Raw genomic sequence first — 105491 nt, 5'->3', positions numbered from 1 at the left:
TGGAACAGGCGGCGTCGATGATCGGCTATGTCACCATGGGTATGTCGGTGGTGCCGATGGTCGGCCCGACGGTTGGCGGCCTGCTCAACGACATTTCCGGCTGGCAGTCGAGCTTCGCGCTTCTCGCCCTCCTCGGCGTCGGCATTCTGGCGCTCGCCTGGTTTGATCTCGGCGAAACCAACCACAACAGATCGGCAAGCTTTTCGCAGCAGTTCCATGCCTGGCCCGAGCTTCTGCGCTCGCCGCTGTTCTGGGGTTATGCGCTGACCTCGACCTTCTCGTCCGGCATGTTCTTTTCCTTCCTCGGCGGCGCGCCCTTCGTCGGCAGCGTGCTTTATGGCCTTGCGCCGGCCATGCTCGGCCTGCAATTCTTCTTCATGGCCAGCGGTTACATGCTCGGCAACTTCGTCTCCGGCCGTTATGCCAGCCAGATCGGCATCACCCGCATGATGCTGTCGGGCAATGTCATCGCCATTGCCGGCATCGTCACGGCCATTGTGCTGATCTCCACGGGGGCGGAAAGCCCCTATGCGTTTTTCGTGCCGCTCGCCCTCATCGGTGTCGGAAACGGTGTTACCCTGCCGAGCGCCAATGCCGGCATGGTCAGCGTCCAGCCGCATCTGGCTGGCTCGGCATCCGGTCTCGGCGGCGCCATGACCATTGGCGGCGGCGCAGTGCTTTCGGTACTCGCCTCCTCGGTCCTGTCCAGGGAGGACGGAACCTGGCCGCTCCTTATCGTGATGCTGGCGACCGGCCTTGTCGCCCTCCTCACCACCTATGTCGTAAGGCTGCAGGAGAAGCGGCAATGACCGCCCCTTCCAGAATACCCGGTCTCGTGCTCGCCGGCGGCCTGTCGCGGCGCATGGGCACCAACAAGGCGATGGTGATGCTGGGCGAAACACCGCTGCTTTCCCACGTCGTGCGCCGCATCACACCGCAGGTCTGCGACATCACCATCAATGCGGCAAATGGCTGGGCCGAAAGCTTCGGCCTGCCCGTGCTGCCAGACACCGTAAGCGGCCACGCCGGACCGCTGGCCGGCGTTCTCGCCGGCATGCGCCGTTTCCAAAAGCACGAAGCCGGAGGAAGCCATTTCCTGACGGTGCCCGCCGACAGCCCTTTTTTCCCCGATGATCTCGTGGCCCGCCTTAGCGAACACATATCGGACAATGCGATCGTCATCGCCGCCTCCAGCGGCCAGCTTCATCCGGTTTTCGCGCTCTGGCCCGTGGCGCTTGCCGATGATCTGGAAGATTGGCTGAAAAACGATGCGAACCGGCGGATCCGCGCCTATCTGGCACGACACGTCACCATTGGCATTGCCTTTCCGCCGCTGGAAACCGCAAAGGGCAGCCTCGACCCTTTCTTCAACATCAACACGCCGGATGAACTGGCCCTGGCGCGAAGCCATCTGGAGAGCCTCGCGACATGACGGCACAAAAGGTCTTCGGCATTGCCGGCTGGAAAAACTCGGGCAAGACCGGCCTTGCGGTGCGCATCGTCACCGAGCTGACGGCCCGGGGCTACCGTGTCTCCACCATCAAGCACGCCCATCATGATTTCGATATCGACAAGGTCGGCGCCGATAGCTGGCGTCACCGGCAGGCGGGCGCCCATGAGGTCACCATCGTCTCCGGTACCCGCTTCGCCATCATGCATGAGTTGCGCGGCGAACCGGAACCGTCTTTCGAGGACATCCTCTCCCGCCTCGCCCCCTGCGATCTCGTGCTGATCGAAGGTTATAAATACGAGCCGGTGCCGAAGATCGAGGCGCGCCGGCTGGAGGCGGCGAAGACCGAACAGCTAGCGCCGCTCGATCCGCATATCATCGCCATTGCCGCCGATCATGAGGTGACGGACACCGCCCTTCCTGTCTTCGATCTCGACGATACCGGCGCGATTGCCGACTTCATCGAGAAGACGGTGGGGTTGGTGAGGGTAAACCAAGGATAGCGTTTTAGGCGCTTCGGCTGCATCCCCACATCCGTCATACCGGCCTTGAGCCGGTATCCAGCCAGCCCAAGTCCTTGGGCTGAAAGGACTCCTCGCGCCGCGCAGACGCGCCTCGGCTGGATGCCGGATCAAGTCCGGCATGACGGAGGAGAAGTGGCATGAAGCCGACGCAAGCTCCCATGATCCCTCACCCCAAAAATGAAAAAGCCGGGCTCTAGACCCGGCTTCATCAATCCTTGAGACGCAATACCTATTCAAGGAAACTGGAGGGGTTCACCGGCGTCGCATCCTTGCGAACTTCGAAGTGAACCTGCGGACGCTTGGCGCTGCCCGTCATGCCCGATGTAGCGATCGTCTGTCCGCGCTGCACCTTCTGGCCGCGCTGCACGTCGAGATTGGCGGCGTTGCCGTAAACGGTGACCTTGCCGTCGTCGTGGCGGACGAGAACCGTGTTGCCGAGCTGCTTCAGCCCGTTGCCCGCATAGATGACCACGCCGTTTTCGGCTGCCTTGATCGGCGTGCCCTCGGGAACCGAGATGTTGATGCCATCGTTGCGGCTGCCTTCGACATTGTCGCCGAAATTGTTGATGACAGCGCCGCGGACCGGCCAGCGATATTTGCCGATGCCCGTGGATTCCGGTGCGACGGAAGCCATGTCAGACTTCTTCTCGATATCGCTGACGCTTGCCGTGGCGGCGGGCGCCGACGGTGCGGTTGCGGCAGCAGCAGGCGCCTTGTAAGGCTCCGGCTTGGCGGATGCGGTTTCGACTGCCTTTGCCGCTTCCTTGGCGGGAACGGAGGCCGTCTTGATGCCGTCGGTGCCGGCGCCCGGCATGGCAAGCGTCTGGCCGACACGGATGCTCTCGTTGGAAATGCCGTTGGCGGCTTTCAGTGCGGCAACCGATACGCCGTTTTCACGGGCGATTTTCGCCAGGCTGTCGCCCGGCTGAACCTTGTAGCCACCGCTTGGCGGCAAGGGCTTGCCACCGGGAGGCGTGAGCTTGCCGGCATCAGAGGAAACCTTGTCCCGGGCCGCCGCCTGCGACGGCAGCACGGCCACATTCCCCTCGGGGCTGCGCAGCGGTGTCGGCTGGTCGCCATTGCGGTTGAGCGCGATGTTGCCCGCCGCATCCTTGGCGGCGTTGCGAACCTGACCGAATTTCGGAATGAGGATCGACTGGCCGGCCTGCGCCGAAGAGGCTGTCTTCAGACCATTGACCCGCAGCAGTTCCTTTTCAGGAACGCCGTAGCGATTGGACAGGGTCGTGATGCTTTCACCGGGACGCAGCGTCACCGAGGAAGCGCCGTCCGTATGCCAGCCATTCTTGTCGGAGCGGACGGTTGCAGTGGTGAGATTGTCGGCGACGGGAGCGGCGGCCTGCTGTGCGGGCGCTGCAAGAGAGGGTGCGGCCTGCCGCTGTGCGGATGGGAAAGGCTGGGCCATGGCTTCGTTGCGCGTCGCCGGATCGCGGCTCGCCACCGCCGTCGGCGCCGACAGTTCGGAGCGCTGCACCGGAGAGGCCGAAGCCGAACGGGCTGTGGAAGGCTGAACGTTGCCGCCGTAACCGCCGGAAGGCGGATAGGAATTGGCCGCCATGTTCTGGTTGGCGTAGCCGCCCTGCGGCGCGGCAGAGGCGTAACCGCCATTCATGTCGCCCTGCGGAACAGGGGCCTGCCCGTAAGCACCGCCACCCTGCCGGGTTGGAATTGACGCCGTCGTCATCTGATCCGGTCCACTGGAAAAGAGGCCGCTGAACCGCGTTGCATCCGAGCTACAGCCCGTTGCGACGCTTGCCAGCAATGCCGCTGCGAACATTTTTGCGACTGATTTTCCGATTTTAGACGAATGTCTCATACGCATGACTCGATCTACACTGACGCCAACCCGCCGCATCGACATGCGATCCGGCACAAATTTCACTTCTTGCAAGGCCCATTTCCCGATCCCGGGAAAACCATGCGTCGATGTTTATGATTAAAGCGCGTTAGTGTTACCACGCCGTTAAAACGTTAAGCCGTTTGGCGCTTTTTTGACACTTCGATAACCATGACGAAAACGGGATGCGTCATGTTGGGACAATAATGATATTGAAAATCAGATAGTTGCGATAATTTAGAACTTTCGAAGACAAAAATGGAACGTCTTCAAAATTTTCATTTTGTCACAAATGACGCGCAATATGGGTGCTGAGCGGCAGATAGGGCGCTTCGAACAGTTCTTCCTTCTCGAAGCGGCTGCCGGTCTTGGAAAAGCGGGTCATCACGCAACGGTCGTCTTCAAGGATGATCGGCGCGATCATCATGCCGCCGGAGACGATCTGTTCGGCGAAAAAGCGGGGCATGGTGGTGAAGGCGGCCGTGGAGACGATGCGGTCGAAGGTGCCCTCGCCGACAAGCCCGTTGCTGCCATCCGCCTGGCGGATCACGACATTGCGGATGGAAAGATCATCCAGACAGTTCTGCGCCTGCTGCACCAGCGTCCTGTAACGCTCCAGCGAAAAGACGCGCTCCACCCGGCGCGCGATGATCGCCGTCATGAAACCGCTGCCGGTGCCGATTTCCAGCACGCGCTGGCCCGGCTTCAATTGCAGGCGGGCAAGGATTTTCACCGCCATGTCGGCGCCTTCCATGAAGGCGCCGCAGTCGATCGGGATCGTCCGGCTGGAATAGGCGTCGGCAGCAAATTGCGGCGGCACGAATTTGGAACGCGGCGTCTGCTCGACGGCCGTCAAAAGGTCAAGATCGGAAATCCCCTCGCCCCGCAGACGCAGAACGAGAGCGGCAAAACCTTCCTTTTCGACCATGGCAGATTTCAATCGGCGACTCCGAATCCAAGCGCTTGCGCAACTCGATCCTTGACCGTGTAATCCGTCAGGTCAAGCTTTAGCGGCGTGACCGAGATTTTGCCGTGCTTCAAAGCGTGGATATCCGTGCCTTCGCGGAAGGTGCCGAGACGTTCGCCGAAACGCAGCCAGTAATAGGGGAAACCACGGCCGTCCTGGCGCTCTTCCACCGTCAGGCCGAAATCGAGCTTGCCCTGCCCGGTCACGGACACGCCCTGCACATCCTTGGGCGCGCAATTGGGGAAATTGAGATTGAGGAAAGTGCCATCAGGCAGATCCACATTCATCAGCTTGCGCAACAGATCCGGCGCATAGGTCTCGGTGACTTCCCACGGCACAACCCGGCCTTCGGCATGGCTGAAAGCCTGGCTGAGCGCAAAGGACCGCACGCCCTGCAGCGTGCCTTCAATGGCACCCGCAATGGTGCCGGAATAGGTGACGTCATCGGCCATGTTGGCGCCGGCATTGACGCCGGAGAGCACGAGATCCGGCTTTTCCGGCAGGACTTCGCGAATGCCCATGATGACGCAATCGGTCGGCGTGCCGCGCAGCGCAAAATGCTTGTCGGAAATCTTGCGCAGCCGCAGCGGTTCGGAAAGCGTCAGCGAATGGGCAAGCCCGCTCTGGTCGGTCTCAGGGGCGACGATCCAGACATCGTCCGAAAGCGTCCGGGCGATTCGCTCCAGCACGGCCAGACCTTCGGCGTGAATACCGTCGTCATTCGTCAGCAAAATCCGCATGTTCATCTCTCCGCTGCCATGTCCCCGTTTGAGGACACTATGATTTCTCCCAAGGGCGCATCCCCACTACCGTCATTCCGGCCTTGAGCCGGAATCCAGTCGACGCGCGTCCGCGCGGCGGGAAGACTGCTTTCAGCCCAAGGACTTGGGCTGGCTGGATTCCGGCTCAAGACCGGAATGACTGAAGCGCAAAGAACGCCCTAACCTCAGGCTGCCTTCTCGATGCGCGTCAGACCGCCCATATAGGGCAGCAGCACCTCTGGAATTGTGACGGAACCGTCCTCATTGAGATAATTTTCGAGAACCGCGATCAGGCAGCGACCGACGGCCGTGCCGGAACCGTTCAGCGTGTGCACGAACTTCGTGGCCTTGTCGTCCTTGCCGCGATAACGGGCATTCATGCGCCGCGCCTGGAAATCACCGCAGACGGAGCAGGACGAGATTTCACGATAGGTGTTCTGGCCAGGCAGCCAGACTTCCAGATCATACGTCTTGCGCGCGCCAAAGCCCATATCACCCGTGCACAGCGTCATGGTGCGGAAATGCAGGCCAAGGCGCTTCAGCACCTCTTCGGCGCAGGCCGTCATGCGCTCATGCTCGGCGACAGCGCTTTCCGCATCGGTAATGGAGACAAGCTCGCACTTCCAGAACTGGTGCTGGCGCAGCATGCCGCGCGTATCACGGCCGGCGGAGCCCGCTTCCGAACGGAAGGACGGGGTGAGCGCGGTGAAGCGCAGCGGCAGTTTCTCCTGCTCGAGGATTTCACCCGAAACGAGGTTGGTCAGCGTCACTTCCGCCGTCGGAATCAGCCAGCGGCCATCCGTGGTCTTGAACAGGTCCTCGGAGAACTTCGGCAATTGCCCGGTCCCGAACATCGCCTCGTCACGCACCATCAGCGGCGAGGAGACTTCCGTATAGCCATGTTCCGAGGTGTGCAGATCGATCATGAACTGGCCGAGCGCCCGTTCCAGACGCGCCAGCTGACTGGTCAAAACGGTGAAGCGCGAGCCGGAAAGCTTGGCCGCCCGCTCGAAATCCATGTAGCCGAGCGCCTCGCCGATCTCGAAATGCTCCTTGGCCTCATGGTTCCAGCCGGGCTTCTGGCCGACGACGCGGGCCACCACATTGTCATGTTCGTCCTTGCCGTCAGGCACATCGTCGAAGGGCATGTTCGGCAGGCGCGACAGGGCGTCGTTCAGCTCGGCGGTGACCTTGCGGTCCTCCTCCTCGGCGCGTGGCATGTTGTCCTTGATGTCGGCGACTTCGGCTTTGAGCTTTTCTGCAAGCTCCATGTTCTTCTGCGCCATGGCGGCGCCGATTTCCTTGGAGGCGGCATTGCGGCGTGACTGCATGTCCTGCAGGGACTGGATGACGGAACGGCGCTTCTCATCGAGAGCGATCAGGCCGCTGGCGGTCGGCTCGACGCCACGCCGTGCAAGAGCCGCATCAAAGGCTTCGGGGTTTTCGCGTATCCATTTAATGTCGTGCATCGTCGTTCCAGACTGTTGTTGGCCGCCCGCGTTTTATCAGCAAAACGCCGGGCGAAGGGCCCGGCGCGAGGAAATTAAATGAGCGGGAAGACCGTGGCGAAGCGTCAGGTCTCTTCCAGCTCCGTGCTTTTGGATTCCGCCGCACGTTTCCTCTCCACGAGTCGAGCCATGTAGATGGAAATCTCGTAGAGAATGATCGCAGGCAGCGCAAGACCGATCTGGGACATGGGGTCTGGCGGCGTCAGCACGGCCGCGACCACGAAAGCCATGACGATGGCGAACTTGCGCTTCTCGCGCAGCCAGTCGCTGGTCAGAAGTCCGACGCGGGCGAGAAGCGTGGTGACGACAGGCAGCTGGAACACCAGACCGAAGGAGAGGACCAGCGTCATGATGAGGCTCAGATACTCCGACACCTTCGGCATCAGGGAAATCGCCACCTCGCCATCCTCAGGCAATTGCTGCATGGCGAGGAAGAACCACATGACCATGGGCGTGAAAAAGAAATAGACGAGCGCCGCACCGATGAGGAAGAGGATCGGCGAAGCGATCAGAAACGGCAGGAAAGCGGCGCGTTCGTTCTTGTAGAGACCGGGGGCGACAAACTTGTAGAGCTGCGAGGCAATCACCGGAAAGGAGATGACCATGGCGCCGAACATCGCGACCTTGATCTGCGTGAAGAAGAATTCCTGCGGCGCGGTATAGATCAGCGACGATTTCGTGACATCGAGCCCCGCCCAGAGCACGGCCCATTTATAGGGAATGACCAGCAGGTTGAAGAGATGTTTGGCAACGGCGAAACAGGCGATGAAGGCGACGAAAAATGCGCCGAGCGACCAGATCAGCCGCGTGCGCAACTCCATGAGATGCTCGATCAGCGGCTGCGGCTTATCCTCGATGTCCCCGCTCATGCTTCATCCTTTTTGGGCTTTGCAGCCTTTGTTCTCGCCGATTTGGCCGGCTTGGCTTCCGCCACCGCCTTCTCAGCCGCCGCTTTCTTGACGGCAGCCTTCTTGGCGACAGCCTTCACGGTAGGTTTCGACACAGCAGTTTCTTCTAACGCTTCGGCAGACTTGCTGCGGACGGTGCGTTTCGGCTTGGCGGCCACCGTTTCGGCTTCGACGGTCGCAACCGATTTCGCCCGCGCCCGTTTCGGCTTGTCTTCCGCAGCGGCAACCGCAGTGACCGGCGCGGAGACAGCAGACGCGGAGCCCACGGCAGGCGGCGCATCCGGAAGCTTCATCTCCGGCTCGGGCACGCTGACCAGCGGCGCCACCGGCTCGCTCGTTGCAGGCGCTGGTGTCGACGACAGGGAATCAGGTGCAGCCGTCGCCTTCTGGAGATCGGACTTGATCTCGTTTCCGAGCTGGCGAAGTGGGTTCATCGCATCGCGCAGCGAATTGGTCGGATTGAGATTGCGGACATCGGAGATCGTCTGCCGCACATCGTCCATATCAGCCTCTTTCAAGGCCTCGTCGAACTGGGTGCGGAAGTCTCCCGCCATCTTGCGAAGGCCCGCCATCGTCTTGCCGAAGGCGCGGATCATGGGCGGCAAGTCCTTCGGCCCGACGACCACGATCAGCACGACCGCAATCACCAGAAGCTCGCTCCAGCCGATATCTAACATCAATATGCTCCCGAGACCCTAACGCCAGTCTCACACCAAGCGGCACAGGCCGCTTACTTGATCTCGTCAGCCTTGTGGTCGACGGTCTTGGCAGTGGTATTGGCATCGGCCGCCGGCGGAGGCGTTGCGTCATCGTCGGACATGCCCTTCTTGAAGCTCTTGATGCCCTTCGCGACATCACCCATCAGTTCCGGGATCTTGCCGCGTCCGAAGAGGACGAGAACGATCACCAGAACGATGAGCCAATGCCACACACTAAAAGAACCCATAACTAAAACTCCTGAATTTCGCTTTCAGACGATGTAAGATGTTTGAAAGGCTTTTTCAAACAACAAATCGTCGCTTCAACGGGGAGTGAACATAAAGTTTTTGCGTCTTGTCGCCGGCGAGACGATCAATCATTCTTCGCCGTCGCCGCCACTGGGCGCAAGCAGGCCCAATTCTTCCAGATCGAGCTGCGTGATCGGGTCTTCGTCTTCACGCAATTCGTCGCTCATCATCGGCAGGGGCACGCCGAAATTGGATGGAATTCGGCCAGAAAGCAGCCCTGCACCCTTCAGTTCCTCAAGGCCGGGCAAGTCTCGCAACTCCTCAAGTCCGAAATGATCGAGAAACTCAACCGTGGTGCCGATCGTCACCGGCCTGCCCGGCGTGCGCCTGCGGCCCCTGAAACGCACCCACCCCGCTTCCATCAGCACGTCAAGCGTGCCGCGCGAGGTCTGTACGCCGCGAATTTCCTCGATTTCGGCGCGTGTCACCGGTTGATGATACGCTATGATCGCCAGAACTTCCAGCGCCGCGCGCGAGAGCTTCTTCGGCTCCTTCTCTTCCGAGCGGATGACGAAGGAAAGATCGCCCGCCGTGCGGAACGCCCATTGCCCGCCCACCTGCACGAGATTGACGCCGCGCTCGATATAAGCGGCCTTCAGCCGATGCAGGATGGCGACGACATCCATGCCGCGCGGCAGCCGCTCGGCAATGAAGGCGACCGAAACCGGCTCGGCGGAGGCAAAGACCAGTGCCTCGGCGATCCGCTCGGCTTCCTTCAGCTGACGTTCGGAAAATACGGTGGGTTCGATTTCCACCCCATCTGCCACAATGGCGGCTTCGCCGGTCTCGTCGTCATTCGTCATTGTCAGTCCTTTCGGCATTCACCGCGCGATCGTCTCTCTCGCTCCTGCGCATATAGATGGGCTGGAAGGCGCCCTCCTGGCGGATTTGCAGCGACCCCTCGCGCACCAGCTCCAGCGAGGCGGCAAAGGCGCTGGCGATCGCCGTCACCCGCATGGCGGGGTCGGGCACATATTGCAGCAGATATTGGTCGAGCACGGTCCATTCACCGACATCGCCGAGCAGGCTGTTGAGAAGTTCCCGTGCTTCCACCAGCGACCAGACCTGCCGTTTTTCAATCGTCACCTGGGTGATGGCCTGCCTTTGCCGCAGATTGGCATAGGCGCTCAGGAGATCGTAGAGGTTTGCCTCGTAAGCCGAGCGGTTGATATGCGGAATATGCTCCGGCGCGCCACGGGCGAAGATATCGCGGCCGAGATGGGCGCGGTTGACAAGCCTTTCGGCCGCCTCGCGCATCGCTTCCAGGCGTTTCAGCCGGAAGGCCAGCGTCGCGGCCATTTCCTCACCCGAGGGACCGTCATCCTTGGATTGCTGCGGAATGAGGAGCTTGGATTTGAGAAAGGCGAGCCAAGCCGCCATCACCAGATAGTCGGCCGCAAGCTCGATGCGCACGCGGCGCGCGCTTTCCACGAATTGAAGATATTGCTCGGCAAGCGCCAGCACCGAAATGCGCGACAGATCGACCTTCTGCGTGCGGGCAAGGTGCAGCAGAAGATCAAGCGGGCCTTCGAAACCCGCGACATCGATGACCAGCCCGGCCTCGCCCGTCAGCCGCTCCGGCGTGCCATCCTGCCAGAGCTTGTCCATAGGCGTCGAATTGCGAGACTTGTCTGCGGCCATTGTTCCATCCGCCGGGCGTCCGGCCTGTCGTCCCGATTACGAGGCCGCCGCCCGATTGTCAGGAAACGGCCCACATGGCGTTGAATTCGACTCTCAGTTCAGCTTCGTCGGAGGCATCCGCGGCGGGAAAACCCGCTTCCACGGCCCGCACCCGCTCCAGCGAACGGCCGGAAAGAACGGGAACCTCCTTCACGACCTCCAGCATTTCACCCATCACGCCGTTGCAATGCAAGACTATATCGCAGCCACCGGTAACAATATTCGCAGCGCGCTCGCCCAGCGTGCCCTTCAGCGCATTCATGGAACTGTCGTCGGACATCAGCAGCCCATCAAAGCCGATGCGGCCGCGAATGATCTCTTCGATCACCTTCGGCGAGGTCGTTGCCGGTCTCTCCCGGTCGACGGCGTTGAAGACCAGATGCGCGCTCATCGCCATCAATTCACGGTTCAGCGCCCGGAACGGTACGAAATCATGGCCGTCCAGCTCATCGAGCGGCACATCGACCACGGGCAGTTCATGGTGCGAATCCACCATGCCGCGGCCATGCCCCGGCATATGTTTCATCACCGGCAGCATGCCGCCAGCCTTCAGGCCGTCGGCCGCTGCCTGTCCCATCTCGGCCACCATGGTCGGCGCATAGCCATAGGCGCGGTTGCCGATGACGTTGCTTGCACCTTCCACCGGCACGTCGAGCACCGGCAGGCAATCGACATTGATGCCGAATTTCATGAGGTCGAAGGCATGCAGGCGCGACATCAGCCAGGCAGCCCGCAGGCCTTCCTCGTGGTCGCGCTCGTAAATTTCACCGAGAATGCGGGCATTCGGATAGGCCTGCAGGATCGGCGGCTTGATGCGCTGCACCCGCCCGCCTTCCTGATCGATCAGAACCGGGGCGTCGGGCCGCCCGACGGCATCGCGCATGGAGGCGACGAGATCGGTGATCTGCTGCGCATCACCGATATTGCGCCCGAACAGGATGAAACCCCACGGCTGCTGGTCACGGTAAAGGGCAATCTCGTCGGCGGAAAGCGTCAAGCCGCCGCATCCGAGGATCATAGCTTTGCAATCGGTCATGATGTCAGCCTGTTACAGAATGGAAGGAAAGAAAGCCTCAATAAGTCTCGACCTTTGGAGGGGACGGCGACGTTTGACGCCCGTCACCCCGGACTAGATCCGGGGTCCAGCGCGATCAAGTCCTTGATCGCGAGAGACTCTTCTCACGGCGCAGACGCGCCGTGGCTGGATGCCGGATCAAGTCCGGCATGACGGCAAAGGAAACACCGTTCACGTGACGGTCGTTACATCGGGGACTTGCGGCCCCGATGCTCCCGATCAGCGCGCCACCAGGCAGCTGCCGCCGGCCGAGCGGAACTTTTCGCACAGCGCCACGGCTTCGTTCTTGTCACCCGCCGGGATACGGACGCGGTAGAATGTGCCCTTGCCGGCGATTTCGGCGGCCTTGATGTCGACGCCACGTCCACCGATGACCGAGCCGAACTTGGCCGACATGTTCTGGTAGGACTTCTGGGCCTCCGCCTGGCTCGGCAGGGACGCGATCTGGATGTAGTAACCACCGGCAGAAGGAGTGCTTGTCGTTGCTGCGGCTGTCTGCTGCTGTGCGGCCGGCGGCTGGGCCGGGGCGGTGGCGGCGGGACGAACATTGCCCTGGTTGGTGACGGTTGCCACGACATTGGATGGCTGCGAGGACGGACGCGCCGAAGGAAGCGGTGCTGCCGTCTGCGAGGCGGGTGTGGCCGGCGTGTGAGCCTGCGGCTGTGCGGCGGCCTGTTCCGGCGCAACCGGAACACGCGAAGCGGCGATGACGGCGGGAGCGCCCTCACCCGGCTTGGCGGTCTGGGGCGCGGCAAGCTCCGCGACCTTGTCGGCCTTCGGCGGCTGGGCTGCCGGTGCATCGACTTCCTGGGCGACCAGCGTGCCATCAGGCTTGACGATCATGGTGCGGACCTTGCGTGGTGAAACGCCGGTTGCACCCGCACCTTCATTCTGCGCGGCCTTTTCTTCCGGCGAAAGCAGGCGCGGATCTTCCGTCTCGCCAACCGGCGTGCCGGCGGCTGCTTCCATATCGGCGTCGTTTTCACCTTCCAGCGGCAGCTGTTCGGGGATCAGCGTACGCTGAACCACATCGACCGGCTGCTCGCTGCTGGAGATCAGCGCGGGCTGCTTCGGATCGGCAGCACTGCCGCCGGCCACGCGGTCATAAACCGCCTTGTCCTGATTGGGCACGACGCGACCGCCCGGATTTTCCGGCACGACCTTCATCGGATCATTATCGGCGGAGATGATGACCGGTGCACCATTGGAACCCGTGCTGGACGAACCGCCTGATATCAGCGCGTAAACGCCGCCACCGACAAGCACCAGACCGATTGCGGCCGCAACCGGCATGATCCAGCGGCGACCGCCGCGTTCATCCTCATCGCGATAGGCCGCCTGATGATTGACATAGGTGTTTTCGGCATCACGCGGATTGCCGCGCGAAGCCGCTGCCTCCTGCATGGAGCGACGGAAATCCTCTTCCAGCGCCCGCTCGAACTCATCGGCTTCTTCCGGAGCCTGAGCGGCGGCGCGCGCCTGCGGGGCGGCACCCCGGTTTTCCGCATGTTTGTGACGGTCAAGGCCACCAGCGACTGCCGGGGCGAACAGCGTCGCAAGCTCGGTATCGATATCGAGGTCTTCCTCGTGGCGTCGAGCAACCGGCTTGGCTTCGAAAACGCCGACGGGCAGTTCAGGCACGTCCATCTCGACGATGGTTTCCGGATGTTCTTCCGTCTCGCCGATCTGCGAAGGATCGAAAGGCAGGCTTTCCAGAGTCTGCGGCACAACCGGCTGCGGCGCAGGCGCGGCCGGACGCGGCTGAACGGGCGCAGCTGCCGCAATCGGCGCAGCGACAGGCGCAACGCGCGGCTGAGGCGCGGGCTGTTCCCTCACCGGCTGAGGTGCGGCGGCAGCGACCACGGGAGCAACCGGCTGCTGGCGAACGGGTTGCGGCGCGGGTGCCGGTGCGACCTCGGCTTCGGCAATTTCCGAAAGGTCGAGATCAAGATCGAGATCGTCAAGCGCAAGCTCGAAATCATCGTCGTTGAAGCCTGCAAAATCGCTGAAATCCGGCTCCTGAGCAGGGACAGCGGGGGCAACGGGCGTTGTCCGCACGGGCGTCGCAGCAACTTGCGGCTCCACCCTTGCAGCCTGAACGGCGGGTGCGGCCTGAACGACCGGCGCAGACTGGACAACGGGTTCTTCGCCACGGCCAGGAATGGAATATTTCGCCACGTCGTAGATCAGCTCGTCCATCGGCGACAGATTGGTCGCAACAGGCTTCTGAACGACCGGAGGCGTTACAGCCTGCGCTGCGGGCACGAAGGCTTCAGCGACCGGAGGCATAAATGCCGGCGCTGTCTCTTCCGCCTGAATGACGGCAGGTGCCGGTACTGGCTCGACCTGCGGCTCGATTCGGGCTGCGGGCTGCTGTTCAGACCTTGGCTCGACCCGCCGCGGATCAACAGCCGAAACATCGCGACGCGCGCCGAAATTGGCAAGCGGCAGGCGCAGGCTGGAAAACTCCAGCGAAGAACGGCCGCCCTGCGAAGGCGGACGCACGGAAACGGGTGCGGGCGCTTCCTCGGCAACCGCGATCTCCACCTCATCGGCAAGATCAAAGGCCTGAGGCTCCGGCGCGTAACCATGCGAAGAAGGAATGTTGCTGGAAACGTCGGCCGCAAGTTCCGGCATGGCGTGCCATTCGGGCTGGGCTGGCTCAATGGCCTGCGGCTCTTCCCATGCCAGTTGTTGGGCGGCCTGCTGGTAAACCACCGGCTCGGCAGCACGCGGCTGGCGCGAATGCACATCAAAAACTTCTGCAACCGCGCCGGCATCGTCACGGAAATCCGCTCGAATGTCCTGCGTCGAGGTTTCGACGTAATTGTGGATATAGGCCTGATCGACCTCCGGAAGCGGCTCTTCCGTGACCTCGGGTGCAACCTCGTAGGCTGGCATCGGCTCCGGCGCATACCGGGCCTCGACCTGCGGCTCGGCCGCGGGAGAAAGCTCCGGCTCGCGGCGGGCGAAGACCTGCTCGACACGCTGCATGAAGTCGTTGGGGTGGATGCCGGCACGAACATCGTTTGCCGGATCAAGAACGACCGGATCGGCATGCGGCGCGTCGTAAACCTCGAATTCCCTCAGAAGCTCATCTTCGAGATTGAATTCGGGCTCGCGGCGGGTAGCCGATGGCGCAGCCTCGGAACCCGCATGCGAAGGACGATCTTCGAAGCCGACGATACGCGCCAGTTCTGCCAGAGGATCGTTGTCAGCGAAGCCTTCGGACCGGGCGTCCCGGTTATACGCGACATTTTTTTCGACCATTACGTGTTCCACCATCTACGCATTGCAGCTCTTGCCAGCGTATTGTGAGCAAATAATGGTGATATGTTATCGCATCTCGTCAGGTGCGTCCGCTCCTAAAAGCGTAAGGCCAGACTTCAAAACATTTGCGACAGCATTCACCAGCCCAAGTCTGGCAATGCTCAATTCTCGGTTTTTATCGTTAATAAAACGTAATTCCTGATGGTCTTTACCCTTGTTCCAGTGTCCATGGAAGGAACTGGCGAGATCATAGAGGTAAAAAGCAAGCCGGTGCGGCTCATGCGAAAGGGCAGCGGATTCGATCAGACGCGGATATTCGGCGAGTTTTGCAATCAGCTGCAACTCGTTGATATCGCTGATCAAAGCAACAGATGCCGCCATCTCTTCCGCAGAGGGAGCAAGCCCCGGAAACGCTTCCTGCGCCTGCCGGAAGATCGACATTGAGCGGGCATGCGCATATTGCACGTAAAAGACCGGATTATCCTTCGATTGTTCGGTCACTTTTGCGAAATCGAAGTCCAGCGGCTCGGAATTCTTCCGATAAAGCATCATGAATCGCACCGGATCGCGACCCACTTCGTCGACAACATCGCGCAGCGTGACGAAATCACCGGAGCGTTTCGACATCTTCACCGGCTCACCGTCGCGGTAGAGCTTGACGAGCTGGCACAGAAGAACCGTCAGCTTCGACTTGCCTTCCGAGACGGCGCGCGCGACGGCTTCCAGACGCTTGACGTAACCGCCATGGTCGGCGCCGAGCACATAGATCATCTCGGAAAAACCGCGATCGAACTTGTTCTTGAAATAGGCAACGTCGGCGGCGAAATAGGTGTAGGAACCGTCAGACTTCATCAGCGCGCGGTCCATGTCATCGCCCACTTCGGTGGAACGGAACAGCGTCTGCTCGCGGTCTTCCCAGTCTTCCGGCAATTCGCCCTTCGGCGGCGGCAGGGTGCCTTTGTAGACATGGCCCTTGAAGGTCAGATCATTGATGGCCGAGAGGATCGGCCCGCCATTGCCCTCATGCAGCGTGCGCTCCGAGAAGAACACGTCATGCTTGACGTTCAGCGTTTCCAGATCTTCGCGGATCATCGCCATCATTGCAGCGATCGCCTTGTCCTTGACGATCGGCATCCACTTTTCCTCGGGCATGGCGCGCAGCTTGATGCCATATTCATCCGCCAGCGCCTGACCGACGGGAACGAGGTAATCGCCGGGATAAAAACCCGATGGAATGGCGCCGATATCTTCGCCGAGTGCTTCGCGGTAACGCAGGAAGACGGAACGCGCCAGGACGTCGATCTGCGATCCGGCATCGTTGATGTAATATTCCTTGGTCACGCCGTAGCCGGCAAAGCCAAGCAGGTTCGCCAGCGTGTCACCCACCACGGCACCGCGGCAATGGCCGACATGCATCGGGCCGGTCGGATTGGCGGAGACATATTCGACGTTGATCTTCTGACCGGCACCGATCTGCGAGCGGCCAAAATCGATGCCCTGCCCGATCATGTCGGCAAGAAGACGCTGCCAGTAACCGACGGATACCTTGAGGTTGATGAAGCCGGGACCGGCGACATTGACGCTGTCGACATCGCCATCCGCCTGAAGTGCCGGCACGATGAGTTCGGCCAGCGCCCGGGGATTGGTGCCAAGCGGCTTCGCCAGCACCATGGCGGCATTGGTTGCGACATCGCCATGGCTCAGATCGCGCGGGGATTCGACGGTAATTCGACTGAAATCGACCTTCTCGCGGTTCTCTTTCACGAGATCGAGGGTCTCGAGCGCGTTTTTGATCCTGGTATCGAAATCGGCAAAAATGTTCATCGTTCCAACCTGCGCGAAGGGCTTCTGTTTATGTCCGGCCATCATAACCGGGTTGGCTTCGCGATCGCCCGCTGCCCTATCGCAAATCGGGGGTGTGGTCAAACAGCCGCTGGTGGGCGCGCAGTGCATAACTGTCGGTCATGCCCGCCAGATAATCGCCCACATGCCGGGCTTTTGCGGCCACGCTCATGCCGGAAATGCTGTCCACCCAGTAGTGGCTCTGCATCTCCGCCGGCGTCTCCATATAACGGTGGAAAAGATCGGTGACGATCTGCGTGGCGCCGGCGCGGATGCGCATGATCTCCGGATGCCGGTATATATGACCGAACAGCAGCTTCTTGATCTGCCGGTCGGTCTCGGCCATCTCAGGCGAGAAGGTCGCAACGGTGAAATCGGCAGCGCGGATATCCGCCGCACTCTTCGGCTTCAGACGGGCCAGATTCTGCTGCGCAACGCCAATCACATCCTCGACCATATGGGTGATCTGCCGGCGCATGATTTCATTGGCGAAGCGCTCCTTGTCGAGCACGGGATATTTCGCCCGCACCTCGGCCATCAGCTTGCTGAGGAACGGCACCTCCTCCAGCATGTCGAAGGTAAGATAACCCGCGCGCAACCCGTCATCTATATCGTGGGTATTATAGGCGATGTCATCGGCAATCGCCGCCATCTGCGCCTCGAGGCTGGCATAGCTGCCGATCTCCAGATCCTGCAGCTCGCAATATTCGAGAATGGGCAGCGGAACCGGGCCCTTGATGCCCTCGCCCACGGCGTTGATGAGCGGGCCATTATGCTTGACGAGGCCCTCCAGTGTCTCCCATGTCAGGTTGATGCCGTCATATTCAGCGTAGCGACGCTCCAGCTTGGTGACGATGCGCAGCGACTGCGCATTGTGGTCAAAACCGCCATAGGGCAACAGCACCGCGTCCAGCGCATCCTCGCCGGTATGGCCGAAAGGCGTGTGGCCGAAATCATGCACCAGCGCCACGCCTTCGGCCAGATCTTCGTCGAGCTTCAGCGCCCGCGCCAACGCCCGGGCGATCTGCGCGACCTCGATGGTGTGGGTAAGACGCGTACGGTAGTGGTCGCCATCCGGGCTGATGAAAACCTGTGTCTTGTGTTTCAGCCGGCGAAACGCCGTTGTGTGGACGATGCGGTCCCGGTCGCGCTGGAATTCCGAACGCGTCAGGCTTCCCTCTTCGGCAAAAAGACGCCCGCGCGTGGTCCATGGATCTGAGGCGAAAACCGCCCTCTCGCCACTTCCGAAACCCAATGCGCGCTGGTCTATGATCATGCATCCACCTGTACTGTTCTCTGGCCGTGACTTCCTTTTAGCCTCAGCCATTGACCTTTTCATCCCCCTTCATACCTATCGCAGAGGTCGGCGCAAAGCATCATCGCGGCAAAGGCCGTTGTGGACATCGCTATAGACCGTTTATTTGACTGGTTTATAATAGCGACGACAAATCTATTGCTCTCCGGTTCTTGACCCCGGCACGAGGAACGACATGGAAAACAGCGACATTACACTTTCGGAAGCCGCAGCAAAGCGAATCGCCCAGATCGTGGCGGCGGATGCGGGCAAGCAGGCACTGCGCGTTTCGGTGGAAGGCGGCGGCTGCTCGGGCTTCTCCTACAAGTTCGATCTGGCGGAAGACCCCGCCGATGACGACATCGTGATTGCGCGCGGCGACGCCAAGGTGCTGATCGACAGCATGTCGGTCATCTACATGGCAGGCTCCGAAATCGACTTCGTCGACAACCTGCTCGGCCAGTCCTTCCAGATCAAGAACCCGAATGCGGTCGCAAGCTGCGGCTGCGGCACCAGCTTCTCGATCTGAGTGGGAAACAACGGCGTGCGATCCGTACGCCACCGCCAAGCTTTGAACTAGCTCGCATCTCTCTCCGCCCTCATTCCTGTGCTTGTCACAGGAATCCAGCTGGCGCGCGTCTGCGCGGCGAGAGAGTCCTTTTCAGCCCAAGGACTTGGGCTGACTGGATTCCTGTGACAAGCACAGGAATGAGGGCTTGGGGACGCAGCAGTGCATCCACGGGTGTTGATCTACCCTGCCCCGGGCTTCTTTCCACCACATCCGCACCGCCACTTTCCAAAAACGGTGGCAATCGCTTTTGCATCGGGTAAAAGTACCCTCACAAAAGGGAAACTCCGATGAAGATTGCCACCTGGAACATCAATGGCGTCAAGGCGCGTATCGAAAACCTCTGCCAGTGGCTGAAGGATTCATCGCCGGACATCGTCTGCCTTCAGGAAATCAAATCCGTCGATGAGGGCTTTCCCCGCCTTGAGATCGAGGCTCTCGGCTATCATGTCGAGACACATGGTCAGAAGGGCTTCAACGGCGTCGCCCTGCTCTCGAAGATGAGGCCGGACGAGATCAATCGCGGCCTGCCGGGAGACGATGCCGACGAACAGGCGCGTTTCATCGAGGGCGTTTTTTCCGTCGATGGCGGCGCGATCCGGGTCTGCTCGCTTTACCTGCCGAACGGCAATCCGCCGGATGATCCGGTCAAATATCCCTACAAGCTTGCCTGGATGGAACGGCTGCGCCGCTTTGCCGAAGACCGCCTCGCGCTGGAAGAGCCGCTCATTCTGGCCGGTGACTACAACGTCATCCCCGAACCCTTCGATTGCCACGACCCACGCGTGTGGGAAGGTGACGCCCTGTTCCTGCCGCAGACCCGTTCGGCCTTCCGCAAGCTGGAAAATCTCGGCTTCACCGATGCCGCACGCGCGACGACGGATCAGCCCGGACTTTATTCCTTCTGGGATTATCAGGCCGGCGCATGGCCGAAAAACAACGGCATCCGCATCGACCACCTGATGTTGTCGGCGGAAGCGGCCGACCGTCTGCAATCGGTCAACATCGAAAAACATGTGCGGGCATGGGAAAAACCGTCCGACCACGTACCGGTCTGCGGTTATTTCGATTTCAGCCCGGTCGGCTGACCGGCTCTCGACAGGCGGCTGAGTTCGCCCCAGCCGCAGGCGGCATCAACTCAATCGGGATCGTCGATCCGCATGTTCTGCGCCATTGCGATGGCCGCGCGGCGGTCGTTTTCGCCTGAGAGCGAAAACGCCTGTTCCTGAAGGCTCTGGATCCAGGTGCAATCCACCGCCGTGCACTTGTCCAGCGCGGCCGTCATGAAAGCGAGCCCCTGCGTCGTCTGGCCTTCCTGGAAGAGCAGATTGCCGAAAATCGACATGGCGCCGGCATGGCCGTGCTTGCGCGCTTGGTTGAGCCACTTCTTGGCCTGCTGCACATCCGCCCGGCCACCCTCGCCGGCAAGGATCATTTCCGCCAGACGGAACTGGGCCTCAGCCACGCCAAAGGTGGAAGCCACCTGAAAATAAAGCTGGCGAGCCTGTGAAAGGTCCATCTTCACCGGGCTGCCGGGAATGCCGTGCCGGTAATAATCTGCAAGAGAAAGAAGCGCGTTGACGAAAAAGCCGGTATCCTCGGAGCCCGGCTCGACGCCCTGGCTGGCAATTTCGCTGTAAATCTTGAAGGCTTCGAAGTCGTTCTTGGCAACGCCATCGCCGAAAGCGTACATATTGGCAAGCGCCCAGCGTGAGCCGGTATGGCCCTTTTCGGCCGCGTAGCGATAGGCCTCGACGGCTTCGCCCTTGTTGCCGTTCTTGTAGGCCTTGAAGCCGAACTTGAACAGGTCGAAGGGGCCGGATTCCTTGGTTACGCCGGCATTGATGTCAAAAGCCGCGGCAGGCATTGCGAGCGACGCAAGCAACATGCCCATAAGGAGCGGCTTTAAAACGTTGGCTTCACATTTCAGCATTTCGGCGAACTTCTCTCACTCTTCCCGGCATATAGCCAATACTTGCGGAATACTGCAAAGCCGAACCCCGCCGGGTCGCGATTTTTCGAACACACTGCGTCTTTCCGGCAGCACTTTCCAGCGCACCGCCGGTGGTCTCATGCGGTAATTGCTCAAAATTTTCAGTGAGACAGATATAGGCATAATTTCCGGCAATATAACGGCGTTTCACCGCCTGCCGGTCAGCGCCAAACAAGAAAGCCGGACGAAGTTCCCGTATTACTTGCTTAAACCCTGAATCCAAACCCGTTTTCACTTTTTGCAATTCCAGAGATCCACATCAAACGCCTGCATGTTCTTCCATTCCCGCGTCCATAAACATAAGCCAAGCACTCTGTTTGTGGCGGGAAATGGACGGATATGCCCACATTCCAACGCGTCCCCACGCTTGCAGAAAAGTGTTGCCAAATCGTCACAAAACTTTCGGGCTAGAAAATTTTATCGAGAAAGAATCACAGTCGAAAACGAAAAAAGGCCCGGTTGGTAAACCGGACCTTTCTTTTTGTTCAGGCATGGCGAATGGCGTCAGAACTTGACCTTGACGCCCGTAGAGATCGCCGCCACCAGATCGTTGCCGAAGTCGTAGCCAGCCTCGTTGCCGCAGGTGAAGCCTGCACCACAGGGTCCGCCGTTGATGGAAGAGCTACCCGAGGTCAGGAGGCCGAGAGCACCGGCAATCTTGAACTCGATGTTCTTGTTCGGCGAGTAGACGATCTGCGTGCCAAGCGTCCAGGTGTCGGTCTGGGTGCCGATGACAGTCGATGTACCGCGATCCCAGGTCAGGCTCACAGCACCGCTCCACTGCTCATTGAACTTGTGACCGACGCCGCCGGAAATCGTCCAGCCATCGCGGTAAAACAGGTCGAGCGTGTTCAGCGTGTCCGCGCCGCTTGGAACGCACGGAGACGTGCCGACCGCGCAGAAAGGAATGACCTGAATCTGGCTCCAGTCAGTCCACTTCACCGAACCGAAAGCAAGCCAGTCCGGCGCTATGCCGGATTGCACCTTGAGTTCGATGCTGTCCGGCATCGAAACAGAGCCATAGATCGGCACGAGCTTGCCGCCGTATTTCGCGAGCGTCGGGTTTGTAGGCACGGCCGGAATACTTCTGAGATCCGCCGTGCCGCTCAGATCGTGATCGACAGCGCTGTTGTACACGAGGCTCGTACGGAATGCGATTTCCGGGATTTCATATGCGATGCCAGCTCGCCAGCCCCAACCATCGCCTTCCATCTCAAGTTTGCCGATTCCGGTATAAACGTTCGGATATGCAGGTCCTAGGAGCCCAGGCGGAACGACCTGACGGTACTTGTAGCCGCTGATCTCCTGATAAAAGCCACCGCCAATGATCGAGAAATCGCCTTTGCCGACATCAAACTTTACGCGGCAGGTGGTCGCATAGTTATGCGACTTGACTTTGGTTTCTATATTGTAGCTCGATCCCTGCCACGTGCCGGGCTTCAGATGCGCGCCCCACGGTTGAGAATAGTCAAACATGCAGTCGCCAAGATCACCGATCGCCGCCTTGGCACCAATGCGGGTCGACCAGAAGTTTTCTGAATCGTCTGCTGTTGTAGACCATGAGGAGGGCAACAAGCCGCCCTTAGGACTGTCCTTCGCATTCTCAACCTTGCGCTGCGGCGCGACGAAGGTGGCGGAACTATCCAGAACATAGTCGGACGGGTCGAACAGCAGGTCGATATTGTAACCACCGCGCTCGAGGCCACCCGCCAGTGAAGGCGTGACCGCCGCGATGCTGACTGCGAAACATACCGCGCCGCGAAAAATTGCAGTTTTTGCCATCTCTCTCCCCAATCAAGGCAATGTGATCGATGGTAGAGTGAAGTGCTAACGGGCAAATGACAATGTGCCGCAGCGCGGCGCGATCCTGCCCGCACGGCCATTTTTTTACGTAAGTTTTTTATGGATGCCCTCTTATATAATCATTTTAGGCTATTTTTCTAACCCGGTTGGAAAAACTGATACAAAACGAAACAAATTCCCAACCCGAACTGGAAATGTCGCCAAATAACCACAGTTGTGGGTTTCCCGACCAAACCCGCTTATCAGGCCGTTTTCATTGGTTTTTTCCGCTTTTTGCAGCGTTTTCCGCCCGGATCGGACTGAAATAATTGCGCTGTCAGGCTGGAGCGATTCGCCGGTGCGGCGCAGCAATGAAAAGAAATGAATCCTGACAAAACGCAAAAAACGCCCGCTCTCACGGGCGTCATGTAATCGATAAGTGTCGAAAATCTATCAGCCCTCATCCCAGCTTCAGAGCGAGGAGCCGTTGTCGATCGAGGCCGAGGCTCCTCGGGGGCAAGCCCGAGGATGACGTTGTATTTAACGGGAGGGCATCCGCGATGGTGCTGCCCTCCTCACGACCCATTTACAACATGCCGCTCGGGCAAACCTTATCCCGCTTCGCTGACACGTTGCAGGGCGGTTCTAAGGCTTGCCAGCTGAACTGCCAGCTCCGCCTTGCGCTCGCGCTCGGCAGCCACGACCTCCGGATCGGCATTGGCCACGAATTTTTCATTCGACAGCTTCTTGTCGATGCGCTCCATTTCCGCATCCACCTTGCCGATCGCCTTTTCGAGACGGGCCTTTTCAGCCCCAAGATCGACGAGGTTACCGAGCGGCAGGCACACCGTGGCTTCGCCGACGATGATCTGTGCGGAGCCCTTCGGCGCAACATCGGCGCCACGGATTTCATCCGCCCGCGCCAGACGCCGGATGGCGGCGGCATGGCGGTCGAGCCGTGCTTCGGTCGAGGTGTTGGCGCCGACGACCACCAGCGACGCGGTGGCGCCCGGTGGCACGTTCATCTCGGCCCGTGTCGAGCGGATGCCGGAGACCAGATCGATCAGCCAGTTGATTTCCGCAGCCGCAGCATCGTCGCGGAACTCCGGCACCGGCCAGTCGGTCAGGCAGAGAAGATCAGCCCGCTCCTCGCCTTCGCCGGCCGTATGCGCCCACAGCTCTTCCGTCATGAAGGGCATGAAGGGGTGCAGGAGCTTGTAGATCTCATCTAGAACATAGGCCGCGCAGGCCTGCGACTCCGACTTTGCCTTTTCGTCTTCGCCGCTGAAGACGGGCTTCAGCAGTTCCAGATACCAGTCGCAGAACTGGTTCCAGACGAAGCGGTAGAGAATGCCGGAGGCATCGTTGAAGCGGAAGTTTTCAAGGGCCGCCGTCACATCGCGCGCCGTATTGGCAAGTTCGGTCAGAATCCAGCGGTTGATGGTCAGCGAGGCGGTTTCTGCAAGGAAATGCGGATCGCGCTTCACGCCGTTCATCTCGGCAAAACGGGTCGCATTCCAGAGCTTGGTGCCGAAGTTGCGATAACCGGCAATACGCGCCGGATCGAGCTTCACGTCACGGCCCTGCGCCGCCATGATGGCAAGCGTGAAACGCAGCGCATCCGCGCCGTATTCATCGATCAGTTCCAGCGGGTCGATGACGTTGCCCTTGGACTTCGACATCTTCTGGCCGTTCTTGTCGCGAACCAGAGCGTGGATATAGACGGTGCTGAACGGCTCGACCGGATTGCCCGCATCGTCCTTCATGAAATGCAGGCCCATCTGCATCATGCGGACAACCCAGAATGGGATGATGTCAAAGCCGGTGACGAGGACATTGGTCGGATAGTAGCGCGCCAGTTCCGGCGTCTGCTCGGGCCAGCCAAGCGTCGAGAAGGGCCACAGCGCCGACGAGAACCAGGTATCGAGAACGTCTTCGTCACGCGTCAGGATTTCACCCGGCTTGAAGTTCTCAAGCTTCTCCTCGACCCAGGCCTTCCATGGGCCTTCGTGGGCGATATAGTGCTGGATGGCCGCCTGAAGCGCCTCTTCCTCGGTCTTTTCAACAAAGACCTGCCCGTCCGGGCCGTACCATGCCGGAATCTGGTGTCCCCACCACAATTGCCGCGAGATACACCAGGGCTGGATGTTCTCCATCCATTGGAAATAGGTGTTTTCCCAGTTCTTCGGTACGAAATTGGTGCGGCCTTCGCGAACAGAAGCAATAGCCGGCTGGGCCAGCGTCTTGTTATCCACCCACCACTGATCGGTCAGGCGCGGCTCAATCGGCACGCCGCCACGGTCGCCATGCGGCACGACGTGCTTGTGTGGCTCGATCTTGTCGAGCAGACCGGCTTCCTCGAAGATTTCGACGATGACCTTGCGGGCGAAGAAGCGATCCTGCCCTTCCAGGCGGTCCCATGCGCCATGCAGCGCGGCCGGGTGATTGAGGCCCTCGAGGAAATCCTCGTTCTCCTTGATGGAGATCGTGCCGTCGATATTCATGACGTTGATGGCGCGCAGGCCGCAACGCCTGCCGACTTCGAAATCGTTGAAGTCATGTGCGGGCGTGATCTTCACGGCGCCGGTGCCGGCGGTCGGATCGGCATAGTCGTCGGCAACGATCGGGATCTTGCGGCCGACGATCGGCAGGATGACGTGCTTGCCGACGATGCCCTTGTAGCGCTCGTCTTCCGGGTTAACGGCAACGCCGGTATCACCCAGCATGGTCTCGGGCCGGGTGGTGGCGACAACGATGTAGTCGCGCGTTTCGAACTCGGTGGGCTTGCCCTCCTCGTCAAACGCGATCGGATACTGATAGGTCACACCCTTTTCCAGCGGATAACGGAAGTGCCAGAGATTGCCCTTCACTTCCAGCTGTTCGACTTCCATGTCGGAAATCGCGGTCTGCAGCTTCGGATCCCAGTTGACGAGGCGCTTGTCCTTGTAGATCAGGTTCTGCTTGTACAGGGTGACGAAGACCTCGAGAACGGCCTCGGACAGCCCTTCATCCATGGTAAAGCGCTCGCGCGACCAGTCACAGGACGCACCAAGACGTTTCAGCTGGTTGAAGATCAAACCGCCGGATTCGGCCTTCCATTCCCAGACCTTCTCCACGAAAGCCTCACGGCCCATCTCGCGGCGGCCCGGAAGCTGCTGTTCCATCAGCTTGCGCTCGACGACCATCTGCGTGGCGATGCCCGCATGGTCCATGCCCGGCTGCCACAGCACATCCTTGCCGCGCATGCGCTCGAAGCGGACCAATATATCCTGCAGCGTGTTGTTGAGCGCGTGGCCCATATGCAGGGAGCCCGTCACATTCGGCGGCGGGATGACGATGGTGAAGGTTTCCGCACCCGGCTTGGCGTTGGCGCCGGCACGAAAAGCGTTCGCCTCGTCCCAGGCTTTCGCGATCTTCGGTTCGACGGTTGCAGAATCGTAGGTCTTTTCGAGCATTTCCTGACCTGAATTTTAGAGTTCTTGTGTGGATTTTTTAAATAAGGATGGACGGTCGAGAGTCAACAGAAACCGACCCCCGAGCGACCTATTGAGAGGCCCCGTCAACGACTATGACCCGATAACGCCTTCATCTTCAACAAAAAAGCCGCCCCGGAGCCGGAGCGGCCTCTGTTTCAATACCTTGCGCGCATTCCAGGATGCGGCCGGACAGGCCTTAGCGGCGCGAGCCGCGCGCCACGCGCTCGATTTCCTCACGCACGAGACGCTCCACCAGGGTCGGCAGATTGTCTTCCAGCCAGTCCTGCAGCATCGGGCGCAGCATGTCGGCAGCCATATCTTCGATCGAACGACGCTCGACGCCATCGAAAACTTCGGCAAGCTCGCTGAAGGAGCGGGCGATCTGTGCACCGGCGGCGGCGGAAATGAGGTTGAGCGAGAGGCCGCCCTCATCCTTCGGCTCGGCCAGATCGAATGTCGGCATCTCGACGGCGGGTTCCTGCACGGAAACCTCGAAACGTTCCTCGGCGGCAGGCGCTTCAATGGCGCCGCGCAGCGTCAGCTGATCGAAGCGGTTCTCAAAAGCTGCGCTTTCCACAGCGGCGGCGGCAGCGCGATCCTCGGCGGCGAAAGGTGCAGGCTGTTCATTGCTGCTCGCGGCAGCGGCCGCCAGCAGCGGACGCACATCCGTCGGGCGCTGTGGCGCGGCGCGTTCAACCTGTTGCACCGCCGAAGGCTGTGTTGCGATTGGGGAATGGGCGGTGGGAGCCGCCTGCAAGGGCTCACGCTGAGCCTGCGCGGCAAATGCCTGCGGCCCCATGGCCGCGTTGCGGTCGGCGGCGGCACGAACACGCGCAGCTACATCGGCCAGCGACATGCTCCTGTCGGAGCCTTCCTGCTGTTCAGACATCGGCCTTTCGGAGGTCGGCCTTTCCGAGGCCGGCGAAAAATCCTGCACCGGCCTTGCGCCGTATGCCTGGTTTGCGGCGGGGGGAACACGGGCCGGCGGGCTGACGGGCTCCGTCACGAAGGCCGCCTCGCTCGCGGCTTCGTCTTCATCGTCATAGACGGGCGGTAACTGTCCGGAAAATGCACCGGCAGGCCCGGTCTCGTTGCTCTCGATGATCCGGCGTATGGACGCCAGAATTTCTTCCATGGACGGTTCACGCGCTACGCTTGGCTGAGCCATATCAATCCCCGGTTTCCACTCTCGAGCGCCCGGCCGCACCACCTCGGATGCCGGAAAGGGCGCTTTGCACCTGTTCAATTCCTACATCGCGTTTGCGACAATCGCACCCGATCGCCGCCCCGATGCTCTGAAACATGTCAGGTCAAAACCGCCAAGCGTCTTTGCCATCCCTGTCGCAGGCTCATGCGGGGCAGAAATACGCACACCCCGAATCACCCTTAGTTTAGGGCAGCATAGTCAGGAACTAAATCACTGATTCGACAACTTTCGCGGTGATGCACAGCTTTGTGAGAGCAGCCTTTTTTTCGGCAAGGCCGAGGATTATGTCTGAGCAAACGACGGCCCTGCCCGCAAAAACAAACGCCGGGGTGAAAACTCCACCCCGGCGTCAAAACAGGATAATCGTTTCCGTGGATCAGAAAACGAATTCGGCCGCCTTGGCGAAGCCCGGCAGGGGCTTGATCGAGGCATTGAAGGAGGTCACGGCCGATGTGCTGTTGCCGTCGCGGCGATAGACGGTGGCCTTGGCAGCATTGCCATATCCGACAACCACGACCAGACGTCCGCCGTCCCGCAGCTGATCGGTCAGCGCCGCCGGCACTTCCTCGACAGAACCGTTGACGAAAACCAGGTCATAGGGCGCTTCGCCCGCATAACCCTTTTCAAGATCGCCGGTGACGACGGCAACATTGTCATATCCAAGCGACGCCAGGGTCTCAGTCGCCTCAGCCGCCAGCGTCTCGTCGCATTCGAGCGACACAACCGAACCGGCGAGCTGGGACAGAATGGCGGCCGTATAACCGGCGCCGCCGCCGACTTCCAGAACCACGTCCTCCTTGGACACGGCAGCAAGCTGCAGAAGCTTTGCCAGCGGCGAAGCCTTCATGACGTAACGGGCCGGGCGGCCATCCCGGGCGGGACAGATCTGCAGATCCTCGTCCACATAGGCAATCTGCCGCACGCCCGCCGGCACGAAAGCCTCGCGCGGCACGCTCAAAAACGCCTTCAGCACCGAATGCGACGTCACATCGGTCGTGCGCAACTGGCTATCGACCATATTGGCGCGTGCGGTTTCGAAATCCATCATATCGTTATCGCCTCAATTTCGCGGATGCCGGTCGGGAAGCCTCGGCTCCAAAAGCTCAAAACGGCACGGGTCTCCCCTCGCCTTTAAACAATCTCATAATTGCCCAAGCCTGCGCTTTCAAGCGTGGTGAACCGGAAGTGCGGGAAAAAGCGAAATGGCGGGGATTTTTAGAACAATAGGAACGTGAATGACCGCAACAGGGTGCGACGTCGTCAGGACGACAGGTTCTGTTGATGAGATTTTGGAGGCTTCGCCCGAAATTCCAAACGTCGGCTCTTATACTGGCTGACGACTCTCACGCGTCAGCTGTGTGTCCTGCGGACATTTACGGTCTCGTTTCTTTGTCCTTCTTCGCCTGATCGTGATGCCACTTGATGGCGAAGAACATGCCCGTCCCCAAGACGAGAACCTTGAGCGGAAAGACGACTATAGGGAATAAATCTACCCAATCCCAATCCATCATTTCGAATATTTCCAAGCTGTTACGTGACACTATCGATCGTGAAGAGCGCTATCTCAAAATAGGGGCGTCAACAACTTCAATCCATGTCCCCACGCAGGGTCTTTTTGACGCAGCCAACGGGTTCGCTTCGTCGGGGGGCTTGCGTCATGCAGCAGCGATCTCCCGTTTGGCACTCATCATCGAGAATGCACACGAGGGACGCCGAACGTGGAGCCGGATCGCAGGTGTTACCCCGCCGATGACGCGATGATGGGATAAAATGGGTATGGAGAGCCCCGGCCAAAGGACGGCGACGGTTCACATTGCCACACCTGGATAATAAGGAAGGTATTTCAGATATTTGCTCCCGGTGAAGGAGCTGATTGGAGGCCTCGCCCGGAATTGAACCGGGGTACAAGGATTTGCAGGCTTTCACCCGCCATTGATTTCACAATGAGTTTTCGTCGTGTGTCGCAGTCATGTTGCAGTCAGTCGAGCAGAACGTTCGCGGCTTGTGCTAGTTCTGTCCCATCGTCCAGCCGTGGGAACAGGTGCCCATAGGTGTCCATCGTCATCACGATTGAGGAATGCCCCATGCGCTCTTGCACCATTTTGACCGGCAGACCTAGGCCGCCGTCTTCCTTCCGGTTGATGAGCCATGAGGCGTAGAAGTGGCGCAGCGCGTGAAGGCCGGTGTATTTCGCCTCGACGTCATCCCCCTCGCCTACGGTCACGCCAGCTCGAATCATCGCCGGCTTGAGGCCCTTGTTGACAATGTTCGCGTGTGAACGCGGTTCTCCGTCCGGATTGGCGAAGACGAGTTCGAAGCCAGGCGGTTGCCGTAGCTTATGCTCTTTCAGCGCTGCGATGACGACAGGAGGAACCGGGATCGTTCTGACGCCGGCCTCTGACTTCGTCGGGCCGATTTCCTTGAACTGGTCAGCGCGCTGATTGACGTGGATCTCGGCCTTCTTAAAATTCACGTCACGCCAGCGAAGCCCCCGGATTTCCGACGATCGCATGCCAGTGAAGACGGCCGTAACAAGCAATGGCCTCCAGTTGCCATCCAGAGCCGCCACAAGCGCCTTTATCTCGTTTCTGGTGGGTATATCCACCCCGACGACGAGCTTGCCCTTCTGGCGCTTCTCCTGGCGCCGATCTCGACCCTTGCGGCTGGACCGGATATCCCGCACTGGATTGCGCGTTGCCAGTCCTCGCTCATTGGCATCAGACAGGATCGAGCCAAGTGAGGTGAGAACCTTTTTCACCATAGCTGGCGATCGGCCGTTCTGGCGCATAGTGTCTTCAAAGTCCCTCACCGCCGGCACAGTAAGCCGTGACAACAGCGTCTGTCCGATCAAGGGATTGATGTGGTGTTTCAGGTGGCTTTTGCGCTGATCCATAGATGACCGCTCAAGACCCGCGCTTTCGCCCGAGGCGATCCAGAGGGCGCCGGCCTTCTCGACGGTCACACTTGCACTGTCAGCGACGTGGACGCCTTCCCTGACCTCAACAGAGGCCGTAGCGGCGAACCTTTCCGCTTCCTTCTTCAGTTTGAAGGTTTTCAGCCGGCGCTTACCTGCGGTGTCGAAGTAATCAACCACCCAGGCGCTCTTTGCCTCGCCTTTCGGCGTTACCCATTCACGCTTGCGAACTGACATCAGTCATCCTTTGCAAACATGCCAGCAGCCTCAACCGAAACGCCAGCCCTGATCAGAAGGTCCCGAATCTCTTGCCTCAGTTTTGGCCGCTCCTCTTCAGGCGCGTACTCTACGATACTCTCGAACTGGTGCACCAAATTCGATTGGGAGAGTTTGTGATTGTACAGGGCCTCGCCGACAAGAAATTCGATGTCTGCTTTGATCTTTGCTTCTAGCTCGGAGAGTATGCCCATAGGAAGGTCTATCGCCTCATCGTGCAATTCTGGCGATATGGATATCCATGGCCACTGAAGTGATGCGCCTAATCGTTCTACGATTTCAGCGTTCATTGACCTCCCGTTTGCAGCAGCAATTTCCTTCAAGGTGTCTCGCATACCATCTGGAAGGCGTATCATGACCTGCTCAGAGCCTCGACCAGCTTTCGCCATTTCATCTCATTCCCGTTAATTTCATATAGCACTGTGCTAAATGGCGCTTGACGTCAATACTAACACGGTGCTAGACATTCTTACGGTTAGCACGGTGCTAATACGTTTGGTTAACGAGGAATACGGATGCAAGTCAACACCGACAAAACAGATGCGCTCGATCTCATTTGGGGCGCTGAAGAAATCGGGAAGGTTATCGGTCGCTCGACCCGGGTCACTTTCGACATGCTCGACAAGGGGCAGCTTCCCGCAAAAAAGGTCCATGGCCGGTGGGTAATCGCCCGTCAGAAGCTCATCGACTTCTTCATGGAGGCAGCATGACCTCCCAGAACGCAAAAGGCCCGGCAGAGGCGGCAACCTCTCCGAGCCATGGTTCCTCAATCCCCCAGAAGGATATCGAAATGAACGTGGAAACATTTACCACGGCTCCGGCCGAAAAGAAAGCGACAGATAAGGAAGTTGCGTGGGCGATGCGCAGTCTTGAAAGCGCCGTCCGCGAGTTGATGCACATGGCCGAGATTGCTGCCGAGTCCTTTGACACGACATTCGGCCCGAGCTCTCGCATTGCATCTTCCGGCGACAACGACGTGACCTACCGGATCACGAAGCACGAAGATGATCAGATGTCCTTCCTGATCAACGACGTCGCTGTTCGCTGCTCAAGGCTGAACAAAGCCTTTCATGCGGCATGGAACGGGGAGGAATTGGCATGAGCGCCACCGACGCGAAGCACAAGCTGCTCGAAATTGCAGACATGATCATTACCGCCAAGAACCTTAACCGCGCGCTCTTCATGGCCTGCAGTGATGTGAAAGATACGTTCGCGGTCAACGCGCTTCAGGCCCTGTCTGAAGAGATCGATGACCGAATTAAAGTCATCAGGGACTGTGTGGAAGAGCTTGGGGAGGCTTTCGCATGAGACAGTCCCCTCTGGAAATCACCCGCGCCCGCCTCGAAGCGAAAATCGAGGAACTGGTCGCCCTCCTCGACCTCGTCGATGGCGACGAGAACCTTGAGCCCTATCTGGCAGATACCTATCCCGAAATGGAGGATCGGGAATATGACGACGAGCGCGAGCCGAACGGTGACGAGCATGATTTCAACGGTGACGAAGGTGACTACAGCGTCGGTCGTATCTATGGAGGGTGCGGGCTATGAGCGACAACCTTTCCCGCGAGCAACTCACAGCGCTCTGCATGGCAAAGCTGGAGGAGATCGGTAAGACATCTGGCCGCTTACTCTTCCAGAAAGCGGTCATGTTTGATCTGCCTCTTCATGCCCTCGAAGAGGAGATCGAAGCCGCCGTGAAGGATGTTCAGGACCACCTGACAGACGGCGGCACCTGCGACAACGACATCCAGATCGCCTGCAACACGTTCAAGCTTGCGCTCCTTCGAGAAGGCCGTCGCCTTGTCTCCCTGATACCTGACGAAGGAGGTAGCGTTCAATGAGCCTGAACCCCGAAGCCCGCCTCAAGAAGCTCGCCCGCGAAAGCGGCTACGACTTCCACAAGTCCCGCAAGGCCGAGGGCATGGATAATTTCGGCGGCTACATGCTGACCGAGATTGCTCCCGATACCGTTGTTGCCGGCGCTCGTTACGAACTCTCGCTGCAAGACGTGGCGAGGGAATTGCAACGCCTTCATGTGCTGGGGAGGAAGTGATGACCACACCCATCGAGAAAGCCGCCATGTGGCTGTCAGAGCAACCGCACGACCTGCCGAACAAGCTGGCCCTGCTTCAGAACATTTTCAGCCTGACGGCGGCGCAAGCCGCCCAGGCACTCACCTTGGCGAACCAGTATCGCCAGAACCGGAGGGCGTTCGGTTGAGCGAGTACATCACCGAGCATGGCGAGATCATTGAAGACACGCGGTCGCCATATCAGGTCGCGTGTAGCCAGCTTGTGGCATTCAAACTCAAGACCATTGAAACCGTCGCGGCAGATCCGAAGCTGCACGGAGCGCCATGCGTCCAAGCAATCGTCGTTTATCTGTCCTTTCTCAAGGTCGATAAAGTAAGCTTGAAGCCGACCTCTGTTTACGCTTCGTCACTGACCCTGATGGCGCGGGGTGGTATAAAGTCAGACAGGACCGCCCGCAATGCGCGGGCGCTTCTGGTCGATAACCATTACCTCGTCACCACCGGAACAACCACCAAAGACGGCTGCGTTCGGTACCATGTGGAAAACCCACGTGCCGAGGTCGTTAAAATGCACACTCGGGAAGCCGCCGAGTATCTGAGCGAGAAGGATGCAGAGCGAAAGAAGGAAGAGCGGAGGCGTAAAAACATGAAATCCGCTCATGTCCCGGTAGAATCTACCACCCCTGAAAATGGATGTCCCGGTAGTAACTACCAGGATGTCCCGGTAGAATCTACCGACAAATACCATAGAGGATACCTTGGAGATTCTCTCTATGAAGTGGAAGAACCTCTTAAGGGGTATTCTCCTGATCAAATAGGCGATGAAGAAACGTTGCCGTTGCCCATCCCAGAGAGCGACGCAGAGGCGGAAGCCATGATGGATCAAATCTGCGCAGGTCGGCCAGGAGCCACCATTCTCCGAGCACGACTGATGAGTATGCTTAAGATGGGTGTTCTCACTCTGAGACTGGCAAACAATATGCTTGGACCGAAGCAGGAGGCAGCAGCGTGACGCAACTCGATTTGTTCACATGGGCTGATAACAAGCCTTCCAACGTTATCGACAGCCGCTGGCGCTTTGAGCGGAAAGTTGAGGCGCTTGTCCGCAGTATGCTCGATGGCCGGATGCCGCCGCAGATCAACGGTCAGGTTATAACTCATGCATTCCGCCGCGAAAGGAACGTGGCATGAGCGACATCGCACAGTTTCCAGACAAGGAATGCATGTTTATCGGTCGTGATGTTGACGAGACGACCGGCAAGGAAATCCACATACTGGAGCACTTCAAGGACGGAAAACGTTATCGCGTTGGTGAGTACGCCACGATCATGGACATTATCACGGCCATGGATGAAATCTGCGGGATTGACCGACCAGGAGGCGCGTCGTGATGGTTTGGAAACACCATGGAAATCGCAAGCCTTTGGTATCATTGCATCAGGTGGCAATGACGGCGAAATTATCTCCGAATTTTCGGCGCGAAATTCTCGTGAAAAATCAACGGATGTCGGCAACGGACGTTCAACGGACGTTCAACGGAGCGTGCGCATGAACCAACCGAAGCTGACAGCATCACGGCTCGACGCCATTCTCGCCGGCAAGCCGAACGATACCGGCAACCCGTTCCGGATCATCTGGACCGCCGAAGCCATTGCAGCCCGGATCGGTGTCTCAGCGGATTTTGTCCGTGATACTCTGGCCAAGGTCGAAGGCAGCCCCGTGAAGCAGATTGGGGGGCGATATTGCGCGCACGAAGGGGACTTGCTGGCCTTCTTTCGAGCGTAACATAAACAAACCCAGACTAACCCATTCTCTCCGATACACATTTCCGCTGTGATGGCGGAAATTCCAGCCCATGAGCTGGAACCCTTTCAAACGCACCGAAAAGATCGAGACGCGAGACGAGAACCTCAAGGATGAGGACGGCGTTCTCGCTGCCCTGTGGTCGGGCATGGCTTCCGGCACGGTGGCAATCTCTGGCGCTCAAGCTCTGCGCGTCCCTGCCGTGGCCAATGCGGTCAGGGTCATATCGGAAGCCGCCGCCACCCTCGATATCAGGATCATGGAACGCCGCGAGGACGGCACCGAGGAAGAGGATCGCAATCACCCGATCGGTGCGCTGCTCCGCGGTGATGTCAATCCGTGGTCCGCCGGCTTCGACCTTATCCGCGATCTGGCGGCCGACGCCCTCACCCGTGACTGGGGCGGCCTTGCCTACGTGAACCGCGTGCGCGGCGAGATCCGCGAAATCATCCGATACCAGCCGCAGGGCATCAGCGTTACCTTCGATCCGTGGACCGGCGAACCGACCTACCGCATCAACGGCCAGATCGTGAAGTCTGAAAACGTGGTGCACGTCCGTGGCCCGTTCGACAAATCGCCCCTCACTCTCGCGGCCGAAGCGATCGGCGCGGCCAAGGTGATGGAAACCCACGCCTCCAACTTCTTCAAGAATGGCGCCACGCCTGGCGTCGTGATCCTGAACAAGAAGTCGCTCGGTGATGAAGGCGCGAAGAAGATGATCGCCGGCTGGCGCAAAGCCTTCCGCCAGCCGGCAGACAGCGGCAAGGCTGCGGTCCTCTGGGATGACGCCGATATCAAGCAGCTGATGCTCAACTCGGTGGACAGCCAGTTCCTTGAACTGCGCAAGTTCCAGATCATCGAGATTGCCCGCGCCTTCCGCGTCCCGCCTTCCATGCTGTTCGAACTCGACCGCGCCACCTGGAGCAATTCCGAGCAGATGGGCCGGGAGTTCCTGACCTATACGCTGGAGCCTTGGCTGCGCGCTCTCGAAACCGCCCTTGGCCGCGCGCTGCTCTCCCGCGATGAACGCAAGCGCTACCGCATCAGCTTCGACCGTGACGACCTGACCCGTGCTGACCTGACATCGCGCGCCACAGCGATTTCCACGCTCATCAGCGCCAAGGTGCTCAACCCGAACGAAGCCCGTGGGTGGCTCGATCTGGGACCATACGAGGGTGGCAACGAGTACGGCAATCCGCACATCAATCCGAACGACCAGAAGGCAAATTTGCCCGCTGATCAAAAGGACGGTGCCGACCCTTTGAAAACCGACAAGGAGCCTAAGCCCAATGACGCTTGATGAGATCAACTCCAACCTTGTCGACCAGGACAAAGGCCGCTGGCTGGAAGTCGTGGACCCGTGGGATGGCAAGCCGACGGGCCTTCGCCTTCTCATTGCCGGTCCTGACAGCGAGACGCAGAACAAGGCCCGCATCGCCATGATGGACGAGCTGGCCGCCGCCGCTGACGTGGATGGCAAGGCGTCATTCGAAGCCCGCGAGAAGGCGCGCATTAACTGCCTTGCCCGGTGCGTCATCAACTGGGACATCGCCGCCGACTTCGGCCTTAACGCCAAGTTTGGCCATGCCGCTGTCGTCAAGGTTCTGCAGGTCGCATGGATACAGCAGCAGGCCGACGCCTTCGCCGCTGATCGTGCCAACTTCCGAAGCGAGGCGGCCTGATGGATCACCTCGACCTTTCCCTCAGATTTGAGGCGCCCAGCGATACCGGCGAGTTCTCCGGCTATGCCGTCATCTGGGACCAGCGCAACGCCCATAACGAGGTCGTCAAGCGCGGTGCCTTCCTGACTTCGCTGGAATTGCACCGGCAGGCCGGCACGCGGCCAGTTATGCTCTGGTCGCACGATCCGACTGACATCATCGGCGTATGGACTGAAATCCGTGAAGACGAGAAGGGCCTTTTCGTTCGCGGGAAAATCGTCACCAGCACGACGCGAGGCCGGGAGGCTTACGAGCTTCTGAAGGCTGACGCATTGAATGGTCTCTCGATCGGCTTCCGCCTGAACAAGGGCGGTGAGACGCGTCAGGCAGGCACCCGCATCCTCACCGGCATCGACGTGCGCGAAATCTCCCTCGTGGGCATGCCATCGGCACCGAATGCCCGGATCACCTCAATCCGCAGTTCTGGCCGCTCTACCGAGAGCGCAGCGGCCTTCATCAATGCATGCCGGAAGGCGAAATGCGCTCTCGTCAGCAAAGGGAAATGACCAATGAAGCACTTCACCCTCGAAACCCGAGCCGAACCGGACGATGACCCGCTGGTAGCAGCCACGCAGGCCGTCGAAGAGCTGCGCACCGGCTTTGCCGAATATCGCACCGGCTCCGAAGCCGAGATCACCGAACTGCGCACGCAGCTTGCCGACCTCGAAACCCGAATGAACCGGCCCGGCGGCGCTGGCACACCCGGCGAAGACGAAATCTCGTTGGAGCGCCGCGCGTTCTCCAACTTCCTGCGCCTGGGCGATAACCGCATGGACCCGGAAGAAACCCGCGCCTTGATCGTAGGCGACGATACGAAGGGCGGCTATCTGGCTCCTGCCGAGTTCCAGACCGAAGTCATCCGCGGCATCGTGGAAATCTCTCCGATCCGGCAGGCTGTCCGCGTCGGTTCCACGTCTGCCGGTTCCGTCATCCTCCCGAAGCTCACCGGCCGCCCGACCGCCTCGTGGGTAGGTGAAGACGAGGAACGCGACGAAACGACCATGACCTATGGTCAGATCGAAATCCCGGTCCATGAACTGGCCTGTTACATCGACGTGTCGCTTCGCCTGCTCGAAGACTCGGCCATCAACGTCGAATCCGAAATCGCCTCCGAGCTGTCGCAGGAGTTCGCCCTCAAGGAGAACGCGGCATTCTCGAATGGCAACGGCGCCAAAAAGCCGCTCGGCATCCAGCAGGTTACGGGCATCGCGGAAGTCATTAACGGCCACGCCACCAATATCAGCGCCGACCAGCTTATCGGCCTGATGTACTCGCTGCCGGCTGCATACCGGAACAACGGCTCCTGGCTGATGAACGGCACCACGCTCGGCAAGGTCCGCACCATCAAGGACGGTCAGGGCAATTACCTCTGGCAGCCATCCTATCAGGCGGGCCAGCCGTCCACGCTGCTCGGTCGCCCGGTGATCGAAGACCCGACCATGCCGGATATCGCAAACGGCACGTTCCCGATCTTCTACGGCGATTTCAGCAAGGCATACCGCGTCTATGACCGCGTTGGCATGTCGGTGCTGCGCGACCCGTACACGCAGGCGACGAAGGGCATGGTTCGCTTCCACGCCCGCCGCCGCGTCGGTGGTGGCCCGACCCTCACCGAAGCACTCCGCAAACTCAAGATGGCGACCGCCTAAGGAGGAATGACCATGCGTGACATCGTTCACAATATTGGTGTCGTGCAGAGCATTGCGCCTGCCGACATCGCCGCCAGCACCAACGGTTCATCCGTCGACCTGCTGGGCTTTGACAGCGTGGCCTTCGTGGTCACGACTGGCGCACGCACCGCGTCTGGAGCCTTCACGCTGAAGCTTCAGGAGAGCGACGATAACGCCACATTCACCGATGTGGATGCTGATCACTACCAGGCGCCGGTATCCGGCAACCTCGCAGCCGACAGCACGGCAAAGGTCGGTTATCGCGGCTTCAAGCGCTATGTGCGGCCGGTCCTGACGAAGGGCAGCGGCACATCGATCTTCGCAAGCGTGATCGCCATCAAGGGCAACGCCGCAGAGCGTCCGGTGGCCTGATATGCCGACACGCGCCCCTCAGTCTGCGGACACTGCAACAAGGCTCATCCCCGTGGTGAGACCTGTCAGACGGCTGCACGCATCCAGAGGGAGCGCAAAGCCCGCCACGACCAGAAGCGCCCCAGCGCCCGCCAGCGTGGCTATGACAGCACATGGGAAAGGGAGGCCAAGGCTTTCCTCTCCCTTCCTCAAAACGAGTTCTGCCAGTGCGGGGAAAAGGCAATCGTCGTGATGCACATCAAGAGCATCCGTCAGCGCCCAGACCTGCGCATGGTCAAATCCAACTGGAAGCCGGGTTGCCAGAGGTGCAACGCCATCGACGCCGCGAATGAACGGCGCTCCCTTGAAAGGACAAGCAAATGACCATCAACGCGACGGCCGGTGCGAAAATCTACATCGGCACCACGAAGGAACAGAAGAAGGCAGATTTCGTGCTTGCCGACTTCTCTGCTGCCAATGCAGTTACATGGAAGGAGATCGGAGAAGTCGAAGGTCTCGGTTCCGTGGGCGATACCAGCGAAGCCATCAACTTCACCTCGATCGGTGACAGCCGCACACGCACCCTGAAAGGCCCACGCTCTGCCGGCACGATGGAGTTAGTCATGGGCATCGACTATTCCGATCCCGGTCAGCAGGCTCTCATCGCCGCAGAGAAGACCATCCACGACTTCGAGTTCAGGATCGTTCTCAACGATGCACCGGCAGGCGGCACCCCTTCCGAACGTCTGTTCATCGCCAAGGTCATGAGCCAGTCCGAACAGTTCGATGCAGCCAACAGCGTCATGAAGCTGAACGCCTCCCTTGGCGTCAACAGCAACGTGGTGCGTGTTGATGCGGAGGCTTGAGCCATGATCAGCTACAGCCACGTCGCATCCATCCTCGCCTATGACCCTGACACGGGTGTCTTCACATGGAAGCAGACCAAGGGGCCAAGGGCAAAGGCTGGTGACGTGGCTGGATGCCTGAACGATCAAGGGTACTGGCGTATTAAGATCGATGGCAAGCACTACCGAGCCAACCGTCTTGCCTACCTGCTCATGACCGGTGACTGGCCTACCCATGAGGTGGACCATGAGAACGGCATGCAGAGCGACAACAGGTGGGACAACCTACGCCATGCCACGCGCTCCCAGAATGAGGTGAACAAGCCATTCAAGGGCGTCCGTCGCAAGGGCAACAGGTATCAGGCACGCATCACCCATGAGGGCAAGCGCATAGAGCTTGGATGGTACGGCACCGAGGCAGCAGCCATGTCCGTCTACAGCAAGACCGCCCAGCGCCTCAGAGGCGAGAGAGCGCGTGCATCATGACCGGGGGTGGGTCAGAACTTTCGACTACATCGGGGGACCGGCGCGGGGTGGCACGTGCGAAAAATTTCTCAATTGGCCCTGATTTTGTGAACGACAGAAAGGAGGTTGTTCAATGATTGTAGACGTTGCGATTTTGAAGCAGCAATTGAACGCCACCGGCATCCCCGGAACGGACGATGACGCGCTGATCGAGCGCAAGATCGAGGCCGCCCAGAACCATATCGAACGCCTTCTCGGCTTCAAGGTTGAGGAGACCTATGGCGGCACGGATCAAGACGAAATTCCGCCGGCGCTGGTTGAGGCTGTCTGTCAACTGGCGGCGCATTGGTTCGAAAACCGGGAAGCAACCCTCATCGGTGTGACCGGCCAGGAACTGCCCTTCGGCGTCTGGCAGATCGTCAACGAATACAGGGAGTATAGCTTTGGCTGACGATGGTGGAATTGGTCGCATCAAACAGCGGCTGGCAATGATCCCGAAGAACGTCCGTGCCGCGATGGTGCCGGAGCTGGTGAAGTCAGGCAACGATCTGGCGGTAACAGCCCGCATCCTCGCACCACGGGACACAGGCGCATTGCAGGAGAGCATCACGGTCACGCCGGGTGGATCGAACACCCCGCCATACTCCACGCCCGGTGGTCGCGTCACGGTGCCAGAACTGGCCGTGGCTGTGACCGCTGGAAACGAGGATGTGAGGTATGCGCACCTCGTAGAGTACGGCACGCAGGAGGCCGCAGCGCAGCCGTATTTCTGGCCCGCCTTCCGTCTGCTCCGCAAGAAGATAACGGGCCGCATCAAGCGCGCCGCTGCCAAGGCTGTGAAGCAGAATTGGGGTGGCCGATGAGCGCTGAACTCGCCCTGCAGAAAGCCATCCGAGTGAGGTTAACTGGTGCCGCCGCCGTCACTGGTTTGGTCCCGGCCGCCAACATCCTCGACCGCAACGAGCGCCCCAACCCGCGCCCATCCATCGTCATCGGTGAAGGCCAGAGCGTGGACGAAGGCGACAGCATCGCCCGCACGCTGACACGGGTTTACATGGACCTGCATGTCTGGGTCGAGGAGCCATCGACAGAGATCAGCAAGCGTATTTCAGGAGCAATTCGGAGTGCGATTAAATTCGCCAAATTGACGGATTTGGACGGCTTCCACTTCGCTGACTGCCGTGTCCGTGGTTCCCGCTTCCTTCGCGATCCAGACGGCAAGACCAGCCACGCCATCGTCACCATCGACGCACTTGTGCAGGAGGTGTGAGCAAATGCGGAATTATTCCGAATTTGAAAATCGCCAAATTGACGGATTTGAAAACGGCAATAATTGCCGATTTGCTACTGCGGACCGTGGTCCGCACCGGAAGGCGGTGCAGCCATGAGAGCCGGAAAGCTCGATCGCTCTATTACCGTCCAGAGCTTCACCAGCACCGTGAACGACTACGGCACGCCTATCGAGACGTGGACCGATGTCGCCACCGTGCGCGCCCAGATCATCCAGAGCAGCACAGAGGAGTATCTGACCAACGGCGCCAGCGACACCACGTCCATCATCTTCCGCACCCGCTACTTTGGCGCGGTCGCTCCGAAGTCTCGCATCATCTTCGAGGGCGAGGAATACAACGTCCGCGAGGTCAAAGAGATCGGCCGCCGTAAGGGCCTGGACCTGCGCTGTGAACGCAAGGTGTCCGCATGAGCAGCAAAGGGACACGCGGAGCAAAGGCCACGCTGAAGGCCATCGACGGCGGTTTGAAGGGCGTTCCGAAACCTTCGGCAAATTTGCCGGAAGTCATGGTCGAGGAGTGGAACATCATCGCCGCCGAAATGGTGCAGCGGCAAATCCTGACCGCATCCATGACTGGACTGCTTGAAGCGTACCTCATTGCGATCTGGACCGTGCGCGAATGCCAGAAGGCCATCGAGGAGCATGGCATCCTCACAAAGACAGCTCACGGCAATCTCAAGCCGAACCCAGCCTCTGGCCTGATGTCCAAGGCGCAGGAGACCGTTGCCCGCATGTCGGCAGAGCTCGGCCTAACACCGGCTGCCCGATCGAAGCAGGGTTTTGCTGAAAAGCCAGTAAAACAGGGAGGCGCGCCAAGTGGTCTCACAGTTTAAGGCAACCCGCCCGGAGTGGATCTTCGACGGCAGCGAGATTGAAGACCCGTTCGGCAAGGGTGAGAAAGCGGTGCAGTTTCTCCGCGCCCTCAATCACCCGAAAAGCGAAGACGGCAAATTCGACCTCCCGCTGTTCTGGGAGCGCATCGTGCGCCGCATCTATGGCCCATGTTTCCCCGATGGCCGCCGACAGGTGAAGACCGTTTTCATCCTGCTCCCGCGTGGTGCGCGCAAGACCACCATGGGCGCAGGCCTCGCATTGCTCCATACAGTGGGCTACGAGCGCGTTCCGTCCGGTCAGGTGTTCGTTGCCGGCTCGGCAGAGGAAGATGCGAGGATCGCTTTCGATGAGGCTGTCAGCATCGTTGACGAGACCGAGTGGCTTCAGGAGAAGATGAAGCCAACCGAAAGCACGTTCGTCCTTGAGCACAGGTTGAGCAAGGCGAAGTTCCGGGCGCTGGCATCGGCCAAGCGGGGCAAGCTCGGCAAGACGGCAAACTTCGTGCTGGCTGACGAGTTGATCAACTGGGAGGGCGAGATTGCCCGCACCATGTGGGCCGCGCTTCGAACCTCGCTGAACAAGACGACCGGCTCGCTGTTGATCATCATCACCCAAGCGGGCCGAGGACAGGAGAACCTCGCCTATGAGCGCCTGAAATATGCGCGCCGGGTACAGTCTGGAGAGATTGAAGATCCTCGCTTCCTGCCGGTGCTCTTCGAGACCGAGCCTGATGCAGATTGGCAGGACGAAGACCTCTGGCACTTCGTCAATCCCGGCCTTGCCGATGGCTACCCTGATATTGACGGCCTGCGAACCATGGCGAACGAGGCACGAGAGCAGCCCGCAGAGCGCGATAACTTCCGCCAGTACCATCTCAACACCTGGCTCGATTACAGCGCGTCTCCGTTCGTCTCCATGCCGGTTTACGACGAGGGGAACTTTCGTCCAGATTTGGACGAATTGGAAGCAAACCAGACGCCTTGCTATCTCGGCGTGGACCTCTCCAAGACAACCGACTTGACCGCCGTTGTTGCCGCGTGGGGAGACCGTGAGAACGGTTATGCCGTCCATCCGTGGTTCTACCTGCCGAGAGACAATCTGCTGAAGCGTGGTGCGCGTGAGGGCGTCAATTACGCGCTGTGGGAGGAACAAGGCCACATCACGCTCACAGAGGGCAACGTGGTCGATTACCACGCGGTAGAGGCTCACATCAAAGAGCTATGCGCCCGGTTCAACGTCCGCGAAATCGCGTTCGATCCGGCCCTCGCCCGCAACAGCATCAACAATCTTCTCGATGAAGGTTTGCCCGTGGTCGAGTTCCGACAGGGCTGGCTCACGATGTCCCCTGCCATCAACGAGCTTGAGCGCGCGATCCTCTCCCGCCAGTTCCAGCACGGTGGCCACCCGATCCTGCGCTGGCATTTCGATAACATCGCCATCCGCGAAGACAGTTCCGGCAACCGATCTTTCCACAAGGCCAAGAGCAAAGACCACATCGATGGCGCCGTCGCCACAGCCATGGCCGTTGCCCGCTGCGCTGCCGGCGATAGCGGCCGATCCTCTTACGACGATTTCGATGGTGACATCGGAGAATGGAGCTACGCATGAGCCAGACCGACGAAGAACGCCTTGTGATTATGCTTGAGGCCCGGATCAAGGATCTCGAGCGCAATATGGCGAAGGCCAGCGGCACCACGGAGCGCGAGTTCCGCAAGATGTCCATGTCCTCGAAGCGTGCAACCGACCAGATGGAGAAGGATGCCATCCGATCAACCACGCGCATCAATCAGGCCATGGCCACCGTCGGCACGAAGATAGGTGGTGTCGGCAAGGCTTTTGCAGGAGGCCTTGTGGGGACCATAGTCGGAGCCGGCATCGCAGGTGTGATCGGATCTGTGAAGCAGGTGGCTGACGGCATAGCCGAGATAGCCGATCAGGCCCGCATGGCAGGTCTGTCAGCAAAGGCTTTCCAAGAATGGAAGTATGTCGCGGAACAAGCGCGTATTCCGGTAGACGCCATCACTGACGGCCTGAAAGAGCTTCAGCTTCGCGCCGATGAGTTTGCCGTAACTGGCAAGGGCAGCGCTGCCGAAGCTTTTCAGCGGCTTGGCCTCACGCCTGAAGAGGTCAAAACAAAGCTCAAAGATCCGACAGAGCTTATGCTACTCCTGATCGAGCGCACCCGCCAACTGAAGGACACAGCGGCTGGGATACGCATCTTTGACGAACTCTTCGGCGGCACTGGCGGCGAGCGCATGGTTTCGCTGATCGCCCAAGGTGAGGCAGGCATTCGCGCGCAAATCAAGGCTGCTAACGATTTCGGGCACGTCCTGTCCGATGACGTCATCACCAAAGCCCAAGAGATTGACCGGCAGTTCAATGCCATTTCCATGACCGTCGGGAACACGCTCAAGTCTGCCGTCGTGTCGGTCGTTGATAGCATGATGGATTTCCTTGAAACGCTACGGGCCGTCGAGAAGCAGCGATCAAGTACGATCACGAAGCAGATCAATGACATCATGCGGCAGAAGCAGGAAACTGCGAAAGCCCTTCAGGATATCGATTCCGCCGACAACCGGATGAGCGATCGGCAGAAGGTCAGAGCGAGAGCCGTTCACGAGCAGAAGATGCGTGATCTCGATGCGGAAGAAAATCGCCGCATTCAAGAGCTTGAGAGCCGCCCGGAAGTGATGAACTTCAAGCCGACCGGCGGAAGCACATGGACGCCTCCGGCTTACAAGCCTCCTCCTGCCTCACCGAGCAAATCCTCTCGCTCGGCTTCCACCACACAGGCAGAACGAGAGCGCAAGGCCGTTCAGGAACTCATCGCAGAGCTTGAGGAAGAGCTTCGCGTCGTCAACCTGTCCGATGCTGCCAAGCGCGCCTCTGCGGCCTCCAGACAGGCAGGTGCAGCGGCGACCGACGAGGAGCGCAGAAAGATCATCGCCCTTAACGAGGCCATCCATCAGGAGCAGGAAGCTCAGGACGAAGCCGAGAAGCGGCGACTTTACTGGAGAGACCTCACCCGCGCCGGACTGGATGACCTGTTCAGCGCGATCGAGGAAGGCAAAAGCTTCTGGGAAGCCATGGGCGACGTTGCCGTGAACAGCCTCAAGCGCATTGCCGACACCATGCTTGACGATGTGCTGGACAGCATATTTCAGGTCAACAAGGCAGCATCTGGCGGCGGTGGTGGCGGTGGCTTCTTTTCCAGCCTCTTCAGCGGTTTGTTCAGCGGCGGCAAGAGCGCTTTCCCGACCGCTCCAGGCGCGGGCCTCTTCGCCAACGGTGGAGCTTTCCCCAATGGCATCAACGGCTTTTCAAATCAGGTCGTCAGCAAGCCTACCATGTTCGCCTTTGCTGATGGTGCTGGCTTGATGGGCGAAGCAGGACCGGAGGCAATCATGCCGCTCTCTAGGGACGGCTCTGGACGCCTTGGCGTGGCGGTGAATGGTTCTACCGGCTCCGGGGCTGGAAACGCGTCTGGCGGCTCCTCTGAGGTGCTGGTGAAGCTTTCGCCGGAACTGGTGGGGAAATCCTCAAGCAGGCGCAAGGGCAGACGGTCAAAATCGTCACCCAGAACAACAAGGATACCCGCAACATCAAACAGAACGGTGGAGAAGTCTGATGGCCGATTACGAGATCATACCCGAGGTGCTGCCGTGGGCATCGTGCAGTTTCGACCCGATCAGCCCCGCCAGCTCGTCGCGCATGGAAGGACGGCGGACGGAATCGCAGTCCTTCGGTACGCCGTACTGGACGCTGAAGCTCGCCACGCATTGGCTTGAAACGCATCTGTTCGGGATATTCGATGCTTTCACGATGAAGGCGGATGTCAGGGGCAAGCCCTTCCTTGGTTACGATGTATTCCGTCCGCGGCCAATCGCAATGGACACCGGGGCACCGTTGTCTGGCACAAAGGCATCGGGCGGTGCTTTCAACGGTGACGTGTTCTTTCAGGCCGTGAGCGCAAACACTCTGTATCTCGGTGGTCTGCCGGCCGGTTTCATCTTCACCCCCGGCGATTATGTCGAGGTCAGAGCCAGCGTTTTGAAGCGCTCCCTGCACAGAGTTATCGAGCCTGCCGTGTCGGATGCCAACGGCTTTGCCACGGTCGAGATCATGTATCCGCTCGACACCCAGAACTTCCCATCGACATGCACGGGTCATCTCGAAAAGCCAGCCTGCCTGATGATGATCGATCCCGGCAGCGTGACTGCGCCGAAGTCGTGGGGCAGTCGTGAGGGGAGCTTTTCCGCAACGGAGATTTTCTTCTCGTGAACCTACAAAAACTCCTCTGCGCCGAACTGAAGCGCCAACTCGAGGGCAAGGGTGTTGCCATGGTGGCAATACCTGCCGGCGGTGAACTGCTGTGGAAATGGTTCATGGCCCTGCACAAGACCCGGCAGGCTGGCATGAACGGCCCGCAGCCGATCACTTATGCGGAAATTGCGGCCTACAGTCGTATCTACTCATTGCCGATCGAGCCGCGCCATGTGGCCATCCTCGTCGCCATGGACCAGGCCTATCTCGAAACGGTCTACAAGAAGCAGCCGCAGGCACCGGAAGGCGTGAAGGTTCTCCCGCCGGTATCAAAAGCTCCGCTGACGGCCGGTCTCTTTGATGCTCAATTCGGGGGCGCAAAATGACGGTCACCAAGAGCATGTACAGAGCGTACACCGAGTATCGGCATGGAAAACCCAAGCCAGTTACACTCCCAAGGGTATTTAAGCAGGACGAAAGGCGGCATGTTATACACGACGTGATCGACATCATGTCTGACTGGCGTCATTCACCCTTCGAAAACGAGGGATCGACGCGCGCGGGAATACGTTCGGCATTGTGCCTTCAAGGGCACCGCTGGGAGGTTTCTGACCACGAGGCGGCGCTGCTGGTCGGAGAGGCGATTAAAGCCGTTGGCGCCGCTCGCCCCTCATGGGAGCAAGGGCAGCGAGACTATTATGCGGCCAGCGTTTATTGCCGCTGGTGCGCCGTTCCGCTTCCAGAGGAAGAGCAGCTTGGCCAACGCAACGGGCAGTATTGCTCAGGAGTGTGCGCGAAGGCTGCGCTCACTTACCGGATAAGGGCTTCAGATTGCCGAGACCGATCGATCATCGAAACGGCGTATCGGGCCGTCAGGCGTGAGGCATCGCCAGAGAGAACTTGCGAGGAGTGCGGGATATCCTTCAAGCCGTTCGCGTTCTCAAGGGTGTCCCAGAAATACTGCACGACCATTTGCCGCGACAAGGCGAACCGAAAGTACCACGCTAAGCCGTGCGCGGTCTGCCAGGAGCCATTCTTTCCGAAGCGCCCCTCTCAGTACTTCTGTTCAAAAGCCTGTATGGGCGAGAGCATGAAGACCATCCAAGAGAGGACGTGCAGCCATTGCGGGGATGTGTTCCGGCCTAAAAACGAGTGGGGCGGGAGGGGAAATTTCTGCAGCAAAGAATGCACCTATGCCAGTTTGCGGGTTCCGAAATTCGAAAGGATTTGCGGCTGCTGTGGTGACCCCTTCCTAGCGAAGATGGCTAGGGCGAAGTATTGCTCTCGCAAATGCATTCTCGTGATGGACAAGCGCAAGCGTCGGCAGACACCGGCGGTTATCCCCTTCGTGCCCATGCACATGCTGACCGCCGAGGTATTCGACGGATGGTTTATGAGGGCGGCTTAGTGCCGCCCAGCCACGTCGATCTACTTATCGATGCCCATTATGTTCCTAGTGTAGCTGGCCATGTTCTCATCGCGTTCAGCCTGCTTCTCACCAATCTCGGCTATCTCTACGGCCCTATAAGCCTCAAGTAGCGCGGTAAACGTTCCCGCGGCTTCCAGCGCGCCGCCGGATTCATCGAAGTTCTTTTCGATTATGTCTCCCAGGCGTCCCTCGATATGACGTTTGGCGGCCAATATCTTATCCATTCTTGCTGTCACATTCTTCTCCTTAACTAGCCGGCGCTCCGGACATTTGAAAAAGCAATTCGCTGTAAGGGAGGCGCATCAGCATCTTTCCGTTCTGCATGATGCCAGCCAAAGCACCAGCGGCGCAGAAGTCGTTCCCGGGCTTTCCGGTACGAGCACAGAACGCTTGCGGGCTATCGATTAGGTTAAGGTTTCCGGCATTGGCAACGATCAGCGTGGCCGGAGCAAGCTGCGCGGAATAGTTCGGTGCCGTTACCACGATGCGAACACCGCCGACGACGAACAAGCCAACTAGCAGCACCAAAATTAAAGCGGCCGGCAGCCAGAGTGATTTCATTTAATGCCCCCAGAGTTTTTCCGAACCTGCCAGAGCGTGTTGCATGTTGCAATCCATGTCGCACGGATTCGCCGTAACCTGAATGAAATGCCCGGAAACTAAGGGATGCAGCGCGCAACAAGCTGCGACATGAAAGCCCGACTGCAACGGAGCGTTTTGAGTGCAAGCAATTGATTTTTATGGTGAAATTTTTGGAGGCCTCGCCCGGAATTGAACCGGGGTACAAGGATTTGCAGTCCTCTGCGTCACCACTCCGCCACGAGGCCTCACTGACAGCGTTTTCGCTGTCGTGGCGGGGATTTAGAATAAACCTAATCAATGCGCAAGAGGCTCATTCTGAATATCGTCCTTTTTTTATTCTGAATAGACGTTCTGCAGACGTTCGCCTCTCCTGGCCTTGGGCAGCACAATCTTATCGCCAGAATCAACGCATTGACTCCGCACATGGCGTGAACATATTAAGAACATGCTCAAGAGTGAGATCGATGAAAATTTTGAAAAATGGTGGGGGACTGTGAGGGGAGCAACCGATCAGGACAAAGCCAGAATGCGCCTTGCCTTCGTCGCCGGTTGCCAGTTTGTCGAAAGCGCCAAGCCGAAGACATATCGGTTCCAGTCCGGGCGTTGGATCATCAACGTTCAAGCGACATCAAAACGGGAGGCCAAGGTAATTGCCTCTGCAAAGCTCACCCAGCGCGCCACCAAGCTGCAGGCTTCACCACCGCCCGGAGGATGGAAACTCCGGGAATTGGAGATCCATCCATGAGCGACCAGAACAACAAAGCCGGCGACGGCATCCATGAGAACCACTGGTGCGAGCATCCAAACTGCTCAAAGTGGGGAAGTTTTGGCTTCAGCCGCTCTAAGGCCGATAAGTCATCCTGGCACTGCTGGGAGCATTATCCGCAGAGGGATATGTTCAAGGAACCTTCATCCCTCCGCTGATGACGAACGCAATAAAGGCGGCCCCTATCCCTGAGATGACCAGCCACATCAGCTTTGAGAGAATGCCGCTGATTTTCTCGATCTTCTTATCAAGTTCGTTGAACCGGTTATCCACGTGCTTCCATCTCTCATCGGCTCGAGCGTCGGCAATCTCCACCTGTCGCTGCCATTTCTCAATAGCATCAACACGCGCCTGCATAGCAGTAAGCCCATGCTCTACGCTCACAACGCGGGTGCGCAGATCGCTGTCTTCTGTCGTAGGTGTCATTGTCTGCCCTTGCGATGCGAGTAAAGAAAAGCCCCCGGCCATAGGTCGGGGGATAGTTTCAGAGCGTGATGATTGAGCCGCCGACGATGGCGCCGTTGTTCGCGCTGGAGACGGTTGCGGCCAGCGTGGAGCCGGTAGCATTTGCAGCGTCCCACTCTTCGACAAGACCGCTCGTCACGTCTGCCTCAGAACTGCCAAGGCTGGCCCGAGCAAAGCGGATGGCAACCTCGGAAGGCGTCAGGGCGCGATTATACAGCCGAGCGAGAGAAACACGCTGACGAGACATTTGAACCGGTGCACCCCCGTTGTAGGCCGCGCCAAGGATCATGCGGTGACCCGTTTGCCCGTCGATGTTCGGTTGCCCGTTGATAGCGACCATATCGAGCGCACGCTGGCGAACCAGTTGACCGTTGCGGTAGAGCATCCAGCCACCCGATCCGTCGTGTGTGGCCAGCCAGTGGATGATAGAACCGTAATCCGGGATCAGGCCGGTTCGGAACGGATTGAGGATGTTCGTGGACGACGTGGCGAAGTCCATGCGGTCAGAACAACCAACCGCCATGATCGGGCCGCTCCAGTTGCCGGCAAGACCTACCCAACCGATAGCACCCATGAATAGGGACTGTTGAAGCGCCGAGACAGCCGTGCTGGCACCGCGCCACATCATGACGCTGGCGTTGGCGCGGGTGGTCGGCTCAATACCGCCCATCCACTCCATCGACATGGCGCCGTCGATAACCAGGCTGTTATCCGTGCCGCAGTTGATCCATGACGTTGTGCCCCGAGCGGAGAGCAGCACAGCCTTCTTGCCGGACTTCTTGACGGCTGGTGCCGCGGTTGGCGTTTCTGCGTGGTCACGGAAGGCGATAACGACATAGTTTGCCGTGTTGACGTTCAGCGCGGAACCTGCGGTAAGCTGGAGGCCATCAGCGTCGAAGGAAATGCCGGACGCCACAATACCGGCCGCTGCGGACATCTGTTTTGCACCGCTGGCCGACATGGTGTCCGTCTTGATCCATGCAGCCTGAAGCGTGCCGCTCAGTTTGGCGACGATGACAGCCTTTGGCTGGAAACCAAGACTGACGGCACGATTTGCGCCAGAACCGGTAAATGTCGCCGTCGCGAAGTTTGCTCCGCTCTCGAACCCGATGAAGTCGATGCCTTCGCCCAACTCCTGCGCCGCGTCATATTCGTTGACATATGGTGATGTGGAAACGGTGCACTGGCCTGTCGTCAGATTGGTGATTGCTCCTGGTTCCGTCAGCGCCGTTCCGCCAAGTAGCGCCGTGGTGGACGATCCGACCTGAAGAACCCCGTCACGCGTGCTATCGCGCTTGGCAATTACGGCGGCGAGGTTGATGCTGCTGTCATCGAACTTGATCAGCCGGCTGGCGATGGCGTTGCCCTGAGAACCGGCAAGCGCCATCTTGAGAGCAGCAGAGCGCGATATGGCGAGATGATGATAGGTGATGCCCTCGTCGTTCCATTTGGGCGACTGCGAGACGGTATAGCCATCCTTGGTGATACTGGCCCCATCTGCGTAGCTGTTGGACGCTCCCAGCACGTTGGACCGCCCCGCCCACAGATCATGCAGCTTGAGTGCAACAATCTTCGGCGCATCGGGAATGGAAATGACGAGTTCCGGCTTCCACCCGATCGAGACGCTGCGCCGCGAACCGTTGCCAACAGAAGTTCCTGTCTTGATGCTCATGCTGCGAACTCCAGTTCGACTGTCCCGGCTGATTGCGTCTGCTTCCGAAGGCTGATCTTGTCGAAGCAGCCCGTGACGCTGGCAGATGCGGATCCGGCAATGGTAATGCTTGTGGTGGCGGCGACGAATGAGGTTGCGATAGGCAAAAGACCTCCTGCTGGCACGCCAGCCGATGCATAAATCTGTCCTGTGGACGATCCGGCGGGATCTGTCGTCAGGCGGCAGGATATTGAACTGGCGTTTGGCTCCAGCATGGTGGCGCGGAACACATAGGTTTCGCCAATCTCAAGGCCGGAGACGGTTTGCGTTGCACGTCCGCCGCCCGATCCGCCGAACAACTCCATCTTGCCGTCTCGCCATGTAATGGTGGCGCCGGTCAACTGAGCCGCCCAGCCTGACACATCGGTGTTGAAATTTCCGTTGGTGACGAGTTCCGGGCCGAGAGCCGATGTCATATCGACATAGACGCCGTTGATGATGGGGAGATCGACGGAAGCTTTCTCGCCGGTTGCGAGTGCGCCCTGATACGGCATGATGCCAGCCCCAACGAAAGGACTGTCGTAAATGGAGACCAGCGGCGGAGAACCTGACGTGACCTTGACCGACAGAAGACGACCTGGGGAAATGATCGCAACGCCGGAATTGGTGATGGGGACAGTAAACCGCTCAGCCCTGCCAACACCACACCCCGCTAGCCCAAGAGACAGGCCAAGTCCAAGACCGATCATTGTGCAATCCTCACCAGCATTTCTGTTTCACGCCATGGGCGTTGTGTGACGCGACCTGGTTAGCGAACTGCCGGTCGTCCATCGTGATCTTGAGCGCGGTTTCGAGCGTCGGAGTCAGCTTGCTCCAGCCTGCGCACGCATTCGACACGTTGGTCGTCTGGCAGCCCGAAATGAGCGCACAACTCAGCAGCAGCGGAAGAAGTGATTTCCACATTGGTTTCGTTCCTTGATTGGAGAACTTCGACGGTCTTGGCTAAAGCCTCTGTGGCGGCCTGTGAGCGGCCTTCTCGTTTGCCGAGCCAGTAGGAGCCGGAAGCCAGCAGAACGGCGCAGAGAAGGCCACCAGCAGCGATTTTCAGCCAGTTGGGGATGAGTGCCCACATCATGCCTGTTCCACCGTCTGCTTGCTCTTCCACCAGCCGTAGACGCCCCAGATCGTGAGACCGAGACCAATGGCGCCCGAAACGGCCAGCATCCCGTTTGCAATGGTGTTCGCCAGATCCGAGTTGATGCCGGTGACATAGGTTGCGATTTCGGCAATCTGGTCGCGCGCGGCGGTGACCAAAGCCAACGGGCCGAAGTTGCGCGCTGCGTTCTTCACTTCCGGCACCTGCGCGATCCCTAGGTTTCCCGGCTTCTCATCTGCGGACACCTGAAACTCTTTCAGCTTGCGCATGGTCTGCGGACCGGCAACGCCGTCGATCGTCAGAGAGTTTTCGTCCTGAAAGCTGCGAAGTGCCCGATCCGTGGCAGGACCGAAGTCCCCATCCGCCGGAACGGAATGGCCGGCACGCGTGAGAAGCACCTGAATTTCGCGGACGCCAGCACCCTTGGAGCCGAGACGAAGCATCCCAGTCGCACCAGATGCGGCCGGTTCTTTTCTCGCGTATCGCTCATAGGCGGCGGCCATCTTCGTGTCGTAGGCGTTCTTCTTGTAGGCAGGTCCGTTATAGCCTCGAGCAAACCCCGCCCAATCCTTCCGGCTCAGCGCGCCAAGGAGATTGTTCGTCTTGATGAACCGAACCATCAAATCGACCTGGCCCTCTACGCCGCTTCGTGCCGCTTCGAACAGATCAATGACTGTTGGATAGCCGAGTGCCTTCCAGTGGCTCCCCATGACCTGCCCGACGCCGAAGGACGTGCTTTCAAGTGCGGCCTGCTTGTCGATCGTCATCGCCCGTCCAAGAAGCTGCCAGCGGGCTTTCTGCGATGCTGGGTTCTTCACTCCACCGACGTTCGGTGAAGCTAGACCAAGCCGCCGCGCCTCCTCACGACGAGACGCCGTCACCAGCCGGTCGAAGTAATGGCCTTCGAAACGGATCACCGGCATTTCCTTGCCGTCGATATCCGCAAAGACAACGCCGTTGCTCTCGACCTCGACAACAGCCTTCATCGCCGCCGGATCAATACCGTGCACGCTCGCAACTCGCTCGATCGAGCGCGCGACATCAGCCTTCAACATGATGTTCTCCTGATTGTGGGTTATGGGTGCCGGGCTACGCTACCGGGCAGGCGATTTTAGCGGAACACAATCAGCGATTGACGATTGGGTTCGTGAGAAATAGCAATTTGATGAGGCACACCACAGCGACTTCGAGGAAGACATGCGGATTGGGAATAAACACGGGATGGAGAACGATAGCTTTCGCGTCAGCTGCACTGTGACGGCTGCGATATTGTTCTTCTTTGCTCTTGGTATCCGGTTGATGTTCCCATATGCAGAATGGAATCTAGACGCGAACCACATCATGCAGACCGTAATTTATTCATCCCTGCAGGGTATTCCGGCCAGCGGATACAGCCTTCGGTACTGGTTCCAAGACAATTTGTATCAGTGGTGGCTTGACGCAATCTATCCGGTTAGCGATTTCGCCCGCCCGTTGACCGCGACCTCTATGCAAAAAGGTGTTTTTGTCGCCAGCATGCTTCCGAAGATATTGGGCGCCTTAAACATTGCACTCATATTCTCTTTGTCACTGACAGTAAGCGCAGACAGAAAAATTAGTGCTCTCGTTGCAGCGATTTACGCCATCACTGCTCAGCATTTAGTTATGTCGACTATCGTAGAGCGCCAGATTATCTCGCAATCACTGCTGCTCATTTCATTTCTTTTGGTGGCGGCCGCTCCGACCCGGATATCTGTTCGATACCTGACCTACGGAATTGCGATCGCCGTCAATGTGTTCGGTGTAGCTTGTTACTCTCCCCCGATAATTTTTCTGCCATTTCTGCTCGCGTTCATCGTGACATATGAGTTTCGGCAGCAAACCGACACGAATTCCAGGATCAAGACCATTATCGCCCTGGCGGGCCTCTATCTGGTCGCTGACCTTATCGTATTTCTGCTCACGGGCGCATCAGTTCTCAGCGTCTTGAAACAGGCCGTTGTGAACTTCCTGTTTTACGCTAACCCGGCATCGAATGACGAGTTTTCGAAGCTTGACCAATCCCTGATTACTGCGAATGCCCTTTGGTTTTTCGGGAACCTCTTTCAGTGGTTGCCGTACCTCCGGGAAGACAATTTCTCTCAGATATCCTACTGGTCATTCGCACTTTCGGCCGTTGTCGTGTCGTATTGTTTGTATTGCGCGGCAGCTGCTATTATCGAATTTGTCGCAACGGCAGCAAAAAAACCAAGCGTTATCTTTACGACAGGTCAAACGAGGATCGCCCTTTTTTCGGCGGCGTTCCTTACTGGCATAGCGTTCACGCTGGCAGTCCGTCACGGCAATCAGACAGAATTTTACATCATGCCATATACATTCATCTTGCCGGTCGTCGCGGAGCGCCTTTCAAGTTCACTCGCTAAAGCAACGGTGGCATTAAGTATTTGCGCGGTTCTAGTCGCGGCGACCTATTTGAATTACCCGTTCTTCGGAATGAGTATGGAGGCCCGCAACTCGTATATAGCCTCCAACGCAGATACTATCTTGCCGACAATGATCCTTAAGCCTGAGCTTTGAACGCCATTAATCACCGGAGCGCCACTGATAGGCGTCGATATCGGCAAGGCTAGCAATGTCACCCGAGGTGATCAAAGCGTCGATGGTGGCTTCGGCGTCGAACAAACTCTGCACGTGCGCTCCTACCGCAAGCGCCGTTTCTTTAACCTCGGCGGCAGACAAAGTCACAAATCCAGACAGGGATTTGAATTTGGTGGAAGCGGCCCCCGACGCGACGACATATGAATGAGCGTTGGCGATCATCGATTGACTGTCACGGCTGGTATCGACGCGGCAGCCGTTAACAACGATGCCGCCTGTCTCGATTTCAAACCTTTTCATGGCGGCATAGGCTAGCAATTCACTCTTCGTGATGGGTTCAGCAACCGGCTGGCGGAAGGTTTTCCCATCATAGATCCATCCGGGCGACACACCATCAGCACAGGCTTTGAATTGTGCGGATAGGTCCGGGTGGACGGCATCGGAAATTTTCACGCCTTTATCGAGTGACACGACCTCTATCACACGCTCGTTGTCTACTCGGGCAAAAGTGGGCATCAAATATCCTCCATATAGCCATGAACTCTGGCAATCATGTTCTGATCTTCAGGGCTGTTATTTTGAAAATGACCCGTGACTTTAAAGCCAGCAGGAAGCCTTATCGGGGTCACATAGTGACGAACCGGGAGATTTTCCCCCATTGTAGTGATGCTATCGAGCACCAAGTATGAGTTTCGCCATGTTCCGTCCTGGGATGGCCTGCGAACGCATTTGGAAACGAACTCAATGTCGGTGATAAACATCACCTTTCCCACTGGAACGGTAACCGGAAAATTCCACTCGAAGATCGGGGACCCATAGGGTCCAAGATTGTCGATCGACACATTCCCCCGGAGGGGCTGTTGACGTTTGGGACCGAAGCACATGTTGATATGGAAAAAAAAGCGCCCATTATCTCATCCCGCAAAATATTCGATGATAACCAGGCCGGCGGCACCTGCGCCACCGGAGTAATTCATGGCGCCACCGCCGCCACCGCCGCCGGGTGATTGGCCGTTTGCGGGCTGACCGGATGAGATACCGCCACCAGGGCCGCCGCCAGCAGCCGCAGCGCCACCGTTACCGCCGATCCCTGCGTTCGCATTATTGATCCAAGAACCGGACGAACCTTGACCGCCGGTCGCCTGCCTATGCCCACCAAATCCATTGCCTCCGGGTCCACTGATGCCTTGTGTCCCGTTTGTTGCCCCCGCGCCCCCCGTCCCGCCTGTCGCAGATACGGATGCTCCGAATGAAGAACTCCCACCAGCAACACCATTTTGTGCAGACGAATTGTGGCCGCCCGCGCCACCAGTGCCAACGACAACGGTAACGGGAGTTCCGGGGGTTACCGCCACATAACCTTCAGCGTAACCACCACCACCACCACCACCACCTGCACCGGTATTCTGATTGCCACCACCCCGGCTCCACCGCCCCACACGCGGACAAAGACCGAGCGCACGTTTGCAGGTGGCGTCCATGAGAAGGAACCAGCCGTGCCATAGGATACGATGGTGCTGCCTTTATTCAGCCGTTCCATCAGCATGGCTGATGCGAAATTCAACTGAACGTTTGTACCGTCATAAACAAAGACGGCCAGTGCGCCTGCCTTGAGATCGCCAGCAATCGGATCGGTGCCATTGTCGAGTTTGATGGACTTAGCACCGAGACCGCTGACGTTGAGTGTGCATGCGCCGGTATTAGTGGCCGAGATGATCCCTCTGAGCGGAACGCCAATCAGGTCGTTCCACGACGCTGGAGCGGGCGTGAGCGCCATTGTGAGCGCGGTCGCTGTTCCTCCAATCGTGGCATAAAGCCAAGGCTGCTTTTGCAGGGTCCGAGCGAAACCCGTTTCGAGATTATCAACACTGCCATCGTCCAAAGCGTCGAACCCGCCGTAATCGAGAATGAATTCCCCGATCATTGCAGAGACGACTGACGACTGGCGCCACACCGTATTGAGTTGGACGCTTGCCGCAGTGCCAGCGGTGAACCCCGTGAGGCGCGCAGCAAGACTGTTGTAATCAGTTGGCGAAAGGACGTTCGCCCCGCCAGCAGTGCCGAAAGGAAGATACTGGTTCGTAGCCATGAGAACCCCGAATTTAGGATGTGAAGTAGGAGGGACCGACGCCCCATGAACCGGCGTCAAATCCGCCGATGTACTGGTTGCTCACGTCGAAGCCAAACACCGGCGCGCTGGTCACAGTCGTGATGGCGTAGTTGACTCGAACGCCTTCCGGCTTGATCGGTAGAAACCCTTGGTTCAACAGCGCGATAAAGAGCAGCGACGGAATTGTGCCGGAAATTCCTACCGTCATCGTCATATCGAAATTGTCGATGACAAAAATGTGCGTTCCCGGCGACTGCGAGAAAACTAGGTTGAATGCGGCCTGCGCCGTTTCAACCCGTCCATCCCACTGGTTCGCCGCAATCTTTGCCTGAAGGAATATCCGGTACGTTTCATCATCGAGACGCGTGACACCGCTGTCACTGTCATACGGCCCTTTCCAGACGCCAAGATCAAAGCCCCGGAGCGCATCGTCAAAGCTAAACCAGATGTTCGGGATCGGCGTCGGTATGAAGCGGGATCGCCCGACCCACTGGCCGACGGCGTCGAGTTGCACGCCAACAGCCACATCAAGATCAAAGTCCTGCGGCATCTGGCCGAGCATGAGCTGAAGGTTTGCAAAGGGATCAAGAACCGCCGTCAGCGTCGATGTGAAGACCGGCTTCCCGCGATAATACGGCGTGATGAGATCGAGATAGTCGTCAGTTGTGGCCATCATGTCACCGTGACGACGATATTGGCGACACCGCAGGCCGCGGCTTCATTGAAGGCAATGGCGATGTCCGCAGCGGCCAATGAGTCAGCGAGTTTTGCGATCTGCAAATTCGTTACCTCATATGTCGCGCCCGAACTGTTGTTACCAAGGTTCGCGGGGACGTAGAGGCGCGTGTAGAACACGCTCTGACCGATCGGCAGGGCATTGATGTAATCGGCCACTGCCTGTTTCAGCGCGTTCTCAATCGCAACCGTGTACCCCGCGAACGCCTTGACGGTGATGCCGGCCTTTATGCCGATGGACACGGGGCGTGAAAACTTGACGGCGTGCGAAACGCCAATGTCATCGACAATTGTGACCGTCGTCGTTCCGAACGTTCCAGACCCTGGCGTTTTCTTGTCAGCAATCGTCTGGCCGATGGTCTGGGCATCACCGCCTTCCACGATCAGCGCAATCGAATGGCTCGGAATGCCGTTGCTGTCCGTGACGTCCGTATCGTTCTCGTAGGCGCGATACCGGGTTACGCCAGTGATAGCCGCCACTGCGCCGACAATCCCCTCCAGAATGGTCAGGGAGGGCAAAGCAGTGGACGTGGCCTGCCGATTGCGAAGGTTGGCGTCCGTCTCGACCGGATTGCCCGGATTGGCGATTGCGGCATTTGAGACGCTCTGCCAGCCGCGCGTCGGTGTGGCGATGGTCGATACAGCGCCGATAGCTGCGGTGACGGCGCCGATGGTCTGGCAGACTGCCGTAACCGTGATCGTGCCGGACGGCGGGATAACGACGCTAGCTGGGAGGCTCCAGTTGTTGCCCGCATCGTCCGACACGATTCCATTGGTGACTGTTGTGCCGGCAACACCGATCAGCGCCACATCAACCGTAGAGTTGGACGCGATGTTGCGCGCGATCCCGTTGATCTTCACGACGCTGGACAGGCCAACGCCCTGCGCCGTCGAGGGCGAGAAGGCGTTATAGACCGAAGCAGCCATGTTATTGGCGTCGGTGATTGCCAGTGCCAGAAGCGCGATGAATTGACCATCGAGGGAATCCGGCTCCAGATAGACGTCAGAGCCATAGATGCCCTGATACGCGCTCTTGAGATAGGTCATCACGTCCGTATAAGCCGGAACGCTGATGCCGTTCTGATCAATCACGCAGACTGGTGTCATAGCCATCAAAGCGTCCCTGTCACTGTCGTCTTGCCGTACTCGGTCGATATCGTGGCCGAGACGTTGAACTCTCGGGTTTCCCGGTTCAGGTCACTGGAATAGGCGTCGATCTGGGTTACACCCTGCGTTCCAAGGATGCGCGACCGAATGATCGCATCGCGCGTCTCGCCGGTGTATTTGCCGAGAACCCGCGTCTTCCACGGGATGCCCTCGGATGTGTCGAGGAACCACTGACCCTGCTCCAGATATAGCCGTGTCAGCACGCACTGCGCCGGGCCGTCAGGAACGTCTTTCCAGAAATCCTGCTGCTGGTTTCCGAAAGAATAATCGCCATTGGCGTCAAGCTTTCTCACACGCATCAAAGCACCGCATAAACCTTGTTGGACGGTCCAGCTTCTGTGGAGACTCGTGATCCACCCAAGCCGCCGAGATCCACTCTGGATGAGGTGATGTTCACCAGCATTCCCCCTACCGTCATGTTGACTTGAGACGGCGTGAAGGTGCCACTTGATCCACTGGTCTGAACCTTCACATCGTCCTCCTTCAGCGAAACTGTGGTGTTCCCGCTATCAGACCGGAGTTGAACGGAATCTGTGCTGACGTTGGTCAAAGCCTTTCCGTTCGACCGGAACCCGACCATCGCAAAGCCATCAGACAGGTCATGCGTGCGCGCGTCGATCTGGCTTTGCACGCCCCCGCTCTGCTGCCATGCATCGCTCGGCCGCGAAGAAAAGACGACAAGCGCCTCATCGCCAGCTTTTACCGGGAAAGTCATGGATGCCCCGCCGCCTGTCGGAAAGTGCATCGGCACGTCCGTCAATAGCGGAAGATCAACTGCCTTCACCGATCCGTCTGGCATCTTCTGCTGGCTTTTGATCGCCGGCTGAAGCGTTGCCGTCTGTTTGGCGAAGTCCACAGATTGGACGATGGCCGGAACAGCCGTCCACAGCGAAGCCTTGAAGCCGTCGAGCATCGCCCGGAAGGCCTCTTCCAGATCGCCAGTGCGTTCCCTGATATCCATTAGAGAGCGATCCCTTGAGAAGCGATGGAAAGAGGTATTGGTCCCTTGCCATCAGCGCGAAGGCAAAGGATTTGAGTGTACCAAGGATCACCGCGGGTATCCCCGCTGTGGTTGACCACAAGGCACTTGTAAAAGCCGTCGTCGGCGGTTGACGGGATCATGGCGTTGTTGACGACCGCGGTGTAATCAGCGCTCAGTTTTGCTTCCTGAACCGATGCCTGATCGATCTGGATAAGGCTGCCCGGGCCGATCTGCGGGTTGAGCAGGCACGTCACCAGAATGCCGTCGATCGATTGGACGGGAAGTCCAATCAAGCCGGTGCGCGAGTTGAGGACGATTGCGCCGCCCTCTTTCGGCTCGTTGTTCTTCGTGACGGTCAGTTCGTTGTTCTGGATCGACCAGCTCGTTCCGGTCGAAATCGCGATGGTGCGAAGGATGTCCCGAGCCATGCCGAACATGACGCGCGCCCGAGGCATCTTCTTGTCACCCAGATCGGCAATCTTTCCCAAGGTGATGCCAAACGGCTTGAGAGCCTCGTAAACCGCCAAAACCTGATCACGATAGCTATGGCCGGCGGCCAGCGTCTTGCTAACCGTCGCGAAATTGTAAGCTTGATCACCGCCCTGTGCGATGATGTTAAGATAAGTGTCGACCGGGTTTTCACGGCCGGAGCGCTTCTGGATGATCTGGCCTTTGAAAATCAGGCCGGGGTTTTCCTCGTAGCCGGCCTCAAGCGTGACTTCCGTGCCCTCACCCTTGATACGCTTTACCGTCTGATCCGACAGGTTGGTGATCGTGATGTCCGCTGCATTCGGAGACTGCAGATTGTGCTGCGTAACCTGAAACCGGATGCGAAGCTGCGACAGGTCAACGCTGTCACCGCCGCCAGCCACAGTGAGCTTGCAGTACCGGAGCCATTGCTGAGCCATTGATCAAACCTTGGTATAGAGATGCGACGTGGTGCCGAGATTATCGAACGTCGGAACGGCATCAGGATCGCCGTCGGTCGCCACGTAGAGCGCAACACCGATCCCGAGATATGCGTACTGCGCCAAGAGATCAGCGCCGGTGACCATCGGGAGACCGTTTGCCAGCGGGTTGCCGTCAGCATCAGCAATATCCAGCAGCCAGCCGCCCATATCTGCCGCCACATAGCGCGTCGTCAGTTGGTACGTGGTTTCCTTCAAAATGATCGAAAACGTCTCTGGTGAGCCGCTGAGAGGGATTTCGTAGTATGTTGCCACGGTGAGCCTCTCGACATTTCAAAACAATTGCCCATCATCATCCAGATAAACAACCTGGAGAACTGAATGAGAAAAACTCTCGCCCTGATCGTGCTTGCTGTTTCAACCCCTGCCCTTGCGGCCGGAACCGTCCCATATGGATCGCGCGCCGGCATGGAGGTGACCGTCGTGCGCATGAGTGGTCTCGACACCACCAAAGCCAGGATAGTCACTAAACACACCCGCGAGAACGCGATCAGCTTTTGCCGAGACTACGTCCAGAAGGTCACCGAGGACTGCGTCAAGGAAGAACTGTCCGTTCCCCTGAATGATTCCGTCTCTGCAAATTGCAAGACCGGCGAGTTTGAAACCTTCACCGGTGAGCGCCTTCGCTTTGCCGGCAAGTCCAGAAGCCCGAGCATGTCGAAGTACCGTATCATCGACCTTGCGACGAAGCAGGACTTGGATGGATCATCCGCCTCCGGCTACCCCGTCGCGATGATGATCTACAAAGCTCTCTGCCCGAGGACCGCACCTGCGGATTACTGATCTCTCAGCCGTCGCGCGCGTAGGTGAACCCGGTCGTCTGGTACTGCTTCGCTCCGCCATTGCCGATCGACGTTGTACGCGCCGCTTGGCTCTGCTGGCTTTTCGGCGCTGAGGTCGTTGTCGTGCTGACGATGATGATCTCGCGAAGCCCGACCGTCACCAGCAGCGCATTTTCCGAATGTTCATCCGTCACCACTTCAAGCGATCGGATCAGCATGTTCGAATATGAGCGCTTGCCGGTGAAGACCGAAAACGGCAGGCGCATCTGCTGGAGCGCCAAAAGCTCCTGATAGACCGCCTGCACATATCCCGTCGTTCCGGCCGTCGAGTTCGACCACCCACAGCGCATCTCGATCTCGGAAGGCATCTTGAATGCATGATCCGAGATTGCCGCTCCCTGCTCCACCGGATGATCGGTAATCACCAGCTGGTCGCGGTGCACCTCTTCCACGACCACATCGGGGATGATGAACCCGATGAGGCGCGTGGGGGAGAAGATCAGAGCAAAGGCGTCGTCAAGCAAAGACATCAGCGAATTGCCCCTTGAGTGTTGCGCAGGAGACGGCCATTGACCGATTCCTGCTTGCCTGCCACCGCGTTGGCCGTGTCTGTCGGGTTGGAACTCCCAATCACGGTGATGTTCGTGTTCTGGTTCATCGTTGCAGACGTTCCAGAATTGATCCCCGCCGGCTGCATGAGCGGTGGAACCGCATTCCCGCCAAAGGCAGGATGAGCACGCCTGAACTTCTCAGGATCGCCGCCAGTGCCCTGCGGAGCGTCTTGCAACGTCCTTGCCCAGCGATAGGCGTTATCCGTGCGGATAGCCGTGTCTCTGGCCTTGTTCGCGGGTCGCTCGAAGTCATAGACGGCAGCTGCAACAGCTTCGTCAACGCTATTCGCATCCATCATCTTCCGCCACGCCCGCCGTGCGCCGGTATCGTTGGACTGCGTGAGTTCCCAATAGGCACCCTCCAGCTTTTTCTCATGGGACGTGTTGTTGTCCCACATGTCGATGCCGGTTGCCGCAAGGATCGCGTTCCTGCGGTCCCTATGGTGCTGGAATGGTCCGCCCGCCAGGCCACCGTCGCCAACCGCATTCGGGTTGAAGTTGGATTCGCCTTGCTCGTTCCCGACCATTGCAAGCGCCGCTTCGCGCGACAGACCCTTGCTACGCCAGAACCGGTAGGATCGCAGTGCGTTCTCGGACTGCTGCCGAGTGTTGACGGCTGGGCCACGCTGAGGGCTTCCAGAGCCCCGGCACCTCCACCGCCGAACATCCCTTTGACCTTGCCGTATCCCCAGCGAAGCGCGTCATCGACGCCCCAACGCCCGAGGCGAGGCGCATTCGTGAGCCCATCTCCCGGGTTGACGATCGAGTTAGCGCCTGCCGCCGCTGCACCATAGATGCCCAGCATTCCAAGGAACTTGCCCATCAAGCCGCCACCCGTGCCGCCGACGAGCAGCCCGAGCATGGAGATCAGCTTGCCAAGCACTGCGGCGCCGACAAGAACCTCAATCGCGGCCACAAGCCCCTTATCGCCGGTAATGGATTCGGCAATGTTGGTGAAGCCGGTCCAGACAGGCTCAAGCTTGTCCAGAACCTCACCGAGATTGGTTGCCAGCGTGGCGATCACCTCAGCAGCGTCACCGAAAGCCTTGGAGATGGCGGGGCCGTTGTCGACCATCCATTTCTGGATCTTCTCCATGTACTCGGTGATTTTCGGCATGTTGTCCGAAAGGACTTTACCGAAAAGCGTCTCGATGCTCGCTGCCATGGCGTTGACGCCACGCATGAAGTCTCGAGATGCCTTGGAGGCCTTGTCGCCATTGAGCCCGAAAGCTCGATCGCGTTCCTTCTGTTCCTTGATGAACCTCTGCAACTCGCCGCTTTGCAGCGCGCGGAGCATGGTTTCATCAATCCCCAGCGCCGAGGCATACTGGTTCGCCTGATAATAAGGCATCGACTTGAGCCGCTTGCCCAAGTCTTCCATGACGTCGATCTGGTCGCGAAGCTGACCGTTACGAGCTCGCGTCTGCACGCCGAGCGACTTGACCAGGCTTTCATAGCCCGGATTGGTTCGCAGCCTCTGGCCGAACGCCTCGATCGACTGAATGGCGCCCTGATACGATCCGCCAAGCTGCGAGACCGCATAAGACAGAGCGCGGATATTCTGGACAGAGGCGCCCGTACGCTGCGATGTCCAGTACAGGCTATCGAAGTTCTTCGCGACCTGTTGAAGCGCCTCAGCGGTCGTCTTTGCCGCCGCAACGATGGCCTTCGACATAAGCTCGGCCTGCAGAGTGGCAGACCGGACGCTATCCTTGAATTTTCTCTCGGACTGCTGGTCTACCCCGTAGCCGATGGAGACGAGGAACTCGCGGATGGTATCGGCCATCAGTTTTCCCTCGCCGCCTTTTGCGCACGCTGCGTGTTTTCGTCCAGCGCGTCTATTGCTTCATTCATCTGCGCGATGTCGCACAGGTCGACGGAGCCGTCTTTCAGGCTCTCGTATCGGCAAAGCCCCCGCATCACGGGACGCATCATCCAGTCCATGCCATCCGGCAGGCTGACCGGATCAAACTTTACGCCGGCTTCTGATCGGGGGATGCTTGCTGGCCGGCGCTCATAAAAGGGAGAAGATTGTCCGACACCACCTGAAAGACGATGCGAAGCAGAACGGTCATGTCCATGTCGGCAAACATCGGCTTGTTGGTGCCGCGCGTCCACACTCGAACATAACCGGGGCCATCGAGGCGATAGACGACGCTCATGCATTCCGAGATGATGTAATTCACATCATCGTCTGGCATCTTGCCGACGATCTCCAGCAACGGCTGCAAGGCGCCGATGTCACCCTTGATGCTTTTCAGCACATTGGGCACAACGGCGATCACAGGAGCAATGCGACGAGCGACGTGAAACTGCTGCATCGCGTCGAGCTGCTCAGCCCGATATTTCACGTCGTTGATCTCGAATTCAGACATTAGACGCCCTCACCCAAAATCTGGTCGATCTTGCCAGCCTGCCATGACCATTCGACGGTGTTGCCGTCCTTGGCGTAGGTCAGGTCTGGAGCCTTGGCGAAAGCGCAGATTGCTGCCGTGATGCTGTCACCACGGGCCGTGTCGCGGATCGTGATGGTGTTGCGACCGTGAAGCGCCGATGACGTGGTCTGGTAATTGTAGAGCGTCATCAACTGCTTGTTGACTGGGCTGGTTTTCAGCAGCCGGACCGAGACGGTTCCAGACTTACCGGCGTGAAGGGAGTGCATTGCACTACCGTCGGCGCCGATCGTCATGGTGTTCTTGTCTTCGGTCATCGTGATGGTGATGCCTTCCTCGGAGTTGCCGGAGCCATTGCCGAGAGAGAAGTTTCCACCGGGGCCGGCAATCGAGGCCGTCACGTCCAAGAAGGAATACGTTGCCATGTTTTATCCTTTCAAAGCAACCGATTACCGGTTGACGTTGATAATCACGTTTACCTTGTGGACGGCGCCGGCGAGTTTTGCTGCAACCTGGATTGTCGGAGCAACGCGAGTTTCACGCGCTGCCTGCGTCTGGGTCGCAACCTTCGGCGCATAGACGTAGTAACCCTTGGTGAGCGTATCGCCCTGGCTCAGTTCACCGAATCCACCAGCATTCCAGACGCCGGGAGCGACCAGACCGTTGTTGACCGCCTCGTCCATCGTGGACTCGATCACGTTGACGATCATGTTCACGCCTGCGTCTGTCTGTGGGATCTTCGTGGTCGACTGGTAGAGCAGATTGTAGACGTTGTTCTGGACTTCGTTCTGCAACCAGTCTGTGCCGTGCACTTCATCGAAGAAGTACCCGTTGGCCATCACGCCTTCCTGAATGATTGCCGTTGCATTGGCATAGGCGACGAAGACGTTGCAGTTCTTGCCCTTGAGAGCGTTCGCCTGCGTCTGCGTCAGCTTTTCGGCCGATACACCCGGCTCCTGCTTGAACTTCAGCGTGATCGTGCTGTTGTTCGCCGTGAAGTCGACCGTGAAGGCGCGACCGAGCAGCGATGCCACGGCGTAAGGTGACGAGGACGAATACTGCGTCACAGTGCGCTTATAGTTCGCCGTTTTCAGCAGCGCCGGCAGGTCGTTCACGACAGTCGAGTCCAGCGCCTGCGTGTTGGTGATCGTGATGCCCAGGATATGCGACACCGCAGCACCCTCGATGAAGGCAGCGGCGGCAAGATAGGCGGCATCGTTCGGGGCGGTCGCAGTTGCCACCGTGACGCCGTACCAGTCGTTGGACATGTCGGCAAAGGTCGTCAGGGCAGATACCAGTGTTTCGGCAGCAATGCCTCCTACCGGGGCAGAAGCCAGACCGGTGGTGAGCTTCAGCTGCGCGGAAATGTCCGTTCCCGAGCCGGTTGCTGTGGCGTATCCAACGGTCGACGTTACGCCGGTCGTGTCAGACTTGACGACAAAACGACCATTGGCAGCATCCCATGTGACGGTTGCTCCGGTCAGCGCTGTGTCGATGACGGAGGCAACGCCGTTGAGGTTCGTCTCGGACGAGAAGTTCAAGGCAGACAGCGTTTTGGTCGCGCCGTCGATGTCGATTTTCATGGACCCAGTGGTGATCGAGGTCCATGCAGACATAAGCTGCTCGGAAGCCGTCAGGACGCCACCGTTCAGCGTCCCCTTCGTGGCGGTCTGTGCCCAGCGGCCCACGTAGAGGATTGCGGGCTGGGGGCTCTGCGAGAAGAACAGATTGGCGGCCAGATATTCCGGGGCGGTCGTCCCGAAATCAGATGCCACGCCGTCGAGGTCGGAATAGGTCCGCATCCTCTGTCCGGTGTCGATGACGTCGCTGGATCCGAGGATCAGGAGCGCGCCGAAATTACGTGCAGCCGCGGCGATGGGGCTCAGGTTTACCGAGACGTTCACCACGTTGTTGACATTGAGACCTGTCGCCATTGGCTATCGCTCCTGTGCGGTCCAGTTTTCGGAATTGGTTTCGGATTGAATGGAGCCATCGGCCCCGAGCAGATTGAGAACCGGATAAGTCCTCGTGATCTGTCGTCTCAGCGTGAACGGCACGTCGAAACGGCGCATCCACTGCGTGCTGATGAGTTCTGGCGCTGCAATCGTGTCTCTGGCCTCGTAGAAGGCCATTCCCTGCGATTGGAGCACTTCCATGTTCTGCGGTATCTGAAGGCCGTCCTTGAAGGCTGAGGCGTACGCCTGCCCTGCTGGCCCGTAGAAGGAAACGAGCAACTCAATCGTTTCGTGTGTGATCGATTGATCGCTGCCATCGCCGTCGCCCAAGTGGCGCACAGCGTTGAAATTGTCCGAGCGCTGACGAGTGATCCCGAAAGCGCACCAGTTGACGTTGATCGCGGGCGGCTTTGGCGGGTTCTGTTGCCACCGAGGGCGAACCAGAGAGCAGGCAAGCCCCGTAATCCCGACGATTGCCGCCTGTATCTGGTCTTCAAGCTCGGCATCCTGCGCCGGTCCTGTTGACGTGGGCTGGAGATATCCGCCCGTTGCTGACGTGTTCATGTCGGGGAAGCCTCAAGCAGATCGGTCATCGTGAAGATTGCCGAGACGAAGCCCGCCCCGAAGTTCGTCCAGTCGTTCAGCGCGGTCAGGCGATAGTTGACGCTGTTCCACGCCATTTCATCCGCCTGCGTCGTTTGTGTCGCGGCAACGAGCCTGAAGGTCGTATGGACCATCACTGCCCCTCTACCCTCGTCAGTTCAGGAAACCGCTTCAGCATGTCTCCTTGGCCCGCTGTGACGACAGCAACGACGTTGGTGAACGTCTCCGTCGTGATCACGGGTCGACCGTTCGATCCGATTGTCTCGGTCTTGCGGGTGATCGTGACCGTGTCGCAGAAGTCCGGGTCGGACAGGATTTCGGTGACGTCAAGCGTTGCCATGGTCACTCACCTTTCGGACGAACCGCGTAAGAAATGCTCTGTCGAAGAGAACCGGTATCAATCAGCGGCTTTTCACCAGTACGACCCTTTGCCTTGCGCTTAGCCAATGTGGCTGGGGCGAGAGGATCGAAAGGACCATCGGTGATTTTCTTCTGCACAGCCGCCTGACCGATAAGCCCGACCTTGTGCAGCGTCTTGTCGGCGGCTTCTGCGTCACCCGTGAGCGACTTGATAGCGCCGGCCTCCATCGTCTTGCCGATATCGGGTTTTGCGTTCTCGATGCCTGGCACAAGGAACGCGCGCTGAGGAATGTTCTTCTCAGGCACCCCGGTTTCCATCAGGTAGCCGATCTCGGCATTCGTCAGCGGCGATTTCTCCCCGTCGTCCGGCGGCCGGTCGGCTTTATCCATCGGAACCCCGACGAGAACTTCTTTCTTCGTCAGGGCCTTGATGTCCGATAGAACCTTGTCGACCAAATCCTTCTGAACGGTGAGGCCAAGCCTGTTGACCATCAGGCGGCAACCCAGCGCGCTTTGTCTTTTGCGTTGACGAAGAACGGTGTTGGCGTGGAAGCCGCAACAAAGGAACGCGCAGCAGTCGTGGATGACGGGTCTGCGGGGGTAGCGCCGAAGGTCACCCAGCAATCGGCCGACGCGATGACGTTGCAGAGCGGGCTCGAAGCATTGTCACTGGCAGGCGCTTGCGTGGTTGTCGTCCCCTCGGTAGCGAGGGTCTCTGCGGACTGCAAAAGCCCAAGGACCGGAGCACCATTCGCGCTGCCCTTCAGTTGCTGGCGCCATTCAAAATGCACTCCAGAGAGAGCCATGTTGATCTCCGTTAAAGCTGGAAACCGCCAGCACCGAACATGTCTCGCAGATCAGCGAAACGCGTGCCGTAGGTCGTGAGATTGAGATTGCCGGCGCCCTCGACTGTGGCGACAGTGGTGTCGTAGCTGACGGAAACCCCATCAACCGATTTCGATGACTGAACGCCAGAGGACGAACCGGGAATGCCGCCGGCCGCCGCCGCCTTGCTATCCTTCTTCCAGATTACAAGGTTATGCGCCGTCAGCAGATAGACGCCGAGGTCGTAGAGCGTTCCCCATCGATCAAGGTTGACAAGATTTTGAGCATATCCCAGCCACAGATTGACCGTGGCGTCGGGATAGGCATTGGTGTCAGCAAATTCAGGGAACGCGGTTCGGAAGCCAGCGGCGTCAGCCATGGGTTATTCAGCCTGTTCCGCGGCCTTCGCCTTTGCACCGCCAGTCTTTGGCTTGGAGGCCAATGGGTTCGGCAGGTCGGCGTCAGCTTTCTTGTTCGGGACGTCCCCGCCTTTAGCCGCTGCGACTTCAGCCTGTTCCGCGGCCTTCATCTGCGCCATGCGGATGGCTTCCTGGCTTTGGCGAACAGCTTCGTTCTGTGCGGCCAACTGTGCGGCGGCAAGCTCCTCTGCTTCCGTCTGAGCCTGTGCGGCGGCAGCGCGGCGCTCTTCCGAGGCCTGAACCATCCACTCATGGCTGCCTTCCGGCGGCGCAGGAGGCTCGTATCCTTCCAGATGGGCCTTCGTGAACCAGTGGTCGGAAACTTCCTTGTTCACATCATGCTCGCCAATGTCGAACACCTTGATCTCGCCGCTGTCCAGCGTGAGCTTGAACGGCTTGGCGACTTTGATCTTTGCCATCGTTATTTCTCCTTGTAATGGGATTGGGCGGGAAAGTGGTTATCCCCGCCCGCTCGATGGCTGGGCGTCAGATTCCGTCCATATAGCCGAGCGTCTCCTGATAACGCGCCTCGACCTGCCCGATACGGCCGAAGTAAGTCGTGATCTGGTAGAGCGAGCGGTATTCAACCGGCGTGCGCTGCATCGGCACCAGCGGGAACCGGACGTACTTCGGATCCTTGGAGTACGCCAGCATGCGGTCTGTGCTGCCTGCGCCGCGACCGGTCAGCCATTTCAGCGGCTGAATGTTCAGCGGCTGGCCGTTGACCGTGTTGGAGATGCAGTTCTGCTTCAGGTATTCCAGGATCGACACGTTGCCGGCCGTGGAAACCGTCTGCGAGGCAAGATAGCCGAACTGAGCCGGGGGAATGCGCAGATCGCTCGGCGCCACGGCATAGCCGGACGCTGCCCATGCTGCGTTGAGGACGGTGTTAACGTCCTTCAGGATTTCTGCCGGGGTCTTGTTGATCCAGAGCGGAGAACCGCCGGCGCCGTTGGGGGCGTTCGTCGGGGTGACCGATGCAAGGTTGCAGAGGCCGTAGCAGGAAGGCAGGGTACTGTCACCGATGTAGACCTGCTCATCGATGTCCATGTTCCACTTGAGGGTCATGGCATCGTATTTCTGCGTGTCGACCGGACGGCCAAGCTGGGCGGCGCTTTCGAGCTCCGGGATGGTCCAGGAAAGTTCCATGCCCCAGAGGTGCAGAGGCTGGGGGTCTTGCCGATGTCGATCTGGATGGTGGAGATCGCATTCGCGCTCTTGCTGATCCAGTTCTTGCCGGTCGGGGTGATGCCACCAGGTGCCGCGAACGAGCTGTTGGTGAACGAAGCAAGCTCGTCACCGATCTGGACGTCTTCACGCAGGTCGATATCGCGCGACCATGTGTAATTGACCAGCGGCTGGTTCAGGGTCTGGTCGAGACGCTCAAGCTCGCCAACGAGGAAGGCGCCGGCAGAGTCGATGGTTGCCCGGTCGAAAGTCGTGAAATTGTCGCGGGTCTTTGCGCGCAGGGTCACCGGCGAGGTAAGTGCGGTGCTGCCCACGATGTTGCGAGGATGGAACATGTGTTTCTCCGAATGAACGACGGCAGCGCCGCCTCAGATGGTGGGGATGACGGCGGGGCTACCGCCGCTGGGATCAGATATTGTAGGCGATTTCCACGTTTCCGTTTGCGTCGGCCGGACCCATGAAGGTGAGGCCGGCAGGAGCAACGGTGTTGGTGGAGTCCGCAGCACCTTCGAATCCGCCGATGGGCTTGCCAGCAGCAGCGTTTGCAACGCGGATGTAAACCTGTCCGCCCTTTGCGACGGTCGCGCCGCCGTTGAGCAGAATGGTCATGTAGCCGCGCTTGAGGAACGAGCCGATCCCACCGGTCTGGGACGGGGTTGCAACGCCGAGAGCGTCACTGGCCGTGCTGGGCGACTGGTAAGGGAAAGGCTTCACGTTGATGGCCGCAAGGGCAGTAGCCGCCTCACCGCCCGAGAACGGCACGTAGGAGCCGCTGGAGAGCTTTGCAGCAAGGCCGAAGGCCGAGAACGGGGCAGAAGCCGAGTAGAGGCCCGGTTCAACCGTTGCATGCTCGGTACGGGTGAGAACGCCAGCGATACCGGCTGGCATGCGGGTCAGGTAAGACACCATGGATTATCTCCTTGGGAGGGGTCAGCGCTTCCAGAAGGCGCGGTGGGCTTCGTTGATGCTCTTGATCGAATTTGCGTGAGCATCGGTGGCAGCGCGCCGGGTATTGTCGAATACCTGAGCGCGGTTGTTGGCTCGCTTGGCGAGTTCGGAAGCGCCGACGAACATCTGCTTGGCAGCGTCACAGGTGAGCTTCGTAAAATCGGGGCGATCACCGACAAAGGGGGTGACGAATTCCTTGCGGTCGTCGTCCTTGAAGGCATTGGCAAGGGCCTTGCGGCGCAGAGCGCAGAGCGAGTCTGCAGTCTTCTTCTGGTCGGCCTTGGCGTCGAAGGTCGGCAGCTTGATGCCGGGGGAGAGGATTTCAGCGCGGGCGAGAGTTTCGGTGAACTCGGATTTCAGGCCAGCGGAGTCGGTGGTCTTGCCGGACTTTTCTTCGTCCGTCTTTCCCTCTTCCTCGCCTTCCTCGTCCTTGGTTTCGCCGTCGTCTTTGTCGCCGTGTTCATTGTCCGTCGTCTCACCAACTTCACCGGCTTCCAGCTTGGCAAGGCGCCCAGCAATGTCGGTGATGGCGGCAGTGAACTTTTCGTCCATGGCCTGGATCAGAGCGGCGACGTCAGGCTGTTCGCCGTCGTCTTTGGTCTCGTCATCCTTTTCGACTTCCGGCTGCTTCAGTTCGATAACGAGCTTTTGCGGCTCGGCTTCGTCGGCCATCGTGTCTAGTTCTTCATTCAGGGCGGCTTCATCCTGGGCCTTGAAGGCCGTCATGATGCGATCACGCCACGTACGTTTTGTACCCATCGGAGGGCCTCCTGTACTGGTTAGAGATTGGTTGTCGCCAACGAAACACCGAGGGCCGCAACGCCCCTTATCGACAAGGGCGACGTGATTGCCGATGATGTTGGTCTGCCGGCCTTTGCCGGGTTCGATCTGCTCGTAATCGGCGTCATAGCCGCACGAGACTTCTGGATTGCCGGCGGTGACCTTGGCGATTGCTGCCTCATCCTGGATCAGGAAGTCAGCCAGCAGAAAGTCGGACAGATCGCCTGTTCCACGCCGTACCGCGACGATGGTGCCTACAGACAGGCTGCGCCAGTTGGACGGGGTTACATCTTCATCGGGGTGGTCAACCGTGATCGGTTTGCCAAGAAACGATGCGACCGTGGCTGGGGCGAATACCTGCGCCTCGTCGCGCGAGATGCGGACAAGGCCATCTCGACCGGGATCAACCGGGACTTCGCCGCCGACGTAGATCAGTTCCCCGATGCGCGCGATCGGCACATCTTCGCAGAGCAGGAAGCCTTCAGGCGTCAGGCTGCGCTTCGGACCGATCTTAACGGGCGTGTAGAAGCGGAACTGCGCGTCTTCGCTGGCGGCCTTGTCACCGGTCAGTTTGCCCTCAGCAAGCGTTCTGGCGACGGCTGGGTGCATTGGCTGCGGCAGGTCATCCAGCGATGCCCAGCGATAGTCCGTGTGTTCCCCGTTCAGTGTCGGGATGAACTTCGGGGAGCCTTCACAGACGAATGTCGTGAACTCCATTCCGTTCGGCGTATCGCGTGTGTCCAGAGAGCGAAGCGTGCGGATCGGAACATTGCCCATCTCCTCAATCGCTTCGCGTCTGGCGGCTTCCTCGGCCGTTTCTCCGTCATCTGCCTTGCCACCGGGGAATGCCCAGTGACCGGCGAAGTTCTCTTCCTTGGGCGAGCGCTTGAGCAGCAACACGGTATTGTCGTCGGCGACGAACGCAATCCCGGCGGCAATGTCTTTCACCGTCTCAGGCGGTGCGCTGCCACGCGAAAGCACTGCCCGCAAACTCAAGTTGCCAACGGCCATTCCATCCCCCTCGATTTTGTGCAAATGTGCGGGCGATGAAGTTGCCCAGACTATCCCCCGACGCTCTAATCGAGGAATTGAACGATCAGGCCAGAGAGGCCTTTGTCGATACGTTCCCGCATGTCGACCAGGCGGATACGTTGGAAGCAGATGCTGCGGCCTTTATTCAATCGGCCGCCAAATTCCTCACCGATATTGTGGGCGAGGGCGGCCAAGGCGCGGAACGCGCACAGCGGATACTTCATCGCCTGGAATGACAGGTTCCGGGTAGCATCTGCAGTTTGGAAACTGCCCTGCATGCCCTTTCATTCCGTCCAAGGTCGGCGGCGAATCCCATCTGACGAATTTGCCATTCATCTCCTCGTGGGAATGTCGCACGTCCTCATCTTCTGCCGTTCTCCAAATATACCCCTCAGACCCGACATATTCGGCTCTCGCCCTCGTCAGTTCCGTTCCTGTCCGGCTTACCTCGGTTCGGGCAATCGTGTTGGCGCGGCTCTTGGCAACGTCACCGCTGCGCATGATCTCCTCGGCCACATACTGAGGACGCTTGCCCTCGGTAAATGCCTTGGTCGATATCTCCCTCACCCGATCCGCCGCCTCTTCCGGCAACGACTTGATGAGCTTGACCTGATCCTGCAGCCGTTCCCGCATCACAGCGCCGGTGGGAGCGCTTTCGATCTCCTTGGCGATGCCTTGGCCTATCCGGCGTGAAACCTCCATCCACGCCGCTCTATCGCGGCTGGCGACGTCTTCCAGCATCCGAAGGGCCGTAGTCTCCGCCCATCCGCCGATGACGTTGCTGTACCGGCGAAGGGCTTGCTCAATCTTGCTTGCCGACGATGGATCACCAACAGTGTAGCCACTGGCTATATCCCCGATGACCCGCGCGATCTTGCGAAGCTGGATCGCGTATCGGGCTTCTGCCTTCTTGGCCCGGATGAATGCCGAGCGGCTTTTCCTGTCTCCGGCCTTATCGAAGGTCTTCACGTCTTCCCGCCTACAATGGCCGCGAGTGGCTTGGGCTCTGGCTTCACCTCGGACACGCTTTCGTCTTCCGACTCGTCCTGGCCCGTCAGGCCCTCAAGGTCTGGGACGGGAGGGTTTGCGTCATCTTCCTCCGCAGCCTTGATTTCCTCATCAGGGATGGCCGAGAAGATGCCCGTGACTTCCGCCGACTGGCGAAGCGTCTTGAGCGCGGTAGCCTTGCCGATCAGTCCCTCAGCATAAGCCGACGATGTTGACCGCTCGACCGATTCCGCGACCTCTGCCTTTTCCTTCTCGCTCATCTGCCAAAGCGGGTTGAACTTGAACGAAAAGTTCTTGGCCGGTTCCTCACCGAAAAGCGATCGATGCATCACGTCGAACAGGATCGTCAGGGGCAGCTTCAGGCGGCGCTCCTGCTGGGCCTTGACGCTATCGTAATAATTCCGCAGATCGCTCTCGCCCGTGGCGTTCATGCCAGCCGGCGACTGCCCGAAGAGGCGAACCAGAGGAATGTCGATCGCACCGGACAGTTGCTGACCGAACTGGAGCAAAACCGCATCCAGACCGGAGAAGGTGTAACTGTCGGCCTGGAACTCGTCGTCTCCGTCAAGCAACGTCAGCCCTTCGTTGGACTGGTATTTGCGGATCATGTCGACCTGCTTGACTAAGCCCTCAAGCGCTGGGCCGCCGGCCGCAATGATCTTGCGGAGATCCTTGACCTTCACCGTCCGCAGATGCGCCTTGTAGACAAGCTGGGCGGCACCCTGCGTTGCGCTGTCAAATCCCACCAGTCGATCATAGAGCCGCTCGACAACCGAGATACCCCAGCCGTTCTCCGTCAGTTTCTGCTGGAACGGCAGTTCGTATCCCTCGATGCGGATGACCCGCGAGTAATGCACCTTCTTGTTGATCAGCGCCGGGGCGTTCTGATTGACGGTGTAGAACTCTGGCTGGCCGAGGTACGGGCCGTACTCTGTCACCGGCTGGTTGAGCGAGGGCTGTACCATCCACCGGTCGAGAACCAGCAGACCCTTGAATGAGCCCTTCGTGATCGTGTCGCGACGGAGTGGCGTGGAAACGTCCTGCCCCTCGATCAGCATGATAGCGACGGCGCCACCATAGAGACGAGCCCACTTGATGGTGTCGTTCAGGTTCTGCCATATCTGCAGGTTATGCAGACCGACGTGGAACTCCTCGATGTGATCCGGGCTGATATCGCCGTTGATGTCCACGCCTTCACGGGTCATGTCCTCGGCAACAACGTCGACCGCCTTACCCACCAGCCAGGAACCGCGGTACATCCATTCGAGACGCACGCGGTCGCGGCTGATCGGGTTGAACCCATAGCTCGAACCGGTGGACATATTGTCCGTACCGATTCCTGTCCGCGCCATGAAGTTCTGAAAACTGTCATGGGTCTGCGCCGGGGAATTCGGCGTCATGGTCCGCTTCTGGATGCGGCTGCTGTTGCGTCTCGACATTATCCAGCTAGCCTCTTCCACATGTTTGCGTCGAACCCGTCACCGAGCGCCAATTCGTTTAAGGCGTCGGCAAAGGCGTCCACCTGGTCATCGAACTGTCCGTTCGGGAACGTGCATATCTCGTCCAGAAAGGCTTCATTCCACGTTCCGCGTACCAGCTTCACGTTGCCCGCTTCCGCCTGAGCAGATGCCGGGCGCGCGCGGGTCGCCTTGTCACCGGTTGGGGCCACCACGACAACATCGAAGCCGGCCAGGAGCTTGACCTTGGTCTCAGCGTCAGCTTTACCGGCCGCGCCAGGGTCTTGAGGCATCCTGATGCGGGTCGTGGCGCCGTCTTGCGTGGCAGTATTCTTGAGGTTCGTGTTGACCTCAGATGCCGACCACCGCGCGCGCCTGACGTCCTCGACGTAGAACGTGTCGTTTACCTTCGCCATCCCAAGACCAACGGTCCAGTCTGGCTGGCGTCCCGGCTTTGCCTTGCTTGCCGCAAAGTCCCATGCCCTGCACCGTTGCGCATTGGCTGGAACTGCATCGACAATCTCAAAGTCGCCACGCTGGAACATGCCTCCCGATCGAGGGGATGGCCGCTGCTGCAATTGCCCTGCAACAGCGTAGGAACCCATCGGTATCTTGTCACGCTCGACAACCTCGCGCGGAAAACGCTCAGGGAAAAGCAATTCCCCTTCTTCCGTGCGCGGATCGTCAAACCCGATCGACGTGTGGCACCGACGCTCTGGCTCAAACTCCATGGGGAGCATGAGATGCTCATACCCAAGGCCAAGCTTCAGTATCTGCCCCGACACGTCACTTTCGTGCAGGCGCTGCATGATAACCACGATGGCCGACGAGGCCGGATTGTTCAGTCGGGTCGGAACAGCCTCCCGAAAGATGCGCGTCGTGCTTTCCCGCTCAGCATCGCTCTCTGCGGTCTCTGTCGAATGCGGGTCGTCAATGATCACCCGATCACCACGGCCACCTGTCAGCGAACCGAACGGCATGCCTTCACGAAAGCCGGTCTTGTTGTTGGCGAAGGATGCCTCACCAGCACGGATAAGCTTGACCTCTGGCCACAGAGACTGGAACCAGTCGGACACGATGAGATCACGCATGCGGCGGCTATCGCGCTTGACGTACTTCTCAGCGTAGCTTGTGGTCAGATACCGCATTGCCGGCAGACCCTTCGGCCCCCATTCCCACGCCGGCCATAGAACCGACGTCAGCAGCGACTTCATGGTCCCCGGCGGGATGTTGATCAGCAGCCGGGTTATCCGCGCGTCAGTTACCGCCTCTAGATGCTCGCACAGCGCGTCGACGTGCCATCCATGCACATATGGCTGCAAAGGCTCCAGAACGTGCCACGCCTCGCGCACGAAGCCCGCAAGAGTGGAACACCGCTCCCGGATCAGTTCGCCGTCACGCTCGACGCGCTGGCGCTCTGCCTCCTTAGCCCTCCTCGCCTTCTCCAGACGTATCAGCCTCAGCATCGTCGCTGGAGACGCCGGCAAGTTTGCGGCAGAGAAGGGCGAATGCGTCAAGCTCGTCATCCCCAAGCACTGTTAAGTCGATCTGGACAGGCCCGCCATCGGGGCCGCTGATCCCTTGCGTGACCTTACCATCGAGGCGGTCAGCTATTTCCTTGATTGCTGCGGTGTCGCCCTTTTCGAGCAACTGGCGCGCGTTCCACCGGAGAGAACCCTTGTAGGCTTTGCACTCTTCTCCGTTAGCCGCCGCTTCCGCCTCTACGATCAGGCATTCCTTGAACGGTTTCGTCTTGGGACGGCCGCCCGGATTGCCGCTTTGACCTGGTTGGAATGTCATGTCCTGTTCTCAAGATTGACCTGTTGATTTCTCATGATTTTTCGGATCGGCCTTTCTTGTTTTGGAAAACCGTTCCCGCATCGAAAGTACCAAGCCGCTAATCGGGATACTTTCTGAAATTATGTTCTACCTGCACAGGCTATTGGACAGATATTCCGCGGTCCCGCACTGTGCGAAGGGCGATGCGCAACCTGCCAGCGCCAGCAGCAAAACGATGGCGATCATCCTCATCTCAAGCACCCCCGCTGGATAACCAGATACCCTGCAGTCTTGCGCTTTCCGCTCTGGTCGACCACCTGCCACTGAATAACGACAGGTGCTCGATCCACGATGCATGGTCGGTTCGGCCGGATGGCGACGGCGGGCGCTTCCACCGGTCTGTCGAGCCTCGGCAGATATGCGACCTGCTTTGCGTCAGACGGGCGCCACAGCGAGAAGAGCACCACAGCAGCCAGTAGACCAAGATTGATGATCCATCGCATCTGCGGGCTCCTGTGGGCGAATACGGTCAATGTCTGGACACGACCACGAAGCCGTTTGTCATCGCGACCTGACGGAGCGTGATTTCGCTACCGATCGCGAGAGGTTCGCCCTCGTCGTCAAACAGAGCTGACCTGATATCGCCGTTGTCGTTTATCTTGCCGATGTACGCCGCGTTGGTTGGTTCCAGGAACCGGGTGCAGGCTTGCTCGCGGTCGTCGTCCACCCTCTCCCGCTCTTGCTCGGTGGTGGTCATGCGATCCCAAGCTCCTCAAGAAAGCCATCGAGACCTTCCGGCTTCTCCGGGCTTGTAACGCGGGCTTTGATCTCTTCGTCCCAATGGTCACCGAGGCGATGCTCCCACATGTTCAGAAGGTTGCGCATGCGGACCAGTTTTATTTCATCGGTCGCCTTGGCAATGCGGCGGCGCCACATCCTGATCTGCTTCCAGTAGAAGCGGTGATCGTTGCGGACGTTCTGTGGCAGGCTCTTGAAGCACTTGCCGCATATCATCTCGCCGGGGAACTCATCCGCCGGCGCGGTCCTGTTGCAACATGGATTGATGCAAAGCGTTCGGCCTGGTTTTGCCGTTCGCTCGACGTTGGTCATCGTGCGAGCTTCCGCATCAGCCACCAGATACCATCGACAAGGATGCAAGACGCCAGACCAACAATCAAACCGGCGATGAGGCCTACCCACCACGGACTGAGCAGCACGGCGTAAAAAACACCAATCATCAGAATGATAGTGGCGTTGTTCATCGCTCTCTCCATGTGGGCGGGTGAATGGGGTTCAGACGATCAGCGCAGTGGACTACCCATGAGGCCTTTGCGCGATAAGTAGTCCAGCGCCTTAGCCCGCAATTCTGCGTCTTTCGGCAGCTTGCGGACTAGTTTTCGAACCAGCATCACTAAATCGTCCACCGTCTGCTCTGCTTCTGTCTTTGGCGTCAGAGCCTTCATGAAATCCTCCGCCGCTTTGGGCCGGGTCGGCGAAACCCGCTAGGTCACCCGCAGGGCCGCCCTTTGTCCTAGGCCACTCTCGGAATCGATCAGCCCCACCTTGTTACGGGCGGGGCTGTGAAACTGGTTGCGGTGGCAGGATTTGAACCTGCGGCCTCTTGGTTATGAGCCAAGCGAGCTACCGGGCTGCTCTACACCGACGTGAATTGGCGGGACCGCTGAGCGCATCAATCTCAGCCTGTGCGGTGCGAACCCTCACGGTATCGCCGGTCCAAATGGTTATGCTGCTTCCAGCTTGGCGCGCCGTCGTGCTTCACGTTCGGCGGCCGTTGTGATATTTGCGGGGCTATTCATCGGCGTTGCATGCCGGTTTATCTCTTCATCCCGCCCACAAACCGTTGACGTTATCGATTTGCATGAGTGTTTTGCCTCTTCGTGTGACACATGTAAACCGGCACAATCACGCAAGATAATTGCACGCTTGCGCAACTTCGTTTCAACCTCTTGCAAGGTTTTTGTAATTTTACGCAATATCGTTCGTTTAACCCATGCGTTTTTGTGAGGGCTACGGCGGTTTCTGTTCTCGATGAAGCGCTTAAATTCCCATCCTTTTGCCTTCACTTCCGCATAGGCAAGCAAAATCTTGCGGTCTTCATCATCAAACACCAACGACACCCAGGAGAAAGCCTCTTCCATCCGCCCGATACGAGGCCTGCTGCACTTCGCCCTGCGCTCGGTCAGATCGTTGACCGCTGCATGGCGCTGCCGGGTAATGTGCTCTTCTCCCGCGACAAGCTCCACCGTTTCATGCCCACGGATCTCGGTGCTAGTTGAGGATGTTTCAGGCCACGCATTTCCGAATAGCTTAGGACCGGTGGCGATCGGCAAAGCCATATCCGTCTCCATGGCCTCAATAAGCCGTTCCAAAATGACAGCCTGTGGTTCCGTTATCGACATGCCGATATCGGCTTCCCGGATAATGTTGCCATCCATGTCGCCAGTCCAGTCTCTCCCGTCTGACTTCCATCCGCGTGGCTCGCCAATGCGGTTTCCGTCTCGGTCCACCTGGTATCCGATGTAAGTCCAGAATTGATCCCGACGCCCGGTTGTTGTGTCGATGAGCTTTTCTCTCCTGACAATAAACACCCTGCGTCCAGCCATGTCGAGGTAGCTCTGTTGCTCGGAAATCTTCATGCCGCGTGCTCCTGTTCAATCATAGCGTCGGCCAACAGCGTGCCGATCTTTTCCCATGTCTTGCCCATTCGCCCGTAGCTCCCATTTACGAGGCGGTGAGCGCGTTTCTTGATGTGGGCAAGGTCTACGCGCCCGAACTCCTGAATTACGTCTGGCGCCTTCCTGTGGGCCATGTGAGCCGATATGAACCGCCATACCGACAGGATAACCACGTCATCAAAGCAGGTTGGGTTACTTGTCTGAATGCAGCGGACCACCAGCCCTGTCAATTCCATGTCTCTTCGCATCAGGCGAGCCACTGTTCTGCCTCCATAGACGACGTTCGCCGGCCGGTCTTTCCACCCTCTGGCATCGGTATAAGGAAGAACCTTGATGCCGTATCCTTCAAGGAAGCGGTGCACGTTGATGCCGTTTGGCGACCGTGGGCGCTTAGCGATTGTCTCGGGGAACAGATCGGCTGCCGGATGGCTGGTCATTACGCCCTCGCCTGCCATTCTGGCCCGTCAATGAACTCCACGCGGGGCATGGTGACCCTCGCCCCTGTAATGGTCGTGCGGACAACACATCCCGGTCTGGATAACGGCGTTACGACGCTGCCCATCTCAGGAGGCTTGACCACAGGGTTTTCCCGCCTGACGTGATTTCTGCGATACGGGAAGCGCTTTCGGTATGTGTCTATCATGCCGCGCAGTTTCTGCGGCGTCATGCCGAGCCGTTCAGCGATCACTTCGACTTTCTGCCCGTCGCACCACATCTGGGCAGCCAGTGTTATGTGTTCTTTGCTGTGCTTGGGTTTGGCTGCTGTGGTCATGCTGCGTCTCCTTTCCCGTAACGAAGAAATTCCACTGCACGATGGAGGTGACGCTGCACCACGACGTTATCGCTCTTGAGCCGCTTGATCATTTTCCACGCCACACAGGCTCCCTGTCGATCCGTGGTGAAGCAATCGCCGCCGTTGGCGCACTTGCCTTCTGCACCGCACTCCCACGGCGCTCCGCTCTGGCAGGCCACCATCGCCTTGCCCCATTTCTCATGGTCTTTGGATGCGAGCCATGCTTCGACCGGTCTGTCGCTCATGCCGTAACCCCCTCCACGCTGATCTCTTTGCCCTTGCGTTGTGCCTTCTCGACAATGGTTCGCTTATTGCTGCCCTTGGCTTTGACAGATGGAGCCAGATTGAAATGTGCGTCGGCTGTTGCCTTGGCCGCAAATACCAGGGCGCCGTCGCGTCTCATTACCCGCTGCTCGACGGAATACAGAACCCGCCACGCTGCTACCTCTGCTGCAAGCTCTGTCGAGAACTTCGCTACTCTCCCGCTGGTCTTCACCACTCGGAACGATGCTGCCCACACAGGCCGGTAATGGGCCTCGTATTCATTGCCGGTTGGGACGGCTTTTGCTGCAGATTTGTTCGTCATGCCGCCTCTCCTTTCGTGATCTTCTCCACCATCTCAATCCGCCGGCCGATCCAGCGCATCACGTTTACCGCCATAGAATTCCCCAAACTTTTGTATCGAGGCCCGTCGGGCGACGTGTCTTTCTTGCCCCATGGGACATTGGTGAAATTGTCGGGAAATCCCTGCAAACGCTCACATTCGGTCGGGGTCAGTCGGCGGACGGCCCAATCCTGAGCGACATACGATTGTTGTTTCATGCCGGGTTCTGCGGCGAGAGCTCCAACCACCTGCCCGTCGCCACCGAACAGGCGAACCTCGTCACGGGTGTTCTGAGCGAAAGCCACAGCCGGCGGGTGCGCACCTGATGCGAGAGGATGACAAGGGTCTCCAATCTGAGGATTGCTGTAATTGGCCTTGCTGGTGATCTGCGTTGTATCGAAAGCAACGGCTTGCACCTCTGATCGAGCTTCCAGCGTGTAGGAAATGCCTTCCTGAACGCCAACGCCGTCAGGGCCACTGTTTGGGTTCTCGCGCAGGGCGCCTGCCTGTATGGCAACAGGCACAAACTTTCCACCGCGTTGATTGAATATGTGCTGATCTTCAAGCCCCATCTTGTCACCATAATAGGTGTCGAGTGTCGGAGAGACTTGAGCCGGCCAGTCACCTGTTATCATGCCGGGGTTTACGCCTGCTCCGCGACTGCGCGCAGCGCTCGCATCAATTGTTCCGGCAGTTCCTTCCCCCGGTTCTCGGCGCGGCGCAGAATCCCCGCGCATGCCTTGGGGCTCAAGTAATACTGCTGCGGCACGTCGCCAGTCTCCAAGATATCCGACAACGAACACACGCCGTCGTCGCTGAGGGACAGCCCGTCCAAAGCCGTCCACTCGGACATATTGAGCGTCAAGAACTCGGTAGGCGAACCCATACCCGCATTCCCGAACGAATGAGAGAAAGGTCGCAAAATCGCTTTCTTCAATCCATTCGTCTCCGGCTTCGCGTCCTTCAATTCCTGACTGAATACCGCCTTCACCGTCCTCTTCATCCGTGACAGAGGAAACGACACCGGGGACGTTTTCCCATACGATCCAGCGGGCGCGCAGGCGCCGAGCCAGGCTGAGATACTCAAGGGCGAGGTTACCGCGCGGGTCATCCAGTCCGAGACGCTTTCCTGCGACCGAGAAAGACTGGCAGGGTGTTCCTCCCACAAGAAGGTCGATTGGTCCTGCATCCGCGCCGATCTGCGTGAAGTCGCCATAGTTCGGTATCCCGTTCTTTGCCAGCGGTTCTCCTGGCATGTTCGATCCGTAGTGATGAGCGAGGACGGCCGAGGGAAAGCCTCGATCTCGCTGAAGAATGCCGGCGTCCATCCGAGTGGATGCCAAGCCATGGTCGCGGCTTCGATGCCGCTGCACACTGAGCCGTATCTCATGCGAAAAGCCCCCTGCTATTCACTGCCTTCTCAAACGCCGGCCCAAAGCTGGTGCTTGAGCCGTTCCATTGGATGGGGGTCATGCAGACGCTCCAATCTTGCCTTGAAGCACCGCGAGTATCTCGCAGCTATCGCTATTCATCGTGGCCGAGTGGTAGACGTACCATTTGTCCCACGCCTCCACCCCTTCCGAGCCATCGAACTTGAGCCAGTAGAAATGGCTTTCGTCACGGTTCAACATGAGCGCGTAACCCTCCGGCATAGACCGAATGCCAAGAGATTTGTCCCGGCGCGTCGATCCCAACGCTTCGTGCTCGGAAACCTGAGCCTCTAATCGTTCCTGAATGGTCATTGGATCCATCCGTTTCTCATGGCGATTGCGACCAGTTCAGCCGTTGTTTTCGCGCTTGTTTTCAGACGCGCTCTCTCAAGGAGCCTGTTGAACAGATTGATCGATGTATCGAGCTTGAACGATGCCTGCTTGGCAGTCAGCCCATTGGCAATAGCCTGAACGCATTCGATCTCTCGATCTGTGGGGATTCTTTCAATCATTCGAGCCATCCTTTACGCAGAACGAAGGCGACGAGGCCGTGCATGTTGTGGGTGCCGGTCTTGTTGTAGGCCGCAGCGATATGCCGGGTGACCGTCATCTTGCTGCGATCCAGGATAAGCGCGATGTCCTGGCAGTCTTTTCCATCCGCCAGCCAGCGGGCTACACGAAGCTCTGTTTCGGATAGAGGGCAATCACACATGGATCACCACCGATGCAGGTACATGCTGCCTGTTGTCGCCCCAGATTTGACCGTCAGTTTCCGCGCTACCGGCAGGCCCATACATTGAGCCAAGCATGGTATCGACGGGACCAAGGGACCAAAACCACGTCGAACCGGCTGGGTATTTCTTCCGACTGGACCGAGCTTTCGCTTGATCGAGCGTCACATGCTCGATGAACGCACGATTTTCCTTGAATGCCCGGTTCAGGTGAACCTCTCGCCAATCGGTCCAAGGCCGGGTCACTGGCTGAGCCGCGATAGACTTTGGCCGGTTCAGCGCGTCGAGACGTGTCTGCTCACTGCGGACATAAGAGGCCAGTTCGGGAGCCTTCGGACAAAAGCTCTTGCTGGCATCTTCGATCTTGCCTGCGCGCAGGTTATTGACCGTGTTCCAGATAGCCGCCTCGCTGCACTCGGAAAGAACCTCGCAATAGAGCTGTAGGATGGCCATTTGCCGTTCGCGAGGATCGCCGTCGGCCCCATCGTTTGATGCGCGGACCGGCAACGCCACCCACAAGGATTTCAGCGCCTCAATGGTTGATGGTCGGAAGCTTGCGTTCATAGTAGCCCTCCATCAAGTCGTTGGTGAAATCTGCCATGTCGCCTGTCCGGCGTTGCGGCGGCTGGTGCGGGTGGCGCTGGCCAGTCTTGGCGAGTTCGTTGAAATACCAGTTGGCCTTGAAGCCCTGCCACGACATAGAAATCTGCATTTCGGCGGCCGCCACGGCATTGCCCGTGATCTGGTATTCCTTCACGAGTAGCTTGGCGGCATATCCGGTCAGCGGGGATTTCTTCGTGTGCCGGCGGAACTCAACAATGGCCTTCGCCAGCTCATCGCCAAGGAACGGCTGTAGGACTGCGAGGGCGTCTTTCTCGGGGCCGGTCATGCGACACCTGCCATATCGAACAGCGTGTCAGCTGGTTGAATATTCAATTCGGCGATGTTCTTGACTGCCTGTCGAAAATAGGACGGCTTCAACTCGAAACCCAGTCCTTTTCGGCCGAGCTTTACAGCGGAGTAAACTTCGCTTCCAATGCCAAGGAACGGTGTCAGGACTGTCTCACCCTTTGCCGACCAAAGATCGAGGCATCGCTCGATCACGTCCAGCTGTAGCGGGGATATGTGCTGTTCGTCCTTCTCATCGCGACCGGCGCGATACTGCAGGGTGTTCGTCTGGTTGATGTCCATCCACACTGGCGAAGCGTACCGCTGCCATACGAGGATTGAACGCCACTGCTCGAAGGGCCAAGCCTTGCGGCCTTCGGATTCGGTTTGCTTTCTGTGCTTTTCATAGGCCTCACGGCTGATGTCGAGGCTGTCATCGCCAGACCACCGGTCAAACATTCCAGCGACGGGCGCCTCGTTGTCCCCCGGCTTGCGGAATGACACGATATAATCAGCAAGTCCCATACCGCTGATCGTGCTGTCCTTCGTGATCTGCTTGTGAAGCAACCGGATAGATTTCGTGCGCTGCTGAGCGATAACCGGGTCTTTCCAGATGCAAACTTCGGAATGGAAGATCCACCCGGCGTCCTCGTAGGCTCTGACGATTTCGCCCCGGAAGTCCCGCATGCCGATAAAGCCATGTCGTGTCTTGCTGGTGGGCAGTTGCATGCAGTGAACGGAATGTATGCGGCCCGGCTTCGTCACCCTGTAGAGTTCGGAAATCAGGAATGCGTAGTGCTCCCAAAACTGCGGGCCGTCATTGTTCGATATATCGCGGTCGTAGTTCGAGAACTTGTAAAGCCCCTCGAATGGCGGGCTATGGATGCCGAAATGGACGCTATCACCGGGGACGCCACGGATAAGCTCGCATGCGTCGCCCTGATAGATGGCGTATCGATCGGTCACAACCTGGTCGACGGCGTTGATAGTCATGCCGCGCACTCCCCTATCCATGTTGGAATTTTCATCGGTATGGTTGGATTGTAGTCAGGACGATCACGAACAGATCCGCGCACAGCTGCACTCGAAAGGTCTGCCATGTGCATCACCATCGCTGCGGCCATCCGGTCCGCGTCGATTTCCTTCCGACGGAGGTTTGCTACGGTGGCGCCCTCCATTTCAGATGCGATGAAATGGACATTGACCGGCTTCATCTGCCCAAACCGCCAGAAGCGACGGATCGCCTGATAGATTTGCTCGAAGCTGTCATTCAGCCCGACAAATCCGGTATCTGCGCAGTGCTGCCAGTTCATTCCGAACCCGGCGATCGACGGCTTCGTGATCAGCACGCGAATGCGACCCTGCGAGAAGTCAACAAGCTTGCGGCGCTTGTCGTCGTCTTTGTCGGCCCCTGATAGATTGACCGCGCCTGGTATCAGCTTTGCGAGGGCCTCAGCTTCGCTGTTCAGATTGCACCACCATACGAAAGGTCTATCGGCCGGCGTCATGGAGGCGGCTAGCGCCACGCGCTCGGATACGCTGTCACGGCGAGCCGCAATGCGTTCTTGCAGCGTGCGGGCTTCCATGGGGAAAAGGAGGCCGGTATCGAGGCTTGGGGCGTATTCCACTCCGACAGTGTGCTGGTGGTAGTTCAGCGGCGGAAGATCGTAGCCGGCATTGTCATAGCCTAGATCGGAAGGCTTCCGAAGCATCACGGCCCACGAAGCCATCCACTTCCAGAACTCGCTCTCAGCGTGCCCTTTCAGCCGCCATTTCTGCGTATCGCCTCCGTCGTGTGTGAAGAACGTCGCAAGCATGTCGGTATACGACATGACGCCGAGGAACTCCGCATGATTGCCAAGCTCCATGAAGTCGTTCGGCGCCGGAGTTGCCGTTGCTGCCAGCCTGAACGGTATCTTCGAGCACTCGGAAATCAGCTTCGTGCGGTACTTGCCGTCCGTGCTTTTGAGGATGCTGCTTTCGTCCAGAACGACGCCACCGAACCGGGACAGGTCGAAGTGATCCATCTTCTGGTAATTGGTGACGTTGATCCCCCATCCTTCCTCGGGATGGAACGACACCAGATTTGCCGCCATGCCGAATTTCTCGGCCTCGGTAATGTGTTGCTCAGCGACGGCTAGCGGCGCCATGATAAGGACTGGCTTACCTGTGAAGTCGAAGACCTGATCCGACCATGAAAGCTCCATGAGCGTCTTTCCAAGGCCAGTGCCGGCAAAGATAGCGGCGCGACCGCGGCGCAATGACCACTGAACGATATCGTGCTGGTGAGGCTTCAATACCGACGGCAGGGACAAAGCTTCACTGATGCCTGTATCAGGATCGGTGATCTTCTTGCGATCGAGGAACTCTTGATACTCGCTCATGCCGTCGCCTTACTGGCGATCGATATCGCCCAATCTTGCGCTTCCAAAGCACTGCCGATGCGAACCATCTTGCCGCCGCGCCAAAAGTCGTTGAAAGCCTGCTGATTGCTGTTGAGGTCTTTGCCGTAGGCTGTGCCATTCGTCTTGCATTCGACCAGATAGTTTTTGCCACGGAAGCCGACGAGCAGATCGCAAGGCTCATTCAGGCGAAACACCGAGAACCCGCACTGCTCTAGCGCCGTGACGATCTCCGGTTCGCTGGCGTCACGCTTTGCGGCGCGACGTGCGAGGCTCATACCCCGCTTGGGCTTCACGCCCTTTTTGTATGTCGCCGCCTTCATCGTGACTTCCTCTTCTCAAACCTCAGACGAATCCATTCCCAAACCCGCCTGAGCAGGCTTTTCGTCAGCCGTTTCATGATTGCCTCGTCGTTTCAGGCGATCGGCCTTGTACCGATCCGCCGCTTCCTCGTTTTTCTGGCAAAGGTCTTCGTATTTCTGGATGCCAAGCATGAGGGCTCGATAGAGCGCACCGCGCACATCTTTCTTGCCACTGGACTTGTATTGAAGGTCGAACAGCCACGTCTCAGGGACACCGATGTTATCGGCTACTCGCCCACGGGCAGACTTTTCACGATCGCCACGGCCCCTAAATTCCAAGGCCATAAGCTTGTCGTACCAGTCTTTTGCTTCGACTAACGCAGTACTAGACATTTCATCCTCTGAAACAAAATTTACGTTTCGTGAAAACCTATTGTCAGACATTCTTCATCCTTTGTGCGAGGTTGGCGGCGTCAACGGAGGCCAACATGTACAAAGGCTTTGAAACTGATGGAGACGGCGGCACAGATGCCAATCAAACCGCCGTCTCCGGCCCGCCGCGCAAAGGCGGTTTTGTTCCCCTTGGTGTTCCCCTCGCCGCAGTCATCGCAAGGCTGCGGGGGAGAACGCTGGTAAGGGTGCTGGCCGCCAACAGGGAGGTGGATGAAGGCGACCAGCGCTGAGCGTCAGGGGGACGTGCCGCTCAGTTTGTTGAAGGTTATTTCCGCCCCGAGAATGCCAGGTGCGCCAGTACCGCCGACACGACGAATGCCGAGAAGAACCATGCCGCATAGACGAGGAACTGTTGCTCGACGTGGGAGAATGCCGGTGTCATGCCGTCACCTGCTCTTTCGACGGGTTCAGCATCGCCTTGAAGATGGAGATATCGGTCTTGCGTTGGATGACAGGGCGAAACTTTCTCGGAGAATAATCAAATTCCCAAATCCCGTGATGCAACGTGACCATGCTCGGGTTGATTATCTCTTTGAACCGGAGACCAACGGCCTCCTTTCCATCAATCCTCTTAGCTTTCGTAATCTCGCGCACCGTAAGAACAGTGCCCTTCGTGATAGGAACCAGACCACGATAAAGGTGATGCGTTGGGAAGCATTCGCCTATGCAAACTACCTTCTGCCCAACGACGAAATTGCATTCCATGATCAATTCCCCTTCTGAACTTCGGCTGTCGGCTTGTTGTGGCACTTGTCGCAAAAGCGCTCGATCTGCTCAGCGATCGACATCGGCTCGTCGCAGTGACGGCAGAGGATCGGTTGTCGGAACATCGCGCGGCGCGATTGCGTGGCGGCTTCGAGACGGGCGGAGGTCATGGTTTCCTCCCGAACAGTTCTTCTTTGAGCTTGCTGAACCGCGGATCGGACGAAACGACCAGTTCGATATGACCGCGCAGGAAAAGTGCGATCGATGTTTGCTCCGGTCCTTCTGGCGCAATATCCATTGCCCAGTTCATCAGCTTGAGGCTCAAGCCGCTGCGGAGGTCTTTGGTGATCTGGGAGAAACCATTTGCCATTTAGGCACCTCCCCCAACATCTTCGAGAAGGAATGCGGAGGAGTTACTGACGAGCTCCCCCGCCGATATCTGATGAGCATTCTCGACGCCGGTTACATTGTCGCCTCCTGCGTTGGCCCGTTCACCGCTCCTCTCGTCAACCGGGAGACTTACGTTCGTCGGGGCTTTGGTCAGCGCATCTTCGCTCGTCGTGGCGGATGCGAATTCGTATTCGGGCCACGGCGCCCAAGCGATCGGATCGACGCCGGGATTGAAGCCAGACCAGCGATTGCCTTCCAGAAGCGTGCCAGCCTGCGTGTGGCGCGGCGGTATCCAGTAGGACTGGTAGACATCGCCATGCACATCGACAGCGAGGATGTATTCCTTGCGGAAGCTCTCGGTGATGATCGGGCCGTCTTTGCCCTTGCGGGCGTAAGGCACCATCTTGCCGCGCGGTGCGGCGGATATATCGTGGTTCCAGATCATGCCGCCACCTCCGCAGCCGCTATCGCGCGCCGCATGCATTTGAGGACGGCCTTATGACCGTGCCCGTCGTTGAACTCGAAAATGGATTGCTTGCCGCACTGAGCGCGGAGAATGCGGATAGCCGCGCCGTAATCGTCGGCAGAGCAACGAACCCGTTGGATCGCACCGACCATATCAAAACGCTTGGCGCGCTCGTCTGTGGCCTTGCGCTCGTTTCCACGGTCGTCAAATGCGACACCTTCCCTCGCCCACTTGTTCGGTGCTGCGATGATAGAAAGAGCTTCGGAGAGAACGGACGCGGCGCTCATGCTGCGTTCTCCGGCGCTCTGCCAAACACGTCAGGCAGCAATTCATGACGCGAAATTCCGGAAACTGCTTCAATCTCTATTGCCCGTCGCGGCGTAATCTGGCCGCGCTCCCAGCGAAGGACCGTCGACTTGTCGACAGCCGGAGTGAATAGCTTGCCGAATGCCTCAAGGGTCATCCGGTCGTTGCCTTCGCGAAATTTGGTGATTGCCGATGTCTGTTCCATGGCTGACATTAGTTGCATAAGTTGCAACTTGACGCAACAGAAAAAGTTGCATGCCGCAATAACGATCAAACTTTTTGAAAATCGTAAAGTTGCAACATGAGCAACATCACCCCGATTCACGCCAATAAGACGCCGCGCCGCATCCACTTCATACCAGAGTGGGCGGAGAAGCGCGGGCTTAAGCAGAAGGATATCGTTGAAGAACTCGACGTCGACAAAGGCCTTGTTTCGAAGTGGTTCAACAAAGGTGTCCTACCGAAGCCCGAGTATCTTGATAAGCTCTGCATTCTTTTCCAGCTGGAAGAAGTCGGCTCTCTTTTCCGAGATCCAGAGGACGATTGGTTAGCTCAGTTTTTCCGCGACAAAACCGAAGAGCAGAAAGAGAAAGCCGTCCAGATGCTCAAGTTGATGTTCGAGGACATTAAAACCGGCACTGACGGATGAAACTACCCCAACCTCCCCGAGAACGCGCCGCCCGCGCCCTAGCCCGCTTCAATGAAGTGCCGGAGAACATCACCTTTGAACAGCGGCCGATGTGGGAGAGCTTCTTGCCGGAGGTGGATGCTGTGCTTGAGGCAGCTCTGGGCGCAGACGAGCTTGAGCGGATGAAACGGGACGAGGTGAAGAAGCAGTGAGCGGCCGGAACAATCCAGCTTCGCTCACGTTCGCGCCCTTACAACGACGAACGTAACAAAAAGTTAATTGGCCAATGCCAAGCTCAGTGCTTACATGAAATAAAAATAAACAAAAAGGGATAGGTGGAGAGTGATATGACCGTGCACACCAACCATACGTTCATAGAAATCGACGTTAAGCAGCACAAAGAAACCGGCATGATGATTGCGACAAGCAAGCAAGTGCGGGGGCTTTTTGTCCATGGCGATACCATGGAAGAATTGAATGATCGTATTCCTGAGGCAATCGTTGCTCTCATGGAAGCGAAAGGCCACAAGAACGTCATCGTTCGGCCAGCCGAAGAAGTATCGCTTGAATCGATCGGCTTTGAAACACAGACGCGCCGCTTTGAATTGCAGGAAGCCGCATAATTGACGGCGGACGAGTATCGGGCAGAAATCAAGTCGCTTGGCCTAACACCGGTTCGTCGGGCTTACGAAGGTTCAACGGTACATCAGGATAGGGACGGAGAATTTTGGACAGTCCCTGACCCTGAGCCTCTAACAGAGGAAAAACGAGCTGCCGCTTTGCAAGCTTTGAAATTCACAATGGACGTTGATTGAGACCCGCTCCGGCGGGTTTCTTTTTGCTCTGGTTTCAGTCTGATTCAGGATTCAGAGCATAGTTTCCCCTATCAAGACGTATGCCCCCATGAGGGAAACACCACGGTCCTGAGTTACGGAGGGCGCTCTCAATCAGCAGCCAGTCCGGGACGCTTTCAAGTCTCAGTATCCACAGGTGCCCGTTTCACAGGTGGGCCAATCCTTCCCCATCATCAACGCCGAAGCGCCCTCATGGTCCGCATAACCCTGCTTCAATCTCTCAAGCCACGTCCAAGCCAGTCGAAGGGTCGTCTAATCCCCTGAGACAGTCTGCTTCAGCCTGGGAAGCAGCAACCGCGTCGGGATTGATTTGCCGGATTGATCGGCGGCGCGGGACAATGCCCTGAAAAAACCGCTGCCTTTGCACCTCTAAACACATCATCTTGCCGGGAACCTCCGAGCAGACGCAAGATTTTGTGCTTTTCAGCGCCTGACAGCAATCGTTTCGGTTGCGAAATTATACCATTCTGGTAAAACAACCGTCGAAGCAACTTATGCCATCAGCCCCGGTCGGATCATCCCGCCGGGGTTTCTTTTTGCTCTCATATGCACGATGGCGCAACAAATAAGTTGCATGTTATTCAACTTTCTTTCGCCGACCCCATTGCAATAAGTTGCACGTTATGCAACATTCTCCTCACAAGCCCACCGAATGAAGCTCCCACGGAGACGAAATGGAAGGGCGGGAACAACCCGGATGAGGATGAGACGATGACGAACGTGATCATGGATACTGGCAACGCCAACGAACTGCTCGGCGCAGAACATGACGACGATGGCGTGTCCAGCAGCATGGAGGCCCGCAAAGAGGCTGAAGGCAACGGTATCGAGTTTCATGTTGCCATGACCTCGTGGACGCTGCGCGACATGGAAGAGCTGATCGTTCAGGCTGCCGCTCAGCAGCTGGTCGGCAAGTTCGGCAATGATCGTCTTGCAAAAGAAATCGAGGCCAAGACAATTTCGCTGGTGACCGCAAAGGCAGATGCCACGCTCGAAGCCGTCACGACCGAAATCATCAATCAGCCGCTTATCCCGAAGTACACCTACGGCAAAGCTGACGCTGACCCGGTCACGATGCGGGAATTTCTCGGCCTGACCGGTCGCCAGTACCTGACGCAAATGGTCGGCAGCGACGGCAAGGTCAACGATCGATCCTCTTACAACGAAAAGAGCCGCATCCAGTACCTCGTTGAGAGGTGCATGGAAACGACCTTCAAGCGCGAGATCGAGAAGGTGACGAACGAACTGATTGCTGAGGTTCGTCGCGGCGTCGAAGCCAAGCACAAAGCGTTCCTTGAGGCTGAAAAAGCCCGCTTCCGCGAAGCCCTCGAAAAAATCTCCGCCTGATCTCCAACACGATCTCAACCACTGAGGATGAGCAAATGACTTACGTGAAAGTCGCAGTCTCCTACGATGACCTCGGTAAGGCGCTGGTTTCGCGCCTGAAGGCTGCCGAAGCAGAACTTATCAAGGTTCGCGAAGAGGCGCAGAAGGAGTTTCTGAATAGCCCGAAAGGCCTCGGAGCGCTGGCGATTGACTGCCAAGAATACAGGAGATCGTCCATCCAGTTCAACTGGCCGGAACTCACCGCGACCATTCCGACACATGGCTTCGGCCTCACCGTCAAGGTGCAGGAAGATTACAACGTCAATCGCGCATTGGCCCCTAACCTCCAGATCGGGGAGAAGACGGTCAACATGCTTCTGAGCGGCAAGCTCCTGAACGAGGACCAGAAAAAGGCGTTGCTCAAGCGTATCGGCGTCGATCTCGACAGCCTAACCGAAACGGCAGGTGCGTGATGCCAATGGTAAAGCGCTTCAACGTCGAAATGCATACCCGCAGCGGTAAGGCCATCTACCTTTGCCAGTTCGGTGACGGGATGGAGTGGACCACGGACTACGATGCTGCGCTCGAATACGACGATGTCGAGGAAGCGGATGCAGACGCACAGCGCTACGGCGGCGAGGTGTTTGAGTTCCAGCGCCATGCCCGTCCCGGCGAGATTGTTCTTCCCCGGTTTGATCGCAACCCCATCGTCCACGGCGCCGTCATCGGTCGTCTGGAAGCGGCGGAGTGATGACTATGAGCACGGTCACTGTATCCGCAAAATCGATTGCCCGTCTCGCGTATGGCTACGAGCTTATGTTTTCAACGCTCTGCAAAATCGCTGGCACTTCGGGTGGCTCGCCTCACTGGTTCACGAACAAAGGCATCGAAGCTATCGGGCGCGTCGATCCGCTCTGGAAGCTCAACGAGGACAGCAATGCCCATAAACCGGGAGATTGCCTGTCGCAGCATGAGCCATTTGCCAAGTGGGCCGCTGACGCTGAGAAGCGGGCCGATGCTCTGGATCACTGGCGGCACGAGGTCGGCAAGCTTCATTCGCAGATCGCCTCGAAAGACGAGCAGATCGCCGTCCTGACCGGGCGCCTGCAAGCAATCATCGATTGGTGCGACCTCGCAATGAAGAACGCCGACGAGTTCGATAGCCACGGAGTCCGCAATCTGGATGGCCCGATTTTCGATGCGGCCCGAGCAGTCCTCGCCGCCGCCGAATAGCCGCCCCGCATAGGGCTTCAGACAAGGGATAGGAAAATGATGAAAGTTGAAATCAAAAATCGTTGGGATGACACGGTTCTGTACTCGGCAGATGTCGAGGCGGACGAAAACACGCCGAATTCCATACTGCTCCGGCTTGCCGTTCTGGCGGCTTTGGAAGCAAAGGCCGACCTGCGCTACGCCGACCTGCGCTCCGCCAACCTGAGCTACGCCGACCTGAGCTACGCCAACCTGCGCTACGCCGACCTGCGCTCCGCCAACCTGAGCTACGCCGACCTGAGCTACGCCAACCTGCGCTACGCCGACCTGCGCTCCGCCAACCTGAGCTACGCCGACCTGAGCTACGCCAACCTGCGCTCCGCCAACCTGAGCTACGCCGACCTGAGCTACGCCAACCTGCGAAGTTTCAAAGCCGATCTTTGGATGACGCTTACGCAGAACCGCCATGAAGTACCTGCGCTGATCGCCGCGCTGCGTGACGGTCGCGTTGACGGATCGACCTATGAAGGCGAATGCGCCTGCCTCGTCGGCACCATCGCGAATGCGAAATCGGTCAACTACGACGTTCTCGATCACAGCGCCTCGAACCATGCCGAACAGTGGTTCGCCATGATCCGCAAGGGCGACAAGCCGGAAGACGACAGTGCCGGCGGCTTCGCATCGAAAATGGCGCTGGAATGGTCGCTCGAATGGCTGGCGCTGAACGAGATGACGGAACCCGCTCTCTCCACCCCCACCAAGTAACCACAGCACAGCGGGAGAAGAAGATGCAGGGTGAAATCATCAACCGGCTGAGATCGGCAATCGAATACGTCGAGGCGGATAAAGCGCAGGACTATGCCGACGCCGAAACGACTGGTGAGCGAGTTGATCTAAACAACTACGATGTCTCGCTATCGCTTGAGGACGCGAAAGCCCTCGAATCTGCCCTGTCCAATGCGGTTGCGGTAGCGGAGATTGTTTCGGCTCATGGGGATCCTGAAGCTTTCGGTGAGCGTGAGTTGGTCGCTCTGGTTGACATCCAGAAGTTTCCCTACCGAACAAAACTCTACGCCTCGGCTAACCCCACCAACCCACCGGCTTTGTCCGAGTAACAACACACCACCCAGCGGGCTTTGTCAGCGTACCCGCGCATGAAAGGGCAGGATAATGGCAGACCATGCAGCATGGGGCGATGACATGATCGACCTTGATAGAGAAGGCCGGGAGCCGATGGTCTATATCGACTGGCGGCAGCGCGGCAACTTCAAATGCGACCATTGCGAAAAGGTCTTGAAGACGCTCGACGGTCTCAAGAGCCACATGAAAAATGTCCATGACGTTTCGGCTGACGCTCTGAGAAGTAAGTTGAAGTCCGATCAGAAGGCGATTGCGGAAGCTGAGAAAGCGCGCCGCGAGAGTGAACGCCGGGAAGCCGAAGCCCGCAGACATCGCAAAGTCGTTCTGACGACAGCCGAGATTGATGAGATCGTCACCGAGTTGAACAGCCTCATCGACATGATGGAGGCATACTATTCTCAGGGCGACTGCGACAAGTCTGCACGTGACCTAATCGATCGGCTCGAAGCCAAAGCTGACGGGAGATCGTGATGGACGCTTTCTCCACCACCAACACACAAGAAGCGGATGACCCGACCGAGATTTACATCGAACTCGGCAACCACATCCGGCGCATCGACACGTCGACCAAGTCTTTCAAGCGCCGGTTCCGAGCCGTTATCGCCGTGATGCTCACCGTTTGCGGCGTCTCCGCTTCCTGGGCCTTCATCGGCATCCCGAAATACCAGCGCATGGCGCTTATCAATCAGGAGGTCACCGTCGCATGGAAAAGGTAGTTGATATTCCAGGTTCCGAACAATCCACCGGCACCCTAGCATCAGGCATCGTTGGCGCGCTGAGCGATAAGTTCCCGACGAAGAAGAGCGAGCGCGCCTATCGCGGCGGAAAGGTGACGGAACCGGGCGTGTACCGTTACATGCCTATGTCGGTCTATCATTCCGATTGCTGCCACGGCCCTTCTATCTCTTCTAGCGGATTGCGTGAGATTGCCCCGCCAGATGGTTGCCCTGTCAAGTTCTGGGATAACAGCTATCTGAACCCCGACCGCGCGCCAGAGGTCCAGAAGGACCATTTCAGCCTTGGCAAAGCCGTTCACACGCTGTTGCTAGGAGAAGAAGGTTTCCGTGACCAGTACGTGGTCCGCCCCGAAGAATACTCTGACTACAAAACGAAAAAGGCCCGCGAGTGGCGCGAAAATCAGATCGCCGCCGGCAAGACGGTGTTGCTGCCTTCTGCAATCGAGCAGATCGAGGGCATGGCGGATCGTGTCGCTAATGACCGGACATTCGTTGACCTGTTGCGTGGCGACGTTGAGCGCTCTGTCATCTATCTCGACCAGAAAACTGGCGTGTGGGTAAAGACCCGGCCCGATTCCATTCCGGCCGACAACGTCATTGCCGACCTGAAAACGACCGCCGACGCCAGCGACCGCGGATGCGCGTTGTCTGTCCGCAAGTTCAATTATCACATGCAGCTTGCTCTTGCCTCCACGGCAATCAAGGAAGTCCGCAACATCGACGTGAAGGATCACGTCCTGCTCTTCATAGAACCGAAGCGCCCCTACGCTTACAACATCAAGCCGGTTGACGCGCAGTATATCTGGTACGGCCAGCGCCAGAACCGAGCGGCTTTGAACGCCTTTGCCGAGTGCTGGAAGACCGGCTTTTGGCCCACCTATTACGGAAGCGGAATCACCGTCTCCCCGACCGATCAGTTCGAAAAGATGATCGAGAACGAACCCTCCATTCCGAAGGCAGCTTGACCATGAAAATCGAACGCGCAGTGCGCGAGAAAACCTATACGCTCACGTCGATCGCCGGCCCTTCCGGCTCTGGAAAAACTTACAGCGCCCTGCTCTACGCTCGCGGCCTTGTCGGCCCGGAAGGCAAGATCGGGTTCATCGACACCGAAAACAAGCGCTCCAGGTTTTATGCCGACGTCGCCGGCGGCTTTGATGTGATAGACCTCGACCCGCCTTTCACGTCCGGTCGTTACATCGAGGCGATCAAGGCTTTCGAGAAGGCTGGGTATCCTGCCATCGTCGTGGATAGCATTTCCCACGAATGGGAAGGCTCTGGCGGTGTTCTAGAGCAAGCCGAAGCTATCGAGGAGCGCACCAAGCGTGCTGGCCTGCACTGCTGGCAGAAGCCAAAGGCTGGCCACAAGAAGCTCATGAACGAGCTGCTGCAAACGCGCGCTCATCTGATCTTCTGCTGCCGCGTCAAAGAAAAGGTCGTTCAGGTGAAAGGCCAGAACGGCAAGACGGAAATCGTCAACGAGGGCTTTGTCGTCGTTCAGGAGAAGTCATTCATCTACGAAATGACGGTATCCATGATGCTGGAAGAGGGAACGCACGTTCCGCTGCTCCAGAAATGCCCAGGAGACCTCCTGAGCGCGTTCCCGCAGGGAAGCCGCATCACAACCCAGATTGGTACGACCGTCAGCCAGTGGGCGAATGAGGGACGCGCCGTCGATATCGAAGTTGAAGACGCGAAGCGAGAAGGCCTCGTGATCGCAAACCAAGGCGTCGGACCGCTTACCGAATGGTGGAAGGCACTGGCTCCGGGAAAGAAAAAGGTTCTCGAGTCATTCAAGGACACGCTCAAGTCGATTGCGTCTGCTCACGACCAAATGCTGGCCGATCAGATGGATGCAGGTGGCGGAGACATCGCCGAACGCATCGCCGCCGCACGTAAAGCCTCTGGCGACACCACAGACGGGCAGGAGGGCTTTAACCGTGACTTTGTGCGCCAACAGACACAAGGCGCATCAGCGTCTCGCCCTGACCAAGACAACACCCCTTCCGCCGACGCTCCCCCTGCCCCTGCGTCGTCGGCAGATGCTGGCAATACGCCAGTAGATGAGGCCGGAGCGGATGATACCCCCGCATCGGATGCTCCGGCCTCGACCATTTACCCAACGGATCGCGCTGACCTGATCGAGTGCTGCCGAAAGCTCATGTTCATCGTGGTTGATCCATCGCTGGAGACGCCGCAACAGCGCCGCGCCACGCTTGTCACCGCAAAGGACAACTGGAAGGACAGTCTGCCGGAAGAACTTCACCTGCACATCAAGGCTTTTGTCGAAAGCGCTGACGCCCAGATCAAGGCTGACCCGAAGGTGATGCCGGCTCTGCGTGAAAAGGCGCTGACGCACTTTGCCGAAATGCTGGACTGCAAGGCTTCTGATTTGGGAGGCGTCGATGGCTAAATGGGTCCGCCACTTCTTCCGGGGGAACAAAACCGGAGACTTCATATCCGCGCCAGCCTACAAGGGAATTGCGCTCGTTAAGATTAACACCGGCCTTTGGTCAGTGATGCACGTAAAGACGGGCACTAACATCATCAAGGCCGACGGTGACTACCACGAGGTGCGGAGGTTTGCAGAGGCGATAGCCGACCTCACCGATTGGAACGCGCTCACTACCATTGAGCAAGCCAACAAGGTCAGCGGCCTCACTGACCGTATAAAGGGCTTGGTCGAGCTTTTCAGCAGCGATGGGGAGGTTGCAAATGCTTAGCCCCACTACTCGCCTCATCCGCCGCGCCATCCACCACTGGCTCGCTTGGAAGTCGAGACGGAACCTTGCCCGTGAATACAACTGGCAAACCGAAATCGACGCCGAGATCCGACAGGCAAAGCAATCCCGCAGCAAGACAGGGCGTGTCCGCGATCTGGAACGCCGCAAGCGGGACATGATGACACGCGCGCTGGGAGGGCAGACCAATGGCCTTTGAAATCCGAAAGACGGAATGCCAGCCGATTCCAAAGAAGCGTCCAGCAAAACGCAGCGGCTACCTGGCTTGGCTCCACGATCTACCGTGCTGCGTCACAGGCCGCACCGGGGTTCAGGCTGCCCATGTCTCTTTTTCGAACACATGGCACGGCCACTATGGGCGAGGACGAGGCACGAAAGCTCCTGACCGCTTCGCTTTGCCACTCTGCGAGGCCGAACACCGTAAGCAGCACAGCATGAACGAGGCCACCTACTGGAAACAGGTAGGTATTGACCCGCACGAGCTTGCCAACACGCTTTTTGGCATCTGGAGCGATTACGAGGAACACGAGGCCACCAGCTACGCCACGGCTCGGATTATGAGCGGTGTTGCTGTCGCCGGCCGTTTACCGTCGAGGGATTTGGCATGAGCACATTGGAAGAGATAAAGAAGGCGCTGGAAGGCGTGACGCCCGGACCATGGAAGTGGTTCGGAAACGCCAGCAGCAACCACGTTTACCTTGCTACCACACACAGTGGTCGACGCTACGTTATGGATTTCGTGCGATGGGGAATGAAAGGTGCGCAGCCTCGATTTCAGCCGGAACGCGGCGGCATGGTTGATGCCAAAGACCTACTGCAATTTGAAGTGGGTGATCGTGATATCGTCGGTATGGACGCGGCGAAGAAAGACGGCAGTGTTTACCGATACGATGTGCGCGGGATCGATTGCCCAGATGCGCGATACATCGCCGCCGTCAACCCTGCGGCCATCTCCGAACTCCTCTCCACCCTCGAAAGCTTGCAGCGCGATCTAAACGCTTGCCAAGAGCAAGCGGTAAAAGACGGCAATGAGATTGGACGTCTCAGGGATTGGCAGGCTGGCGCTATTTCTTGCCGGGAAGCAGAACAGGCCCGCGTTGACGAATACAAGACCCGCGCCGAGGCAGCAGAGGCCGAGGTGAAGCGGCTGGAAGACGTGATCGAACCATTCCGCGCCGTCTCGAAAGATTGGGTCGATGAAAACGGTTGGACCGACGTCGCCTGCCAAAACGACCGCATCGTTGAGTGGTTCGGTCCTTCCGACTTCCGCGCCCTCGCCAGCACAGGAGGCGAACACCATGCAGAGTGACGCAAGAGCACGCGCATGGGAAACGCGCCGGAAGAAATATGGCAGCACCGGGCATGCTCGGGGCGCATACGGACACGGCGGCGATCACGTTGCCTCCATGCAGGCGCTTCTCATCCGACTTCACGAGGAAGGCGTCTTGTCCGAAGGACAGGTAGCCAAAGCTACCGGGCTTCACCGGATCACAGTCCGCAAGATGGCAGACGACTACCGTAACTCCATCCCAGAGCCGAAAGAGCAGGTCCTTGCTCGCATTATGCCGCAAAGAGGTGAAGATCATGGTAACTGATGATATGGTCGAGAAGGCTTGTAGAGCCAACATCCACCCGGATAGCGATCCCTCTGATACCGAACGTCGGAAGATGCGCGCCGCCCTCGAAGCCGCCCTGTCCGCTGCGGAGCCGGTAAGCTATCAGAGGAAAACGGTCTATGGTTGGCGCGAGGTAGACTCTGCAGATATCCCCCACTACCGAAGCGTGGGGCAGGAAATTCGCGGCCTCTACGCCGCCCCTCCCGCGCCATCCGTGGCCGTGAAGGCTTTGGAGTGGTCGCCATGGCCCGAAAATGACCAGACAAAGAACGGGCAAAGCGGCAGGCGCATCATGCGGCGCGCAGACGGAGCAGGCGTGACTTACTCGCTTGAGCGGGTGGAGCCTCAAAGTGAGTGGTTCTATATCCCGCCGGGTCAGGTAGCGGGCGACTGGTATGTAATGGAATTCTGGAACGAAGTGGCTGGCCCCTTCAAGACGGACTTGGAAGCGCTGGAATGGTGCAGACAGGACCATGAAACGCGCATTCGCTCCGCCCTCTCCGCACAGGTGCAGGACGTGGCGGCTGGTGTAATGGCCTCAATCGCGGAAGAGCGAAAAAGGCAGATAGCGAAAGGCTATGACGTTTCCCATGATGACGCACACGATACCTATGAGATTATTGATGCATCGTGGGGAGCAGCAGCACGCATCAACATCGCCAGAAGTTTCCGCGATCAGCATAACATATCCGGCTATAAAGCTGCGTTGGTCCAAGCCGCTGCTCAAATCGTCGCGGAGATCGAACGCCTAGACCGCGCCGCAGCACCCGCAAAGCAGGAGGGCAAGCCATGAGCGATCTACTCATGACACGTCGAGTGGTATTCTCGGAGTGCGGTCTTTTTCGTTATCTCCTCGAACATGACTTTGGTTGCGCCGGTCCCGTCATTTCTCTCGGAATGGTCAACCCATCGCTTGCGGACGGCAACAAGAATGATCAGACCATGACAAAAATCGATGGTTTCGCCATTCGCCTACGTGCCAGCAAGGTTGTTGTTTGGAACCCCTTCGCAAGAATTGCCAAGGACGTTCGCGACCTTCGCCATGTGGATGATCCCATCGGCCCGGAAAACGATGCCTACATTGCGCAGGCGGTCAAAGGGGCGGATATTCACATTGTTGGGTGGGGGCCGCTCTCCAAACTTCCGAAGCCGCTGCGCAACCGTTGGCGGGCTGTCGTTGATGTTTTGAATGACGCAGGCGCTAAGCCGATGTGCTGGGGGACGGCGCAGGACGGCCATCCTAGACACCCTCTCATGCTGGCTTATGCCACGCCGCTAGTTCCGTGGACGCCACCAAGCGCCCTGCAATCGGAGGAGCGGTGATGGGCTGCGATACCTGCCGAGAACTCCTGTCTAAAGGCTTAGACCTGTGCGTGCGTGCCAGACAGATGGACGCGATGGACCGGCGTGCATCAACTCTTGCCGCGTCATCTGACCCACATGCGTGGGAAGAAAACGGCTTGTTCGACAAATATGTCGAGCGCCACAACATCGACAGACCGCACGCGCCGATATCTACCCGCAGCGGCACGGTAGCTCTCTGGCTTCAGGAGCAATACGAAACCGATTTGGCGGATTGGGAGGCAAAATCCCGACACCATCTCATGCAGGGGTGCCGAGCGGCGCTTGAAAGGAGCGATGGATGAATCGCACCGATGGTCAATCAAAGAAAACTCGCCGGCCGTCGCTCCGCATCCGCGATGTGAACGCCACACTCGATCTGCTGCGAAAAAAAGGAATGACCCCGACGGCACTAGACACGTTGCCAGACGGCACATTCAGATGGCACCTTACGCCACCTGAGCAAAACGACGAAGACGATCTGGATCGCGAACTGGCGGAGTTTGATAAGAAGAATGGTTACAGTTGAGCTGAAGGGCATCCACACCGTAAAGGCCAAGGGGAATGTCTATCATTATGCTTGGCGCGGTGGCCCGAGGCTTGAGGGAGAACCAGGCAGTGCGGCGTTCATGGCATCGTATAACGAAGCGATAGCCAGCCGAGCGGAACCCGAGAGCGGACGGTTCCGCTCTATCATCACCCACTATAAGGCCACGGAATACAAGAAGCTTGCCGATTCCACGAAGCGCACATGGGCGCCGTGGATAGATCGAATTTCTGAACACTTTGGGAATTTGAGCATCGCTCAGTTCAGCCGGACCGATAAGATACGTCCGCGCATTCGCCAATGGCGAGGCCAGTACAGCGACACGCCGAGAGCGGCCGATACAGGTATGCAGGTTCTTTCCCGCATCCTGTCGCATGGTGTAGACCCGATGGGCAAACTGAGCGCCAATCCAGCCGAAGGCATCAAGCACCTCTATAGCTCCGATCGATCAGAAATCATCTGGACCGATTCTGACATGGCGCAGGTGAAAGCTGGCGTTTCGGATGAGGTGAAATGGGTGATCGACCTTGCTGCCCATACTGGCCTGCGTGTCGGTGACCTCCTGCGTCTCTCATGGTCGCATGTTGGACCGGACGCAATTGTCATCACCACGGGGAAGAGCAAGCACAGGCGCGAGGCAATCATACCGCGCTACGACGCCTTGAACGAGGTTCTGGCGCAGATTCCCAAACGGTCCCCGGTCATCCTCACCAGCACAAAAAAGAAGCCATGGAAACAGGACGGCTTCAATACGATGTTTTGGCGCGCGAAAGAAAAAGCAAAGATGCTGGACCGCGATCTGCATTTCCATGACCTGCGCGGCACGGCTGCAACGAAATTCTATAACGCTGGCCTGTCGATCAGAATGATTGCGGAAATTATGGCGTGGGAAGAGGAAGCGGTAGAGAAAATCATCCGCCGATATGTCGGCAGGAACTCCGCTACGAAGGAAATGATCCGGCAGCTAAACGAGGCCAGAACGCGAACAGAAAATGTAAAACCAACTGTAAAACAGTCTTGATTTATTGGGTGAAAAATATGCCGGAAAGCACTGGAAAATAAGGCTGGAGCGGGTAGCGGGAATCGAACCCGCGTATTCAGCTTGGAAGGCTGCTGCTCTACCATTGAGCTATACCCGCGGTGGTGATTTCGATCCATGCAGAATGGTGGAGGGAGTTGGATTTGAACCAACGTAGGCGTAGCCAACGGATTTACAGTCCGTCCCCTTTAACCACTCGGGCATCCCTCCAGCTTTCTGCTAGGATCGAGCGACCAAGCTCTTTAAGATTTCGCTGCGGCGAAGCGCCGTTGCGTCGTCTGTGGCGCGTATATGACGGCCTCGTTCGTTTCTGTCAACACGCCCTTTCACGAATTTTCGGGAAAAAATTCAAACATCTTTACCGCCCTGTGGATTATCGCGGGGGCTGGTGCGCGCCTCTTTGCGGAGATATAAGGCGCCATGAGCAAAGACGATCCCAACAACAAATCCACCCGCGACACGCATTACGCCACCTTGCGCCGTGCCGTGCGCGATGCCAAACGCGAGCGGGGCGAAATTCCAACCCCGCAGCAGCCGAAGCGCAGGAACCGCGGTGCGGATGACTGGAAGCCGCCGCAGCTGGCACCCGATCAGGTCCATCTTTACGGTCTTCATACCGTGCGCGCGGCGCTTGCCAATCCCGAGCGGCAACTCATCAAGCTGTCCGTGACCCAGAACGCCCTTGCGCGTCTGGATATCGGCGAGGCGGATGCCCAGCCCTTCCCGGTCGAGATGGTTTCACCGCAGGATATCGACAAGGTCCTCGGCCCCGAGGCGATCCATCAGGGCGTGATGCTGGAAACGAAGCCGCTGCCGGTCAAAAAGCTCAACGCCTTGAAGGACAGCCCGCTCATCCTCGTGCTCGATCAGGTGACCGATCCGCACAATGTCGGCGCCATCATGCGCTCGGCAGTCGCCTTCAATGCCGGCGCCGTCATCACCACCATGCGCCACAGCCCGACCGAGTCAGGCGTCCTGGCGAAATCCGCCTCCGGCGCGCTGGAACTCATCCCCTATATCCAGGTCACCAATCTGGCCGATGCGCTGGGTGAGCTGCACAAGCTCGGCTTCTTTTCCGTCGGCCTGGATTCGGAAGGCCCCGCCCCCATCGAGCAGACTTTCAGCGGCGAAAAGATCGCGCTGATACTGGGAGCCGAAGGCAAGGGACTGCGCCAGAAGACCCGCGAAACCGTCTCCGCGCTCGCGCGTCTCGATATGCCGGGCGAGATCAAATCGCTCAACGTGTCGAATGCGGCGGCCATCGCCCTTTACGCAACGCAGCAATTTCTGGGCAAAGCCTCGTCCTGAGGCTTTCCCTTCCTTGCGAAATCACAAAGCGCAACGCATGCTGCGCCTTTGACATTCGCAAGGAGCAAATCCCGACATGACCGACCTGCCCATCAAACCGACCGGCGAGCTGACGCTGCGAACGCTCGCCATGCCGGCAGACGCCAATCCGGCCGGTGATATTTTCGGTGGCTGGGTCATGTCCCAGATGGACTTGGCGAGCGGCATCCGTGCGGCGGAACGCTCCCGCTGTCGCGTCGTCACGGCCGCGGTCAAGGAAATGGCCTTCGAACTACCGGTGAAGATTGGCGACACGCTGTCGATCTATACCGATATCGCCCGTGTCGGCCGCACCTCGATTACATTGACGGTCGAGGCTTGGGCGCAGCGGTCACGTTACGACAAGCTGGAAAAGGTCACTGCCGGCACCTTCATCATGGTGGCGATGGACGAAAATGGGCAGCCGACGCCCATTCCTTCGGCGGAGTAAGGCGCCATGGAGGCCGCCGTCAACGCTGCGGAAGCCTATTCGCACATCCGTGCCGTCATGGGCATGGTGGTCGGCCTCAGCCTCGCCCGCCTTTTGACCGGCCTTGCCGGTTTCGTCCAGCATCCCAAGAAGGAGCGCATCTATCCCCTGCATATCGGCTGGGTAGCATTCCTCTTTCTGATGCTGGTGCATTTCTGGTGGTGGGAACACCGGCTTTCCGCCACCGGCCACGTTCTCGGCTTCGGCGCTTTCCTCTTCCTCATCCTGTTTTGCTCGCTGTTCTATTTCCTCTGCGTGCTGCTGTTTCCGACGGAGATGAAGGAATATAAGGGATATGAGGATTATTTCTTTTCGCGGAAAAGCTGGTTCTTCGCCTTTCTGGCAGCACTTTTTATTACGGATGTCGGCGACACGCTGCTGAAGGGACAGGACTATCTCTCCTCCCTCGGTGCCGAATATCTCATCCGTACAGCCATTTACGTCATTCTGTTCACGCTGGCGGTTTTCATCGACAATCGCCGCTTTCACAGGTTTCTTGTGGTTTTCGCGCTGATCTACCAGATCGCCTGGATTTTCCGCACCTACGACCTGCTGGCCTGAAGAAAGACTTCGCCACTCTCGTCATTGTGTCGCGGTGACAATTCGCCGCAAATATGACATTTCGATTCCATGGGGTTTATTCGCAGGATCATGCAGGACAGGAGTTCGGCTGGCGCCATCGCCACGCTGGCGGTTTTGCTTTTCCTTTTGCAGGGTCTCGCCAATGGCCTGACCAGCGGCAATATGGCGATGGCCGCGCTTGCCGCGGATGAGATCATCTGTTCCAGCCATATGCCTGAAGGCGGCGGCAAGCAGGACCCCGCCAGCAAGATTGCCGCGGACTGCTGCGGCACGCTCTGCCGTCTCGCCTCGGCCACGATCGCCACTCTTCCAGTCACGCCCGTCGAACGGGCGGACAAGATCACGCCGACGGACGAAGTCGCTTTTGTGAACTTCGACGCGGCTTTGCCGCCATCACCACCCAATCGGGAATCGCGCCCGCGCGCGCCGCCTTCCGCTCCGCAAAACTGAGACCTTCCCGGCTCGCCGGAAAATCAATCTTCTTGCGGAGACATTCATGTCCGTTACGACCTCTTTCGAGGGCGAGCGCGCACCTGCGCATTCCTCGTCTGTCAATCTTTACCGCGCCGTATGGCGCTGGCACTTCTATGCCGGCCTCTTCGTCCTGCCTTTCATGATATCGCTCGCCGTCACCGGCGCGCTCTATCTGTTTCGCGACGAAATCGACAATCTCATTCATTCGGATCTGAAGCGCACAGAGGTGGTGCAGGACGCCCCCAAAGCATTGCCTTCTGAGATCGTGGCGGCAGCCCTCGCAGCCGTTCCAGGCACGGCAGTCAAATATACGACACCTGCCGATCCGGGCGCTTCAACGGAAATCACCGTCAATACGGCAGATGGGAAACGCGCCGTCTACGTCAACCCCTATACGGCGCAGGTAACCGGCTCCCTGCCGGATCGCGGCACCGTCATGTGGACGATCCGTTACCTGCACAGCCTGAAATATTTCGGCACCTACACCCGTTATCTCATCGAGATCGCCGCCGGCTGGTCCATCCTCCTTGTCGCCACCGGCATCTATCTCTGGTGGCCACGCAAGCAGACGGGTGGCGTCGTCACAGTGCGCGGCACGCCCAGAAAACGGGTGTTCTGGCGCGATATCCATGCCGTCACCGGCATTTTTGTCGGCTTTTTCATCGTCTTCCTCGCCGTTACCGGCATGCCCTGGTCGGGCGTCTGGGGTGCGAAGGTGAATGAATGGGCAAATGGCAGCAATTTCGGATATCCGGCGGGGGTGCGCACCGATGTTCCCATGTCGGGCGACCATCTCGATCACGTGGCAAAAACGAGCTGGTCGCTGGAACAGGCAAAAATTCCGGAATCGACGGCCGCTGCCGAAAGCCGACCGATCGGAATAGATGAGGCAATCGCCCGTTTCGACGGACTT

148 protein-coding genes, 4 tRNA genes and 1 pseudogene (2 of these 153 cut by a window edge) are annotated in these 105491 nt (G+C 58.5%); 65 read left to right on the top strand and 88 right to left on the bottom strand.

From position 1 onward, the window contains the following. The 3 genes in view from G3A56_RS02665 to mobB are tightly spaced (each overlapping or abutting the next) and all read left to right on the top strand, a layout consistent with a single transcriptional unit that may run on beyond the window. Positions 1–809, top strand: the 3' portion of a protein-coding gene (locus tag G3A56_RS02665) for a multidrug effflux MFS transporter (protein ID WP_082184348.1). The gene continues 391 nt to the left of window position 1, outside the view; only the last 809 of its 1200 coding nucleotides appear in the window; the start codon falls outside the window, past its left edge; it ends in the stop codon at positions 807–809. Next, positions 806–1432: a molybdenum cofactor guanylyltransferase MobA gene (gene mobA / locus G3A56_RS02660; protein ID WP_082184349.1), complete on the top strand. Its 627-nt coding sequence runs from the start codon at positions 806–808 to the stop codon at positions 1430–1432. The genes G3A56_RS02665 and mobA overlap by 4 nt, the downstream gene beginning before the upstream one ends. Then, the gene (gene mobB / locus G3A56_RS02655) at positions 1429–1953 is read left to right on the top strand and encodes a molybdopterin-guanine dinucleotide biosynthesis protein B (protein WP_082184350.1); all 525 of its coding nucleotides are present in this window, start codon (positions 1429–1431) and stop codon (positions 1951–1953) included. Before mobA ends, mobB begins: the two co-directional genes overlap by 4 nt. A 250-nt stretch (positions 1954–2203) precedes the next feature. On the opposite strand, the gene G3A56_RS02650 is transcribed toward mobB, so the two are convergent. The 13 genes from G3A56_RS02650 to G3A56_RS02590 all read right to left on the bottom strand — a co-directional run bounded on the left by G3A56_RS02650 (position 2204) and on the right by G3A56_RS02590 (position 18123). Next, complete coding sequence (locus G3A56_RS02650) at positions 2204–3769, bottom strand: LysM peptidoglycan-binding domain-containing M23 family metallopeptidase (protein ID WP_164056159.1); 1566 nt, start codon at positions 3767–3769, stop codon at positions 2204–2206. A gap of 346 nt (positions 3770–4115) precedes the next feature. Beyond that, complete coding sequence (locus tag G3A56_RS02645) at positions 4116–4769, bottom strand: protein-L-isoaspartate(D-aspartate) O-methyltransferase (protein WP_167373900.1); 654 nt, start codon at positions 4767–4769, stop codon at positions 4116–4118. Then, positions 4766–5536 (bottom strand): 5'/3'-nucleotidase SurE, encoded by a 771-nt coding sequence (gene surE, locus G3A56_RS02640; RefSeq protein WP_003495666.1) that lies wholly within the window; start codon positions 5534–5536, stop codon positions 4766–4768. The genes G3A56_RS02645 and surE overlap by 4 nt, the downstream gene beginning before the upstream one ends. 206 nt (positions 5537–5742) lie before the next feature. Then, entirely contained in the window at positions 5743–7026 is a 1284-nt protein-coding gene (gene serS, locus G3A56_RS02635; RefSeq protein WP_082184352.1) for a serine--tRNA ligase, read from the bottom strand. A 104-nt stretch (positions 7027–7130) separates the two neighbouring features. Next, positions 7131–7934, bottom strand: a complete 804-nt coding sequence (tatC, locus tag G3A56_RS02630) for a twin-arginine translocase subunit TatC (RefSeq protein ID WP_003495662.1) — start codon at positions 7932–7934, stop codon at positions 7131–7133. Continuing rightward, positions 7931–8650: a Sec-independent protein translocase protein TatB gene (gene tatB / locus G3A56_RS02625; protein ID WP_082184353.1), complete on the bottom strand. Its 720-nt coding sequence runs from the start codon at positions 8648–8650 to the stop codon at positions 7931–7933. Before tatB ends, tatC begins: the two co-directional genes overlap by 4 nt. A 53-nt stretch (positions 8651–8703) precedes the next feature. Continuing rightward, positions 8704–8919 carry a twin-arginine translocase TatA/TatE family subunit gene (locus G3A56_RS02620; RefSeq protein ID WP_035223099.1) on the bottom strand — a complete coding sequence of 72 codons (216 nt, stop codon included), beginning with the start codon at positions 8917–8919 and terminating at the stop codon, positions 8704–8706. Positions 8920–9048: 129 nt separating this feature from the next. Then, positions 9049–9783 carry an SMC-Scp complex subunit ScpB gene (gene scpB, locus G3A56_RS02615; protein ID WP_137037732.1) on the bottom strand — a complete coding sequence of 245 codons (735 nt, stop codon included), beginning with the start codon at positions 9781–9783 and terminating at the stop codon, positions 9049–9051. Next, positions 9773–10621 carry a segregation and condensation protein A gene (locus G3A56_RS02610; RefSeq protein WP_035242442.1) on the bottom strand — a complete coding sequence of 283 codons (849 nt, stop codon included), beginning with the start codon at positions 10619–10621 and terminating at the stop codon, positions 9773–9775. Before G3A56_RS02610 ends, scpB begins: the two co-directional genes overlap by 11 nt. 58 nt (positions 10622–10679) lie before the next feature. After that, positions 10680–11696, bottom strand: a complete 1017-nt coding sequence (gene nagZ / locus G3A56_RS02605; protein ID WP_082184354.1) for a beta-N-acetylhexosaminidase — start codon at positions 11694–11696, stop codon at positions 10680–10682. Positions 11697–11954: 258 nt separating this feature from the next. Next, complete coding sequence (locus tag G3A56_RS02600; protein WP_082184355.1) at positions 11955–15005, bottom strand: SPOR domain-containing protein; 3051 nt, start codon at positions 15003–15005, stop codon at positions 11955–11957. 66 nt (positions 15006–15071) lie between these two features. Continuing rightward, the gene (gene argS / locus G3A56_RS02595) at positions 15072–16829 is read right to left on the bottom strand and encodes an arginine--tRNA ligase (protein WP_082184705.1); all 1758 of its coding nucleotides are present in this window, start codon (positions 16827–16829) and stop codon (positions 15072–15074) included. Between the two features lie 76 nt (positions 16830–16905). Then, positions 16906–18123: a deoxyguanosinetriphosphate triphosphohydrolase gene (locus tag G3A56_RS02590; RefSeq protein ID WP_082184356.1), complete on the bottom strand. Its 1218-nt coding sequence runs from the start codon at positions 18121–18123 to the stop codon at positions 16906–16908. Positions 18124–18337: 214 nt separating this feature from the next. On the opposite strand from G3A56_RS02590, the gene erpA reads away from it, so the two are divergent. Beyond that, a complete protein-coding gene (gene erpA / locus G3A56_RS02585) occupies positions 18338–18670 on the top strand; it encodes an iron-sulfur cluster insertion protein ErpA (RefSeq protein WP_035223088.1) in 333 nt (110 codons plus the stop codon). A gap of 329 nt (positions 18671–18999) precedes the next feature. Then, positions 19000–19797 (top strand): exodeoxyribonuclease III, encoded by a 798-nt coding sequence (gene xth / locus G3A56_RS02580; protein WP_082184358.1) that lies wholly within the window; start codon positions 19000–19002, stop codon positions 19795–19797. Positions 19798–19847: 50 nt separating this feature from the next. On the opposite strand, the gene exoR is transcribed toward xth, so the two are convergent. The 8 genes from exoR to G3A56_RS02540 form a co-directional block, all read right to left on the bottom strand. Beyond that, positions 19848–20642: an exopolysaccharide production regulator ExoR gene (gene exoR / locus G3A56_RS02575; protein ID WP_035242437.1), complete on the bottom strand. Its 795-nt coding sequence runs from the start codon at positions 20640–20642 to the stop codon at positions 19848–19850. Then, complete coding sequence (locus tag G3A56_RS02570) at positions 20629–20937, bottom strand: hypothetical protein (protein WP_246231267.1); 309 nt, start codon at positions 20935–20937, stop codon at positions 20629–20631. The genes exoR and G3A56_RS02570 overlap by 14 nt, the downstream gene beginning before the upstream one ends. Before the next feature lie 269 nt (positions 20938–21206). Continuing rightward, positions 21207–22484: an outer membrane protein transport protein gene (locus G3A56_RS02565; RefSeq protein ID WP_082184360.1), complete on the bottom strand. Its 1278-nt coding sequence runs from the start codon at positions 22482–22484 to the stop codon at positions 21207–21209. 611 nt (positions 22485–23095) lie between these two features. Next, a complete protein-coding gene (locus G3A56_RS02560) occupies positions 23096–25939 on the bottom strand; it encodes a valine--tRNA ligase (RefSeq protein WP_082184361.1) in 2844 nt (947 codons plus the stop codon). A 217-nt stretch (positions 25940–26156) separates the two neighbouring features. Beyond that, entirely contained in the window at positions 26157–27128 is a 972-nt protein-coding gene (popZ, locus tag G3A56_RS02555) for a cell division protein PopZ (RefSeq protein ID WP_082184362.1), read from the bottom strand. Between the two features lie 415 nt (positions 27129–27543). After that, positions 27544–28215: a protein-L-isoaspartate O-methyltransferase family protein gene (locus G3A56_RS02550; protein ID WP_082184363.1), complete on the bottom strand. Its 672-nt coding sequence runs from the start codon at positions 28213–28215 to the stop codon at positions 27544–27546. Between the two features lie 930 nt (positions 28216–29145). Next, the gene (locus G3A56_RS02545) at positions 29146–30318 is read right to left on the bottom strand and encodes a tyrosine-type recombinase/integrase (protein ID WP_164056158.1); all 1173 of its coding nucleotides are present in this window, start codon (positions 30316–30318) and stop codon (positions 29146–29148) included. Further along, entirely contained in the window at positions 30318–30746 is a 429-nt protein-coding gene (locus tag G3A56_RS02540; RefSeq protein ID WP_164056157.1) for an Arc family DNA-binding protein, read from the bottom strand. Before G3A56_RS02540 ends, G3A56_RS02545 begins: the two co-directional genes overlap by 1 nt. A gap of 126 nt (positions 30747–30872) precedes the next feature. Between G3A56_RS02540 and G3A56_RS02535 the strand changes: the two genes are divergently transcribed. From G3A56_RS02535 to G3A56_RS02405, 28 genes are all read left to right on the top strand, one after another. Next, positions 30873–31067 carry a DNA-binding protein gene (locus G3A56_RS02535; RefSeq protein WP_164056156.1) on the top strand — a complete coding sequence of 65 codons (195 nt, stop codon included), beginning with the start codon at positions 30873–30875 and terminating at the stop codon, positions 31065–31067. Continuing rightward, a complete protein-coding gene (locus tag G3A56_RS02530) occupies positions 31064–31459 on the top strand; it encodes a hypothetical protein (protein ID WP_164056155.1) in 396 nt (131 codons plus the stop codon). Before G3A56_RS02535 ends, G3A56_RS02530 begins: the two co-directional genes overlap by 4 nt. Beyond that, positions 31456–31665 (top strand): hypothetical protein, encoded by a 210-nt coding sequence (locus tag G3A56_RS02525; RefSeq protein ID WP_164056154.1) that lies wholly within the window; start codon positions 31456–31458, stop codon positions 31663–31665. Before G3A56_RS02530 ends, G3A56_RS02525 begins: the two co-directional genes overlap by 4 nt. Continuing rightward, entirely contained in the window at positions 31662–31904 is a 243-nt protein-coding gene (locus G3A56_RS02520) for a hypothetical protein (RefSeq protein ID WP_164056153.1), read from the top strand. Before G3A56_RS02525 ends, G3A56_RS02520 begins: the two co-directional genes overlap by 4 nt. Further along, positions 31901–32197: a hypothetical protein gene (locus G3A56_RS02515; protein WP_164056152.1), complete on the top strand. Its 297-nt coding sequence runs from the start codon at positions 31901–31903 to the stop codon at positions 32195–32197. The genes G3A56_RS02520 and G3A56_RS02515 overlap by 4 nt, the downstream gene beginning before the upstream one ends. After that, the gene (locus G3A56_RS02510; protein ID WP_164056151.1) at positions 32194–32409 is read left to right on the top strand and encodes a hypothetical protein; all 216 of its coding nucleotides are present in this window, start codon (positions 32194–32196) and stop codon (positions 32407–32409) included. The genes G3A56_RS02515 and G3A56_RS02510 overlap by 4 nt, the downstream gene beginning before the upstream one ends. After that, positions 32409–32576 carry a hypothetical protein gene (locus G3A56_RS02505; protein ID WP_162714056.1) on the top strand — a complete coding sequence of 56 codons (168 nt, stop codon included), beginning with the start codon at positions 32409–32411 and terminating at the stop codon, positions 32574–32576. Before G3A56_RS02510 ends, G3A56_RS02505 begins: the two co-directional genes overlap by 1 nt. After that, entirely contained in the window at positions 32573–33400 is an 828-nt protein-coding gene (locus tag G3A56_RS02500; RefSeq protein ID WP_164056150.1) for a hypothetical protein, read from the top strand. Before G3A56_RS02505 ends, G3A56_RS02500 begins: the two co-directional genes overlap by 4 nt. Beyond that, positions 33397–33579 carry a hypothetical protein gene (locus G3A56_RS02495; protein ID WP_164056149.1) on the top strand — a complete coding sequence of 61 codons (183 nt, stop codon included), beginning with the start codon at positions 33397–33399 and terminating at the stop codon, positions 33577–33579. Before G3A56_RS02500 ends, G3A56_RS02495 begins: the two co-directional genes overlap by 4 nt. After that, the gene (locus tag G3A56_RS02490; RefSeq protein WP_164056148.1) at positions 33576–33779 is read left to right on the top strand and encodes a hypothetical protein; all 204 of its coding nucleotides are present in this window, start codon (positions 33576–33578) and stop codon (positions 33777–33779) included. The genes G3A56_RS02495 and G3A56_RS02490 overlap by 4 nt, the downstream gene beginning before the upstream one ends. Next, the gene (locus G3A56_RS02485) at positions 33754–34173 is read left to right on the top strand and encodes a hypothetical protein (protein WP_164056147.1); all 420 of its coding nucleotides are present in this window, start codon (positions 33754–33756) and stop codon (positions 34171–34173) included. The genes G3A56_RS02490 and G3A56_RS02485 overlap by 26 nt, the downstream gene beginning before the upstream one ends. A 70-nt stretch (positions 34174–34243) precedes the next feature. Beyond that, positions 34244–35491, top strand: a complete 1248-nt coding sequence (locus G3A56_RS02480; RefSeq protein ID WP_164056146.1) for a phage portal protein — start codon at positions 34244–34246, stop codon at positions 35489–35491. Then, entirely contained in the window at positions 35481–35873 is a 393-nt protein-coding gene (locus G3A56_RS02475) for a hypothetical protein (RefSeq protein ID WP_164056145.1), read from the top strand. Before G3A56_RS02480 ends, G3A56_RS02475 begins: the two co-directional genes overlap by 11 nt. After that, positions 35873–36418: an HK97 family phage prohead protease gene (locus G3A56_RS02470; protein WP_164056144.1), complete on the top strand. Its 546-nt coding sequence runs from the start codon at positions 35873–35875 to the stop codon at positions 36416–36418. The genes G3A56_RS02475 and G3A56_RS02470 overlap by 1 nt, the downstream gene beginning before the upstream one ends. Before the next feature lie 3 nt (positions 36419–36421). Beyond that, positions 36422–37561: a phage major capsid protein gene (locus G3A56_RS02465; protein ID WP_164056143.1), complete on the top strand. Its 1140-nt coding sequence runs from the start codon at positions 36422–36424 to the stop codon at positions 37559–37561. A 12-nt stretch (positions 37562–37573) separates the two neighbouring features. Beyond that, entirely contained in the window at positions 37574–37954 is a 381-nt protein-coding gene (locus tag G3A56_RS02460; RefSeq protein WP_113380326.1) for a hypothetical protein, read from the top strand. 359 nt (positions 37955–38313) lie between these two features. After that, positions 38314–38799 (top strand): hypothetical protein, encoded by a 486-nt coding sequence (locus tag G3A56_RS02455; protein ID WP_164056142.1) that lies wholly within the window; start codon positions 38314–38316, stop codon positions 38797–38799. 3 nt (positions 38800–38802) lie between these two features. Then, the gene (locus G3A56_RS02450; RefSeq protein ID WP_164056141.1) at positions 38803–39264 is read left to right on the top strand and encodes an HNH endonuclease; all 462 of its coding nucleotides are present in this window, start codon (positions 38803–38805) and stop codon (positions 39262–39264) included. Positions 39265–39376: 112 nt separating this feature from the next. Continuing rightward, positions 39377–39694, top strand: coding sequence for a head-tail connector protein (locus G3A56_RS02445; protein WP_164056140.1), 318 nt, complete (start codon positions 39377–39379; stop codon positions 39692–39694). Further along, positions 39687–40106, top strand: coding sequence for an HK97-gp10 family putative phage morphogenesis protein (locus tag G3A56_RS02440; protein WP_164056139.1), 420 nt, complete (start codon positions 39687–39689; stop codon positions 40104–40106). The genes G3A56_RS02445 and G3A56_RS02440 overlap by 8 nt, the downstream gene beginning before the upstream one ends. Next, complete coding sequence (locus G3A56_RS02435; protein WP_164056138.1) at positions 40103–40513, top strand: DUF3168 domain-containing protein; 411 nt, start codon at positions 40103–40105, stop codon at positions 40511–40513. The genes G3A56_RS02440 and G3A56_RS02435 overlap by 4 nt, the downstream gene beginning before the upstream one ends. Before the next feature lie 114 nt (positions 40514–40627). Further along, positions 40628–40945: a phage head closure protein gene (locus G3A56_RS02430; protein WP_164056137.1), complete on the top strand. Its 318-nt coding sequence runs from the start codon at positions 40628–40630 to the stop codon at positions 40943–40945. Further along, positions 40942–41367 carry a phage terminase small subunit P27 family gene (locus tag G3A56_RS02425; RefSeq protein ID WP_164056136.1) on the top strand — a complete coding sequence of 142 codons (426 nt, stop codon included), beginning with the start codon at positions 40942–40944 and terminating at the stop codon, positions 41365–41367. The genes G3A56_RS02430 and G3A56_RS02425 overlap by 4 nt, the downstream gene beginning before the upstream one ends. Further along, positions 41351–42976 carry a terminase large subunit gene (locus G3A56_RS02420; RefSeq protein WP_164056135.1) on the top strand — a complete coding sequence of 542 codons (1626 nt, stop codon included), beginning with the start codon at positions 41351–41353 and terminating at the stop codon, positions 42974–42976. The genes G3A56_RS02425 and G3A56_RS02420 overlap by 17 nt, the downstream gene beginning before the upstream one ends. Further along, the gene (locus G3A56_RS28705) at positions 42973–45156 is read left to right on the top strand and encodes a hypothetical protein (RefSeq protein ID WP_246231096.1); all 2184 of its coding nucleotides are present in this window, start codon (positions 42973–42975) and stop codon (positions 45154–45156) included. Before G3A56_RS02420 ends, G3A56_RS28705 begins: the two co-directional genes overlap by 4 nt. Next, a complete protein-coding gene (locus tag G3A56_RS02415; protein ID WP_246231265.1) occupies positions 45056–45649 on the top strand; it encodes a hypothetical protein in 594 nt (197 codons plus the stop codon). Before G3A56_RS28705 ends, G3A56_RS02415 begins: the two co-directional genes overlap by 101 nt. Continuing rightward, positions 45646–46017 (top strand): phage tail assembly chaperone, encoded by a 372-nt coding sequence (locus tag G3A56_RS02410; protein WP_164056133.1) that lies wholly within the window; start codon positions 45646–45648, stop codon positions 46015–46017. The genes G3A56_RS02415 and G3A56_RS02410 overlap by 4 nt, the downstream gene beginning before the upstream one ends. Beyond that, a complete protein-coding gene (locus tag G3A56_RS02405) occupies positions 46014–47039 on the top strand; it encodes a hypothetical protein (protein WP_164056132.1) in 1026 nt (341 codons plus the stop codon). The genes G3A56_RS02410 and G3A56_RS02405 overlap by 4 nt, the downstream gene beginning before the upstream one ends. 20 nt (positions 47040–47059) lie before the next feature. Here G3A56_RS02405 and G3A56_RS02400 read toward each other — a convergent pair whose 3' ends face one another. From G3A56_RS02400 to G3A56_RS02390, 3 genes are all read right to left on the bottom strand, one after another. After that, on the bottom strand, positions 47060–47296 hold the full coding sequence (locus tag G3A56_RS02400; RefSeq protein ID WP_164056131.1) for a hypothetical protein: 237 nt from the start codon (positions 47294–47296) through the stop codon (positions 47060–47062). Positions 47297–47306: 10 nt separating this feature from the next. Further along, positions 47307–47621 (bottom strand): hypothetical protein, encoded by a 315-nt coding sequence (locus G3A56_RS02395; protein ID WP_164056130.1) that lies wholly within the window; start codon positions 47619–47621, stop codon positions 47307–47309. 192 nt (positions 47622–47813) lie between these two features. Next, positions 47814–47887: transfer RNA gene (locus tag G3A56_RS02390), tRNA-Cys, on the bottom strand. A 200-nt stretch (positions 47888–48087) separates the two neighbouring features. Between G3A56_RS02390 and G3A56_RS02385 the strand changes: the two genes are divergently transcribed. Continuing rightward, a complete protein-coding gene (locus G3A56_RS02385; RefSeq protein WP_164056129.1) occupies positions 48088–48387 on the top strand; it encodes a hypothetical protein in 300 nt (99 codons plus the stop codon). A gap of 153 nt (positions 48388–48540) precedes the next feature. Here G3A56_RS02385 and G3A56_RS02380 read toward each other — a convergent pair whose 3' ends face one another. The 5 genes and pseudogenes from G3A56_RS02380 to G3A56_RS29570 form a co-directional block, all read right to left on the bottom strand. Continuing rightward, positions 48541–48834 carry a hypothetical protein gene (locus G3A56_RS02380; RefSeq protein WP_246231094.1) on the bottom strand — a complete coding sequence of 98 codons (294 nt, stop codon included), beginning with the start codon at positions 48832–48834 and terminating at the stop codon, positions 48541–48543. A gap of 58 nt (positions 48835–48892) precedes the next feature. Next, a complete protein-coding gene (locus G3A56_RS02375; RefSeq protein ID WP_164056127.1) occupies positions 48893–50545 on the bottom strand; it encodes a LamG domain-containing protein in 1653 nt (550 codons plus the stop codon). Beyond that, complete coding sequence (locus G3A56_RS02370; RefSeq protein WP_164056015.1) at positions 50542–51273, bottom strand: hypothetical protein; 732 nt, start codon at positions 51271–51273, stop codon at positions 50542–50544. The genes G3A56_RS02375 and G3A56_RS02370 overlap by 4 nt, the downstream gene beginning before the upstream one ends. 59 nt (positions 51274–51332) lie before the next feature. After that, positions 51333–51659: a hypothetical protein gene (locus G3A56_RS02365; protein ID WP_164055978.1), complete on the bottom strand. Its 327-nt coding sequence runs from the start codon at positions 51657–51659 to the stop codon at positions 51333–51335. A gap of 338 nt (positions 51660–51997) precedes the next feature. Further along, positions 51998–52666, bottom strand: a pseudogene (locus tag G3A56_RS29570) (N-acetylmuramidase domain-containing protein); the annotation flags it as partial. Positions 52667–52901: 235 nt separating this feature from the next. Between G3A56_RS29570 and G3A56_RS02355 the strand changes: the two are divergent. After that, positions 52902–54236, top strand: a complete 1335-nt coding sequence (locus tag G3A56_RS02355) for a hypothetical protein (RefSeq protein ID WP_164056013.1) — start codon at positions 52902–52904, stop codon at positions 54234–54236. A 6-nt stretch (positions 54237–54242) separates the two neighbouring features. On the opposite strand, the gene G3A56_RS02350 is transcribed toward G3A56_RS02355, so the two are convergent. From G3A56_RS02350 to G3A56_RS02310, 10 genes are all read right to left on the bottom strand, one after another. Further along, complete coding sequence (locus G3A56_RS02350; RefSeq protein WP_164056012.1) at positions 54243–54773, bottom strand: DUF4376 domain-containing protein; 531 nt, start codon at positions 54771–54773, stop codon at positions 54243–54245. Next, a complete protein-coding gene (locus tag G3A56_RS02345; protein ID WP_164056011.1) occupies positions 54773–55018 on the bottom strand; it encodes a hypothetical protein in 246 nt (81 codons plus the stop codon). The genes G3A56_RS02350 and G3A56_RS02345 overlap by 1 nt, the downstream gene beginning before the upstream one ends. Before the next feature lie 153 nt (positions 55019–55171). Continuing rightward, complete coding sequence (locus G3A56_RS29785) at positions 55172–55696, bottom strand: glycine-rich domain-containing protein (RefSeq protein WP_343044287.1); 525 nt, start codon at positions 55694–55696, stop codon at positions 55172–55174. Then, positions 55603–56346 (bottom strand): hypothetical protein, encoded by a 744-nt coding sequence (locus G3A56_RS02340; RefSeq protein WP_164056126.1) that lies wholly within the window; start codon positions 56344–56346, stop codon positions 55603–55605. Before G3A56_RS02340 ends, G3A56_RS29785 begins: the two co-directional genes overlap by 94 nt. A gap of 13 nt (positions 56347–56359) precedes the next feature. After that, the gene (locus G3A56_RS02335) at positions 56360–57040 is read right to left on the bottom strand and encodes a DUF2612 domain-containing protein (RefSeq protein ID WP_164056009.1); all 681 of its coding nucleotides are present in this window, start codon (positions 57038–57040) and stop codon (positions 56360–56362) included. After that, positions 57040–58215, bottom strand: a complete 1176-nt coding sequence (locus tag G3A56_RS02330; protein ID WP_164056008.1) for a baseplate J/gp47 family protein — start codon at positions 58213–58215, stop codon at positions 57040–57042. Before G3A56_RS02330 ends, G3A56_RS02335 begins: the two co-directional genes overlap by 1 nt. Then, a complete protein-coding gene (locus tag G3A56_RS02325) occupies positions 58215–58568 on the bottom strand; it encodes a contractile injection system sheath initiator (protein WP_164056007.1) in 354 nt (117 codons plus the stop codon). Before G3A56_RS02325 ends, G3A56_RS02330 begins: the two co-directional genes overlap by 1 nt. Further along, complete coding sequence (locus G3A56_RS02320; RefSeq protein WP_164056006.1) at positions 58568–59230, bottom strand: Gp138 family membrane-puncturing spike protein; 663 nt, start codon at positions 59228–59230, stop codon at positions 58568–58570. The genes G3A56_RS02325 and G3A56_RS02320 overlap by 1 nt, the downstream gene beginning before the upstream one ends. Further along, complete coding sequence (locus G3A56_RS02315; protein WP_164056005.1) at positions 59230–60159, bottom strand: phage protein; 930 nt, start codon at positions 60157–60159, stop codon at positions 59230–59232. Before G3A56_RS02315 ends, G3A56_RS02320 begins: the two co-directional genes overlap by 1 nt. 3 nt (positions 60160–60162) lie before the next feature. Continuing rightward, complete coding sequence (locus G3A56_RS02310; protein WP_164056004.1) at positions 60163–60474, bottom strand: phage baseplate plug family protein; 312 nt, start codon at positions 60472–60474, stop codon at positions 60163–60165. A 66-nt stretch (positions 60475–60540) separates the two neighbouring features. Between G3A56_RS02310 and G3A56_RS02305 the strand changes: the two genes are divergently transcribed. Further along, on the top strand, positions 60541–61002 hold the full coding sequence (locus G3A56_RS02305) for a hypothetical protein (protein ID WP_164056125.1): 462 nt from the start codon (positions 60541–60543) through the stop codon (positions 61000–61002). 4 nt (positions 61003–61006) lie between these two features. Here the strand turns inward: G3A56_RS02305 and G3A56_RS02300 are convergent, their stop codons facing one another. From G3A56_RS02300 to G3A56_RS02100, 42 genes are all read right to left on the bottom strand, one after another. Next, on the bottom strand, positions 61007–61531 hold the full coding sequence (locus tag G3A56_RS02300; protein WP_164056124.1) for a phage baseplate protein: 525 nt from the start codon (positions 61529–61531) through the stop codon (positions 61007–61009). Next, positions 61531–62163, bottom strand: coding sequence for a phage tail tip lysozyme (locus tag G3A56_RS02295; protein WP_246231263.1), 633 nt, complete (start codon positions 62161–62163; stop codon positions 61531–61533). The genes G3A56_RS02300 and G3A56_RS02295 overlap by 1 nt, the downstream gene beginning before the upstream one ends. Before the next feature lie 1234 nt (positions 62164–63397). Beyond that, complete coding sequence (locus G3A56_RS02290) at positions 63398–63556, bottom strand: DUF6889 family protein (RefSeq protein WP_164055979.1); 159 nt, start codon at positions 63554–63556, stop codon at positions 63398–63400. A gap of 29 nt (positions 63557–63585) precedes the next feature. Beyond that, complete coding sequence (locus G3A56_RS02285) at positions 63586–63987, bottom strand: phage tail assembly chaperone (RefSeq protein WP_164056123.1); 402 nt, start codon at positions 63985–63987, stop codon at positions 63586–63588. Then, entirely contained in the window at positions 63987–64430 is a 444-nt protein-coding gene (locus tag G3A56_RS02280; RefSeq protein WP_164056122.1) for a DUF3277 family protein, read from the bottom strand. Before G3A56_RS02280 ends, G3A56_RS02285 begins: the two co-directional genes overlap by 1 nt. Positions 64431–64454: 24 nt before the next feature. Beyond that, positions 64455–65939, bottom strand: coding sequence for a DUF3383 domain-containing protein (locus tag G3A56_RS02275; protein ID WP_164056121.1), 1485 nt, complete (start codon positions 65937–65939; stop codon positions 64455–64457). Positions 65940–65942: 3 nt separating this feature from the next. Further along, positions 65943–66524: a phage neck terminator protein gene (locus G3A56_RS02270; protein ID WP_164056120.1), complete on the bottom strand. Its 582-nt coding sequence runs from the start codon at positions 66522–66524 to the stop codon at positions 65943–65945. Further along, a complete protein-coding gene (locus tag G3A56_RS02265; RefSeq protein ID WP_164056119.1) occupies positions 66521–66697 on the bottom strand; it encodes a hypothetical protein in 177 nt (58 codons plus the stop codon). The genes G3A56_RS02270 and G3A56_RS02265 overlap by 4 nt, the downstream gene beginning before the upstream one ends. Then, on the bottom strand, positions 66697–66903 hold the full coding sequence (locus G3A56_RS02260) for a hypothetical protein (protein ID WP_164056118.1): 207 nt from the start codon (positions 66901–66903) through the stop codon (positions 66697–66699). Before G3A56_RS02260 ends, G3A56_RS02265 begins: the two co-directional genes overlap by 1 nt. Before the next feature lie 2 nt (positions 66904–66905). Further along, complete coding sequence (locus G3A56_RS02255; RefSeq protein ID WP_164056117.1) at positions 66906–67379, bottom strand: hypothetical protein; 474 nt, start codon at positions 67377–67379, stop codon at positions 66906–66908. A 35-nt stretch (positions 67380–67414) separates the two neighbouring features. Beyond that, complete coding sequence (locus G3A56_RS02250) at positions 67415–67729, bottom strand: hypothetical protein (protein ID WP_164055991.1); 315 nt, start codon at positions 67727–67729, stop codon at positions 67415–67417. Between the two features lie 11 nt (positions 67730–67740). Beyond that, on the bottom strand, positions 67741–68127 hold the full coding sequence (locus G3A56_RS02245; protein ID WP_164055990.1) for a DUF4054 domain-containing protein: 387 nt from the start codon (positions 68125–68127) through the stop codon (positions 67741–67743). 3 nt (positions 68128–68130) lie between these two features. Continuing rightward, complete coding sequence (locus tag G3A56_RS02240) at positions 68131–68586, bottom strand: STY1053 family phage-associated protein (protein ID WP_164055989.1); 456 nt, start codon at positions 68584–68586, stop codon at positions 68131–68133. A 67-nt stretch (positions 68587–68653) separates the two neighbouring features. After that, a complete protein-coding gene (locus tag G3A56_RS28700) occupies positions 68654–69316 on the bottom strand; it encodes a DUF2184 domain-containing protein (RefSeq protein ID WP_246231031.1) in 663 nt (220 codons plus the stop codon). After that, complete coding sequence (locus G3A56_RS28695; protein ID WP_246231029.1) at positions 69232–69690, bottom strand: hypothetical protein; 459 nt, start codon at positions 69688–69690, stop codon at positions 69232–69234. The genes G3A56_RS28700 and G3A56_RS28695 overlap by 85 nt, the downstream gene beginning before the upstream one ends. Before the next feature lie 73 nt (positions 69691–69763). After that, the gene (locus G3A56_RS02230; RefSeq protein WP_164055988.1) at positions 69764–70264 is read right to left on the bottom strand and encodes a structural cement protein Gp24; all 501 of its coding nucleotides are present in this window, start codon (positions 70262–70264) and stop codon (positions 69764–69766) included. 21 nt (positions 70265–70285) lie between these two features. Continuing rightward, positions 70286–72094 (bottom strand): DUF2213 domain-containing protein, encoded by a 1809-nt coding sequence (locus tag G3A56_RS02225; protein ID WP_164055987.1) that lies wholly within the window; start codon positions 72092–72094, stop codon positions 70286–70288. A 186-nt stretch (positions 72095–72280) separates the two neighbouring features. Further along, on the bottom strand, positions 72281–73084 hold the full coding sequence (locus G3A56_RS02220) for a phage head morphogenesis protein (RefSeq protein WP_210255068.1): 804 nt from the start codon (positions 73082–73084) through the stop codon (positions 72281–72283). Further along, positions 73081–74523, bottom strand: coding sequence for a DUF1073 domain-containing protein (locus G3A56_RS02215; protein WP_164056116.1), 1443 nt, complete (start codon positions 74521–74523; stop codon positions 73081–73083). The genes G3A56_RS02220 and G3A56_RS02215 overlap by 4 nt, the downstream gene beginning before the upstream one ends. A gap of 38 nt (positions 74524–74561) precedes the next feature. Beyond that, the gene (gene terL, locus G3A56_RS02210; RefSeq protein WP_210255073.1) at positions 74562–76046 is read right to left on the bottom strand and encodes a phage terminase large subunit; all 1485 of its coding nucleotides are present in this window, start codon (positions 76044–76046) and stop codon (positions 74562–74564) included. Next, positions 76006–76380 carry a DUF5681 domain-containing protein gene (locus tag G3A56_RS02205; RefSeq protein WP_164056115.1) on the bottom strand — a complete coding sequence of 125 codons (375 nt, stop codon included), beginning with the start codon at positions 76378–76380 and terminating at the stop codon, positions 76006–76008. The genes terL and G3A56_RS02205 overlap by 41 nt, the downstream gene beginning before the upstream one ends. 227 nt (positions 76381–76607) lie before the next feature. After that, entirely contained in the window at positions 76608–76862 is a 255-nt protein-coding gene (locus G3A56_RS02200) for a hypothetical protein (protein ID WP_164056114.1), read from the bottom strand. 26 nt (positions 76863–76888) lie between these two features. Beyond that, a complete protein-coding gene (locus tag G3A56_RS02195) occupies positions 76889–77116 on the bottom strand; it encodes a hypothetical protein (protein WP_164056113.1) in 228 nt (75 codons plus the stop codon). Next, on the bottom strand, positions 77113–77469 hold the full coding sequence (locus tag G3A56_RS02190; protein ID WP_062653798.1) for a hypothetical protein: 357 nt from the start codon (positions 77467–77469) through the stop codon (positions 77113–77115). Before G3A56_RS02190 ends, G3A56_RS02195 begins: the two co-directional genes overlap by 4 nt. Further along, on the bottom strand, positions 77466–77621 hold the full coding sequence (locus tag G3A56_RS02185) for a hypothetical protein (protein ID WP_164056112.1): 156 nt from the start codon (positions 77619–77621) through the stop codon (positions 77466–77468). The genes G3A56_RS02190 and G3A56_RS02185 overlap by 4 nt, the downstream gene beginning before the upstream one ends. A gap of 39 nt (positions 77622–77660) precedes the next feature. Beyond that, positions 77661–77822 (bottom strand): hypothetical protein, encoded by a 162-nt coding sequence (locus tag G3A56_RS02180; RefSeq protein ID WP_164056111.1) that lies wholly within the window; start codon positions 77820–77822, stop codon positions 77661–77663. 124 nt (positions 77823–77946) lie between these two features. Further along, positions 77947–78024 (bottom strand) — tRNA-Met (locus G3A56_RS02175). Between the two features lie 77 nt (positions 78025–78101). Beyond that, positions 78102–79016 (bottom strand): hypothetical protein, encoded by a 915-nt coding sequence (locus G3A56_RS28545; RefSeq protein ID WP_210255065.1) that lies wholly within the window; start codon positions 79014–79016, stop codon positions 78102–78104. Beyond that, entirely contained in the window at positions 79013–79492 is a 480-nt protein-coding gene (locus tag G3A56_RS02165) for a hypothetical protein (protein ID WP_164056061.1), read from the bottom strand. Before G3A56_RS02165 ends, G3A56_RS28545 begins: the two co-directional genes overlap by 4 nt. After that, positions 79492–79827: a hypothetical protein gene (locus G3A56_RS02160; RefSeq protein WP_164056110.1), complete on the bottom strand. Its 336-nt coding sequence runs from the start codon at positions 79825–79827 to the stop codon at positions 79492–79494. The genes G3A56_RS02165 and G3A56_RS02160 overlap by 1 nt, the downstream gene beginning before the upstream one ends. Continuing rightward, complete coding sequence (locus G3A56_RS02155; RefSeq protein WP_164056059.1) at positions 79824–80093, bottom strand: hypothetical protein; 270 nt, start codon at positions 80091–80093, stop codon at positions 79824–79826. The genes G3A56_RS02160 and G3A56_RS02155 overlap by 4 nt, the downstream gene beginning before the upstream one ends. Then, positions 80090–80434 carry a hypothetical protein gene (locus G3A56_RS02150; RefSeq protein WP_164056058.1) on the bottom strand — a complete coding sequence of 115 codons (345 nt, stop codon included), beginning with the start codon at positions 80432–80434 and terminating at the stop codon, positions 80090–80092. The genes G3A56_RS02155 and G3A56_RS02150 overlap by 4 nt, the downstream gene beginning before the upstream one ends. Beyond that, entirely contained in the window at positions 80431–81780 is a 1350-nt protein-coding gene (dcm, locus tag G3A56_RS02145; RefSeq protein WP_210255072.1) for a DNA (cytosine-5-)-methyltransferase, read from the bottom strand. The genes G3A56_RS02150 and dcm overlap by 4 nt, the downstream gene beginning before the upstream one ends. Before the next feature lie 141 nt (positions 81781–81921). Beyond that, on the bottom strand, positions 81922–82203 hold the full coding sequence (locus G3A56_RS02140; protein WP_164056056.1) for a hypothetical protein: 282 nt from the start codon (positions 82201–82203) through the stop codon (positions 81922–81924). Next, complete coding sequence (locus tag G3A56_RS02135; protein WP_052817745.1) at positions 82191–82394, bottom strand: helix-turn-helix domain-containing protein; 204 nt, start codon at positions 82392–82394, stop codon at positions 82191–82193. The genes G3A56_RS02140 and G3A56_RS02135 overlap by 13 nt, the downstream gene beginning before the upstream one ends. Continuing rightward, complete coding sequence (locus G3A56_RS02130; RefSeq protein WP_164056055.1) at positions 82391–82594, bottom strand: helix-turn-helix transcriptional regulator; 204 nt, start codon at positions 82592–82594, stop codon at positions 82391–82393. Before G3A56_RS02130 ends, G3A56_RS02135 begins: the two co-directional genes overlap by 4 nt. Then, positions 82587–83177 (bottom strand): hypothetical protein, encoded by a 591-nt coding sequence (locus G3A56_RS02125; protein ID WP_164056054.1) that lies wholly within the window; start codon positions 83175–83177, stop codon positions 82587–82589. Before G3A56_RS02125 ends, G3A56_RS02130 begins: the two co-directional genes overlap by 8 nt. Then, a complete protein-coding gene (locus G3A56_RS02120) occupies positions 83146–83502 on the bottom strand; it encodes a hypothetical protein (RefSeq protein ID WP_164056109.1) in 357 nt (118 codons plus the stop codon). The genes G3A56_RS02125 and G3A56_RS02120 overlap by 32 nt, the downstream gene beginning before the upstream one ends. Beyond that, complete coding sequence (locus G3A56_RS02115; protein ID WP_164056052.1) at positions 83499–84494, bottom strand: DNA-methyltransferase; 996 nt, start codon at positions 84492–84494, stop codon at positions 83499–83501. The genes G3A56_RS02120 and G3A56_RS02115 overlap by 4 nt, the downstream gene beginning before the upstream one ends. Beyond that, the gene (locus G3A56_RS02110) at positions 84491–85885 is read right to left on the bottom strand and encodes a DEAD/DEAH box helicase (protein WP_164056051.1); all 1395 of its coding nucleotides are present in this window, start codon (positions 85883–85885) and stop codon (positions 84491–84493) included. The genes G3A56_RS02115 and G3A56_RS02110 overlap by 4 nt, the downstream gene beginning before the upstream one ends. Next, positions 85882–86226: a hypothetical protein gene (locus G3A56_RS02105; protein ID WP_246231066.1), complete on the bottom strand. Its 345-nt coding sequence runs from the start codon at positions 86224–86226 to the stop codon at positions 85882–85884. Before G3A56_RS02105 ends, G3A56_RS02110 begins: the two co-directional genes overlap by 4 nt. A 15-nt stretch (positions 86227–86241) precedes the next feature. Next, positions 86242–86649, bottom strand: a complete 408-nt coding sequence (locus G3A56_RS02100; RefSeq protein WP_246231058.1) for a hypothetical protein — start codon at positions 86647–86649, stop codon at positions 86242–86244. A 44-nt stretch (positions 86650–86693) separates the two neighbouring features. Here G3A56_RS02100 and G3A56_RS02095 point away from each other — a divergent pair, with 44 nt between their 5' ends. Then, positions 86694–86888 (top strand): hypothetical protein, encoded by a 195-nt coding sequence (locus G3A56_RS02095; protein WP_164056108.1) that lies wholly within the window; start codon positions 86694–86696, stop codon positions 86886–86888. A gap of 148 nt (positions 86889–87036) precedes the next feature. On the opposite strand, the gene G3A56_RS02090 is transcribed toward G3A56_RS02095, so the two are convergent. From G3A56_RS02090 to G3A56_RS02070, 5 genes are read right to left on the bottom strand one after another with little or no spacing between them, the layout of a single operon-like run. Further along, a complete protein-coding gene (locus G3A56_RS02090) occupies positions 87037–87363 on the bottom strand; it encodes a hypothetical protein (RefSeq protein WP_164056107.1) in 327 nt (108 codons plus the stop codon). A 2-nt stretch (positions 87364–87365) separates the two neighbouring features. Further along, complete coding sequence (locus G3A56_RS02085; RefSeq protein WP_164056106.1) at positions 87366–87533, bottom strand: hypothetical protein; 168 nt, start codon at positions 87531–87533, stop codon at positions 87366–87368. Next, the gene (locus tag G3A56_RS02080) at positions 87530–87733 is read right to left on the bottom strand and encodes a hypothetical protein (RefSeq protein ID WP_164056105.1); all 204 of its coding nucleotides are present in this window, start codon (positions 87731–87733) and stop codon (positions 87530–87532) included. Before G3A56_RS02080 ends, G3A56_RS02085 begins: the two co-directional genes overlap by 4 nt. Beyond that, entirely contained in the window at positions 87734–88198 is a 465-nt protein-coding gene (locus tag G3A56_RS02075) for a hypothetical protein (protein WP_164056104.1), read from the bottom strand. Beyond that, complete coding sequence (locus G3A56_RS02070) at positions 88195–88506, bottom strand: DUF6197 family protein (protein ID WP_164056103.1); 312 nt, start codon at positions 88504–88506, stop codon at positions 88195–88197. Before G3A56_RS02070 ends, G3A56_RS02075 begins: the two co-directional genes overlap by 4 nt. A gap of 320 nt (positions 88507–88826) precedes the next feature. Between G3A56_RS02070 and G3A56_RS02065 the strand changes: the two genes are divergently transcribed. The 23 genes from G3A56_RS02065 to G3A56_RS01955 all read left to right on the top strand — a co-directional run bounded on the left by G3A56_RS02065 (position 88827) and on the right by G3A56_RS01955 (position 101688). Next, the gene (locus G3A56_RS02065) at positions 88827–89174 is read left to right on the top strand and encodes a helix-turn-helix domain-containing protein (protein WP_164056102.1); all 348 of its coding nucleotides are present in this window, start codon (positions 88827–88829) and stop codon (positions 89172–89174) included. Beyond that, positions 89171–89365, top strand: a complete 195-nt coding sequence (locus tag G3A56_RS02060; RefSeq protein ID WP_164056101.1) for a hypothetical protein — start codon at positions 89171–89173, stop codon at positions 89363–89365. The genes G3A56_RS02065 and G3A56_RS02060 overlap by 4 nt, the downstream gene beginning before the upstream one ends. 135 nt (positions 89366–89500) lie before the next feature. Beyond that, on the top strand, positions 89501–89776 hold the full coding sequence (locus G3A56_RS02055) for a DUF1902 domain-containing protein (protein WP_164056100.1): 276 nt from the start codon (positions 89501–89503) through the stop codon (positions 89774–89776). A gap of 942 nt (positions 89777–90718) precedes the next feature. Continuing rightward, complete coding sequence (locus G3A56_RS02050; protein WP_164056099.1) at positions 90719–91354, top strand: hypothetical protein; 636 nt, start codon at positions 90719–90721, stop codon at positions 91352–91354. 35 nt (positions 91355–91389) lie between these two features. Then, on the top strand, positions 91390–91806 hold the full coding sequence (locus tag G3A56_RS02045; RefSeq protein WP_164056098.1) for a hypothetical protein: 417 nt from the start codon (positions 91390–91392) through the stop codon (positions 91804–91806). Next, on the top strand, positions 91806–92084 hold the full coding sequence (locus tag G3A56_RS02040) for a hypothetical protein (protein WP_164056097.1): 279 nt from the start codon (positions 91806–91808) through the stop codon (positions 92082–92084). Before G3A56_RS02045 ends, G3A56_RS02040 begins: the two co-directional genes overlap by 1 nt. Positions 92085–92089: 5 nt before the next feature. Next, positions 92090–92566: a hypothetical protein gene (locus G3A56_RS02035; protein WP_164056096.1), complete on the top strand. Its 477-nt coding sequence runs from the start codon at positions 92090–92092 to the stop codon at positions 92564–92566. A 36-nt stretch (positions 92567–92602) separates the two neighbouring features. Beyond that, positions 92603–93310 carry a pentapeptide repeat-containing protein gene (locus tag G3A56_RS02030; RefSeq protein WP_210255071.1) on the top strand — a complete coding sequence of 236 codons (708 nt, stop codon included), beginning with the start codon at positions 92603–92605 and terminating at the stop codon, positions 93308–93310. A 23-nt stretch (positions 93311–93333) separates the two neighbouring features. Further along, on the top strand, positions 93334–93660 hold the full coding sequence (locus tag G3A56_RS02025; protein ID WP_164056095.1) for a hypothetical protein: 327 nt from the start codon (positions 93334–93336) through the stop codon (positions 93658–93660). A 55-nt stretch (positions 93661–93715) separates the two neighbouring features. After that, complete coding sequence (locus tag G3A56_RS02020) at positions 93716–94156, top strand: C2H2-type zinc finger protein (RefSeq protein ID WP_164056094.1); 441 nt, start codon at positions 93716–93718, stop codon at positions 94154–94156. Further along, positions 94156–94401 carry a hypothetical protein gene (locus tag G3A56_RS02015; protein WP_164056093.1) on the top strand — a complete coding sequence of 82 codons (246 nt, stop codon included), beginning with the start codon at positions 94156–94158 and terminating at the stop codon, positions 94399–94401. The genes G3A56_RS02020 and G3A56_RS02015 overlap by 1 nt, the downstream gene beginning before the upstream one ends. Continuing rightward, positions 94389–95387 (top strand): PD-(D/E)XK nuclease-like domain-containing protein, encoded by a 999-nt coding sequence (locus G3A56_RS02010; RefSeq protein WP_170311451.1) that lies wholly within the window; start codon positions 94389–94391, stop codon positions 95385–95387. The genes G3A56_RS02015 and G3A56_RS02010 overlap by 13 nt, the downstream gene beginning before the upstream one ends. After that, a complete protein-coding gene (locus tag G3A56_RS02005; RefSeq protein ID WP_246231090.1) occupies positions 95273–96835 on the top strand; it encodes an AAA family ATPase in 1563 nt (520 codons plus the stop codon). The genes G3A56_RS02010 and G3A56_RS02005 overlap by 115 nt, the downstream gene beginning before the upstream one ends. After that, positions 96828–97145: a hypothetical protein gene (locus G3A56_RS02000; protein ID WP_107340271.1), complete on the top strand. Its 318-nt coding sequence runs from the start codon at positions 96828–96830 to the stop codon at positions 97143–97145. Before G3A56_RS02005 ends, G3A56_RS02000 begins: the two co-directional genes overlap by 8 nt. Beyond that, positions 97138–97362, top strand: coding sequence for a hypothetical protein (locus G3A56_RS01995; RefSeq protein ID WP_164056092.1), 225 nt, complete (start codon positions 97138–97140; stop codon positions 97360–97362). Before G3A56_RS02000 ends, G3A56_RS01995 begins: the two co-directional genes overlap by 8 nt. Further along, positions 97352–97771: a DUF968 domain-containing protein gene (locus tag G3A56_RS01990; RefSeq protein WP_113081927.1), complete on the top strand. Its 420-nt coding sequence runs from the start codon at positions 97352–97354 to the stop codon at positions 97769–97771. Before G3A56_RS01995 ends, G3A56_RS01990 begins: the two co-directional genes overlap by 11 nt. Beyond that, on the top strand, positions 97768–98472 hold the full coding sequence (locus G3A56_RS28690) for a hypothetical protein (RefSeq protein ID WP_246231078.1): 705 nt from the start codon (positions 97768–97770) through the stop codon (positions 98470–98472). Before G3A56_RS01990 ends, G3A56_RS28690 begins: the two co-directional genes overlap by 4 nt. Then, positions 98462–98758: a hypothetical protein gene (locus G3A56_RS01980; protein ID WP_082182497.1), complete on the top strand. Its 297-nt coding sequence runs from the start codon at positions 98462–98464 to the stop codon at positions 98756–98758. The genes G3A56_RS28690 and G3A56_RS01980 overlap by 11 nt, the downstream gene beginning before the upstream one ends. Next, a complete protein-coding gene (locus tag G3A56_RS01975) occupies positions 98748–99572 on the top strand; it encodes a hypothetical protein (RefSeq protein WP_164056091.1) in 825 nt (274 codons plus the stop codon). Before G3A56_RS01980 ends, G3A56_RS01975 begins: the two co-directional genes overlap by 11 nt. Then, positions 99569–100102, top strand: coding sequence for a DUF1643 domain-containing protein (locus tag G3A56_RS01970; RefSeq protein ID WP_164056090.1), 534 nt, complete (start codon positions 99569–99571; stop codon positions 100100–100102). The genes G3A56_RS01975 and G3A56_RS01970 overlap by 4 nt, the downstream gene beginning before the upstream one ends. Beyond that, positions 100102–100425, top strand: coding sequence for a hypothetical protein (locus tag G3A56_RS01965; RefSeq protein WP_164056089.1), 324 nt, complete (start codon positions 100102–100104; stop codon positions 100423–100425). Before G3A56_RS01970 ends, G3A56_RS01965 begins: the two co-directional genes overlap by 1 nt. Beyond that, positions 100422–100649, top strand: coding sequence for a hypothetical protein (locus G3A56_RS01960; protein WP_164056088.1), 228 nt, complete (start codon positions 100422–100424; stop codon positions 100647–100649). The genes G3A56_RS01965 and G3A56_RS01960 overlap by 4 nt, the downstream gene beginning before the upstream one ends. After that, positions 100636–101688, top strand: coding sequence for a tyrosine-type recombinase/integrase (locus G3A56_RS01955; RefSeq protein WP_164056087.1), 1053 nt, complete (start codon positions 100636–100638; stop codon positions 101686–101688). Before G3A56_RS01960 ends, G3A56_RS01955 begins: the two co-directional genes overlap by 14 nt. A gap of 44 nt (positions 101689–101732) precedes the next feature. On the opposite strand, the gene G3A56_RS01950 is transcribed toward G3A56_RS01955, so the two are convergent. Together G3A56_RS01950 and G3A56_RS01945 are read right to left on the bottom strand one after the other, a co-directional pair. After that, positions 101733–101806, bottom strand: a tRNA-Gly gene (locus tag G3A56_RS01950). 25 nt (positions 101807–101831) lie between these two features. Then, positions 101832–101916, bottom strand: a tRNA-Tyr gene (locus G3A56_RS01945). Between the two features lie 210 nt (positions 101917–102126). Here G3A56_RS01945 and rlmB point away from each other — a divergent pair. From rlmB to G3A56_RS01920, 5 genes are all read left to right on the top strand, one after another. Continuing rightward, complete coding sequence (rlmB, locus tag G3A56_RS01940) at positions 102127–103014, top strand: 23S rRNA (guanosine(2251)-2'-O)-methyltransferase RlmB (protein WP_082182576.1); 888 nt, start codon at positions 102127–102129, stop codon at positions 103012–103014. 76 nt (positions 103015–103090) lie between these two features. Next, on the top strand, positions 103091–103483 hold the full coding sequence (locus G3A56_RS01935; RefSeq protein ID WP_082182577.1) for an acyl-CoA thioesterase: 393 nt from the start codon (positions 103091–103093) through the stop codon (positions 103481–103483). A 6-nt stretch (positions 103484–103489) separates the two neighbouring features. Further along, a complete protein-coding gene (locus G3A56_RS01930) occupies positions 103490–104083 on the top strand; it encodes a hypothetical protein (protein ID WP_035224010.1) in 594 nt (197 codons plus the stop codon). Between the two features lie 69 nt (positions 104084–104152). After that, a complete protein-coding gene (locus G3A56_RS01925; RefSeq protein ID WP_082182578.1) occupies positions 104153–104554 on the top strand; it encodes a DUF2946 family protein in 402 nt (133 codons plus the stop codon). Positions 104555–104600: 46 nt separating this feature from the next. Next, positions 104601–105491, top strand: the 5' portion of a protein-coding gene (locus tag G3A56_RS01920) for a PepSY-associated TM helix domain-containing protein (protein WP_082182579.1). 474 nt of this gene lie beyond the right edge of the window; the window shows 891 of its 1365 coding nt (coding positions 1–891); the start codon lies at positions 104601–104603; its stop codon lies beyond the right edge, outside the window.

It is taken from the genome of Rhizobium oryzihabitans (assembly GCF_010669145.1).
Classification (GTDB): Bacteria; Pseudomonadota; Alphaproteobacteria; order Rhizobiales; family Rhizobiaceae; genus Agrobacterium; species Agrobacterium oryzihabitans.
This window is presented reverse-complemented; position numbering and strand designations above follow the sequence as displayed.

Bases quoted from the DNA above. Each gene is read 5' to 3' on its own strand.
- mobA (WP_082184349.1), top strand. From the start codon at position 806: ATGACCGCCCCTTCCAGAATACCCGGTCTCGTGCTCGCCGGCGGCCTG.
- mobB (WP_082184350.1), top strand. From the start codon at position 1,429: ATGACGGCACAAAAGGTCTTCGGCATTGCCGGCTGGAAAAACTCGGGC.
- G3A56_RS02650 (WP_164056159.1), bottom strand. From the start codon at position 3,769: ATGTTCGCAGCGGCATTGCTGGCAAGCGTCGCAACGGGCTGTAGCTCG.
- surE (WP_003495666.1), bottom strand. From the start codon at position 5,536: ATGCGGATTTTGCTGACGAATGACGACGGTATTCACGCCGAAGGTCTG.
- serS (WP_082184352.1), bottom strand. From the start codon at position 7,026: ATGCACGACATTAAATGGATACGCGAAAACCCCGAAGCCTTTGATGCG.
- tatC (WP_003495662.1), bottom strand. From the start codon at position 7,934: ATGAGCGGGGACATCGAGGATAAGCCGCAGCCGCTGATCGAGCATCTC.
- tatB (WP_082184353.1), bottom strand. From the start codon at position 8,650: ATGTTAGATATCGGCTGGAGCGAGCTTCTGGTGATTGCGGTCGTGCTG.
- G3A56_RS02620 (WP_035223099.1), bottom strand. From the start codon at position 8,919: ATGGGTTCTTTTAGTGTGTGGCATTGGCTCATCGTTCTGGTGATCGTT.
- scpB (WP_137037732.1), bottom strand. From the start codon at position 9,783: ATGACGAATGACGACGAGACCGGCGAAGCCGCCATTGTGGCAGATGGG.
- G3A56_RS02610 (WP_035242442.1), bottom strand. From the start codon at position 10,621: ATGGCCGCAGACAAGTCTCGCAATTCGACGCCTATGGACAAGCTCTGG.
- nagZ (WP_082184354.1), bottom strand. From the start codon at position 11,696: ATGACCGATTGCAAAGCTATGATCCTCGGATGCGGCGGCTTGACGCTT.
- G3A56_RS02600 (WP_082184355.1), bottom strand. From the start codon at position 15,005: ATGGTCGAAAAAAATGTCGCGTATAACCGGGACGCCCGGTCCGAAGGC.
- argS (WP_082184705.1), bottom strand. From the start codon at position 16,829: ATGAACATTTTTGCCGATTTCGATACCAGGATCAAAAACGCGCTCGAG.
- G3A56_RS02590 (WP_082184356.1), bottom strand. From the start codon at position 18,123: ATGATCATAGACCAGCGCGCATTGGGTTTCGGAAGTGGCGAGAGGGCG.
- erpA (WP_035223088.1), top strand. From the start codon at position 18,338: ATGGAAAACAGCGACATTACACTTTCGGAAGCCGCAGCAAAGCGAATC.
- xth (WP_082184358.1), top strand. From the start codon at position 19,000: ATGAAGATTGCCACCTGGAACATCAATGGCGTCAAGGCGCGTATCGAA.
- exoR (WP_035242437.1), bottom strand. From the start codon at position 20,642: ATGCTGAAATGTGAAGCCAACGTTTTAAAGCCGCTCCTTATGGGCATG.
- G3A56_RS02565 (WP_082184360.1), bottom strand. From the start codon at position 22,484: ATGGCAAAAACTGCAATTTTTCGCGGCGCGGTATGTTTCGCAGTCAGC.
- G3A56_RS02560 (WP_082184361.1), bottom strand. From the start codon at position 25,939: ATGCTCGAAAAGACCTACGATTCTGCAACCGTCGAACCGAAGATCGCG.
- popZ (WP_082184362.1), bottom strand. From the start codon at position 27,128: ATGGCTCAGCCAAGCGTAGCGCGTGAACCGTCCATGGAAGAAATTCTG.
- G3A56_RS02550 (WP_082184363.1), bottom strand. From the start codon at position 28,215: ATGATGGATTTCGAAACCGCACGCGCCAATATGGTCGATAGCCAGTTG.
- G3A56_RS02545 (WP_164056158.1), bottom strand. From the start codon at position 30,318: ATGTCAGTTCGCAAGCGTGAATGGGTAACGCCGAAAGGCGAGGCAAAG.
- G3A56_RS02540 (WP_164056157.1), bottom strand. From the start codon at position 30,746: ATGGCGAAAGCTGGTCGAGGCTCTGAGCAGGTCATGATACGCCTTCCA.
- G3A56_RS02535 (WP_164056156.1), top strand. From the start codon at position 30,873: ATGCAAGTCAACACCGACAAAACAGATGCGCTCGATCTCATTTGGGGC.
- G3A56_RS02530 (WP_164056155.1), top strand. From the start codon at position 31,064: ATGACCTCCCAGAACGCAAAAGGCCCGGCAGAGGCGGCAACCTCTCCG.
- G3A56_RS02525 (WP_164056154.1), top strand. From the start codon at position 31,456: ATGAGCGCCACCGACGCGAAGCACAAGCTGCTCGAAATTGCAGACATG.
- G3A56_RS02520 (WP_164056153.1), top strand. From the start codon at position 31,662: ATGAGACAGTCCCCTCTGGAAATCACCCGCGCCCGCCTCGAAGCGAAA.
- G3A56_RS02515 (WP_164056152.1), top strand. From the start codon at position 31,901: ATGAGCGACAACCTTTCCCGCGAGCAACTCACAGCGCTCTGCATGGCA.
- G3A56_RS02510 (WP_164056151.1), top strand. From the start codon at position 32,194: ATGAGCCTGAACCCCGAAGCCCGCCTCAAGAAGCTCGCCCGCGAAAGC.
- G3A56_RS02505 (WP_162714056.1), top strand. From the start codon at position 32,409: ATGACCACACCCATCGAGAAAGCCGCCATGTGGCTGTCAGAGCAACCG.
- G3A56_RS02490 (WP_164056148.1), top strand. From the start codon at position 33,576: ATGAGCGACATCGCACAGTTTCCAGACAAGGAATGCATGTTTATCGGT.
- G3A56_RS02480 (WP_164056146.1), top strand. From the start codon at position 34,244: ATGAGCTGGAACCCTTTCAAACGCACCGAAAAGATCGAGACGCGAGAC.
- G3A56_RS02475 (WP_164056145.1), top strand. From the start codon at position 35,481: ATGACGCTTGATGAGATCAACTCCAACCTTGTCGACCAGGACAAAGGC.
- G3A56_RS02470 (WP_164056144.1), top strand. From the start codon at position 35,873: ATGGATCACCTCGACCTTTCCCTCAGATTTGAGGCGCCCAGCGATACC.
- G3A56_RS02465 (WP_164056143.1), top strand. From the start codon at position 36,422: ATGAAGCACTTCACCCTCGAAACCCGAGCCGAACCGGACGATGACCCG.
- G3A56_RS02460 (WP_113380326.1), top strand. From the start codon at position 37,574: ATGCGTGACATCGTTCACAATATTGGTGTCGTGCAGAGCATTGCGCCT.
- G3A56_RS02455 (WP_164056142.1), top strand. From the start codon at position 38,314: ATGACCATCAACGCGACGGCCGGTGCGAAAATCTACATCGGCACCACG.
- G3A56_RS02450 (WP_164056141.1), top strand. From the start codon at position 38,803: ATGATCAGCTACAGCCACGTCGCATCCATCCTCGCCTATGACCCTGAC.
- G3A56_RS02445 (WP_164056140.1), top strand. From the start codon at position 39,377: ATGATTGTAGACGTTGCGATTTTGAAGCAGCAATTGAACGCCACCGGC.
- G3A56_RS02435 (WP_164056138.1), top strand. From the start codon at position 40,103: ATGAGCGCTGAACTCGCCCTGCAGAAAGCCATCCGAGTGAGGTTAACT.
- G3A56_RS02430 (WP_164056137.1), top strand. From the start codon at position 40,628: ATGAGAGCCGGAAAGCTCGATCGCTCTATTACCGTCCAGAGCTTCACC.
- G3A56_RS02425 (WP_164056136.1), top strand. From the start codon at position 40,942: ATGAGCAGCAAAGGGACACGCGGAGCAAAGGCCACGCTGAAGGCCATC.
- G3A56_RS28705 (WP_246231096.1), top strand. From the start codon at position 42,973: ATGAGCCAGACCGACGAAGAACGCCTTGTGATTATGCTTGAGGCCCGG.
- G3A56_RS02405 (WP_164056132.1), top strand. From the start codon at position 46,014: ATGACGGTCACCAAGAGCATGTACAGAGCGTACACCGAGTATCGGCAT.
- G3A56_RS02395 (WP_164056130.1), bottom strand. From the start codon at position 47,621: ATGAAATCACTCTGGCTGCCGGCCGCTTTAATTTTGGTGCTGCTAGTT.
- G3A56_RS02385 (WP_164056129.1), top strand. From the start codon at position 48,088: ATGCTCAAGAGTGAGATCGATGAAAATTTTGAAAAATGGTGGGGGACT.
- G3A56_RS02380 (WP_246231094.1), bottom strand. From the start codon at position 48,834: ATGACACCTACGACAGAAGACAGCGATCTGCGCACCCGCGTTGTGAGC.
- G3A56_RS02375 (WP_164056127.1), bottom strand. From the start codon at position 50,545: ATGAGCATCAAGACAGGAACTTCTGTTGGCAACGGTTCGCGGCGCAGC.
- G3A56_RS02370 (WP_164056015.1), bottom strand. From the start codon at position 51,273: ATGATCGGTCTTGGACTTGGCCTGTCTCTTGGGCTAGCGGGGTGTGGT.
- G3A56_RS02365 (WP_164055978.1), bottom strand. From the start codon at position 51,659: ATGATGTGGGCACTCATCCCCAACTGGCTGAAAATCGCTGCTGGTGGC.
- G3A56_RS02355 (WP_164056013.1), top strand. From the start codon at position 52,902: ATGGAGAACGATAGCTTTCGCGTCAGCTGCACTGTGACGGCTGCGATA.
- G3A56_RS02350 (WP_164056012.1), bottom strand. From the start codon at position 54,773: ATGCCCACTTTTGCCCGAGTAGACAACGAGCGTGTGATAGAGGTCGTG.
- G3A56_RS02345 (WP_164056011.1), bottom strand. From the start codon at position 55,018: ATGTTTATCACCGACATTGAGTTCGTTTCCAAATGCGTTCGCAGGCCA.
- G3A56_RS02340 (WP_164056126.1), bottom strand. From the start codon at position 56,346: ATGGCTACGAACCAGTATCTTCCTTTCGGCACTGCTGGCGGGGCGAAC.
- G3A56_RS02335 (WP_164056009.1), bottom strand. From the start codon at position 57,040: ATGGCCACAACTGACGACTATCTCGATCTCATCACGCCGTATTATCGC.
- G3A56_RS02330 (WP_164056008.1), bottom strand. From the start codon at position 58,215: ATGGCTATGACACCAGTCTGCGTGATTGATCAGAACGGCATCAGCGTT.
- G3A56_RS02325 (WP_164056007.1), bottom strand. From the start codon at position 58,568: ATGCGTGTGAGAAAGCTTGACGCCAATGGCGATTATTCTTTCGGAAAC.
- G3A56_RS02320 (WP_164056006.1), bottom strand. From the start codon at position 59,230: ATGGATATCAGGGAACGCACTGGCGATCTGGAAGAGGCCTTCCGGGCG.
- G3A56_RS02315 (WP_164056005.1), bottom strand. From the start codon at position 60,159: ATGGCTCAGCAATGGCTCCGGTACTGCAAGCTCACTGTGGCTGGCGGC.
- G3A56_RS02305 (WP_164056125.1), top strand. From the start codon at position 60,541: ATGAGAAAAACTCTCGCCCTGATCGTGCTTGCTGTTTCAACCCCTGCC.
- G3A56_RS02300 (WP_164056124.1), bottom strand. From the start codon at position 61,531: ATGTCTTTGCTTGACGACGCCTTTGCTCTGATCTTCTCCCCCACGCGC.
- G3A56_RS02290 (WP_164055979.1), bottom strand. From the start codon at position 63,556: ATGGACTGGATGATGCGTCCCGTGATGCGGGGGCTTTGCCGATACGAG.
- G3A56_RS02285 (WP_164056123.1), bottom strand. From the start codon at position 63,987: ATGTCTGAATTCGAGATCAACGACGTGAAATATCGGGCTGAGCAGCTC.
- G3A56_RS02280 (WP_164056122.1), bottom strand. From the start codon at position 64,430: ATGGCAACGTATTCCTTCTTGGACGTGACGGCCTCGATTGCCGGCCCC.
- G3A56_RS02275 (WP_164056121.1), bottom strand. From the start codon at position 65,939: ATGGCGACAGGTCTCAATGTCAACAACGTGGTGAACGTCTCGGTAAAC.
- G3A56_RS02270 (WP_164056120.1), bottom strand. From the start codon at position 66,524: ATGAACACGTCAGCAACGGGCGGATATCTCCAGCCCACGTCAACAGGA.
- G3A56_RS02265 (WP_164056119.1), bottom strand. From the start codon at position 66,697: ATGGTCCATACGACCTTCAGGCTCGTTGCCGCGACACAAACGACGCAG.
- G3A56_RS02260 (WP_164056118.1), bottom strand. From the start codon at position 66,903: ATGGCAACGCTTGACGTCACCGAAATCCTGTCCGACCCGGACTTCTGC.
- G3A56_RS02250 (WP_164055991.1), bottom strand. From the start codon at position 67,729: ATGGCTCTCTCTGGAGTGCATTTTGAATGGCGCCAGCAACTGAAGGGC.
- G3A56_RS02245 (WP_164055990.1), bottom strand. From the start codon at position 68,127: ATGGCTGACGCCGCTGGCTTCCGAACCGCGTTCCCTGAATTTGCTGAC.
- G3A56_RS02240 (WP_164055989.1), bottom strand. From the start codon at position 68,586: ATGGCAAAGATCAAAGTCGCCAAGCCGTTCAAGCTCACGCTGGACAGC.
- G3A56_RS28700 (WP_246231031.1), bottom strand. From the start codon at position 69,316: ATGGAACTTTCCTGGACCATCCCGGAGCTCGAAAGCGCCGCCCAGCTT.
- G3A56_RS28695 (WP_246231029.1), bottom strand. From the start codon at position 69,690: ATGTTCCATCCTCGCAACATCGTGGGCAGCACCGCACTTACCTCGCCG.
- G3A56_RS02230 (WP_164055988.1), bottom strand. From the start codon at position 70,264: ATGGTGTCTTACCTGACCCGCATGCCAGCCGGTATCGCTGGCGTTCTC.
- G3A56_RS02225 (WP_164055987.1), bottom strand. From the start codon at position 72,094: ATGGCCGTTGGCAACTTGAGTTTGCGGGCAGTGCTTTCGCGTGGCAGC.
- G3A56_RS02215 (WP_164056116.1), bottom strand. From the start codon at position 74,523: ATGACGCCGAATTCCCCGGCGCAGACCCATGACAGTTTTCAGAACTTC.
- terL (WP_210255073.1), bottom strand. From the start codon at position 76,046: ATGCTGAGGCTGATACGTCTGGAGAAGGCGAGGAGGGCTAAGGAGGCA.
- G3A56_RS02205 (WP_164056115.1), bottom strand. From the start codon at position 76,380: ATGACATTCCAACCAGGTCAAAGCGGCAATCCGGGCGGCCGTCCCAAG.
- G3A56_RS02200 (WP_164056114.1), bottom strand. From the start codon at position 76,862: ATGCGATGGATCATCAATCTTGGTCTACTGGCTGCTGTGGTGCTCTTC.
- G3A56_RS02195 (WP_164056113.1), bottom strand. From the start codon at position 77,116: ATGACCACCACCGAGCAAGAGCGGGAGAGGGTGGACGACGACCGCGAG.
- G3A56_RS02190 (WP_062653798.1), bottom strand. From the start codon at position 77,469: ATGACCAACGTCGAGCGAACGGCAAAACCAGGCCGAACGCTTTGCATC.
- G3A56_RS02185 (WP_164056112.1), bottom strand. From the start codon at position 77,621: ATGAACAACGCCACTATCATTCTGATGATTGGTGTTTTTTACGCCGTG.
- G3A56_RS02180 (WP_164056111.1), bottom strand. From the start codon at position 77,822: ATGAAGGCTCTGACGCCAAAGACAGAAGCAGAGCAGACGGTGGACGAT.
- G3A56_RS28545 (WP_210255065.1), bottom strand. From the start codon at position 79,016: ATGAAGATTTCCGAGCAACAGAGCTACCTCGACATGGCTGGACGCAGG.
- G3A56_RS02165 (WP_164056061.1), bottom strand. From the start codon at position 79,492: ATGACCAGCCATCCGGCAGCCGATCTGTTCCCCGAGACAATCGCTAAG.
- G3A56_RS02160 (WP_164056110.1), bottom strand. From the start codon at position 79,827: ATGACCACAGCAGCCAAACCCAAGCACAGCAAAGAACACATAACACTG.
- G3A56_RS02155 (WP_164056059.1), bottom strand. From the start codon at position 80,093: ATGAGCGACAGACCGGTCGAAGCATGGCTCGCATCCAAAGACCATGAG.
- G3A56_RS02150 (WP_164056058.1), bottom strand. From the start codon at position 80,434: ATGACGAACAAATCTGCAGCAAAAGCCGTCCCAACCGGCAATGAATAC.
- dcm (WP_210255072.1), bottom strand. From the start codon at position 81,780: ATGGACGCCGGCATTCTTCAGCGAGATCGAGGCTTTCCCTCGGCCGTC.
- G3A56_RS02140 (WP_164056056.1), bottom strand. From the start codon at position 82,203: ATGGATCCAATGACCATTCAGGAACGATTAGAGGCTCAGGTTTCCGAG.
- G3A56_RS02135 (WP_052817745.1), bottom strand. From the start codon at position 82,394: ATGATTGAAAGAATCCCCACAGATCGAGAGATCGAATGCGTTCAGGCT.
- G3A56_RS02130 (WP_164056055.1), bottom strand. From the start codon at position 82,594: ATGTGTGATTGCCCTCTATCCGAAACAGAGCTTCGTGTAGCCCGCTGG.
- G3A56_RS02125 (WP_164056054.1), bottom strand. From the start codon at position 83,177: ATGAACGCAAGCTTCCGACCATCAACCATTGAGGCGCTGAAATCCTTG.
- G3A56_RS02120 (WP_164056109.1), bottom strand. From the start codon at position 83,502: ATGACCGGCCCCGAGAAAGACGCCCTCGCAGTCCTACAGCCGTTCCTT.
- G3A56_RS02115 (WP_164056052.1), bottom strand. From the start codon at position 84,494: ATGACTATCAACGCCGTCGACCAGGTTGTGACCGATCGATACGCCATC.
- G3A56_RS02110 (WP_164056051.1), bottom strand. From the start codon at position 85,885: ATGAGCGAGTATCAAGAGTTCCTCGATCGCAAGAAGATCACCGATCCT.
- G3A56_RS02105 (WP_246231066.1), bottom strand. From the start codon at position 86,226: ATGAAGGCGGCGACATACAAAAAGGGCGTGAAGCCCAAGCGGGGTATG.
- G3A56_RS02100 (WP_246231058.1), bottom strand. From the start codon at position 86,649: ATGTCTGACAATAGGTTTTCACGAAACGTAAATTTTGTTTCAGAGGAT.
- G3A56_RS02095 (WP_164056108.1), top strand. From the start codon at position 86,694: ATGTACAAAGGCTTTGAAACTGATGGAGACGGCGGCACAGATGCCAAT.
- G3A56_RS02090 (WP_164056107.1), bottom strand. From the start codon at position 87,363: ATGGAATGCAATTTCGTCGTTGGGCAGAAGGTAGTTTGCATAGGCGAA.
- G3A56_RS02085 (WP_164056106.1), bottom strand. From the start codon at position 87,533: ATGACCTCCGCCCGTCTCGAAGCCGCCACGCAATCGCGCCGCGCGATG.
- G3A56_RS02080 (WP_164056105.1), bottom strand. From the start codon at position 87,733: ATGGCAAATGGTTTCTCCCAGATCACCAAAGACCTCCGCAGCGGCTTG.
- G3A56_RS02075 (WP_164056104.1), bottom strand. From the start codon at position 88,198: ATGATCTGGAACCACGATATATCCGCCGCACCGCGCGGCAAGATGGTG.
- G3A56_RS02070 (WP_164056103.1), bottom strand. From the start codon at position 88,506: ATGAGCGCCGCGTCCGTTCTCTCCGAAGCTCTTTCTATCATCGCAGCA.
- G3A56_RS02065 (WP_164056102.1), top strand. From the start codon at position 88,827: ATGAGCAACATCACCCCGATTCACGCCAATAAGACGCCGCGCCGCATC.
- G3A56_RS02060 (WP_164056101.1), top strand. From the start codon at position 89,171: ATGAAACTACCCCAACCTCCCCGAGAACGCGCCGCCCGCGCCCTAGCC.
- G3A56_RS02055 (WP_164056100.1), top strand. From the start codon at position 89,501: ATGACCGTGCACACCAACCATACGTTCATAGAAATCGACGTTAAGCAG.
- G3A56_RS02050 (WP_164056099.1), top strand. From the start codon at position 90,719: ATGACGAACGTGATCATGGATACTGGCAACGCCAACGAACTGCTCGGC.
- G3A56_RS02045 (WP_164056098.1), top strand. From the start codon at position 91,390: ATGACTTACGTGAAAGTCGCAGTCTCCTACGATGACCTCGGTAAGGCG.
- G3A56_RS02040 (WP_164056097.1), top strand. From the start codon at position 91,806: ATGCCAATGGTAAAGCGCTTCAACGTCGAAATGCATACCCGCAGCGGT.
- G3A56_RS02035 (WP_164056096.1), top strand. From the start codon at position 92,090: ATGAGCACGGTCACTGTATCCGCAAAATCGATTGCCCGTCTCGCGTAT.
- G3A56_RS02030 (WP_210255071.1), top strand. From the start codon at position 92,603: ATGATGAAAGTTGAAATCAAAAATCGTTGGGATGACACGGTTCTGTAC.
- G3A56_RS02025 (WP_164056095.1), top strand. From the start codon at position 93,334: ATGCAGGGTGAAATCATCAACCGGCTGAGATCGGCAATCGAATACGTC.
- G3A56_RS02020 (WP_164056094.1), top strand. From the start codon at position 93,716: ATGGCAGACCATGCAGCATGGGGCGATGACATGATCGACCTTGATAGA.
- G3A56_RS02015 (WP_164056093.1), top strand. From the start codon at position 94,156: ATGGACGCTTTCTCCACCACCAACACACAAGAAGCGGATGACCCGACC.
- G3A56_RS02010 (WP_170311451.1), top strand. From the start codon at position 94,389: ATGGAAAAGGTAGTTGATATTCCAGGTTCCGAACAATCCACCGGCACC.
- G3A56_RS02000 (WP_107340271.1), top strand. From the start codon at position 96,828: ATGGCTAAATGGGTCCGCCACTTCTTCCGGGGGAACAAAACCGGAGAC.
- G3A56_RS01995 (WP_164056092.1), top strand. From the start codon at position 97,138: ATGCTTAGCCCCACTACTCGCCTCATCCGCCGCGCCATCCACCACTGG.
- G3A56_RS01990 (WP_113081927.1), top strand. From the start codon at position 97,352: ATGGCCTTTGAAATCCGAAAGACGGAATGCCAGCCGATTCCAAAGAAG.
- G3A56_RS28690 (WP_246231078.1), top strand. From the start codon at position 97,768: ATGAGCACATTGGAAGAGATAAAGAAGGCGCTGGAAGGCGTGACGCCC.
- G3A56_RS01980 (WP_082182497.1), top strand. From the start codon at position 98,462: ATGCAGAGTGACGCAAGAGCACGCGCATGGGAAACGCGCCGGAAGAAA.
- G3A56_RS01975 (WP_164056091.1), top strand. From the start codon at position 98,748: ATGGTAACTGATGATATGGTCGAGAAGGCTTGTAGAGCCAACATCCAC.
- G3A56_RS01970 (WP_164056090.1), top strand. From the start codon at position 99,569: ATGAGCGATCTACTCATGACACGTCGAGTGGTATTCTCGGAGTGCGGT.
- G3A56_RS01965 (WP_164056089.1), top strand. From the start codon at position 100,102: ATGGGCTGCGATACCTGCCGAGAACTCCTGTCTAAAGGCTTAGACCTG.
- G3A56_RS01960 (WP_164056088.1), top strand. From the start codon at position 100,422: ATGAATCGCACCGATGGTCAATCAAAGAAAACTCGCCGGCCGTCGCTC.
- G3A56_RS01955 (WP_164056087.1), top strand. From the start codon at position 100,636: ATGGTTACAGTTGAGCTGAAGGGCATCCACACCGTAAAGGCCAAGGGG.
- rlmB (WP_082182576.1), top strand. From the start codon at position 102,127: ATGAGCAAAGACGATCCCAACAACAAATCCACCCGCGACACGCATTAC.
- G3A56_RS01935 (WP_082182577.1), top strand. From the start codon at position 103,091: ATGACCGACCTGCCCATCAAACCGACCGGCGAGCTGACGCTGCGAACG.
- G3A56_RS01930 (WP_035224010.1), top strand. From the start codon at position 103,490: ATGGAGGCCGCCGTCAACGCTGCGGAAGCCTATTCGCACATCCGTGCC.
- G3A56_RS01925 (WP_082182578.1), top strand. From the start codon at position 104,153: ATGGGGTTTATTCGCAGGATCATGCAGGACAGGAGTTCGGCTGGCGCC.